The organism is Halegenticoccus tardaugens, assembly GCF_004116405.1.
GTDB lineage: Archaea > Halobacteriota > Halobacteria > Halobacteriales > Haloferacaceae > Halegenticoccus > Halegenticoccus tardaugens.
This window is the reverse complement of sequence record NZ_SDIC01000009.1, coordinates 1-111,604: the sequence shown is the minus strand read 5'-3', so window position 1 is coordinate 111,604 and position 111,604 is coordinate 1. Positions and strand designations below refer to the sequence as shown.

Below are 111,604 nucleotides of genomic sequence, written 5' to 3'. Positions count from 1 at the left end.
GCCGCCCTCCTCTTCGCCGAACAGCGCGTGGTTCTCCTCCTCGAAGTCCGACCCCAGCTCTTCCCGGATCGTATCGCGGATCGCTTCCTCCGCGTCCCTGTCGACTTCCGTGACGAGTTGCTGGGGCGCTTTCGTCTCCGCCTCCTTGATCCCCCCGAAGCTCTCGTCGTGAATCGCCGCGGCTTCCCGAGCCGCCGCGAGCGCGATTTTCATGTAGCGGTTCTCCAGAAGCGAGACGTCCCCGTCGTCGGTGGCCGCCGGCTGACGGGGACGCGGCGATCCTCCCGTCGCGCCCCAGCCAGTGCCGGCGAACCTCGCGACCGCGCCGGTCGCGCCGAGCGCCTTCAGCAGGCGGCGTCGTCCGGCGTGTACCCCGTCGTCGCTTCGGTCGTGTCTCCCCTCGGGAGCGGCATCTCGTGGCATGGTCCGACGCTTAACTCATTCGTTAAATGTGATAATTTTTTCTTAAGATATCGGATAGTTCGACGTCGTGCAGTCCCGCGGTTCGGGCCGGACAGAACCCACTTACGCGTCCGGTTCCATACGAAACCAATGAGTGGAGGGGAACGTCTTGCTGACGCGGACGTCGACGTCGACCCCGAGTCGTCGACGATCGAGGATCGGGGGGTTCTCGACCTCCTCGAACCGTCGGTCCGGGAGTGGTGGGCGTCGCAGTTCGGCGAGTACGTATCGGCCAACGGGGGCTTCTTCACGCCGCCGCAGCGGGGGGCGATCCCGCTCATCCACGAGCGGACGAACGCGCTCATATGCGCGCCGACGGGATCGGGGAAGACGCTCGCCAGCTTCTGTGCGATCATCAACGAACTGTTCCGCCGGGATCGAGAGCGCCCCGAGGGGCTGGAAAACTCCGTGTACTGCCTGTACGTCTCGCCGCTCAAGTCGCTCGCAAACGACATCCACCGCAACCTGGAGGTGCCGCTCGACGGGATCGCGGAGCGGCTCGCCGCGCGGGGTGAGACGGTCGAACTCAGACACGCGATCCGCCACGGCGACACCGAGGGGGCGACGCGCCGGCGGATGCTCGCGGAGACGCCGCACATCCTCAACACGACGCCCGAGACGCTCGCCATCCTGCTCAACTCCCCGAAGTTCAAGGAGAAACTCCGCACCGTCGAGTACGTCGTCGTCGACGAGATCCACAGCCTCGCGGAGAGCAAGCGCGGCACCCACCTCGCGGTCAGCCTCGAACGCCTGGAGAACCTGACCGAGGGGTCGCCCACGCGCATCGGCTGCTCGGCGACGGTCGAACCCCTCTCGACGATGGCGTCGTTCCTCGTCGGCGTCGGGGACGACGGCGAGCCGCGCGAGTGCGAGATCGTCGACACCCGGTTCGTCCGCGACTTCGACCTCACGCTGGAGTGTCCGACCGACGATCTCATCCACACCCCGGTGGAGGTCGTTCAGGCGCGCTTTTACGACCGGCTGCACGAGTTGATCGACGCCCACACGAACACGCTCGTGTTCACGAACACGCGCTCGGGGGCGGAGCGCGTCCTCCACGCCCTCCGGGAGCGGTTCCCCGACGCGTACGACGGGGACAACTCGGGCTGTCACCACGGCAGCCTCTCGAAGGAGCGCCGACAGGGGGTCGAGTCCCGGCTGAAGGCGGGCGAACTCGACGTGGTCACCTCCTCGACCAGCCTCGAACTCGGCATCGACATGCCCCACCTCGATCTCGTCGTGCAGGTCGGCTCGCCGAAGTCCGTCGCCGCGCTCCTCCAGCGCGTCGGGCGCGCGGGCCACAGGCTCGGCGAGACCGTGGAGGGTCGGGTGCTCGCGCTCGACCGCGACGAACTCGTCGAGTGCGCCGTGATGTTACGAAAGGCCGAGGAGGGGTTCGTCGACCGGGTGTTCGTCCCGGAGAACGCCGCCGACGTGGCCGCCCAGCACGTCTACGGCATGGCGATAAACGGCGTTCGCCGGGAGTCGGACGTGCGCGCGACGCTCCGGCGGGCGTACCCCTACCGCGACTTCTCCGACGGGGCGTTCGAGCGGCTGTTCCGCTACCTGACGGCCGACTACGAGGGGTTGGAGGAGAAGAACGTCTACGCGAAGGTGTGGCGCGACGAGAACGATCCGCCGGACGGCGAGCACCACTACGAGGAGTTCGACGTGGGCGAACCGCTCGTCGGCAAGCGCGGCCGGCTGGCGCGCGTGATCTACATGACGAACGTCGGCACCATCCCCGATTCGTTCACCTGCGACGTGTACACGCGCGGGGGGAACGAGTGGGTCGGCAACCTCGACGAGAACTACCTCGACACGCTGCGAAAGGGCGACGTGTTCGTCCTCGGGGGCGACCGCTTCGAGTTCCGGTACCGCCGCGGCGCGAAGGTGTACGTCGACCGGACGGGCGCGCGTCCGACGGTGCCCTCGTGGTTCTCGGAGCGCCTGCCGCTGTCGTACGACCTCGGCCGCGAAATCCTGCGGTTTCAGGGGGACCTGCTCGACAGGCTCGACCGGGGCGGCGAGCCGGCCGTCCGCGACTGGCTGCGCGGCTTCCCGCTGGACGAGAACAGCGTCCGCGCCGTCGCCCGCACGTTTCACGAGCAGGTCCGCTACGCGGGGGCGGGAAGCGTCAGCACCGAGCGCCGCATCGCCGTCGAGGAGGAGCTGGACCGGACGGCGTACCGGCGGCGCTACTACGTCCACTCGAACTACGGCCGGAAGTTCAACGACGGCCTCTCGCGGCTCGTCGCCTACCGCATCGCCCGTCGGGTGAACGCGAACGTGCAGGTCGCCGTGGCCGACAACGGCTTCACCGTCTCGATGCCGCTGAACCGGAAGGCCGACGTCGCGAGGATCCTCCGGAACGTCGCGCCCGAGGACGCGGCCGACGACCTCCGGGCGGCGCTCGACGGGACGGACCTGCTCAAGCGGTACTTCCGCATCAACGCCACGCGCTCGCTCATGATCCTGAAGCGGTACAAGGGGTACGAGAAGACCGCCGCGGAGCAGCAGGTTTCGAGCGAGATGCTGCTCTCGTTCGCCCGGGGGCTGGACTCGTTCGCGGTGATGGAGGAGACCTACCGCGAGATCCTGGAGGACAAACTGAACCTCGCCGGCATCCGCGAGGTCCTCGCCGGTATCCGAGCCGGCGAGATCGAGGTCGTAGAGCGCGAGGTGTCCACGCCGTCGCCGCGCGCGTTCGGCCTCGCGACGCTCGCGGCGAGCGACGTGGTGCTCGCGGAGGACGAAAGCGCCGTGCTCAAGGAGTTCCACGAGCGCGTGCTCGCCGAGATCGGCGACGACGCCGACGGACCGAGGATCGACGCGACGGACTGAGGGCGGCGCGAGGCTCGCTCCGCTACCCGCCTCCCCCGCGCTTGTCGCCGCGCTCGTCCCCGCTCTCGCCATCGTCGCGTCCACTTCCCCCGATTCCGTCGCTCGTATCGCCCCGATCTCCGTCGCATCCGCGCGCTCTCTCGACGTCCGCATCCCCGTCGAGCGCGGCGTCGACCGTCATCCGGCCGAAGATCCGTCGCGGATCGATCACCACGTCCGCGCCGGCGCGCTCGAGCTTCTCCGCGGATCCGGCGATCGAGACGGCGACGATCCGGACGTCGGGGCTGACCTGTCGGGCCGTGAGCACCGCGAGCGCGTCGTCGGCCTCGTTCCACGTCGCCGCGACGACCGCGGCCGCCTCGTCGACCTGCACCCGTTCGAGCGTCTCCTCGTCGGTCGGGTCGGCGGTGAGCACGTCGACGTCCCGCTCCGAGAGCCGCGACGCCTGCGCGTCGTCCGGGGTGATCACGACGAACGTGATTCGATCGGCCAGCTCTTCGAGAACGGGCTCCGTCGGCTCATCGTAGCCGAGCACGACGACGTGATCTTCGAGCCGGGCGAGCCGCGCGTTCGACATCCGCCCGAACGTCTGCGAGAGCCGCCCCTCGATGGCGGGCGCGAACAGGGTGCCGACCGCCACGCCGAGGCTGGCGGGCCCGAGGACGACGAGCGAGAGCGCGAAGAGCCGCGCGGAGTCGGTGAGCGGAGTGATGTCGCCGTAGCCGACCGTGCTCGCCGTCACGAGCGTGAAGTAAAACGCGTCGAAGGCGGTCGACAGGCCGTCGAACTCCCGTCGGATCGTGTACGACCCGACCGTCCCGTACGCGATGACGCCGAGGACGGCCGTCAGCACCGCCGCCTGGCTCTGCGAGAGCGCCAGTCGCCGGGTGAACCGGTTTCGGTTCGACAGGAGGACGACGAACGCGGCGAGCGAGAGGACGACGAGCGGCACCGAGTACGGACTCGACTGCGCGACGCCGTGGGCGGCCGCGAGCAGCACGAGCGCGCCGGCCGCGACCACCCCGGCGCGCAACCCGCGCCGCAACCCGTAGGCGGCGAGGAGCAGGAGGAATCCGAGCACCGCGCCGCTGAAGGCGGCGGCGTCGCTGACGACGTCGGGGACGACCGCCCCGACCGGCCCCCTCGTCACGTCGGTGGCGAGCGCGGCGAGACCGGTGAGGATCGAGCCGATCCCGACCGCGATCGTCAGCCACACGGTAACTCGCTTTCCCGTTCGACGACGACGCCTGCGCGTGGACATATCGTTCTCACGGCGGCCGAAGGAATAAGTCCGGGCTCGGATCGCGGCCCTCGCGGCCGATCAGTCGACGAGAAGCGTGTGCAGCGCGTCCGGCACCACGAGCACCTTACTCCCCGGTTCGATCGCGTCCTCGATCGACCGCCGGGCGCGCAGCAGACACTCCTCGACGACCGCCGAACAGTCGCTGTTCGTCACGAAAACGTCGTGTTCGCGGAGCGCCCGCGCGACGACGAACGCCCGCTGCGCGCCCGGTTCGTACCCCCCGCGCATCTCCTCGTAGAGCGCGTCGGGGCTCTCGGCGCGCCGCAGTCGGTCGTAAAATCGCCGCTCGCCGGTTCCCTCGCCCGCCCCCTCGGGCAGCGCCGCGGGGACGACGACGCGTCCGCCCGGCCGGAGCGGATTGCGATCGCCGAGGATCACGTACGTCGCCGCGCGCGTCGCCTGGTAGAGGTTCGCGTCCTTCGGCGCGCCGACGCCGGCGACGACGGCGTCGAACGCCCCTCGATTCCCCTCGCGCCCGTCGCGGCCGGCGGCCGCCGCCCCCACGCCCACCGAGAGCGCCTCGCGCGCCGTCTCGGCCAACTCCTCGACGACGTCCCGCGGGCGGCCGGCGCTCGCGCCGAGGACGCCGAAGCGACGCTCGGCGTCGTCTTCCGTCCGGGATCCGGAGCGCTTCCCCGGCCCGTAGGTGACGTTCAGACAGAAGTCCGGGCCGGCGAGGTCGCCGGCGCGGTCGAGCGTCTCGCGGAACGGGTTCCCCTTGACGCGGCCGAGGCGGACGCCCGATCGCGACAGCATCGACGCCCCGTGCGTGTAGCGGATCATCGACTCGCTCCCGGCCCCGATGACGACGGTCTTCGCGCCGCCCGAGAAGCCGGCGTACTGGTGCGGTTCGACCATCCCCGTCGCCAGCACGCGGTCGGCCGCCGCGACCGTCCGATTCACCTCCACGGGGCGGCCGTCGACCTCCCCGACCCTGACCACGTCCGTCGGGTCGTGGTTCTCCGCGAGGTCGGCGTGATCGCCGAGCGCCGCGCCGATCTCCTCGTCCGTCATCGGACGGTGGAGACCCAGCCCGATCACCACCGAGATCCGCTCGCGCGGGACTGAAAGGCGTTCGAGCAGCACGTCCAACAGCGCGCCGTCGGGCGTCTCGCGGGTCACGTCGGTGACGACGATCGCGACGGTGTCTTCCGGGGCGACGACGGATTCTAGCGGCGGGCCGTGGGGGTCGTCGAGGGCGTCCGCCGCCTCCGTTCGGGGGTCGACTACGTCCCCGCCGGGCGGTTCGACGACTGTGACGTCGCAGTCGGTGAGGGAGGCCGACACCGTTCCGTTGCCGAGCGGAAGCTCCATGCGAACGGATGACGGGGGTGCGGCGTGAAGCTATCGGCGGCGACCGGGATCGGGACGGCGACGGCGGTCGGACGCGACGACGAGACGGGATCAGATGTCGTAGACGATGACGTCGGCGTACCGGCCGTAGATCGCCCCGAGAACGTAGCCGTACACCCAGTGGGCGACGAGCGTCAGCGCGGCGAAGATGACGAACTCCGCGCTGATCTGCCCCGCGTAGAGGTCGGTGAGGTCGCCCCGGTAGAAGCCGAAGACGAAGCCGACCCAGACGATGGTCGCGTAGGAGACGCCGCGCTGTGCGAGCGTGTCGCCGGGGAGAAAGGCGGCGAGCGAGATGAAAAGCAGCGGGAGCGCCGTCATGCCGCCGACGACGAAGATCGCGATCCCGACGACGAGGTTGCCGCCGAGACCGACGATCTCGGAGAGGCCGGCGAAGGCGTCGGGGTTCAGCGCGCCGAGGGCCCAGGCGGCGAGGAGGAGCGGCGACATGGCGATCGTCCCCGCCAGTCCGGCCGCGGACGCCGCGGCGACCTCCCGCACCCCGATTCCCGTCTCCTCGGACTCTGTTTGCACCGCATCGACGGAGTCACTGCCCATATTCTTCCGTCGGTCTCTACGCGGAAAAACGTTCGCGCGGGTCGTCGTGGTAGTGTTCAGGTACGGAGATTCGCCGGCGCGTGAGGCGACGGTTCGTCCGCCCCACGACTTCGCGCCCTACCGACGCGCCCAGTCGAGCAAGCGCGCGTAGAACGGTTCGGAGCCGAGCGCCGCCGCGTCGCCGACGAGGACGAGCGCCCGCTTCGCCCGCGTCAGCGCGACGTTCACCCGCCTCGTGTCCTCGAAGATCGGGCCGTCGAGGGTCCCCGTCGCGACGAACGACACGACGATCACCTCCTCGCTCGACCCCTGGAACCGGTCCACCGTGTCGACCGTCGCGTCCGTCCGGCGGCCGATCTCGGCCACCTGCGCCCGGAACGGCGCGATGACGCCGACGTCGTCGGGGTCGACGCCCGCCGCGACGAACGACTCGACGATCTCGGCGACCCGCTCGGCCTCGACCGGGTTCGTGTTCCCCTCGCGGCGGCCGCCGGGATCGACGAAGCTGACGGGGTCGCGGAGGTCGGGCGGCAACGCGTCGACGGAGACCCCCGGAAGGTCCGAGAGGTGCCGGGTCGCGACCGACGCGTTCGCGGGGCGCAACGCGCCGTCGTAGAACTCCGCCGACGAGAACGCCTGGATGCGCTGTGTCATCCGGTACTGGCGATCGAGCAGCACCGAGGCGTCGGGGTGCGTCTCGACGAGTCGCTCGAACAGCGACCGCCGGAGGTCGTTCTCGGCCCTGACGACCGGCGGGAGCTGTTGGTGGTCGCCGACGAGGACGAACCGCTCCGCGAGGTTGATCGCCGCGAGCGTCCCCGGTTCGGTGAGCTGTGACGCCTCGTCGACGAGCGCCGCGTCGAACGACTGCTCGCGCATGACGCGCGACCCGCAGGCGGCGGTCGTCGCGGCGACGACCGAGGCGTTCGACAGCTCGGCCGCGCGCTCGTTCGGATCGCCCCGTCGGGAGAGGCGGAGGTCGCGCATGTCCTCGCGGACGCCCGACTCGGTGCCGACGCGGACGACCCCGTCGACCCCCTGCTCGCGCAGCGCTTCGAGGGCGTTGTCGACCGCGCGGTTCGTGAAGGCGGACAGGAGGACGCGCTCGCCGCGGTCGACGAGCGCGCGGACGATCGCGGCGATGGTGTACGTCTTGCCCGCGCCGGGCGGCCCGTGGATCAGCGCGCAGTCCTCCGCGGTCGCGGCGAGGTTGACCGCCTCGTTCTGCGCCTCGTTGTTGTCGACGTACGTCCGCCGGTCGCCGGAAAAGCGCGGCTCGCGGCGACCGAACAGCACGTCCTTGCGGTCGGAATCGCCCTTCAGGAGGGCGTCGTGAAGCGCCGTCAGCATCCGGTCGACCGAGATCTCGGAGGGGTACACGTCGAGTCGGCGGAGGTCGACGGGCTCGTCGGCGGTGACGACGACCTCGCGGTCGAGCCGTTCGATCCGGACGAGCTCCGCGTGTCCCCTGACCGGGTCGCCGTCGCTGGCGAGCGCCACGTCACCCTCCCGAAGTTTCGAGACCGCGTCGCCGGGCTTTCGCGCCCGGAGCTCCCAGCGCCCGTCGTCGATCGCCCGACGGCCGAGCGGTTCGAGGTCGATCAACGCGCGGTCGTCGTCGGCGCGCTCCTCGGCGCTTTGCTCCCAGAGCTTCCGGTACTCGCGGTGGGTCTCCCGGCGCTCCTCCTCGATCGCGCGGTACGTCCGGTCGAAGTACGCCCGCTCGTCCTCGGGGATGGGGCGGCCGATCGCCCCCGCCTTCGACTCCTGATCGAGGCGGCCCGAGACGACCATGCAGGTGTCCTTCTCGAAGCAGTACTCGCAGCGGGCGTCCGCCTCGAACCCCGTCGGGACCGAGGCGTCGTACTCCATCGCGGCGATCTCGTTGCGCGTCCGGACGACGAACTCCAGCAGGCCCCTCCCGACGGAGAAGTCCTTCGCGGGCGAGAGGTCGCCCGTCTCCTCGCCCCGGTCGAGGGCGGTGTTCTTGGTGTACAGGAGGGTGCCGGTGTCGGCCGGGACGCCACGCTCGTCGAGCACGAGCGCGTAGCACGCCGCCTGGATCTTGTCCTGAAACCGCGGCTCGCGGTTCGTGTTCTTGCCGGTTTTGAGTTCGACCGGCGCACCCCGGCGGAGCGCGTCCGCGCGTCCCTTGATGCCGAACGTCGGGCTGATGAGGGTGTACTCGGAGCGCCACTCGTCCGTCTCCGTGAGCGTCCCCTGCGACAGCCACCCCTCGATGGCGGCGGCGTTCCGCCGGACCTCGTCTTCGACCTCGTCCGCGTCGCGCCCGAGGAGGCCGAGTTCCAGCCCCGCCTCCGCGACGCGGTCTTCGATCGCCGCGTCGAGGTCGCGGCCGCGCAGGAGGTCGCCGAACACCTCGTGGACGATGGTCCCCTTCACCACCGGGTAGTTCAGCGGGATTCCGGAGAGCTTGTTCAGGTAGTACATCCGCGGGCACTGCACCCACGAGCGCACGTCGGTGACGTCGACGAGAAAACCCGGTTCGAGGACGACGTAGGAGTCCTTCGAGGTCGCGTACCCCTCTTCCCCGCGGAACTCGGTTCGCTCGGCGTCGGTGACGAGCAACTCCATCCCGGACTCGGCGTGCTCCGCGGTGTGGGTCCACTTTCCCCAGAGCGTGACGGTCGTCGGGTCGCCCGCGCCGCCGTCGGGCCGGACGACGAGTTCCGCGAGCCTCCGCTCGCCGTACCTGGTGTCGACGCGCCGCGGTTCCCCGACCTCGGCGATCACCCCTCGAACGTTCACTGTACGCAGTCACTGCCGCCGACTGAAAAACCCTGTCGGTGGTCGGTTAGTGGTGCGTCCGCAGGTGCTCCCGCGTCGACGAGAGGGCGCACGAGGTCAGCCGCAGGCTGAGGTGCTCCGTGCTTCGGACGGCGTCGAGGCCGTCGCCCGGGCACGTCTCCGGCGCGTCCTGAAACAGCGAGCCGTAGTACAGGAGCATCGGCGAGTTCGCTCTCGACCCCAGGTAGGGGTACTGCGCCCCGTCGGCGTGGCGACACCCGAGCGCGTGCCCCACCTCGTGCATCACCGTCGCCTGCCACGCCGTGCGCCCGCCGCGCAGTTTGTTCGCGACGTTACAGATCGCCGCCGCCCGGCCGTCGGGGACGTAGCCGCCGGCGTCGGCGCTCGACGCGACGGTGCCGGTCCAAAGCGGCGAGTAGTCCGACACCATGAGCAGGTGGACGAACCCGTCCCTCGCCGCCGCGGACGACGACGCCAGCCACGACGTGAACCGCTCTCGGTTCTCCGCGCTCGACAGTCGGGGGTCGTACCCGCGGTACGTCTCGCCGCTCTCCTCGAACGTCAGGCGGAGGCCGCCGTAGCGGTCGTCGAACTGCGAGACGTACGCCCGGAGCGCCGCCTCCTCCTCGCCCGTTCCGAAGGTGGTGTCGGGGGTTCGGAACGTCAGCACGCGGAGGCGGTAGCCGGGCGACGCCGACGCGCCTCCGACGGCCCCCGCGCCGAAGACGGCCGCGAAACCGCCGCCGACGAGTCTCAACGCGCCCCGTCGCGTCACCTCGACCGTCCGTCCGGATCCGTCGTCGTCCATGCGCTCCTCCGGTGCGGCCGCCGGGCCCGACCCGCGCTCGCGTCGCTCGCGATTCGCACCGCGCCCGTGGCGGCTCTCGACGACGGATTCGACGCTGTGAAACTTATACCATCCTCAGATTCTCAGCTTTTGTTAGTAGAAAGTTTAGATTGTAAAGACACGTGGAGTTTCACCGGCGAGAGACAGTCGGTCTCGCGCGACGGAATCGGCGGACGGGCGTCGCGGCGGACGCGTTCGAGCCGCCGGGTCCGGCGGAGGCTTCGCCGGGAAGCGCCCGCTCCGAAATCCCCTCCGAATCCGAACGGTTGTAACCCTCGCGGTAGTAGCGTCGTCCGATGACGGACCGTGGTTTCACGCGCGCGGCGGACGATCGAGTCCCGGCTCGCCCGCTCGGATTCGGCCGGAACGCCTCCGGGGCGACGGTATGAGCGACGAACGGGAAAAACGCGGGTTCGGACGGGCGACGAGGATCGCGCTGACCGCCCTCCTCGCGTTCGTGCTCGTCGGGTCGGCGGTCCAGCTTCGAGCCGAAGGGATCGCGGCGCTCCCGGAGTTCGTCGTGAGCGTCTACGTGACGGCCGTCGTCGCCTACGGCGTCTACGCCGACGCGATGGGTACGTCCCGATTTCGCGTCGCGCTGTACGCCGGCGTCGTCGCGTGGGGGGCGGTCGCGCTCGCGAGCGGGACGGAGAACGCGCTGACGTACGTCCTCCTCGCCGTCGGCGCGCTGCTCCTGACGCGCGAGTTGACGTTCGGGAGGTGAGGGTCACGAGGACGACGGACCGACACGCTCATTCCGCCCGTCGCCCAACCGAATCGCATGCGCGTCAGAGACTGGCGGGATATCCTCGACCAGGTCGCCGAGGAGGCGTCCGAACCCGACGGCTGGCGGGCGGTGTCCGGTCGGCGGCGCGAGGGCGTCGGCGAGGACCTCTTCCTCGGTCACCCCGACCTCGGGGTCTACCAGCTCAAGACGTACGCGAAGAACCCGTACGACGTGCGAGGGGTCGGCGCGCGGGTCGCCCGGAAGGTCGACGGCGACGTCGACTCCCTGCTGCCGAACCGCGAGGACGACGCCGGGCGGTTCGCGGTCCGGACCGCCCCCGAGGACGAGGACGCCGCGGAGCGGATGACGAGGCGGCTCGAAGAGACGGTCCGGGTGCACGCCGACGCCCCGACGACGCCGGAGGACTTCTTCACGGATCTCATGGAGGCGGTCGAGAGCCCCGCGTTCGGCCCGATGGAGTACGACGGCTACGACCGTCCCGACAGGCTCGACGACCTCGCCGGCACGTTCGAGGAGGCCGAGGCCGTCCTGAACGCGGAGTTCGACGACCTGGTCGCGGACGACGGGGTCGATCGCGGGTTCCAGTGAGGGCGCGCCGCCGATCGCACCCGTCGGCGGTGACGGCCCATCTCTCGCTCCGCGGCGCGTTCTCCCCTCGACCCGCGCAACGTTGCCGGTCGCCGAGCGTTCAAATCGGCGCGGGCCGTGAGTGGGAGCATGAACGCGCGGACGACCGTTCGGGAGTACTACGAATCGCTCAGGCGCGGCGAACCGCTGTACCCGTACTTTCTCGACCACCCGGACGCGGTGAAGTTCGGCGTCGGCGAGCTTCTCTCGGGGTACGACGAGATCGAGGCGGGGCTGCGAGAGCAGACCCGCACCACGACCGACTGGACCGTCGAGAGCCGCGACCTCCGGGTGCGGGAGGCGGACGGTCACGCCTGGTTCGGCGACGACGTTCGGATGGCGTGGAGGGACGCCGAAGCCGACCGGTCGTACGACTTCGACACCCGCTGGAGCGGCGGGCTGGAGTCGGGCGACGACGGGTGGCGGTTCGTCGGCATGCACGTGAGCGTGGCGCAGGGGACGGACGACGACGGCGAAGACGACGACTGATGGTCGGCCCCAGCATCTCCGACGAGGGCCGACGGACGGCGAACGCCAGACTCAAGATCGGATTCGTCGCGCTCGTCGGACTCTCCGGCGGCCTCGTCGCGCTCCAGGTGAATCCGACGCTCCCGCAGCTCGCGGCCGCCGTCGTCGGCGGACTGGTCGTCGGGTGGCTGCTGCTGTGGTTTCTCGTCCGGAGTTTCAGGCGCGTAGAACCCTGAGAACGCTCCGTATTATCTTCGTTCGAAATACTATTTTAAATTCGGATTATAATTGGCCCAAACTCTTATGCATTGATATTTCATGGTCGTACGTGACAATGCAGAGACGGAACTTCCTCAGCGGAGTCACGGCGGCAGGGGCCCTGTCGCTCGGCGGCGTCCCGATCGTAGCCGGCGCCGACTCGCCCGACGGATCGGGCGCGGACGCGACCTGGACGACCGGCGAGAAGTACGGCGTCGGCACCGTCGCCGACCACGGGTCGGACGATCCCTCGCGCGTCTGGTTCACGCTGACCGAGGGCGCGCTCACCGGCGTCCGGTTCCCGCGCATCGACCTCCTGAACGTCCGGACGGTCGACTTCCTCGTCGTCGACGGCGAGTACACCGCCCGGTCGTTCAACCGCTCCCGCCTCGACGACGCCGAGGAGACGGTCGAACGCGAGGTCGAGCCGGTCGAGGACGACGCGCTCGCGTTCCGCCACACCATCTCGGACGCCGCCGAGGGCCGCGACTGGACGCTCACCGTCGAGTACGCGACGCACCCCGACCGCGACGCCGTCCTCGCGGACGTCGCGTTCGCGGCGGCCGACGGCGGGTCGTACGACGTGTACGCCGTCGCGGACGTCTCGCTCTCGAACAGCGGGATGGACGACATCGCCCGCGTCCGGGGGGGCGGCGACTCCCGCGGCCGCGGAAGCGGGCGGGGACCCGCGAACGGCTACTACCTCACCGGTTCCGACACCGAGGCGAACGACGACGAGGCGGTCTTCCTCGACGAGGACGGGGAGCCGTACGACGTCGCGGCCGCGTTCGCCTCCCGGTGCGGCTTCGACTGGGCCACCGTCGACGTGGCCGGCGGCGACGCCGTGGCTCCGCTCTTCGACGCCGGCGAGACCGAGACGACGTACGAGCGCGCCGAGGGCAACGTGGTGTTCGTCGGCCGACTCGGCGAGGGCGCGCGGGCGGTCCGCGACACGGTCGCGCTCGGCTTCGCCGAGTCGGCCGACGAGGAGGCTGCCGCGGGCGAGGCGACGGGCGCGCTCGATCGCGGATTCGAGGCCGTTCGGGCCGCGTACGTCCGATCGTGGCGCGAGTACCTCCGGGGTCTCGACGTGCCGGACGCGGTCGCCGACGCCGACCTCCGCCGGCAGTACGACGCCTCCGCGATGGTGCTGAAGGCGTGCGACTCGAAGGAGTACCCCGGAGCGGGGCTGGCGAGCCCGTCCGTCCCGTGGGGGGAGTTCGTCCTCGCCAACGACCCCGACGACTACGGTTACAACTACGTCTGGTCGCGCGACCTCTACCAGGCGTTCACCGCCATGCTGGCGATGGACGACCCGGAGAGCGCGGTCGACGCCGTCGAGTACGTCTACGAGTACCAGCAGGACGAGGAGGGGTTCATCCCGCAGAACACCTTCGTCGACGGCCGGACGCGCTGGGGCGGCGAGCAGATGGACAACATCTCCTACCCGCAGGTGATGGCCTACCAGTTGAAGGAACGCCTCGGGCTCGGCTTCGACGACGTCGCCTACGACTACGAGCACGTCCGGCGCGGCTCGGACTACGTCGCGCGCAACGGCCCGTACACGGGCCAGGAGCGCTGGGAGGAGGAGGCCGGCTACTCGCCGAGCACGATCGCGGCCGAGATCGCCGGCCTCGCCTGCGCGGCCAGCCTCGCCGACGACGAGGGCGAGCGCGCCGACGCGCTCGTCTGGCTCGCGCTCGCGGACGACTGGGCGGCGAACGTCGAGGCGTGGACCGCGACGACCGAGCGACCGGACGATCTCGACGGCATCGACGACTCGTACAACCCCGAAGCCGTCACGGAGGCGGAGACGCCGTATTACTTCCGGATCAACGACGACCGGGACCCGAACGACGGCGGCGACCGCGAAATCAACAACGGCGGGCCGACGCTCGACGAGCGGACGATCGTCGACGCGGGCTTCCTCGAACTCGTGCGCCTCGGGATCAAGCCGTGGGACGACGAGGTGGTCGGGAACTCCCTCGACCTCGTCGACGAGACGATCCGCGTCGACACGCCGCACGGCCCCGCGTGGTACCGCTACACCGAGGACGGCTACGGCGAGCAGGACGACGACCCCGACGACGAACTCCGCGAGGGCGCGGGGTGGGGCGCGCAGGTCACCGCCGACGGCGACCCGCTCCCCGACGAGGACGGCGACGGCGTCCCCGACCCGGACATGTCGGGTCGCGGGCGGCTGTGGCCCATCTTCACGGGCGAACGCGGCGAGTACGAACTGCTCGCCGGGACGACCGACGGCGACCTCGCCCCCGACCGCCTCCTGCGGACGATGCGCGGGTTCGCCAACGACGGGCTGATGATCCCGGAGCAGGTCTGGGACACGGAAAAGTCGACCGCGTTCGGCTGGGAGTTCGGCGAGGGGACCGGGGCGGCGACGCCGCTCGCGTGGAGCATGGCGCAGTACATCCGCCTCGCGCACGGCATCGACGCGGACGAGCCGGTCGAAACCCCCCGGTTCGTCGCCGAGCGCTACCTGCCCGACGGCGCGCCGGAGGGACCCGAACTGTCCGTCGAGTTCTCCGACGCCGACGGCGACGCCGAGGACGACGGCGCGGTGACGGTCTCCGGGACGACCGACGGCGCGGCGGTCGTCGTCCGAACGTCGGCGGGGACCGTCACCGAGGCACCCTCGGACGGCGCGTTCGAGGTCGACGTGGCGGTCGAAGACGGCGACGCGGTCGTCGTCGCCGCCGCGACCGACGGCGACTCGCTCGACGGGGTCGGGACGGCGGTGTACCGGGAGACGATCGGCGACGACGGCGACGACTGATCCGGGAACGCGTCGCGGCCGAGGTGGGCCGCCGGAGCCGGCCGCTCCGTCAGGCCACCCGGTCGAGCCACCGCTCGGGGTGGTCGAGTTCGTCGTTCGTCGGGAGGTTCTCCGGGCGCTCCCACACCCTGCTCGCGGCGGCGACGCCGCGGGCGTCCGCGACGGCCTCGAAGAAGGCCGCGCCGCGCTCGTACTGCCGGCGCTTGAGTCCGAGGCCGAGGATCCGGCGGACGAGCTGCGCGAGCGGCCCCCCGCCGCGGCGGCGGGCGTCGAGCTTCCGCCGGAGGTCGGAGTAGTCGTCGTCGAACGCCCGGTCCATGAGCAGTTCGGCGTACCCTTCGACGGCGGTCATCGCCGTGTCGAGTTCGCGGAACGCGTCGCGGTCGAGGCTCCCCTCCGCGAGCGCGTCGACGCCCTCCTCCATCCGGGCTTCGAGGTAGCTGGATAGCCACGGCGCGGCCCCGAACTCCGCCGCGTGCGACACCTCGTGGAAGGCGATCCAGCGGCGAAAGCGCGGGTAGTCCACGTCGAGCGAGTCGGCGACCTTCCGGATGTTCGGTCGAACGAAGTACAGACCGTGGTCCTCGTCGCCCTCCGCGAGGAGCAGGGGGTCGTACTGCCCGAGCACGTTGTTCCCGAGAAACGAGAGCATGAAGGCCATCGTGCCGGTGTTGACGACGCGCGCGACGTCGGGGAAGACGCCGGCTCCGCGGCGTTCGATCGGCCGCATCACCCGTTCGAACGTGCGGATGTTCGCGTCGATCCAGTGGTGGCGGTTCTGCACCTCGATGGTTCTCGGCAGGTCGAACTCGACCGCCGCCACCGACCGCAGGCGACTCCGCGCGTCGCGGACGTCGGCGGCGTACCCCGCCCGCTCCTCGGGGGCGAGGTCGATGCTCCCGGGGTCCGTCGCCGCCTTCGCCGCCTCCGCGACGGCGTCCCAGTCGACCACGCCGGTCCCGGACGCCTCCGTCACCGCGCGGACGCTGCGGTAAATGTTCATACCCCTACCTGCGGGTCGGTCGGACAAAACCCTTGTGCGGTCTCCCCGGTCGAGGGCGACGCTCGAACTCCCGTGGGTCGCCGTCACACGCCGTGACGGCTTTGAAAGCGCTTTTATGGGGGCCGCAACTACTGGATCGTACACCCTGCCCGGGGTTGATGATGCTCTTCGCCGTCAGGGACCGACCATCGGCGAGGGAGTCGAGCCCGCGAGCAGGAGAGGTGACAGAGTATGCCAGTTTACGTCAACTTCGAAGTCCCAGCCGACCTCCAAGAGCGAGCCATCGAGGCGCTCGAGGTCGCCCGAGACACCGGTAGCGTCAAGAAAGGAACCAACGAGGCGACGAAGGCCGTGGAACGCGGCAACGCCGAACTCGTCTACATCGCGGAGGACGTCCAGCCCGAGGAGATCGTGATGCACCTCCCCGAGCTGGCCGACGAGAAGGGGATCCCCTTCGTCTACGTCGAGACGCAGGACGACATCGGCCACGCGGCCGGTCTCGAAGTCGGCAGCGCCGCCGCGGCCATCGTCGACGCCGGCGAGGCGTCCGACGACGTCGAGGACATCGGCCAGAAGCTCGAGGACCTGCAGTAAGCGACCATGAGCATGTCGAGACATTCCAGCTCACTGCCGTTCGCGGGCCGTGACTCGCCCACTCACGCCCGCCACCGGAGGTGGCGCGCGTGAGCGCAGAGGAGAGCACCAGCGACTCGACGCCCGCCGAGGTCATCGAGATCGTTGGTAAGACGGGGATGCACGGCGAGGCCATGCAGGTCAAGTGCCGCATCCGCGAAGGCTCGAACAAGGGCCGAATCATCACGCGGAACGTGCTGGGCCCCGTGCGCGAGGGGGACGTCCTCCAGCTGCGCGAGACCCAGCGCGACGCCGACTCCATCGGAGGTCAATGATGCCCCAGACGCGAGAATGTGACTACTGCGGCGACGACATCGAGCCCGGAACGGGCACGATGTTCGTCCGCACGGACGGAACGGTCATCCACTACTGCTCGTCGAAGTGCGAGAAGAACGCGGCCCTCGGCCGCGAGGCGCGCGACCTGGAGTGGACCGAAGAGGGCGGCGCAAGCGCGGGTGACAACGCGTGAGCGAACGGACCTTCGTGATGGTCAAGCCGGACGGCGTCCAGCGCGGCCTCATCGGCGAGATCGTCTCCCGCTTCGAGGATCGCGGTCTGAAGCTCGTCGGCGGGAAGTTCATGCAGATCGACGAGGGGCTGGCGCACGAACACTACGGCGAGCACGAGGGCAAGCCGTTCTTCGAGGGACTCGTCGACTTCATCACCTCCGGACCGGTCTTCGCGATGGTCTGGGAGGGGCAGGATGCGACCCGACAGGTCCGGACGATGATGGGCGAGACGGACCCCGCCGAGTCCGCGCCCGGCACCATCCGCGGCGACTTCGGTCTCGACCTCGGCCGAAACGTCATCCACGGATCCGACCACGAGGACGAGGGCGCGAACGAGCGCGAGATCGCCCTGTTCTTCGACGAGGACGAACTGCTCGACTACGAGCGCGCCGACGAAGGCTGGCTCTACGAGGAGTCGGAGCACTAGGCGCGGCTTTTCGTCGCCGATCGGCCGCTTTCTGCGATTCCGCTCCGGTAGCCGTCCGCCCGATCCCGTCGGTCGGCGCGAGGCGGATCGGTCCGCCGACCGACCGGTCCGCCTCGACGACAGTCAACGCCGGCGCGGAAAACAGCTATGCCCGTCAGGGCGGAGGCTACCGATACGAGTGGCACACAGGAAGACCGAAGCCGGAGCGGGTTCGTTCGAACGCGGGCGAGACGGGGGCGCGATCGGGGGGCGAGTACGGACGTGAGCGAACTCGTCCTGATCGCGGCGCTGTTCGTCGGCCTGGTCTTCCTCGCGCTGTTCGCGTCCGTCGCCGCCGTAGCGACCGTCACGGTCACACTCGTTCGGGCGACCGGCGTCGTGGGGTTCTTACCGGGCGACCCGCCCGCCGGCCACCGGAGCCTCGACGAGGTGGAAGCGCGGCTGCGGACGCTCGAACTGGAGCGGTACATCGACGCGGGCGTCGTCTGCGACGTCGTCCCGGAACGGCGCAGATCCGCCGGCGAGCTGTTCGCCCGTCGCGGCCCCGCCGTCGACGGGGTCAGGGTCGACGTGGCGGTGCCGACCGCCGAACGGACCGTGACGGACGTCTGGTTTCCCATCCCCGAGCGGCTCACCGGCCAGTCGGCGCTGGAGCGCTTCCTGAACCGGCACCGCGTCCCGTACGACGACCTCACCGAACTCGTCGGCACCGAGTTGCCGGTGCGGAAAACGGCGACCGGCGAGTGGCGGGTCGTCCTGGATGACGGCCGACCGCGAGGCTCGGACGCCGGGGAGCTGTTCCGGAGAAACGTGCGGTGGCTCCTCGAGAACCGCCGCTGAGGCCCGTTCGATCGCCGCGATCGGCGAACTCCGATCGGCGAATCCGCGGTCGTCGGTCGGAGCGGCCGTCCGGCGCGGCGGTCGTCGTCCCGGCCGCCGGGGATTCCATTGACACGTAGAGGCAAACCGATCAGTCGTGTGCGGCAAACACTCATAATTTCCTATTTTATTAGGTGAAAAATATTTCCCTGTCACCTCGCAACGGCCGAACATCACATGGCCCACGAGGGATCGACTGACGCGGAACCGGGCGGCACGCGGCGCGACGTTCTCAGGGCGGCGGGGGCTGCGTCGCTCTGTGGGGCGGTCGCGACGCTCCTCGCCGACGGGGCGATGGCCGAGGAGGTCGCCCCCGAACCGACGAGCCGATCGAAACCGTTCGCGGCGGACGGGACCGACGACGACGGGACGACCTTCTCGCACTCGGTGGCGAGCGGCGACCCGACGCCGAGCGGAGTCGTCCTCTGGACGCGCGTCCACCCCGAGGCGTACGATCCGGACGTCCCGCTCGGCGTCGAGGTCGCGGCCGACGAGGAGTTCACCGAGGTCGCGTACCGCGGCGTGGTCGAGCCGAGCGCGATCGACCCGGCCGACGACTACGCCGTGAAGGCGGAACTCGACGGCGAGCTCCCGGACGACTCCCGGCTGTACTACCGGTTCGTCTACGACGGCGTCCGGAGCCGGGTCGGCCGCTGTCGGACCCTGCCGGAGCCGACCGACACCCCCGAGAAGCTCTCGCTCGCGGTCGTCACGTGCCAGGACTTCCGGAACGGGTACTACGGCGCGTTCGCCCGCGTCGCGGACGAGGAGGTCGACTTCCTCGTCCACCTCGGCGACCTCATCTACGAGTACGCCGGCGAATCCGAGTACGTCGGCCGCGACGTAGCGCTGCCGAGCGGGAAGTCGGTGGCCCACGGGCTGGAGGACTTCCGGTACCTCCACCGCCGGTACCGGAGCGACCGGCATCTCCGACGGGCGCTCGAACGGCACACGCTCGTGGCGATCTGGGACGACCACGAGATTGTCAACAACCGCTACTGGGACTACGAGGAGGACCGGCCGTACGCCGGTCCGGGCGACCACCCGCGCAACGACGAACCGGAGTTCATGCGCCGGCTGCACGCCGAGGGCATCAAGGCGTGGTGGGAGTACGTTCCCGCCCGCGTCGGCTACGACCCCGACGCCGACCACCTGCTCGACGTGTTCGAACTCCGGCGGACGCTCCGCTTCGGCGACCTCGCGGACCTGGTTCTCACCGACGAGCGGCTCTTCCGATCGGACCCCGGCGGCGACGTGCTCGGAGAGACCGGCCGCGCCGATCCCGGCGAGCGCGACGACGCGGACCGGACGATGCTCGGGAGCGAGCAGCGCCAGTGGTTCGTGAACGAGATCGCCGGCTCGGAGGCGACCTGGACCGTGTGGGCCAACGAGGTGCTCAACGCGGCGCTGAAGGCCGGTACCTCGGAGGCGACGTTCTACCTGAATCACGACGCCTGGGACGGCTTCGAACACGAGCGTCGGCACATCATGGGCGAGCTCGACCGCAACGGCGTCGAGAACTTCGTCGCCCTCACGGGCGACATGCACAGCTACGTCGCCGGCTACCTCCAGCACGACTACGAGACGCTCGCGCCCCTCCAGGAGCGCCTGGGCGTCGAGTTCATGACGCCCGCCGTCACGAGCGCCAACCTCAAGGAGGTGCTCGGCCTACCCGGCGGCCGCGCCGAGGAGGAGGCGATCGAGGCGACCGTCAGATCGCAGAACCCCCACGTCGAGTTCTTCAACAGCCACCGCTGGGGCTACTCGGTGGTCGAGTTCACCCCCGACGACTGCACCTACCGCGCGTACAGCGTGGACAAGTCGGTCGACGCGGCGGACGCGCCGAGGGAGCTCCTGAGAGTCCTTCGCGTCCCTTCGGGGGAGTACGAGATCCACGACGAGACGGACGATCCGCTATGAACGCCGCGCGAGACGACGCTTCGAACAAACCATGATCGACGAGCCAACCGAGACGGAGACCGAACCGGCCGACGAGAAGACGGAAGCGGACGTCGAAACGATCGAAACGGAAGCCGAAACGGGCGACGAGACAGCCGAGACGGGAATCGAACCGACCGAGACGGAAACCGAATCGACCGGCGGGGCGACGCACCGGTCGAGCAGGCGGACGTTCCTGAAGGGTGCGGGCGTCGCAGGCGTCGGACCCGGACTCGTCTGCCGGGTGACGGCCGACGAGAACGACCCGGAGCCGGCGTACAGCCCGAAGATCACGACGCTGAAGTACCCGCTGACGGGCGTGCCGATCGTCGTTCCCGGCGGCGAGACGGTCCGGATCGAACTCGACCTCGACGCGCCGCCCGCCGGACTGCGCGCCTGGCTCGAACCGACGTTCGGCGAGGCGAGGCCGGCGACCGCGCTCGAACTCGTCGGAACCGGAGTCGACGACAGCGCGATCTGGGACGGTGAAACGCACGTGGTCGCGGAGTTCCGGATCCCCGGCGTCGGCGGCGATCTGGTCCCCGACGTGCATGACCTCCACGTCGCCTGGGACGGCGGGAGCGACGCCCAGCCTCGCGCGGTCAGCGTGGTCGAGTCGTACCCGGAAACCCCGAAAATCGCCGTACTCGCCGACCCGCAGGTCGGCGACCCCCGACCGCTGAAGGACGGGTTGGAGGAGTCCCTGGAGGACGGCTCCGCCGAGCCGTTCCGCTACCGGGCGACCGAGACGTTCGGCGTCGGCGCGGAGAAGAAGCGCTGGGCGGCGTTCCGGCGGGCCGCGTCGGAGATCAACGCCGTCGACCCCGACGTCGTCCTCTTCGCCGGCGACTTCGTCTACGGGCAGGATCTGCCCGGCAAGTACCTCGCGGAGTACGAGGCGGCGTACGAGATCCTGAACCTCGTCCGCGCGCCGACGTACGCGACCCTCGGCAACCACGACGGCTACGTCCAGAGCGGGATCGACGGCAAGGAGCTCTACGAGGACTACTTCGCCCCGCGGTACTACGCCGTGGACGTCACCCCCGATCTGCACCTCGCGAGCCTCGACACCTTCGACTGGCCGGCCGCCGACCGCCTGTACGCCTCCGTCGCCGGGAACACGTGGGGCGGACAGGTCCGCGACGACCAGCTGCGCTGGCTCGAAGCGGACCTTCGGGGGGCGGCCGAACGGAACCCCGACGCGACGCTCGTCACCCTCGGTCACCACGATCCCTCGTGGATCTTCACCCCGCAGGTGACGGACGCCCTCGCGGACGGGGAGGAGCCGCAAAACCAGGCCTGGGCCGGGGAGAACCGCCTCGAACTCCGGGATCTCCTGGCGGACGCGGGCGTCGCGGTTCACTTCGCCGGCCACTTCCACGGCGATCGGGTCGCCCGCTACCACGAGGGCAACGTCGCCGAAACGCCCGGACGCGGCGACTTCCCGCCGGCCGAACTCCACTACGTCCGGCGGGACGACACCCTGGACGAGTCGCGGTCGCAGGACGAACTCGCCGAGATCATCCGCGAACCGAGCCACGGGACGCTGTTCGTCGAGACGACGACCTGCGGGTCGACCACCCGCGGCGGCTACTGGGGGTGGCGGCTGATGGAGTTCGAGACCGAACGCGGCGGCGTCGACCCGGCGATCATGGGGTACCCGGCGACCGAGGAGTTCCTGAGGGAGCACGCGCTCGACCCGGACAGTCTCAACCCCGACCACGCCGACCTCGGGCTGTTCTCCTACCCCTCGTACTTCGTCCGCGCCGAGCGGGTCGAGGAGACGGAGACGCGGACGAAGCTGTACGTCGAAAACGGCCTCGACGTTCCGATCGACGGCAGCGCGATCCAGTCGCTCGCGGCCTCTTCGGACCTGTACGTCGAAAACGCCACCCTCGACTGGCGCCGAATCGACGGCGGCGAGCAGGACGCCCAGCTCGGGTTCGGGGTCGACGCCCACTACTACACGACGCTCGTAGCGACGACCTTGAACGCCGACGCGCTCCGCGCGGCGGGGAGCAGGACGGACGACGGCTCGGCCTTCACCGGCGGGCAGACCGACCGCATCGACCTGCGAGTCTCGGCGAGCGAGCCGGTCGCGCTCCGGGACACCGTTCCGATCGAGTGGGGGGTCTCCGAGGCGCGCGGCGACGTCGCGCGCGTCGAGGCGGACGAGGCGCGCGGCGTGCGGTACGTCTACTTCGACGGGGACGCCGCGACCGACCGCGCGGTGACGTACTTCGCCGACGCGCCGGACGAGCCGACGGAAACCGGCGTCTACGAGTTCGGCCCGATCGAGGTTCGGGCGGCGGACGAGGACTACTGGGTCCGCGTCCCGGACACGACGGAGACGAACGCGGTGGTCGGACGGGAGACCTGATCGATCCGACGACTGTGCTCTCGCCGCGAGTGTCGCCGACACTTCCGGAAATTCCGGCCGCTATGTGAGGTGTTGTCGAACTTTGCCGACCAAGGGAACCCATGAGCGATGCCGAGACGCCCGACGCCGACGCGCACGATCACCACGACCACGATCACCACCACGAGGGGCCCGGCTACGCGACCCCGCAGGCCGCCATCGAGGAGTCGGAGCCGGAGGAGGTCGCCTACGTCATGGGGCTGTACGTCGGCACCGACGTCGACGCGCCCGACTTCCTCGCCGTGGTGGACGTGAACCCCGAGTCGGACACCTACGCGGAGATCGTCGACCGCGTGGAGATGCCGAACAGGGGGGACGAACTGCACCACTTCGGCTGGAACGCCTGTTCGTCCTCCTGCCACGTGGAGGGGCTGGAGCGCAGACACCTCGTGATCCCCGGCCAGCGCTCGTCGCGCATCCACGTCGTCGACACGAAGGAGCGCCGAAGCCCGGAACTCGTGAAGGTCATCGAACCGGAGGAGGTGTTCGAGCACGACCTCTCCGCGCCGCACACCGTCCACTGCATCCCGGACGGGAAGATCCTCCTCAGCATGCTCGGGGACGCCGACGGCGACCTCCCCGGCGGCTTCCTCGAACTGAACGACGACTTCGAGATCGAGGGGCGGTGGGACCCGCCGGGGGAGATCGACTTCAACTACGACTACTGGTACCAGCCGCGACACAACGTGATGATCTCCTCGGAGTGGGCCGCGCCGAAGACGTACTACCCCGGGTTCGACCTCGAAGACGTCGAGGCGGGCAAGTACGGCCGGAAGCTCCACGTCTGGGACTGGGAGGAGGGGACCGTCGAGCAGACGATCGACCTCGGCGAGGAGGGGATGATCCCGCTGGAGGTGCGCTTCCTGCACAGCCCCGAATCGACGCACGGCTACGTCGGCGCGGCGCTGTCGTCGAACGTCTTCCACTTCTACGAACGGGCCGGCGAGTGGCGGGCCGACAAGGTCATCGACGTGGAGGCGCGCGAGCACGACGGCTGGGAGATGCCCGTGCCCGGCCTCGTCACCGATCTCCTCGTCTCGATGGACGACCGCTATCTCTTCTTTTCGAACTGGCTCCACGGCGACGTGCGGATGTACGACGTCAGCGATCCGGCGAACCCGCGCCTCGCGGATCAGGTGTGGGCCGGCGGCCACTTCGGACCGCGCCGGCCGCTCGGCGACGACTCCCGCGAGGTGATCGGCGGCCCGCAGATGCTGCAACTGTCGCTCGACGGCGAGCGGCTCTACTGGACCTCCTCGCTCTTCTCCTCGTGGGACGACCAGTTCTACCCCGAGGAGGGAGAACGCGGGTCGGTGATGCTGAAGGCGGACGTGGATCCGCGGAAGGGGACGATGGAACTCGACACCGACTTCCTCGTCGACTTCGGGGACCTCCCCGCCGGTCCCGCCCGGGCCCACGAGATCCGCTGGCCCGACGGCGACTGCACGAGCGACGTCTGGCTGTGAGCGGCACCCACCGGGTCGAACTCGTCTGGCGCGACGGGCGGGCGGAGGCGGTCGCGGTTTCGCCCGACGAGACGGTTCTCGACGCGGCCGAGGCCGCCGAACTCGGCCTGCCGTTCGGATGCCTGACGGGCGCGTGTGCGACCTGCATCGGTCGCCTCCTCGACGGCGCGCTCGAACACCGTCGCCCGCCGCGGGCGCTGAAGGAGCGATACCTCGCCGACGAGTACGTCCTGCTTTGTATCGCCCAACCCCGAACCGACTGCCGTATCGAGGTCGGCAGCGCGGTCCACTCCGACATCGTCTCGAATCCGTGGAAATAATAGATTATCTACATTCACTGCGAACGTCCAGGACCTCGAAACCGCGCTCAACTTAACAAATTGTTTACAGTATACGCCTTCTTCACACGGAAATGTTTACTTATCTCGGTCTCGAATCGAAAGTATGGGTACGATCGTCAGGGGTGAACTCCCGGCGGAGGAGTTCGACTTCGACACCGCCCTGCACGCGTACAAGACGAGGGGCTGTAACACGCTCGTCGTCGGTGATCTCCACCCGGAGATCCGAACGCACCTCTGCCGTCACCACCTCGGCGCAGCCGACGAACGCCGATACCGGCTGCTCGCGCTCACGGCCGACGTGGCCGAGAGTGCGGCGAATCGGCTTCCGGCGAGGATGTCGGAGGCCGACGGAGAGCGCACGCGAGTTCTCGTTCACGAGGGCACCGCACGGTCGGCGAGCGCGCGCTCCACGGGGGCGTCGGTCGAAGACGGTTCGCGCATCTTCAGCCCCGACGGGAGCATCCTCGCGTTCCAGCGAGACGTGCTCGCCGGCATCGATTCGCTGACGCGGTCCGCGGACGGGCTCCAGGCCGCCGAACTCAGGGTGTGTCTCGACTCCCTCGCGCCGCTGCTCGACACCTATGGCGACGCGCCGACGATGTCGTTCGTCGACGCGGTCACCGCGCGCGTCCGCGAGGAACGGGGGATGGGACACGTGTACCTTCCGCTCCCTCGAACGCACGACGCGGTCCGCAACCTGGAGTCGGACTTCGAGATCGTTCTCTCGGTCGAGGCGACGGACCGCGGATACACGCAGACGTGGGACCTCCGGGAACCCGACATTCAAAAGTCGCTCGCGCTCGACGTTCGATGAGAGGGCCGACGCCGTGATCGACGAACGCGCGTCGTCCCGACGATAGGCGGTGAAGTAGTGATGTCGCTTCAGCCGCGGATTCGAGCGCGGACGGACGGCGCGTCCGGCGTTCGGATATTCGATCCGATCGACAGACAGGAGTACGCAGTGGAGACGCCGTCGCCCGTCTCGCCGTCCCCCGCCGACACCGCCCCGTTCGCCGTGCCGATAGACACCGCGGCGCGGATCGAAACGACCGCGATCCGGCTTCCCGACGTCGCGGCGGTGTACGTCGTAAACGGCTCCGGGGAGATGATCTCCGAGGTACAACACTTCTCGAGCGTCGATTTTCCCCGACCGGAAGAGCGCGACGACGCCTACGTCGTCGAAATGGCGACGCCCGTGAAACTGTGTCTCCGCGTTTCTGGCGCGTTCACCGTGACGAACGTCGCCTACACCGAGATCGAGTTCGAGCGCGAGGAGGCGGTGACGATCGGGGTCCGCTCGTACCACCAGCACCCGGCCGGGACGATCAGGACGCCGACCGATCCCGAATCGCTCATGGAGGCGGTGTCGTACTTCGGGTCGGCGCTCAAGACGACGAGCTGCGAGCGATCGTATCCGACGCTGCGCGGCCACCCGCCGCTCGTCGAACCCGCCGCCTCCGTCGACGTCCCCGACGGGATCGATCGACCAGCGACCGGCGTCGAACTCCTCGTTCCCGAGACGCCCGGGGCGGTGTGCGCGGTCGCACCGCTCGCGTACTATCTCGGCGCGACAGTCCGATCGAGCGACGGGGGGCCGGCGCGCCTGCGGACGGGGACCGGAAACGCCGTGCAGCTCTCCGACCCCGACGTGTACACCGCCGCCGGCCGCGTGCTCAGACGGGCGCTCACGCTCGACTGTTGTACCCGGACGGAAGGGCTTTACTCCCTCTCGCTGGCGGAACGGCGGCGAATCGAGGCGCTCACCGATCTCGACTTCGAGGCGTTGTACGATCTGCCGCTCGGCGAACAGCTGGACGCCTATCTCTCGATCCCCTGGGACGTCGTTTCGGAAGTCGTCCCGACCTGGGAGCTTCGCGCGATCGTCGCCGGGAGCGCCGAGGCCGAAGGCGTCCGAACGTTACCCTTTCTCGCCGACGCCCTCGCTCTCGTGTCGCCGCCCGACCGCGCCGCGTCGGCCTCGACGCCGGTGTCCGTGGACCCGGAGACGATCGATTCGTTCCTGCGCTCGGGGCGATCGAACGACGGATCGTGCCCGACGGCGAGGGACGAGGACTCATCCCCCGGGGACGATCCGCTCGCCGCCACGAGGGTCGTCGACGGTGAAGCGATGGGGGAGACCTGGGTCGGCCCCACGGAGAGCGTTCCGGTCGGCCGGTCCTGGACGATGCCGACCGCGCACCACCACCGCCTCGCTCGCGCCGAGACCGAGGGCGAACTCGAGATCGCCGTCGTCGTGAACGATCCCGAGATGGCCCGCGAGGGCGAGTTCGTCGACCGGACGTACAGACGGGATTCCCCGTTCGACGTATCGACCTACTGGGAAGCGGACAGGGGGACGCTCGCAGACGTGCTCCGGTCGGACTACGACCTGCTCCACTACGTCGGTCACATCCGCTCGGGCGGGATGGAGTGCCCGGACGGGTTGCTCGACGCGCGCGCGCTCCCCGACGGGAGCGTCGGTGTGGACGCTTTTTTCCTCAACGCCTGCGCGTCTCGCGACCAGGGCGTCGCGCTCATAGAGCGCGGCGGCGTCGCGGGCGTCGTCACGTCGGCCGCGGTCGGAAACGCGGGGGCGACCGAACTGGGCGCGACGTTCGCTCGCCTGCTCGACGCCGGATTCACCGTCTACTCGGCGTTGAACATCGCCCGGACCGAGAGCGCACAGGGCCACCAGTACAGCGTGCTCGGCGACGGGCGACTGGCTGTGTCGCAGGCGGAAAGCACCGTTCCGAACCTCGTGCACGTTGACGAGACCGGTCCCGACCGGTACGAGTTGCGTCTCGAACTCCACCCTGGGACCGGCGGCGGGGTGGGGAGCATCTTCGTCCCCCACATCGCCGACAACGAGGACTACTACCTCTGCTACGGCAGCACGAATCGGTTCGAGCTAGACGGCGATACGCTATCGGAATTCCTGTCGTTTCAGGACTGTCCGGTGTTGCTGGACGAAAAACTCCGCTGGTCGGCTGACCTCGTCGGCTGAACGGGATCGGTGCCTCGATCGTCTACGGGCCGTGGAACCCGGAGCCGTTGGCCGCGAGGGCGCTCCCGGCCTGCGACGCCAGGAGAACGAGCGTGAACAGCGCGCCGATCATCTTCGGGTGTGCGGCCAGGTACTCTTTCATGTCGTTTTTGTCGGACATCGTCCATAGGCACGAGCGCGTGAAAGATAAAATCTTCTAAAGGTTTAATGCATTAAAAAACTAAAACAAGATCATCGATATTCAGTAGTGAGTTACTATTTCCTGAAAGTCGGTGACTGCGGTCAGTCAGAGCGGTGGCATGGTAGTCGATGACAATGTTTCCCGGCGCGTCGACATACTCGTCCGTCGGATGGCTTTCGATCGGGTCGCTCGGAGCTACGGAGACGGCGCGGTTCGGCGCAAAAAAAGAGCGGGAGGCGGAGACGAAGAAATCGCCGTCAGTCGGCCGTCGCGATCCGCTGTTCCGGGTCGATCTCGCCCGCATCGAGCGCGGCCTCGACCTCGCGCGCGGCTTTCACCATGTTCTCCATCTTGCCGTACGCGATCTCGCGGGGGAGGAGCTTCAGGCCGCAGTCGGGCGAGATCGTGAGTTTCTCCGGCGGGACGATCGCGAAGCCCTGGAGGATGTTCTCCTTGATCTCCTCGACCGGTTCGACCTCCGCGGTGTGGGCGTCGACGACGCCGAGCGCGAGGTCGGGTTCGAACTCGGGCTCCGTGAACACGTCGACCTGCTCGTAGCCGCCGTTGCACAGTTCGACGTCGAACTCGTCGATCGGGAAGTCGTTGAGCTCGGGATAGATGCGCGAGTAGTCGCCGTAACAGACGTGCAGACCGATCCGGATCTCCTCGGGCACGTCGGCGACGATCCGCTCCAGACACTCGCCGACGATGGCGTGGTCGTCGGGGGTCGTCGCGAGCGCGGGTTCGTCGATCTGGATGTAGCGCGCGCCGGCCTCGACGAGCTTTTCGATCTCCGTGTTCACGAGATCCGCGAGATCGTAGGCGAGCGCTTCTTCCGTGTCGTACGCCTCGTTGAACGACCAGTTCGCGAGCGTGTACGGCCCCGTGATGGGGACCTTCACCGGGCGGGACGCCGCGTCCGTGGTGAACTCGAACTCGTCGACGAGCCACGGCTCGTCGTACGCGACCGTCTCGGCGACGCTCGGCTTGTCGAAGTAGTTGTGCCCCCACACCTTCACCGGTCCGTTGAACTCGTACCCGCGGATGCGGTGGGCGAAGAACTCGACCATCTCGTTGCGCCGCATCTCGCCGTCGACGACGGTGTCGAGGCCGGCCCGCTCGTGCTCGTCGGTGATGAGCCGACAGGCGTCGTCGTGCGCCTCGTCGAGGTGCGACTCCGTGAACTTCGAGTCGGGGTCCTCGGCGAGATCCGTCGCGCGGTTGAGCCACTTCGGCTTCGGATAGCTCCCGACGACGGTCGTGAGCAGGAAGTGCTCGTTGGGGTGATCTTTCGGTCGGAACTGCTCGCGGTTGGCGCTCGGATCTCTGCTCATGCTTCCACCTCCGTCGCGCTCGCGGCCTCCGCGAGGGCGGCGAGTTTCTCCCGCTGTTTGTTCACCGGCAGGTAGAACAGCTCGGTGTTGCTCGTCACGTACGCGCGGTCGAAGTCGCCGGCTGGGACCTGATCGAGCACCCACTCGACGCGTTCGCGGACCGTCTCGGCGCTCTCGACGAGCGTGTTCTGTCCGTCGACGAGGCCGAGGCCGATCTCGTCCTTGGCCCCGTACTCGTTCACGTTGTACAGCGTCTGCGCCCGATCCCCGGCGACGAGGTCGAACCCGATCGCTTCCACGTCGGCGTCCATCAGGTGGGCGTACACCTTCTCCTCCAGCGCGCCCCAGTAGGTGTGAACGACCACGTCCGCGTCGGTCGCGGCGGCGACGGCGTCGATCGCTTCGCTCGCGCGGGCGTCGAGGTCGTCGCCCGGCGGATTCTCGACGAGCGACGGTTCGAGGAGGAACAGCGTCTCGTGGTCGGGGAACGCCTCGACCTCGCCCGCAAGGAACCCGCCGACGGCGTCGAGGAAGTCGGCCTCGTCGCCGTAGTGTTCGTCCGTCGCGAGGTCGGCGAGCGAGTACGGGCCGGGGAGGACGGCCTGGAGGGAGTCGGTCGAGTCGGCGTCGAGCAGCGCGGCGGCGGCTTCCAGCTCGGCCGCCACGTCGCCGGAGAAGCCGAGGTCGCCGGTCACGCGGGGGTCGCGGTAGAAGTTGTTGTTGTCGTAGTACCGGACGATGCCGCCCGTCTCGACGTTCTCGTGGACCGCGAGCGGGTGGGCGAGGTTGTCGTCCCAGCGGAGCTGGCCCTCGACGATCCGGTCGAGACCGGCGCTTCGCTGGTCCTCGATCACCTCTGCGCGGGCGTCGTCGTACGCCTCGACGATCTCGGGACCCTCGTCGCCGCCGATCAGGTCGCCCTTCTGGTGGCCTTTCAGGTCCGACAGGTCCTGTTTGGCCCAGTCGGGCAGCGGGAACAGCCCCGGTGTGGTCGCGACTAGTTCGGTCATCGTCCCTGCGTACGTAATGCCGCTGTTTAATATTTGCTACTACCGGAAATGCTTGGTAGTTATCTCGCCGGCGAAGTGTTTCGTCCGTTTCCTCGACGCTTCGAGCTTCGTTCCAACTGGGGACGCATCCCGAATCGGTTCGAGACCGTCGACGCTGTTGCCGCCGCCCGGTCGCTGTTCCGTCAGGTGTCCGAAGTGAGGTTTTCACGAACCGTACGAATCGGCGTCTGGCGAGAACGAGACGGCAAAGATCGGCCGCTTCTTCTGCGGACCCCGACCGGATCGTTGGACGCTCTCGATGGGGGATTCAACCCCATAAGGGTTCGTCTGTAACAAGAGTTCGTGATCCCCTCGGTCGTCTTCGCTGCTTCAACCCCACAAGGGTTCGTCCGTAACATGGCCGATTCGCGGCCTCCAGGGTCCCTCGGTGCTGATTACACAAAGTCATTTCCGTCGACCGCCAATCACCCGCTTCCCCCCGGGGGGTCGACGGAACCGACGCCGCCGACGCGGCGGACGTGGACTCGCGGTCACCGCTACATTATTGAGTCGGACGGCCCTCTCTGAGATACTGTGAGTCGGGACGAACGCCGGAGCGGCTTGGATTCCGCACCACATTCGCACGCCCCAGGTGTCTCCGATTCGGACGCACGTGCGTCGGAGCACGACCTCGACGGTTCGCTTCACGACCACATCGCGCTCCTCTACGCGAACCGAGCCGAGCAGTTCGCGGCCGTCGTCCCCCTGATCCGGGACGGCCTCGATCGCGGAGAGCACTGTTACTATCTCTACGACGACAACACGAGAGCGGAGGTCGCCGCCGCGATGCGCGAGGGAGGGATCGACGTCGACGCCGCCGTCGACGCCGGGGACCTCTCGTTTCACGCGGAGGACGAGTTGTTCCTGCGGGGCGGGGCGTTCGATCCGGCCGACACCGTCGCCGCAACCGAGGAGACGATCCGAGAGCTGACCGGCGACGGGCACGACGCGGTCCGGATGGTTGGGGAGATGACGTGGGTGCTCGACGGCGACCACAGCCTCGACCGGATGGTCGAGTACGAGCGAATACTCAATTCCGTGTACAGAAACCGGCCCGTGGTCGGGATTTGCCAGTACAACGTCGCACGCTTCGAGCCGGAGATCGTAAACCAGATCGTTCGCGCCCACCCGAGCCTCGTCTACGGCGGAACGGCCGCGCGGCACTTCTACTATCTCCCGTACGATGACGCCGAGACCGAGGCTGATTCGGTCGCGGACACCGACGCCGACCACTCCGGTCAGTCGCTGTTCGAACGCGTCCGGGCCTACGAGACTCTCGAACGGCGCGAGCGAGGCTTGCGCGCGCTCAACCGGGCGACGCAGGAGTTGATGTACCTCGACGGCGACGTCATCGCCGACCGCGCCGCCGGCATCGTTCGAAACGTCCTCGACGTCACATTCGCATCGGTTTGGTCCTACGACGAGGACACCGGCGAGCTGATGTGTCGCAGCAGCAGCGCTGCCGACTCGGACCTCCCCGTCACCGGCTTCACCGAGCGCTACACGGACCTCGCCTGGAACACGTTCGTCACCGAAGAGACGGAGGTCTTGAACGACCGCCCGACCTCGACCGACCTCGACGGGACCGAGACGACGCTTCGAAGCGGTGTGATCGTCCCGCTCGGGAGACACGGCGTGTTCTGCGCCGGCTCGACGCGTCCGCGCGCCTTCGACGATCCGACGGTCGACGTGGCGACCGCCGTCGGTGCGAACATCGAAGCGGCACTAGACCGCGCCGACCGCGAACGCACGCTCCGGAAACAGAACGATCGGCTGGAACGACTCAATCGAATCAATCGCGTCATTCGAGGGATCGACGAAGCGCTGGTCGACGCCGACACGCGGGCGGAGATCGAACGAATCGTCTGCGAACGGCTCGCCGCCTTCGATCCCTACGAGTTCGTCTGGGTCGGCGACCGGGACTCGACGACGGACGCGATCGTCCCCCGCGCGCGAGCCGGGAACGGGAGCGGCTACGTCGACGCCGCCGCGATCGACACCGACGACGCGTCGACCGGACGGGGACCGGTAGCCTCGGCACTCCAGACGAGGGAGATACAGGTGATTCAGGACGTGCTGACGGATCCGAGGTGCAAGCCGTCGCGCGAAGCGATGCTGTCGCACGGCTTTCGAGCCACTATCAGCATCCCGCTCGTCTACGAGGAATCGATCTACGGAGTGTTGACACTGTACGCGAGTTCGCCGAACGCGTTCTCGGAACTGGAGCGGACGGTGTTGGGAGAACTGGGCGAGACGATCGCCCACGCGATCGGTGCCGCGGAGACGAGGCGGACGCTCCGGACGAACGGCGTTACCGAGGTGACGTTGAAAATCTCGGAGGTGAACGACGTCCTCGCCCGACTCGCGCGCGAAGCGGAATGCGAGATCGGCTTCGACGGCCTCGTTCCCCAATCCGGGGGTCCGGACCGCCTCTTTTTCACCGCGCCGAACGAGTCCCGGGAGGACGTTCTCGCCGGCGCGGGACGGATGGCCGGCATCGAAGACGTGCGGGTCATCGAAGACGAGCAGGAAGAGTGTCTCTTCGAAGGGGTGGTGACGGAATCGACGCTCGCGTCGCGCATTCTCGATAGCAACGCCGTTATCCGGTCGCTCACCGTTGCGGACCACGTCGCTCGCATCGTCGTCGACCTCCCCTCCGCCGCAGACGTGCGCGAGCTGATCGAGACCGTACGAGTCCACTATCCGAAAGCCGAACTCGTCGCTCGTCGCACCCGTGATCGCACGGTCAAGACGCGCCGAGACCTGCGGAACGTCCTCGCGGAGCGACTCACCGACCGCCAGCGCGAGGTCCTCGAAACGGCTTATCGGAGCGGCTTCTTCGAATCGCCGCGCGTTCGAACCGGAAAGGACGTTTCTGAGGCGCTCGGTGTCACGCAGTCGACGTTCTCCTATCACCTCCGGGAGGCCGAACGCGGACTCTGCGAACTGGTGTTCGAAAACACCTGACGATCGGCCCGCTTCGAATCGGCGACCAGTGATTCTAAATAATTCGAATCGACGCGTCTGGGGGTCCCACATATTCGAAGTTACGTTTTCAGTGACGCCGAACCCACGGAACGTTGTTTCCGTGATCGCACCGATGGACGCGGAGTCCGGACGGGGGAGGTCATCCGTGACGAAAAAGGACTACACGACGGGATCGACACTGGACGTGGTTTTGGACGTTCTGACCGACAAATATTGCCGTTTTTTGCTCTTCGCGCGGTTGGAGCCGTCTCTCCGAGGCGCGGCCGACCTCCGAGTCCCCCCTGACATCGATACCGAGGACGAAGCGGTGGCGCTGCTCGAGGCGGACTTGACTCACGTGCACCTGCCGAGGCTCGAAGCCGAGGACGTCATCGAATGGGATCCGGACGACGGCGAAGTCAGGAGAGGAGCCCGATTTGAGGAGGCGCTCGGTCAGACCGACGACGCGCGGTGAGTCGGCGCGGGTTCGCCGAGCCGGTTTCCGTTTTCGGCGCGGGAGCCGGCCCGCCGACCGTCCGGTCGGCGGGACGCGATCACGAAAGCAGGAGCACCGACAGCGTCTCGAACGGGTACGACTCCTGCACGGCCGTCTCGGCGTCGAACCCCCGACGCTCGGCGCGGTCGACCACGTCGTCGAACCCGGCGAGGCTGCTCACGAGCAGGAGGACGATCCCGCTGGGCGCGAGGACGCGCCCGACGTCGTCGAGAAAGGGGTCGATCAGCTCCCGTCCGGACTCGCCGCCGGACAGCGCCGCCTCCATCCAGTCGTCCCACTCGTTGTCGGGATCGGTCGGAAGGTACGGCGGGTTGAACAGCACCGCGTCGAAAACCCCGTCCCGGAAGGGCGCGAGGAGGTCGGCGCGCGCGGTTTCGAGCCCGCGCGCGCTCGCCCCGCGGCACGCGTGGGGGTTGACGTCGCTCGCGACGACGCGCGCGCCGGTTTCGCGGGCGACCGTCTCGGCCACCCACCCGGAGCCGGTCCCGACTTCGAGCACCAGCCCCGAGGCGTGCTCGACGGCCGCCTCCGCGAGGAGGCCCGAGTCCTCCGCCGGCTGGTACACGCGCGTCTCCAGCCCGCGGCGCTCGGCGAGCGTTCGTCGCCCATCACTCGGATCGCGGTCGGTCACCGATCCCTCCCGTCTCCGTCCCGGTCGCCGCCGTCGGCCGTCGCCTCCACGTCGCGGTCGCGGCCCCCGGCGAGCCAGAACCCGCCCTCCTCGGTTCGTCCCGAGAGTTCGTGCTGCGGGTAGGGGATCTTGATTCCCTCCTCGTCGTACGCGCGCTTTATCTCGGCGATGACCGCCGACCGGGCGCGCCAGAGGCGACGTGCGCTCGGGTTGTCGATCCAGACGCGCACGCCGAGGAGGACGGCCGAGTCGCCGAACTCCTTCAGGACGACCTGCGGCGTCGGCACGTTGAGCGTTTCTTCGACGTCGTCGACCGCCGCGGCGGCGACCTCGGCCGCGCGCTCGGGATCGGCGTCGTAGTCGACGCCGACGTCGACCTCGATCCGGAGGCGGCCCCTGCGGGTGCGGTTGGTGATGGCGCTCGTGCCGATCTCGTCGTTCGGGAGCATCACGTACTCGCCGTCGAACGTCTGGATTCGCGTGTTGAAGATGGTGATGTCGGTGACGATCCCCTCCCGTTCGTTCTCGTTCTCGCCGACGACGATCCAGTCGCCGAGCTCGAACGGCCGGGAGAACATCAGCACGAACCCCGCGACGATCGCGCCGAGCGTCTGCTGAGCCGCCAGCCCGACGACGACGCCGAGGAAACCCGCGCCGACGAGGAAGCTGCCGATGTCCTGGGTGAACAGGCTGAGAACGACGAGGAGGACGAGGGCGTACAGCCCCACCTGCGCGAGTCGGAAGACGATCTCCCGCTCGTGCTCGCTGAGCGCCTGGTTCGGCCCCGTCAACTCCTCGATGGCGCGGCCGAGAAACCCCGTGAGCGCGTAGGTCGCCGCCAGCAGCACGCCGGAGATGAGGACTTTCCCGGGCAGGTTGCCGCCGCCGAGGTTCGTCACCGCCGCCTGAAGCGGCGTGACGAGTTCCCAGATGTCGATGAGCGACAGCACGCCGAGCGTCGTGATGATCGCCACGCCGCCCGACACGACCAATTTCCGGGGGGTCTTCTCGCCGGGATCGAGGGTGTCCTGCCACTGGCCGGCGGCGTACCGGATGCCGAAGACGGCGACGACGATGAGCACGGTCAAAAGCAGCTGGGTCTCGAACGCCAGATCGTTTATCACCCCCCGCATCGGCTCCGACGTGGTCGTCTGCAACATCACGCGCTCAACCACCGTCACCACCCCGCCCGCGGTCGGCCGCGAGGGCCGCGAGTTCGGCGAACTGCGACGGCGCGAGCTTCCCCGCCCGCTTTCGGAGGAGCGATTCGTCCGCGGCGTCGACGACGGCCTCCGGATCGTCGATGCCGGTGATGTGCGTCGTGTTGCGGATGCCGTTTCGAATCGTCTTCCGCCGCTGGGTGAAGAGCGCCTTCACGAAGTCGAGGAAGAACGCCTCGTCGTCGACCTCGTACGCCGGCGCGCGCGGCACGGCGCGAACCACGGCGCTGTCGACGGCGGGCGGGGGGGAGAACGCCTCGGGCGGGACGGGCTCGACGAGCTCCACGTCGGCGTAGTGCTGGGCGCTCACCGAGAGCCGCCCGTACGCCGCGGATCCCGGTTCCGCGACCATTCGCTCCGCGAACTCCTTTTGGAACATCAGGACGAGCGGCTTCTTCCGGGGGAGCAACCGGAAGGCGATCTCGCTGGATGCGCCGTACGGGAGGTTCGAGACGCACGCCGTGAACGCCGGCAGCGGAACGTCGAGCGCGTCCCCCTCGACCACGTCCAGCCGTCCCGACGCGATCTCGTCTGCGAACTCCCGTCGCAGGAACCCGACGAGCGTCGGATCCCGCTCGACGACGGTGACGCGGTCGCCGACGGCGAGGAGGCGGTCGGTGAGCGCGCCGGTCCCGCCGCCGATTTCGAGGAGGTGGCTCGCGTCCGCGTCGGCCGGAAGGTAGCCCGGGATCCGATCGAGGACGCGATCGTCGACGAGAAAGTGCTGATCGCGGTCCGGGTCCCCGCGGACGCCCGCGCGACGGAGGAGCGCGTCCGGGTCCCGGAACGGTCGCTCGTCGTTCGACCCTTCGGACGCACCCGGTTCGGTCATTGACCCCCCTTTTCGGCGGACGCGTGTAAACTTCCCGCTTGGATCCGATCGGCGCGCCCCCTACCGATCGCGGCGGACGAACGTCCGGTACTTGAGATCTTCGTCTCGGAGCTCCTCGATGATGCGTTCGGCGAGCACTTCACGGGGTCGATGCAGTCCCGAGACGCGCTCTTCGAGGTCGTCGAAGCTTTCGAACGGCCTGCGCTTTCGTTCGTCGAGGATGTTGTTCCTGAGCTTCTTGCCGATCCCCGGGAGCAAATTGAGCTGGTGGAGGCGGAGCGTGATCGGCTGGGCGTCGTTGTAGAAGTCGACGAAGCGCTCCTCGTCGGACTCGATGATCTCCGCGACGACGTACTCGAGTTCGGAGACGGCGTTGTTCGAGAGGTCGCCGTACTCGACGTCCCGGATCCGCTCGATTCCCTCCCGCTGGGACGCGGGCTCGATGACGACCCGGTCGTCGATGCCGACGTCGGCGTCCTCGGCGAACGTCAGCTCGACCAGCCTGAAGTCGGTCTCCCCGATCGCGTACGCGAGCGGCCGTTTCTTATACTGCGGCCGGTTGTCGTCGGGCCGACCCTGCGGATAGTAGTCGAGGACGACTGCGTACCGCGGCTCGTCGTCCGCCGCCTCGTCGCTCTCGGCTGTAGTCATACGCGGAGGATATGCTCACTGGATATTTAAACGGTGGGACGCTCAGGCGTATTTCGCGACGACGTTCAGAATCTCGTCGAGTTCGTCGCCGTCGAGCGCGTACCGCTGTTTCGCGAACACCGCGCGGAGTTCGTCACGGTCCCGTGGCAGCAGGTCGGTGATCTTGTACGCCGTCGCCTCGTCGACCTTCTCGAGTTCCCGAAGCTCTTCGACGAGTTCGCGCGACTCCGCCGGATCGAGCACGGCGAAGCGGTTGGCGTGCTCGATGGCGCGGGCGAGTTCGTACCGGAGCTCGCGCTCTTCGTCTGCCGCGCGCTCGGCCTCGACCTCGGCGAGGAGATCCTTGACCTCGGAGGTGGTGAGGTACTCCTCGTCGAGCTTCTCTTTGAAGATCGTCATCTACGTCTGGGCGCGCAGGTGGGCGGGCCGGGTGATGAGCGTCTTCTCCTTGCCGCCGTCGACGATGCGGACTTTGAACGCTCGGCCCTGCTTGCCGACGACCTCGCCGGTGTGGCCGTTGAACCGGGGGTGGAACCGCCCGTCGGGGATGCTCGGGTCGAGTTTGAGGTGGACCTTCTGGCCGACCTCGTACTCCTGGATGGCCCGCTGCGGCGGCGACGTGCCCCGCTCGCGCGGGTGATTCTTCAGCTTGTTCCTCGTGCCCTTCATGGGACCGTTCGAACTCGGCATAGTCGTGCGGACCACTACCCGCGGTTTCCCTATAAATGGTGCGTTCCCGACCGCGGGTGCGAACGAGTCCCACGTCCGTCGGCCGACCGCGCTCGGCGCGCGCGTCGGAGACGACGGGAGGATCAGGTTCGACGGTCGAGGCGTAGAAAAACCTATTCGACGCCGCGGACCACGTTGCCCATGCAAGCGGTCATCCCCGCCGCCGGCAGGGGCACGCGACTCGGCTCGCTCACCGACGACAAACCGAAGCCCCTGGTCGAAGTCGCCGGAAAACCGCTCCTGACGCGCTGTCTCGAACGCCTCGTCACGGCCGGCGCGACGGAGCTGATCGTCGTCGTCGGCTACCGGGGGGATCAAATCGTCCGACGGTACGGCGACTCGTTCGACGGCGTACCCGTCAGCTACGCGCGACAGGGGTCCCCGGAGGGGATGGCGCACGCGCTCTCGGCCGCCCGGGATCGCGTCGACGGGCCGTTCATGGTCATGGACGGCGACAGCGTCGTTCGCGCGGAGATCGAACGGTGCGTCGAACGCCAGCGGGAAGCGGAGGTGGTCGGGACGACGCTGTTGGAGCGGGTTTCGCAGACGAAGGCCCGCGAAAAGGCCCTCTGCCGGACGAACGACCGAAACGAGATCGTCTCGATCGAGAACAAGCCCGACGACCCCCCGAGTGAGTGCCGCGTCGCGTCCTCCTTCCACACGTTCACGCCGGCGGTGTTCCGCGCCTGCGACCTCCTCGGGCGATCCCCGCGGGGCGAGTACGAACTCAGCGACGCGATGGGCGTCCTCGTCAGGGCGCGACGGACGCTCGTCGGCGTCGACTGCAACGGCTGGGTGCTGAACGTAAATACGCCGGCGGAACGCGACGAAGCCGAGCGGCGGCTTCGCGGGAGCGAGTGAACCGCACGCCGCCATCGAGTGCCCGCGATCCCGAAGGGCAAGAATCACGCCGCCCGGGAACGAGGGTCGGGTATGACCGACGACGAGGACTTCCGCATCGAGACGCGCGCGATCCACGCCGGGCAGGAGCCGGACCCCGAGACGGGGGCGCTCATGACGCCCGTCTACGCCAACTCGACGTACGCGCAGGACGGTCCCGGAACCCACCGCGGCTACGAGTACTCGCGGACGGGGAACCCGACCCGGACGGACCTCGAAGCCAACCTCGCGAGCCTCGAAGGCGGCGAGTACGGCCGCTGTTTCTCCTCGGGGATGGGGGCGATCAACACCGTGCTCAACCTGCTCGAATCGGGCGACCACGTCGTCGCCGGCGACGACGTGTACGGCGGCACCCACCGGATCTTCACGCAGGTGTACGAAAAGTACGACGTCGCGTTCGACTTCGTGGACACGACCGACCACGACGCCGTCCGCGAGGCGGTGCGCGACGAGACGGCGCTCGTGTGGGTCGAGACGCCGACGAACCCCCTCATGAACGTGAACGACATCGGCGCGCTCGCCGAGATCGCCCACGACGGCGGGGCGATCTGCGCCGTCGACAACACGTTCGCCACGCCCTACCTCCAGCGGCCGCTCGACTTCGGGGCCGACGTGGTCTGTCACTCGCTGACGAAGTACCTCGGCGGCCACTCGGACGTGATCGGCGGCGCGCTGATCACGAACGACCCCCACCTCGACGAGCGGTTCGGCTTCTACCAGAACAGCGTCGGGGCGACGCCCGGCCCCTTCGACTGCTTCCTCGTGCTCCGCGGGACGAAGACGCTGCCCGTCCGGATGGATCGCCACTGCGAGAACGCCCGCGAACTCGCCCGCTGGCTCGACGAGCACCCCGCCGTCGACGGGGTGTACTACCCCGGGCTGGCGTCGCACCCGCAACACGACCTCGCGGCGGAGCAGATGGACGACTTCGGCGGGATGCTCAGCTTCGAACTCGACGGTTCGCTCGAACAGGCGAGCGAAGTCGTCTCGACCACGGAGGTGTTCACGCTCGCGGAGAGCCTCGGCGGCGTCGAGAGCCTCATCGAACAGCCCGCGGCGATGACGCACGCGGCCATCCCCCGTGAGGAGAGACTCGCCGCCGGACTGACGGACGGGCTGATCCGCGTCAGCGTCGGCGTCGAACACGTCGACGACCAGACGGCCGATTTAGCGCGCGCGTTCGACGAGGTCCTGGGTTGATCGGCGGGCGCGGGGCTGACCGGCGCGGAGCCCCGAGACGGACACGAAACGTCCTCGAAACGCCGGCGTGATAGAAATCGATCGGCGCGCTCGGACGGAGATCGCTTATTTGTTTATATAATTGCACTGGCCGACACATTTAGCCGCTCAGCGCGTGATATAACGTTGAGAGATGGAGGTCAAAACCGCTGAGGAACTGAACGTCTCCGTGAGGACGATCGCGAGATACGTCGTCGTCGCAAGCCTCCTCACCGCCGGATTGCTCGTCCCACTCTTCGTGTTCGACGCCTACGCGCAGGTGATCAACACGCTGCTTTTGATGTTGCTCTTGGGCCTGGTGGGTCGAACGCTCGTCTCGTCGATGCTGGCCTTTCGGCACGTGAACCCGGTTTCGGACGTGGCGGACGAGGACCTTCCGACGGTGAGCGTTTTGATTCCCGCGTACAACGAGGAGCCGGTTCTGCAGGGGACCATAGACGCGTGCAAGCGGCTCGACTACCCCCGCGAGAAGCTCGAAGTCGTCATCTGTTACGAGCGCGCGTCGACGGACGGGACGGCGGAGATCGCAGAACGCGCCGCGGCCGAGAGCGACCTGTTCAAAGCCGTCGAGCGCGACGAACCCGGCGGCGGCAAGGCGAAGGCGACGAACTACGCGCTCCGGTACGTGACGGGCGACGTCATCGCGAGCATCGACGCGGATCACCAGTTCAGACCCGACGCCGTCCGGCGCGCCGTCTCGTGGTTCGTCTCGGACGAGGACATCTGGTGCGTCAAGGGTCGCTGCTACGGCCGAAACCCCACCGACTCACTTTTGGCCCTGCACGCGACCGTCGAGCGGCACATCGCCGAGAAGGCGGATCTGTTCGCGCGTGAGGTGATGAACGGCTTCACCGTCTTCGGCGGCGGACAGGCGTTCTTCCGCGCCGAGGTGTTCACCGAACTCGGCGACTTCGACGAGGAGGTGCTCGTCGAGGACATCGACATGTCGTCGAAGATCCACTCCGCGGGCAAGGAGCTGCAGGTCGACCCGCAGGTGATCACCTACGAGGAGAACCCGGCGACGCTCTCGGCGTGGTGGAGCCAGCGGAGCAGGTGGGCGCGCGGCTGGATGCAAGTGGCCGTCAGGTACCTCCCGACGCTCCCGTGGCAACCGACCGTCTCGCTTCGAAAGCGACTCGACGCGGTGTACACGTTCTCCTACGCGATCGTCCCCGCCTTCTTCATCCTCGCCCTGCCGATGAACGTCCTGAGTCACCTCACGCAGATCAAGACGGCGACGTTCGTCCCCGACGCGTGGGTCCTCTGGACGCTCATCTCGATCGCCCCCGTCATCGTCTCGTACCTGATCTTCTTCCAGGACTGGCGGGACGGCGAGCGACACCACCCGCTCGAATACCTCGCGGCGTTCACGCTCTGGTTCTACCTCGTCTTCCAGACGATCGTCTTCGCCGCCGCGTTCATCGACGAGTTCGTCCTCGACTCGCCGAGCGTGTACGTCACGACCTCCCGAACCGGATGACGACGACCGCGATCCGCCCGACGCATGACCGATCGCGCTGACGGCCGATCGGGTTTGGCGCGGAGAGGCGTGAGAGGGGTCGGAGAAGGGCGCGTCTGGCTCTTCGTCGCCCTCTGCGCCGGCGCGGCCGTCGCGGTCGCCTACGTCGCGACCCACGCGCACCCGGCTCACGAGGGGGGGCTGTTCCTGATAATCGTCGAGGAGATCCGGACGGGCGGGTACGCCCTCCCCGAGCGAATCCCGCACTACACCGCCGACGGCGTCCCGTTCGCGTATCCGCCCCTCCTGTTCTACCTCGTCGCGCTTTTCGTCGACCTGACGGGAGTCGATCCCGTCGCGCTCGCGCTCGTCCTGCCGAGCCTCGTGACCGTCGCGTGTCTCGTGCCGTACTACGCCCTGTCTCGGGAACTCCTGTCGTCTCCGCGCGCGGCCGGCGTCGCCACGCTGCTCTTCGCCGTGACCCCCGCGGCGCTTCGCTGGCACATCTCCGCCGGCGGTCTGATCCGCGCGCCGGCCTTCCTGTTCACGCTCTGCGGACTGTACGCCGGCGTTCGGCTCCTCCGGGACGGCGAGCGGCGGTGGCTCCCGCCCGCGGCCGTGCTGTTCGGCTTGACGGTGCTCACTCACCCCGTGTACGCGACGTTCTTCGGAACGAGCTACCTCGTCCTGTTCGCCGCGTTCGACCGGACGCCGCGGGGGCTGCTGCGGGGCGCTGCGGTCGCGGTCGGCGGCCTCGCGCTGGCTTCGCCCTGGCTGGTTCGCGTCGTCTCGACGCACGGCCCGGGCGTGTTCTTCGCCGCCGCGGGGACGCACACCGGACTCGGCGGCGGCCTCCGCCGTCTCGGCACGCGGTTCGGCTACCCGCTGGTCGCGCTGGACGTGCTCACCCCCCTCTACGCGGTGGCGTTCGCGGGCGGGCTCTACGCCCTGTACCGACGGCGGTACGTCCTCCCGATCTGGCTGTTCGTCGCGGGCTACGTCGTCGGACGGCAGCGATTCGTCTTCGTGCCCGGCGCGATGCTCAGCGCGGTTTTCCTCCTCGACTGGTTCGCGCCGACGGTGCGAACGCGCGTCCGCTCGGCTCGCGTCGGATCGTCCCGCTTTCGGCGCATCGCTCCGACCGTCGCCGTCGCCACGCTCCTTTTGGGAGCGTGCGTGATCGGCGTCGCGTTCGCCGGAAGCGCCCTGCACACGGCGCACGACCGAGGACCGACGCAGCCGCAGACCGTCGACGCGGCCGACCGGGAGGCGATGGCGTGGGCGCGCGAGGAGACGCCGCATTCGGCCGGATTCGTCGTCCTCGGCGACGGCGCGGAGTGGTTTCCGCTGTACGCCGAGCGAACGATCTTCGCGAGCCCGTGGGGGGCCGAGTGGACGACCGCCGCGGAGTACCACCGCCAAGAATCGAGATTCGTCTCGGCGTCGACCTGCCGGAACGCCGCCTGTCTCGACCGCTCGCTCGACGCCGTCGACGGGGACCCAGTCTACGTCTACGTGCCGACCGACGCGTACACCGTGCAGGGCGAGGCGCACGAACCGCCGCGGGCGTTACTCGCGTCGCTGCGCGCGACGGAGCGGTACGAGCTACGGTTCGAGAACGAAGGGGCGGCGATCTTCGAGATCCGCGACGGCCGCGAGTCCGGAAAAAGCGCGGGCGCTTAGATCCGGCCGACGTTCTCGACGGCGACGCTCTCGACGCCCTCGACGGTCTGGAACGACTCCTCGACGGCCTCGGTGCCGCCGGCGTCGTCGGGGACGAGGACCGTCGGCAGCAGCGCGACGAGACCGAACGCGACGTTGTCGCGCTCGAATCCGTTGATCTTCGCCCCCTCCGGCAGCGCCTCTTCGAGCCGCTCTTGCAGCTCGTCGAGGTCGATGTCGGGGCTCTCCGGCATCACCTTCATCTTGGCGGCTACCTTCCCCATGGTTACGGCCCCGTGAACCCGCAGTCCGGGCACTCGTAGAGGTTGCTCTGCTTTCGGCACTTCGCGCAGCGGTAGATCTGCTGTCCACACTCCGGACACTTGAACGAGGCGGCGCTCATGCCCGCGATGTTGATGCCACAGGAGACGCACTGACGCGCCTGCTGCTGCTCCGATCGACTCATACAGGGATAAACCGGGCGGCGACTTTTAATGGTTGTCTTTCCGCTTCCCCCTCGATCACAGTCCGAGCGCGAGCGGGCCGATGAGAACGCCCATCAGGTGGACGCGCCGCGTTCCGAGCCGCGGGGGAACCAGCCCGAGAGCCGTCGCGACGAGAAAGACGGCGACGCCCGTCGCCCCCGCGAAGAGGTACGAGACGAAAACGAGCGCCGCCAACACGAAGAGGGAGAGCGCGGCGTAGTCCGCCCGCCCCACGGTTCTGAGGTACGCGTCGCCGACGGCGATCACGAGCACGAAGCCGGCGACGGCCGCGAGGGCCGTGACCGCGAGGAGGAGCGGAAGCGGGCGCGGCGCGTTCAGGCGATCGAGCGCGACCATCACGCCCGTTCGGGGGGTCCCGAGCGAAACCAGCGCGAAGAGCGCGAAGACGGTGTTCGCGGTGTTCGCGCCGCTCGTCGCGACGAGAAAACCGCGCGCGCCGCTCCTGCCGGGAACCAGCGGGAGCGCGAGCACCGACGCGATCGCCGCGGAGACGCCGGGCAGGTAGCCCACGATCGCCCCCGAGACGGAGCCGGCGAGGGCGGTCAACCCGAGGTCGCGCGGCGGCATCGTCAGGTTCGGGTCCCCCTGCGGGGGGACGCCAGCGCCGTCGAGCGCGTCGAGCAGCACCGGTGCGCCGAACAGCCCCGTAAAAAGCGGGGCGAGCATGCCGCCCGCGTCGAGCGGCGCGGCGGGCGAGAGATCCAGCGTCGCCGCGCCGAGGGCGGCGCTCAGTCCGAACGCGACGGTGCCGCCGGCCGCCGCGCGGACGGTCGGCTCGGACAGCAGCAGGAACCCCACCACGGCCGCGAGGACGACGCCGAGATGCTCCCGGACGGTCGGGTAGGCCGCCGTCATCACGGCCGTGATCGGAATCGCGAGCGGGATCGAGACGAGCACCGCGCCGGCGCTCCCGACGGCGGAGAGGCGCAGTGCCTCCCGCCCGCGACCGGCGACGACGAGCCGGTGACCGGGGAGCGCGCTCGGGGCCATCTCGGCGTCGGGCACGCCGAGCGCCAGCGCGGGGACGACGTCGAGGAACGTGTGGACGACGCCCGCCGCGAGCACCGCGGCGGCGACGAACGTCGGCGACCCCGGCACCGACGCCGCGGCGGACGCGAGGAGGAGGGCGAAGTTGTTCGCGTGCAGGCCCGGCGTGAGGCCGCTCACCGTCCCGAGCGCGATCCCGGCGAACGCGAACGCGACGACGCCGAGGGCGAACTCGGGGTCGAAGACCAGCCTGGCGTCGAGTGGGTCCATCGCGACGAGGTGGTCCCCCCTTCCGATTTAAACGTTCGCCGACCGTGCGAGCGGAGGCGGTCGGGCCGACGTCCGCCTCGTCGTTCAGGTGTGTGAGATACTGTGTGAAATGAAATCACCGTTGGAAATTGTATGTATACGTTGTTGAAATATAATGAGTCGTATACGTTCGGACCCCTCGAACGAGTGATGCCCAAGAAGGCAGACGACGAACCGACGAAGAAAACGCCCGCGTCGTCCTCGACGCACCGGCGCACGTTTCTGACCGGCGTCGGTACGCTGGCCGGCGTCGCGGGACTGAGCGGGCACGGAGCCGCGGTGAACGAACGAGCTGACGTATCCATGAGCCAAGACGACGACACGACGACGAGCTGCACCGAACCCCGACCGTTCAACCTCGTCACCGATCTCCCGATCGGAGACGACGCGCCGGAGACGGTCCACGCGGTCACCGAAGCGCAGATGGGCACGCGGAAGAAGTACGAGTACCGCCCTGAGATCCCCGGGATGATCCTCGATCGGATGCTCGCCAGCGAGGTTCGCTACCCCGGCGACTACGGCTTCATCCCGCAAACGGGCTCCGGCGACGGCGACCCCCTCGACGTGCTCATTCTCGCCGAGGAGACGCTGTTCCCCGGCTGCATTCTGGACGTGCGCCCGGTCGGCGTCTTCCGGATGCTCGACGACGGCGAGACGGACGACAAGATCGTCGGCGTCCCCGCCGACGACCCCCGGTTCGACCACGTCGAGAAGATCGACGACGTCACGGCGCAAAAGCGCGACGAGATCGCCGAATTCTTCCGCACCTACAAGAACCTCGAAGCGGACGCCGACATCGAGATCGGCGGCTACGAGCCGAAGGGGAAGGCGCTGCGGATGATCGAGGAAGCCGCGCGGGAGTTCGAACGGACGAACGAGTAGCCGACCCCACGTCGCCTGCCACCCGAAACCAACCTACACCAAAACATACCGTTCTGGACCGAGGGACACCGTCAGAAGTTGCCGACGCTCGCGCTCGACGGCGTCGCTCGATGTCGCTTCGATGCTCGGTGTCGCTTCGACGCGCGGCGGTCGCTCTCGCCTCGAATCGCGAAAAAATCGGAGCGTTCGAAGAGGCCGTTCGACCGACGGCGAGATGCCGTCTCAGCCGAACAGCTCGCCGAGGCCCTCGCCGCTGGCGTCGTCTTCCTCGTCCTCTTCTTCTTCCTCCGCGGCTTCTGCCTCTTCTTCCTCCTCAGCCTCGGCCTCTTCGGCCTCCGCGCCGCCGGCGGCGGGTGCCGCAGCGGCGGGGGCGGCGGCGGCCGTCTCGATGGCCTCTTCGATGTCGACGTCCTCCAGCGCGGCGACGAGCGCCTTCACGCGGGATTCCTCGACGTCGACGCCCGCGGCTTCGAGCACCGCGGTCAGGTTGTCTTCGTTGATCTCTTCGCCCGTTTCGTTCAGGATGAGTGCTGCGTAGACGTATTCCATTGATTTTCTCCCTCGTTATCCGAACATCGCGCCGAGACCCTCCGCCGCGTCCTCGTCGTCGTCATCGTCGTCTTCGTCGTCGGCTTCGGTCTCGGCCGTTTCTTCGTCAGTCGATTCCTCCTCGGGCTCCGGGGCGGGAGCGGCGGGCGCTTCGACGCCGCGTAGCTCCTCCGGGAGCGCCTCCTCGTCGTCGATCCGCGCGGCGAGCGCGCGGAGCTGCGCGTCCGCCTTCGCGACGAGGTCGGACATCAGGTCGGGCTCCTCGATGGCCGCGGCCAGTCCGAGGGCCTTGGCTTCGCCCGTGGCCTTCGCGATGAGCGTCGGCGCGGTCCGCGTCGTCGGGTAGACGGCGTTGACCGACAGGTTCGTCGCGGCCGAGACCGCGGACTGGATGTCCGCGCGGTACTCGTCCACGTCGATCGCGAGTTCGTCGGGCTCGAACAGGACGCCCTCGGAGTAGACGCCCTTCAGGTCGAGACCGACCTCCTTCGGCTCGATGCCGAGGTCGCTCAGGACGGACGCCAGCTGCGCGCTGACCTCCTCGCCCGCGTCGAGGACGTGGCTGTCCTCCGTGACCTTGATCGAGCCGTCCATGATGCGCGCGGACGCGCCGACCTGCTGGAGTTCGCCGACGAACGGGCCCGGGTCGACGCCCGTGTCGCCCTCGGGGATGACGATGTCGTTCGGGGCGACCTCGCCCGCGTTGATCGGCGCGGGCGTCTTCGACGCCTCGAGCTGCTTGTACAGCCCGAACGGGTTGTCGTTCGTCCCGATGAGGGCGACCTGCCCCGCGACGTACTCGACGAGCTGTTCGACGCCCTCGTCGACCGCCTCCAGCGCGCGCACGACGAGCGTGTTCCGGCTCATGCGAACCGCGGCGCTGCCGTGGAGCTCGCGGCGCATGTTCTGGAGCTGCCGGCTCGGGATCCCGGTGACGCCGACGACGCCGACGGACGCGTAGTTCTCGATGAACTCGACGAGCTCGTCGACCTCGTCCTTCTTCCACTGCGGGATGACCTCGGTCCGACGGACGGACTCGCTCTCGCTCATGCGACCACCTCGACCGACGGGCCCATCGTCGTCTTCACGTAGATGGAATCGATGTTGAGCGGACCCTTCTCGAGGTTCGCCTCCAGCCGACGGACGATGACGTCGATGTTGTCGGCGATTTCGTCGGCCGACATGCTGTCCGCGCCGACGCGCGTGTGGAACGTGCGCCGGTCGCGGCTGCGAAGCTGGACGGTGTTCTTCATTCGGTTCACCGTCTCGACGACGTCGTCGTCGGGCTGCAGCGGCGTCGGCATCTTGCCGCGCGGGCCGAGGACTCGACCGAGGTATCGGCCGATGTCCTGCATCATGCTCGCTTCGGCGACGAAGAAGTCCGTGTCGTCCGCCAGGTCCTTGGCGGCGTCGGTGTCGTCGCCGAGTTCTTCGAGGTCGTCGGGGCCGAGCACCTGGTCGGCCACGTCTTCGGCGCGGAGCGCCGTCTCGCCGGTGGCGAACACGACGATCGTCGTGTCCTGGCCGGTCCCAGCGGGAAGGACGACTCCCTCGTCGATGCGGTTCGACGGGTCGTTGAGATCTAGGTCGCGCAGGTTGATCGCGAGGTCGACCGTTTCGCGGAAATTCCGCGTCGGGGCCTCGTCGAGTGCGCGAGAGACCGCTTGCACTAGTGTGTCGTCTGCCATTATTCACCTCCGTAGTACGCAGGATCTGCTCCTACGGGTCAGTGAAACAGGCGAAGCCTGTCTCGGTTCTCACGAGGGTGATGCGCTACTTAAGCCCGTCGAAGCGGAGACACGCCGTGACGGCGTTTCACGCACGACGCGCCGCGAAGTCAAAAGAGCGGGAAATCCTACGCCGCCGCTTCTTCGGCGAAGTACTCGTCGTACTCGCCGCCGTCGATGCGCTCTTTGAACTCCCGGGCGTCGTTGCCCTCGATGGTGACGCCGAGGGAAGCGCACGTCCCCACGACCTCCTTCGCGGCGTTCTTCAGGTCGTACGCCAGGAGGTCCGACCGCTTTTGCTCTGCGATCTTCTTCACCTGTTCGACGGAGATGTCGGCGACGAACTCCTTCTGGGGCTCGCCGCTGCCGGTGTCGAAGCCGGCCTCGTCCTTGATGAGCGCCGCCGTCGGCGGGACGCCCACTTCGATGGAGAACGAGCCGTCGTCGTCGTACTCGACGGTGACCGGCACTTCCATGCCGTCGAACGCGGCGGTCTGGTCGTTGATCTCGTTCACGACGTCCTGCACGTTCACAGGGGTCGGCCCGAGCTCCGGACCGAGCGGCGGGCCGGGGTTGGCCTGCCCGCCGGGAACGAGCACTTCGATGGTTCCAGCCATGTCTCAGAGAAACTCGCGGTGACCTTTAAGCGTTGCCAAGTCGATCCCGCCCCTCCCGCGAGCGTGCGAAGCGCGGAACTGACGGCGCGCGGGCGATCAGACTCGAACCGAGAACGAGTCGACGTCGCCGGCGCGGTCGACGATCGCGCCGAGCAGGGCCGAAACGCCGTCGAGGTCCGTCTCGTCGACGACCTCCACCGGGGTGTGCATGTACCGGAGCGGCAGCCCGAGCGTGAGCGACGGAACGCCGCCGCGGCTGGTGTAGAACGCGTCCGCGTCGGTGCCGGTCCGAACCCCGGCCGCCTGGAGTTGCACGTCGACCCCCGCGTCGGCGGCCGCGTCGCGCGCCAACTCGACGAGCACGGGGTGGTTCACGCTCCCGCGCGTGACGACGGGACCGCCGCCCAGCCGCACCGGATCGCGGCGCTTCGCGTCGACGTTCGGGTGGTCGGTCGCGTGCGTCACGTCGACCGCGACGACGGCGTCGCAGAAGCGCCGTTCGCGTAGCCCTTCCTCTCGACCGACCCGCGCGTCCGGGGCGAGTTCGAAGCCGACCATCTTCGCGCCCTGCAACCCCACCTCCTCCTGAACGGTGCTGACGGCGTAGACCGTCGCCTCGGCGTCGGCCTCAACCGCCCGGCGGAGCCCCTCCGCCGCGGCCCACGTCCCGACCCGGTTGTCCAATCCGCTCGCGGCGAATCGAGCGCCCCGTAGCGCCCTGACGGTCGAGCGGACGGTGACCGGATCGCCCACTTCGACGAGTTCGGCCGCCTCCTCGCGGCTCGATGCGCCGACGTCGACGAACTGGGCTTCGATGTCCTCGTACTCCTCCTCGCTCCGCTCGCGGAGGTGGATCGCCGTCTGCCCGATCACGCCGGGCACGGGCGTCCCCTCCGCTGCGTGGACGGTCACGTGCTGGCCCTTCGAGACCGTGCGATCGGCCCCGCCGATGGGACCGATGCGGAGGAAGCCGTCGTCGTCGATGCGACGGACGATGTAGCCGATCTCGTCCGCGTGGCCGGCGAACGCGATCGCCGGACCGTCGTCGGTCCCCTCGTGGACCGCGACCGCGTTGCCGTAGGCGTCGGTGCTGACCTCGTCCGCGAACGCCGAGACGTATTCGACCCACGCCCGCTGTCCCGCCGCCTCGAAGCCGGACGGACTCGGCGTCGAAAGCAGCGTATCGAGAAAGTCGCGTCGTTCCCCCTCCATGGTTGTCGTTTGCGAACGAAGTGCATGAATCCCGCGATCGGGCATAACGGCTAAGGGTTCCGTCGGCGTACTGACGGGTATGTCGAAGAAATCGTTCACGATGCTGGAACTGCACTTCCACGACGGCACCGTTCAGCTGGGGTCGAAAACGTTCGGCGGTTCCTCCGACGAGGACGCCGAGGAGACGGACCTCGAATTCGGCGAGGACGAAGAGGAAGCGACGGAGGAGTCCGGCGGCGGAAAGGGGATGAAGGTCCTGTTCGCGCTCGCGGTCTTGATCGCCATCGCGGCGGCCGCGAAGAAGGCCACCGGCGGGGACGACGAGTTCGACGAACTGGAGGAGCTGGACGACCTCGCGGCCGAACAGGCGTAGCGCGGCGGTCGGTCCGAGCCTTTTTTCCGGGAATCGAGCGGCGACGTGCTGACGACGACGCTCCGTTGGTGACGCGACGGCGACGGTTGCGACGGCCGCGCGCCCCCCTCCGTCCGCGTCGCGGACGGAAACCATTACCCCGACCGATCGGTATCGAGAGGTATGGACGTCTCCACGCTCGCGTCGGCCCTGCGCGACGAGGCCGCGCGGATGAACGAGCGTCGGCTCCTCGTCCTCGCCGGGGACCGGAACGCGGGCGTCGACGCCGCGTTCGGGGCGATCGACGCGGCCGGGATCCCGGACGAGGGCGTGACGGTCGTCACGGCCCGCGAGGGGTTCCGGTTCGATCGCGTTTCGCCCTCGCGCGCGGGGGAGTTGCTGGGGCGGACGCGCGAGGTCGTCGTGCTCGACGCCCACGAGGGCTTCTCGCCGAACGTCCTCGGCCGGGTGGTCGGCGCGGTCGACGGCGGCGGCCTCCTCGTCCTCCTGACCCCGCCGCTCGACGACTGGCCGGACCGCCGCGACGCGTTCGACGAGCACCTCGCGGTCCCGCCGTTCGACGCATCCGACGTGGGGTGCCGGTTTCGGACGCGGCTCGTGGACACGATCCGCGAGCACCCCGGCGTCGCCGTCGTCTCCCTGTCCGGGGGGCGCGAGCGCGTCGAACGCGACGGACTCACCGGGGCCGACGCGCCCCCGTCCCGGTCCGCGCCCGCCGTCCCCGACGAACGGGCCTTCCCGACCGCCGCGTACGAGGCCTGCGTGACCGTGGATCAGGCGCGGGCCGTGCGGGCGCTCGAATCGCTCCGCGACCCGGACGCCGCGGTCGTCGCGGAGGCGGATCGCGGCCGCGGAAAGTCGAGCGCGGCGGGGCTGGCCGCCGGGAGCCTCGCGGCGGACGGGCGGGACGTCCTCGTCACCGCGCCGGGGTTCCGAAACGCCGCGGAGGTGTTCGCCCGGGCCGGCGAACTGCTCTCGACGCTCGGTGCGCTCGTGGATTCGAGCGGAGACGACGAAAAGAGAACCCTCGAAACGGCGGCAGGCGGGCGCGTCCGGTTCGCCGCGCCGCCCCACGCGGCGGACCGTCTCGTCGAGTCCGGCGGGCCGGACGTCGTGCTCGTCGACGAGGCCGCGGCGCTCCCGGTCCGGCTGCTCTCTCGGTTTCTCGTCGCCCCCGCGGTCGGCTTCTTCACCACCGTCCACGGCTACGAGGGCGCGGGCCGTGGGTTCTCGGTCCGCTTCCGCGACCGCGTACGGGAGAGCCGGTTCGCCGTCCGCGACGTCCGCCTCGACGAGCCGATCCGCTACGCCGCCGGCGACCCCGTCGAGACGTGGGCGTTCCGCGCGCTCCTGCTCGACGCGCGACCGCCGGTCGAGCCGCTCGTCGCCGACGCGACGCCCGAGCGAGTCGAGTACCGGGCGCTGACGCCGGACGACCTGCTCCGCGACGAGCACCTGCTGCGCGAGGCGTTCGGCCTCCTCGTGCTCGCGCACTACCGGACGGAGCCGGACGACCTCGCCCGCCTGCTCGACGCGCCGAACCTCTCCCTGCGCGCGCTGTTTCGCGACGGCCACGTCGTATCCGTCGCGCTGCTCGCGCGCGAGGGCGGGCTGGACGCCGAGACGCGGCGGTCGATGTACGACGGCGCGCGCGTCCGCGGGAACATGCTCCCCGACGTGCTCACGAGCCAGCTCCGCGACGAGGACGCCGGCGTCCCGGTCGGCCGCCGGGTCATGCGCATCGCCACGCACCACGCCGTCCGCTCGCGCGGGCTCGGGTCGCACCTCCTGCGCGAGGTGCGCGAGGAGCTTTCGGAGCGAGTCGACTGGCTCGGCGTGGGCTACGGCGCGACGCCGGAACTCCTCTCGTTCTGGGACCGGAACGGCTACCGGACGGTCCACCTCTCCACGACGCGCAACGAGACGAGCGGCGAGTACTCTGCGCTCATGCTCCTGCCGCTTTCTGCGGCGGGCCGCGACCTCCGCGACCGCCACGTCGAGTGGTTCGCGGGGCGGGCGGCGGGCGTCCTCTCCGATCCGCTTCGGGATCTCGACCCGGACGTCGCGCGGGCGGCGCTGCGGGCGGCCGGCGCGGAGTCGACGCCGGACCTCGGGGATCGGGACTGGCGCGTCGTCGTCGGCGCGTCGTACGGCCCCGGCCTCTACACGACCGCGCCGGAGGCGTTCCGTCGGCTGGCGCTCGCGCACCTGACCGCGCCGGATCGCGTCGACCTGACCCCGCGAGAGGAGCGACTGCTGGTGCTGAAGGTACTGCAAGCCCGTCCGTGGCCCGCCGTCGCCGACGAACTGGGGTACCTCTCGACCGGCCAGTGCATGCGCGCGCTCGGGAGGGCCTACGAACCGCTCGTGGACCGCTACGGGACCGACGCGGCGCTCGACGAGCGGGAGCGATACACCGATTAGCGACCGCGCGGTAGCCATCGGCATGGATTCCTGCGCGGAGGAGGGGTGCGACGAACCGGCGGCCGTCCGCCTCCACGTTCCGTGGGCCGAGGACAGAAACGTCTGCACGGGGCACGGGCGCGCGCTGGTCCAGCGGGACGGGGTCGTCGCCGAACCGTTAGAAGGTGCCGAAGACCACTGGCGGTGAACGCCTTCCGGCCGCGGCCGACGCGCGCTCAGCGGAGGCCGACGGCCATCATCACCTCGTCCACGTACTCGTCGTCGATCCTGTAGTGGTCGCGCCTGACGGCTTCCGTCTCCCACCCGTGCGCTTCGAGGAACTCGATGGCCGTCTCGTTCGTCGCGGGGACGCTGTTGTAGAGCTTCTCGAAGCCGCGGTCGCGGGCCCACTCGACGCCCCGGTCGAGCAGCCGTCCGCCGACGCCGTGGCCGCGGTGCTCCGGGTGAACGCCGACGGTGAGGACGGCGGTGTGGCCCAGCTTCTCCGCCTCCGGCAGGTCGAGGTGGACCCACCCGACCACCTCGTCGTCGATGGTGGCGACGAAGAACATCCGCGAGTGGAGCTCGTTGTGCCGCAGGATCACCTCCTCGTGGTCGATCATGTCGGCGACCGTCTCGGCCTCGATGTACGACCCCTCCTCCGCGACCATCCGCATCACCTCGATGAGTTCGGACAGGTCCACCTGGTCGGCGCTCCTGATCGTGAACGCGACGTCCCCGGACTCGTGTTTCTCCGCGAAGTCCTCCTGGTACGCCACCTGAAGCTTGTTTCCGACCTTCCGGACGTACCCGTCTCGCCGGAGGATCGTGAGGTGGACGCCGAGCGCGCTCGGGTCGAGGTTCAGCGCGCGTCGGAGTTCGTCCTCGCGCACCGCGCCGTGGCGCTCGATGTAGTTGTACACGTCCCGACGGTCGTCGTCGTTGAAGGTCAGGGTCTCGGTCAGATCCATGCGTACTGTTACCGCACGCCAGTACATAATTGTTTTTCATGTTATACCTCGGCCGCCAGGGGAGAGGGGCGTCAGCGGTCGGGTACGCGGGTCAGAAGCTGCGCCGTGTCGCGGAGGTCGTGCGTGCGGACGACGAGTTCCGCGACCTCCCTGACCGTGAAGTCGGGATCGAAGTCGACCCCGTAACACCGGGCGTACAGCGAGAGCCAGTCGTTCGTCGCCCGCCCGAGCAGCGCGAGCTCCTCCGGGGCGAACGCCGCGTACCGGTCGCCGGTCCGCGCCTCGAGGTACAGCGACACGGTCGGTCCGAGGCCCGCCCGGAGGTACGACAGCGCGCGCTCCTCGGACGGCGGATCGGTCGGCGGGACGAACGCCTCGCGCTCGCGCCGGGCGGCGGCGGCGAGCGCGCGAATCCGCCCGGCGAAGGGCTCGTCGGCCGTCCGCGGCGTCCGCCCCTCCGCGTCCCGCGTTTCCCCGGCGTCCGCCGTCCGATCGCTCATTCGATCGTCACCCCTCCCTGAACTCCACGCCCTTGCCGCCGCGCGGGTGCTCCCACTCCGTGGCCGCGACGATGGCGCACGTGCCGCACTCGACGCAGGGCTGGGTGTCGAGGCTCACGACCGTCTCCTCGTCCCCGTTCGTCCGAACCGTCTCCTCTCGGTAGCAGCCGCCGCCGAAGTCCCTGGCGCTCACCGGACAGGCCGTCACGGCCGCGCCGCTGGCCTCGTAGGAGTTGTCCGTGAGGACGATGTGCGGGTTGCCGATGTCGGTGTCGTACGTCAGGTTCCCGATGCGCTCTTCGAGGCTCGGCGGGTCGACCCGGCTCTCGCCGGTCACCGGCTCGCCCAGCTCCTCGGCGATGACGCTCGGGAGCGTGACGTACGGCGTCCGCGTGTCCGGCACCATCATGGCGAGCCGCGGTGAGCTGTACAGTCGCCCGAGCAGGCGACCCGCGGCTCGAACCCCAGTTCGACCCACGGACGACGTCAGGACGGCGTCGATCGCGTCCGTCGCCGCGTCGCGCTCGCCGAGCGTCCGAACCGCCTCGTACCCGCGCGGCCTGAGCTTCCGCATCACGCCTTCGCTGCGCAGTTTCCCCGCGTACCGCTTGCCCGCGGAGTCGGGGTCGCCGCGGGCGCTCGCCTCCGCGTAGGCCTCGGCCGCGAGCGCGCCGGCCGTGACGGCGTGGTTCATCCCCTTGATGATCGGCCCCTGCGCCTGCATCTGGCCGGCGGCGTCGCCGACGAGGAGCAGGCGGTCCGCGTGCGGCTCGGGGTGTGCGACCTTCTTCGAGTCCGGCACGAGCTTCGCCGAGTACTCGCGCTCGCGGTACTCGTCGCCGAGCCACTCCGCGAGAAGCGGGTGGGTGAGCAGCGCGTCGAGCAGTTCGTGCGGTTCCGCCCGCTCCGCGACGAGGCTGTCGAGGTGGAACACCGTCCCGATCGAGAGCGAGTCGGTGTTCGTGTAGAGGAACCCCCCGCCGCGGACGTCCGAGAACAGGTCGCCGGAAAAGAGGTGCGCGACGCCCTCGTCCTCGTCCACGTCGAACCGCTCTGCGATCTCGTCGCCGGGTACGTCGACGACGGCCTTGACGCCCTGGAACCACTCGGAGGGGTCCTCCCAGTCCATGAGCCCGGCGTCGCGGGCGAGTTCGCTGTTGACGCCGTCCGCGGCGACGATCACGTCGGCCGTGATCGGGTCGAGTTCGTCGCAGGTGACGCCGACGATCTCGCCGCCCTCCCGGAGCAGGCCGTTCACCCGAACGTCGGTCAGGAGGCCGCCGCCGGTCTCGCGCGCCATCTCGTGAACCCGATCGGCGATCCACGAGTCCATCTTCCGGCGGAGCACCGCGTCGGACCACTCGGTGTCGTGTTCGTGCAGTCGGGTGATGTCGAACGTCTTGACCGTCTCGCCCGCGACGTTGTGGAGGTAGTACTCCGTGACGGGTCGCTCCGCGGCCTCCTCGCGGAAGCCGTCGAAGAGCGCGTCGATCGTGTACGGCGCGGACTCCTCGGCGTAGATGAGCCCGCCGGAGACGTTCTTCGAGCCGGCGTCGACACCGCGTTCGAGGACGAGCGTCTCGACGCCGTACCGCGCGAGCGTCGCCGCCGCGGCGGCCCCGCCCGGCCCCGCGCCGACGACGACCGCCTCGAAGTGCTCGTAGTCGTCGCCGTCGCTCATCGGGCCTCACCTCCGTCCGTCCCCGCGTCTTCGTCCGTCTCGACGGCGTCTCTCCCGCCGTCCGTGACGCCGCTTCCGCTCCCGTCCGCGACGGCCTGCAGGTCCAGTTCGCCGGTCTTCACCGCCTCCGTCAGCCGCGGGAGCACCTCGAAGAGGTCGCCCTCGACGAAATAATCGGAGAAGTCGCGGATCCGGGCGTTCGGGTCCGTGTTGATCGCGACGATGGTGTCCGACTCGTCCATGCCGACCTTGTGCTGGACCGCGCCGCTGATGCCCGCCGCGACGTACAGCGTCGGCGCGACGACCTGTCCCGTCTCGCCGATCTGGCGCTCCTCGCGGGTGTACGCCTCGACGTGTCCGTCGAAATTGTACGAACCGGTGACGATGCCGCGGGAGACGCCGACCTCGGCGTCCTCGAACGCGTCGGCGAGGGCGAGCGCCAGCTCCATCCCGAGCGTCGGGTTCTCGCCGATGCCGCGCCCGACGGCGACGATGACGTCGTGACCGGTGAGGTCGATCCCCTCGTCCAGCCTGTCGAACTCCGTCACGTCGACGCGGAACCAGCCGTCGTCGAGGGCGAGATCGTGGTCGACCACCTCGCCCTCTCGCTCGAAGTCCGGTTCGGGGATCTCGAAGCTCCCCGGGATCACCGACGCGCCCTGCGGGTGGAACTCCCGGTTCGGGTTGTCCAGACAGAGGATGGTGGAGTACTCGAAGCCGCTGAAGTCCGGCCGCTTCATGTGCAGGACGCGCTCGAACGTCCGCTTCTCGCCCGGCGCGCCGGTCTTCACGGGGTTCGAGATGACCGCGTCCTCGATGTAGAGCCCCGAGCAGTCGCTGGCGAGGCCGCTGTCGAGTTCCGCCTGCACCTGCGCGGAGAGGTCGCGGCCGTTGTTCGTCGCCGGAAAGAGCACGTACCGCGGCTCGTCGTAGTCGCGCCAGTCGGCCTCGTCGGGGCCCCTCTCCTCCCGCGGATCGCCGCCCCAGCGGGCCATGTCGCAGAAGATCTCCGCGTACGGCTTGTGCCGGAAGCGTTCGAGGCGGTCGTCCTCGTGGACGACGACGACGTCCGCGCCGCAGGCGATCACCTCCTCGGCGTGCCTCTCGACGTCGCTTCCGATGAGGACGCCGACGACGCGCTCGTCCGCGTCGTACTCGTCGTTGTACCCGTCCATCAGCTCTCGGGCCTTCCCGAGCATCTCCCGGGAGACGTCGACGAGGTCGCCGGCCTGCGTCTCGCAGTACACCCACGTGTCGCGGTAGACGCCGTCGGCGAGCGCCCGGACGTGCCGCTTGTCGGCGGTCGGGTGGTCGAGGTCGGGGTGGCGCTCCTCGGGCGTCTCGGGTTCCGCTTCCTCCGCCTCCGCTTCGTCCTCGTCGCCGCCGTCGACGGAGTCGATGCGGCTCCGGATCAGGCGCTTGACGCTGCCGCGGTCCTTCCCCGCTTCCTCCGCGTCGAGGAGCCGTTCGAGCTTCTCGGTCTCCTCGATCCCCTGGATCGCGTTGCCGACGTCCGCGGCGCTCATCTCGGCGGGGTCGAGGTCGTCGAGGTCCTCCTCGACCTCCGCTTCCGGCCCCTCGTACTTCTCGATCCGGCTCTCGATGAGCGCGATCGCCTGCGGGCGGTTCTGTCCCGATTCCTCGCGGTCGAGGATGGCGTTCAGCGCCTCGGCGTCCTCCACGTCCTTGATCGCCGGGCCGAGTTCGGCGATCTCGTACTCGTTCGGGTCGAAGTCGTCGGAGCCGTCCGCCATCGTCAGTCACCCCCTCCGCCGGCCGCGAGCGGGCGCATGACGTCGAGCACCTCGCGCATTCCCTCCTCGTCGTTCGGCTCGACCATCGTCGCCTCGCGCTCGGCCGGGGCCTTCGGGATCGGGTCGACGGAGGAGACGATCGTCGGCGACCCGTCGAGGCCGATGTAGTCCGGGTCGAGGTTCAGGTTGACGTGATCCCAGACGGTGAGGTGGTCTTCGAACGCCTCGGCGCGCCGCTTCGTCCGCGCCCGGAGGTCCTTCAGTTCGAGCCTGTGCGACGCCGTCCGATAGGTCGGGTCGAACTCGGGATCGGCGACGACGAACGCCGGCAGCGACGTCTCGACCGTCTCGATCTCCTCGATGTCGCCCTCGACGAGGCGCTTCGCCCGGAGGGTGCGCTCCTCGGGGTCGATGTCGAGGGCGATCACGTGGGTGACGATCGGCATGTCGAGACACCAGCACGTCTGCGGGCCGGTGTGGCCGGTCTCCCCGTCGGCCGTCTTGAACCCCGCGAAGACGACGTCGGGCTCGCCGAGTCGCTCGATGGCCGTCGCGAGCGTGATCGAGGTCGCCCACGTGTCCGACGCCGCGAGTTCGCGATCGGAAACGAGATACAGGTCGTCGGCGTACGACGATTCCATCGCCTCCCTGAGCACGTCCTTGTACCCCGGGGGTCCCATACTCATCACGCTCACTCGGCCGCCGTGTCGAACCCGGGTCTGGAGGGCGGCGTCGAGCGCGTGCGAGTCGTTCGGGTTCATCACCGTCGGCGTCTTCCCCCGCTCCAGGTGGCCCTCCTCGTCGAAGGAGACCTGCCCCTCGCGGAAGTCGGGGACGCCTTTCGTCAGAACGACAGTGTGTAGTGATACCATCGAACTAAGAGAGGGTCGCGCGCGTCCTTAATTGTTTTTCATAAACCGACTCGAAGCGGGTCAAAAGCGGGCGGCTGACGGGCGAACGCGGGCCGCGAGGGATGCCCGGTGAGCGCGGAGACGAACGACGCGCGGACGCGAGGGGGATGGCGGTGCGCGGGCGCGGAGCGGAGATCGGTCCCTTCGATCGAGTCAGATCCGGCCGGCTCGACCCGGATCGACGTCGATGGCGTCGACGGGGCAGACGTCGACGCAGAGCATGCAGTCGATGCACTGCGCCTCGTGGGTCGGTTCCGCCTTCAGTTCGCTCTCGGGGTGGTCGGGAGAGTCCACCCACGTGAACACGTCGACCGGGCAGTCCTCGAGGCACGCCCCGTCCGCGATGCAGATGTCGAAGTCCACCGCGACGTGCGTGCCGTGGATCCCCAGCTGTTCCGGCGGGTCGACCGGCCCCCACACGTCGACGCCGTTCTCCTCGCCCGCTTTCTCGCGGTTCTGTTCGAAATTCGGATCGATGGGCATCGTTATCTATACACAATGATCGTGGCTATTTAAATCTAGTACGCCGCGGCGGTCGACGGCGTTCGATCTCGACGCGCGCCGACCGGTATATGCCCCCCTGGCGCGAACCACCGGCATGAACGAGGCGTTGGCGCTCCTCGCGTTCGTGCTCCTGTTCGTCGGCGTGATCGGGAGCGTGGTGCCGCTCGTGCCCGGCGCGCTGTCCTCCCTCGCCGGCGTCTACCTCTACTGGCACGCGACGAGCTACGCGGAGCCCGGACCCGTCGTCCTCGCGGCCCTGACGCTCGTCGGCCTCGTCGGCTTCGTCGTCGACTACTTCTCCGGACCCATCGCCGCCCGCGCCGGCGGCGCGTCGACGCTCACGACGGCCGTCGCGGCGGCCGTGGGCGTCCTCCTCGTCTTCGTCGTCGGCCCCGTCGGGCTGGTGCTCGGCGTCGCGGGCACGGTCTTCGCGCTGGAGTTCTCCCGGAACCGGGACGCGAACGCGAGCCTCCGAGCCGCGCTGTTCGCGTCGGTCGGCGTGCTGGCGTCGACGGTCGTGCAGGTGCTCCTGACCGCGTCGATGCTCCTCGCGATGGTGCTCGTCGTCGCGCTGTGAGCGCGCCGGTTCCGCGCCGACGGCGGCACGGTCGTGACGTGCGTGCCGGCGTGGCTGCCGACCGTCACCGCGTCTCCGTCTCCGGGACCACCCCGACGGCGCGGACGGGCGCGCCGTCCGCGTCGAGCGCGAGGGGGTACGCGCGGAGTTCGAACCGCTCGGGGAGGGGATCGAGCCCCGTCAGGTTCTCGACGACGAGTCGGTCGGCGCCTAACAGCGCGTGATGGGCCGGGAATCCGGACGGCTCGTCGTCCGCCGCGTTCGCGCTCGGCGTCGGATCGACGCTGAGCGCGTCGACGCCGACGTGGCAGCCGCGCTCGGCGCACCGCTCGGCGGTTCGGGCGGCGAGGTACGGGTGGTCGAGGTAGCGGTCGGTCCCCCAGTGGACGTCCCAGCCGGTTCGGAACACGAGCGCGTCGGCGTCGGTCGACCCCGGGAGACGATCGGGTTCGATCGGCGACCGCGGAGCCAGCCCCCGAACGTCGACGACGCGGGCCGAAAGGCAGAACACGTCGAGCGGGAAGTCCCCGAGCGTCCGGCCGTCGGCCTCGGTGTGGCTCGGCGCGTCGACGTGCGTGCCGGCGTGGCTGCCGAGTTCGAGCGCGGTCACCCGGTGGCCGTTCGCCGCGAACGTCGCGTGCGGCCGCGCCCGAACCGCCGGGTCGCCGGGGTACGTCTGCATCCCCGCCTCCAGTTCGTGCGAGAGGTCGTAGGCGGTCATCGGTTCGTGCTCATCCCCGAAGGTCGGCCTCGACCGCGGCCTGCGCGGCCGCGATCGGTTCGAACTCGGCGCGTTCGACAGGGCGGTCGAGCGTCTCCCAGTCCGCGAGGAGCGACCGCTCGTGGAGGAGGGCCAGCGCGATCTCCGCGACGCCGCCGTAGGTGAGCGAGGCGAACTCCCACCCCGGGCTCCCGTACGGGAACGGTCCCGACTCCCGCGGCCGGCGGATGTCGAGGACGCCCCCGAGCGCCGTCGTCGTCTCGACTGAGAGGTCGCGCGCCTCCGCGAAGCGCGTGATCGGGAACTCGCGGTTGTCGACGATCACCACCCCGGTTTCGCCGGCGAGGACCGCCTCGACGTCCGTCCGACCCGCCTCGATGAGGAGGCTGACGGTGTCCACCGTCGACCGCTCGCCGCTTATCGCGTCGATGTACCGGACGACCTCGTCCGTCGCGGGGCGGTACTCGACCAGTCCCGCCGTCTCCATCCGCGCGCCGACCCCGTGCGAGAGCAGGACGCCGTCGAGCGTGATGCTCGACGGGAACCGGAGGCGGACTCGCTCGTCCTCGTCGCCCCCGCCACCTCCCTCGCTCGTGCTCTTTCCCTCGACCGTCGTCGCCACGGAAACCGGTCCGAGCGGCGAGTCGGCGAGTTCTCGCAGGGCCTCGAACGCCGCGTCGATCGACGACGCCGGGACGACGCCGCTGCCGGCGACGACCTCCCCGGCGTCCTCGGCGGGATCGTACGTCACCTGGCTCGTGAGCGTCGCGATGCGCTCTCTGACCCGTTCGAGGCGGCCGGTCACGTCCCCGCGTTCGAGCTCGCCGCGGCCGGCGTCGGTGAGCGCCCGACCCCGCCCGGGCACTTTCGTCGTGAGCCCCCGTTCGTCGAGTTCCGACAGCATGAGGCGGATGGTCCGACCCTTGATGGAGTAGCCGCGCTGCTGCATCAGTTCGACGAGGCGGATGCTCCCGATGGGCCCGCTCGTCCGGATCAGCCGGAGGAGGTCGTACGTGCGTCGGTCCAGGTCGGGGGCCATTCGTCGGGCCTTCGAGGGGACGGTCGAAAACGTTGCCGTTCTCGGCCCCCGCACCCAACGCCGTCGACCGCGAACGACGGTCGCGTCGCCGACGACCGCGCGACGCCGAACCGCCCCCGTGCGGTTCAGAGTCACCCTCGCGCGACGCGGGTCACTCGTGCGCGAAGTAGACGACGGACCCGTCCTCGTCGTGGGCGTCCACCCGGGCGAACCCGACGCGCTCGAACTGGACGACGTCGTCGATCTCGGCGTCGGCGAAGTCGGGCTCGGCGCGGCCCGTCACGTCGCCGTCGGGGGTCCGCATCGTCACCGGGATCGCCCCCTCGGCGGGCACCCAGTGGATCACGTCGACGCCCCCCTCGCGCACGGCGTCGATGTCGTCGCCGGTGTACTCGAAGGCGTCCCGAGTGTGCCTGACGCAGCCGTACCCCTTCAGCCAGACGCGCTTCCCGTTCGGCGGCAGGTCCTCGGCCTCGACGCGAACCGCACCCGGTGCGGGGATGCGGCGGCGGCCGCGCTCCTCGTGGTCGGGGTGCAGCGGGGGTTCGCCCGCGTCGGGTCCGCCGACGACCGGCAGCTCCACCCCGTCGCGGACGAGAAAGTACCGGTTCGCGTCGTCGTCGACGCGGTCGCGGTTGTTCGCGTAGACGCTGCTCATCGCGAGATCGACGTCGCTGGTCGAGAGGCCGAGGTCGACCATCGACTCGGTGACCGCAGGCCCGCGGATGCCCCGACGGCGGACGCTCGCGAGCGTCGGCGCGCGCGGGTCGTCCCAGCCGTCGAGTTCGCCCTCCTCGATCAGTCGCGCGATGGTGGAGGTGCTCAGCTTCACGTCATACTCGTCGACCTGGATCTTCCCCCAGTGGAGCACCTCCGGGTACTCCCAGCCGAAGTAGTCGTAGACGAACCGCTGGCGCTTCGCGCTGTCCTGCAAGTCGATGCCGCGGATGATGTGGCTGATCCCCGTCAGGTGGTCGTCGATCCCCGACTGGAAGTCGAGCATCGGCCAGCACCGGTACTCTTCTGCCTCCTCGCGCGGGTGCGGCGTGTCGATGATCCGGAAGGCGACCCAGTCGCGCAGCGCGGGGTTCTTGTGTTCGATGTCCGTCTTCACGCGGAGCACCATCTCGCCCGCCGCGTACTCGCCGTCGACCATCGCCTCGAACTCCCGGAGCGTCGTCTCCGCGTCCTTCTCGCGGTGCGGACAGGGTTCGCCCGCGTTCTTCAGTTCGGAGAACGCCTCGGCCGAACAGGAGCAGGTGTACGCGCCGCCCATCCCGATCAGCTCCCGGGCGTGGTCGTAGTAGGTTTCGAGGCGGTCGCTCGCGCGGATCACCTCGTCCGGCTCGAAGCCGAGGTACTCGATATCGTCGAGGATCGCGCCGTAGGCGTCAAGGTCCGGCCGCTTCGTCTCCGGATCGGTGTCGTCGAACCGACAGAGCATCCACCCGTCGTACAGCTCCTTGTACGTCCCGATGACCGCCGGCATCCGGCCGTGTCCGAGGTGCCACGGCCCGTTGGGGTTCGGCGCGGCGCGCATCCTGATCTCGTCGTACGCCTCGGCGTTCGGGAGGTCCGGAAGCGCCCGCTCGTCCCCTTCTTCCTCCTCCGCTTCGAGCTCCTCGAGGAGACCGGGGGCGAGGTCCGCGAGGCGGTCGCGGCGCTCCTCGTGGCTCAGGTCGTTCACCTCGCTCACGACGCCCCCGACGACGCCCGGGACCTCCCCGCCGTGCGGCCGGAAGTCGGGGTTCTCGCCCATCAACGGTCCCATCACCGCGCCCACGTCCGCGTCGCTCTCGTACTTGACCGCGTTGAACAGGGCGTGTTTCTCCGCCTCCGTCCGAACCCGGTCGCGCAACTCCTGATCCATTACCGATCAGTTCCGGGCGACGCGTAAAAACTGGCGTGGATTGCCCGGCGCGAGATGGGTCGGACGCGGGCGACGCGACGCCGGTGCGCGGCGGCGGTGGCGGATCAGTTGTCGCCGCCGTCGCCTCCGCCGCCCTCCGCGACGGTGCAGGGGTCGATCGGCTCGGTTTCGGCGTCGGTCGTCACCAGCAGGTCGAACGCGCGATCCTCCGGGGCGTCCTCGGGCGCGTTTTCGGGCGAGAGGTAGCCCACGGCGAAGGCGGTGTACTCGACGCCCGGTTCGAACGCGGCGTCGAACGTGGCGACGACGTCGCCGTCGTTGTTCTCGGTGTCTCCCCGTACCTCGAGCGTGTACCCGCCGGCCGGGACGACGACGTAGTCGGTCTCGTCGCCGAAGCTGACGCCGTCGAAGAGCGTCAGGTCCTCGCCCTGGACGGTCACGTCGACCGCCGGCGCGTCGGGCGACGCGTGGACGAGGCGGACGAGCGCCACGTCGTCGTCGACGAGCACGAGCGGTGCGATGCTGTCGTCGGAGAGCTGGCCGACGGCGGCGATCGTGTAGAACTTCGATTCGAGGGTGACCTCCTCTTCGAACGCGACGGTGTCCGGGTCCCCCGCCGCGGTGACCCTGACCGTGTAGGCCCCCGGCCTCGCCGGGATGTAGTCGCTCACGTCGCCGAAGGCGACGTCCGAGAGGACCTTCTCGTCGTCGACGAACACGTCGACGTTCGGCGCGTCGGGCGACGCGTGGACGGCCCGGAACGCGGCGCAGCCGTCGCCGCCGTTTCCGCCTCCGCCGTTCCCGTCTCCGTGTTTTTCGGCGCCCACGACTCCGGCTCCGCCGACGAGCGAGAGGGCGCTCGCGGTTCCGACGGCTTTGAGGACGGTGCGTCTCGACTGGTTCATGTTCGGGCTCACGATCGGTTCGTAGGATCGGCCAAAAAAGAAGCAGGCAGATCGTTACGGCGCGTATCGAGCGCCTTACAGTCGGACTACGAACCGTTTACCCGGAGTAGGGACGGCCGTGACCCCCGCCCGACGACGAAAACATGCATTTGAATTGATAGCTGTGGTGGAGATCACGAGGACGTGACGGTCGCCGGCGAACGACGGTCGGGAATCGCAGAGCGGCGATCGGTGATCGGAAACGACGCGTCGCCGCGACGGCGATCCGCGGTGGCGTCGATCCGACCGCGTCCTACTGGAAGGTGCGGCTGACGTCCGCCTTGTCGCTCCCCACTTCGCTCTTCCGGAAGCGGTCTTCGATCTCGTCGTACCGCTGCCGCGTCTCCTCGGTCACGCTCGGACCGACCTGATCGAGCGCCTGCTCGAAGTGGTCCATCGTGATGCGGACGTTGCCGACGCTCTCCGCGATCTCCTCGCGCGCTACGCTCCCGATGAACTCCCGGCTGGCCGCGAGCGCGGCCTCCCGGGCGAGCGCTTCGAGGTCCGCCCCGACGTAGCCCTCGGTGCGGCGGGCGAGCCGGTCGAGATCGACGTCGTCCGCGAGCGGCTTGTCCCGGGTGTGGACGTCGAGGATCTTCCGGCGGGCCTCCTCGTCGGGGACGGGGACGTGGACGTGGCGGTCCAGCCGTCCGGGGCGCAGGAGCGCGGCGTCGATGAGGTCGGGCCGGTTGGTGGTCGCGACGACGACGACGTCCTCCAGCGCCTCCAGCCCGTCGAGTTCCGTCAGGAGCTGCGAGACGACGCGCTCGCCCACGCCCGAGTCGCTGCTGGTTCGGCCGCGTTCGGTCGCGATGGCGTCGATCTCGTCGAAGAAGACGACGGTCGGCGCGTTCTCGCGCGCCTTGCTGAAGATCTCGCGGACGCCCTTCTCGGACTCGCCGACGTACTTGTTGAGCAGCTCGGGCCCCTTGATGGAGATGAAGTTGCTCGTCGACTCGTTCGCGACCGCCTTCGCCAACAGCGTCTTCCCGGTGCCCGGCGGGCCGTACAGCAGCACGCCCTTTGCCGAGTCCATGTCCATCGCCTGGAACACCTCGGGGTACTCCAGCGGCCACTGGATGGTCTCGCGGAGCCGTTCCTTCGTGTCTTCGAGACCGCCGACGTCCTCCCAGGTGACGTCCGGCACCTCGACGAACACCTCGCGGAGCGCGGATGGTTCGATCCCCTTCAGCGCCTCGCGGAAGTCGCCCTCGGTGACGACGAGCGAGTCGAGCACGTCGGCGTCGATCTCGTCGGCTTCGAGGTCGAGCTGGGGGCGGATGCGGCGCAGCGCGTTCATCGCGCCCTCCTTCGCCAGCGATTCGAGGTCGGCCCCGACGAACCCGTGGGTGTTCTCCGCGTACACGTCGAGGTCGACGCCGTCCGCGAGCGGCATGTTCCGCGTGTGGACCTGCAGGATCTCCTTGCGGCCGTCGCGGTCCGGCACGCCGATCTCGATCTCGCGGTCGAACCGCCCGCCGCGTCGCAGCGCCTGGTCGATGGCGTCGATGCGGTTCGTCGCGCCGATGACGACGACCTGCCCGCGCTCTTCGAGGCCGTCCATCAGCGAGAGCAGCTGCGCGACGACCCGCCGCTCGACGTCGCCGCCCGCCTCCGACCGCTTGGGGGCGATCGAGTCGAGCTCGTCCATGAAGATGATGGCGGGCGCGTTGTCGGTCGCCTCCTCGAAGATGTCGCGGAGCTGCTCTTCGCTCTCGCCGTAGTACTTCGACATGATCTCCGGCCCGGAGATCGTGTGGAACGAGGCGTCGATCTCGTTGGCGACGGCCTTCGCGATGAGCGTCTTGCCGGTCCCGGGCGGCCCGTGCAGGAGGACGCCCTTCGGCGGCTCGATGCCGAGCCGCTTGAACAGTTCCGGGTGGCGCATCGGCAGCTCGATCATCTCGCGGACCTGCTCCAGCTCCCGGTCGAGGCCGCCGATGTCCTCGTAGGTGACCTCCGGTCCCTCGACGTCTCCGGCCGCGCCGCCGCCGCGGATCTGCTCCGCGGGCTTTTCGCTGATCGTGATCTCCGTCGAGTCGTTGATCACGACGGTGCCGCTCGGGCGGGTGCTCGCGATCTTCAGCGGCACGGACTGGCTCTGGTTGGCCATGAAGCCGAACCCGAAGGGGATCTGGATCGACTGCCCCTTGGTGACGGGCTGTCCGGAGAGCTTATCGCGGATGTGCGGGCCGATGTTGCCGCTGATCCGCAGGTTCTGCGGGAGCGCGATGGAGACCTCCTCGGCCCGCTTCACGTCGGCCTTCGCCACTTCGGCCTTGTCGTCGATGCCGACGTTCGCCTGCTGTCGGAGGCGGCCGTCGATCCGGATGACCCCCGTGCCGTCGTCCTCCGGGTACCCCGGCCAGACGCGCGCGATGGCGGTGCCGTCTCGGCCCTCGATGCGGATGAAGTCGCCGCCGGTCAGCCCGATCTCGTCCGCGGCGGCGCGGTCGATCGCGGCGAGCCCGCGGCCCGCGTCTTTCTGTTTTAACGGTTTGACGGTGAGTTTCATTTCGCTCCCCTGAGAGTGAGTACGCCGTTTTTCATAAACGCTTCCGCGTCCGGTCCGGGGAGTTCGAACTCCGTCTCGGCGACGCGGTCGCCCGCCTCGACGACGACGATCGCCGTGTCGCCGACGACGTCCACGTCGACGGACTCCTCGGAGACGCCGAGGTCGGCCGCGACGATCCACGCGTCGCCGTAGTCGTACCGGCGGAGAAAACGCTCGTCTCGACCGGCGAATTGCTGTTGACTCATGATTATCCTAACCGCAAGTTAGTCGTACTAGTATTTAAACCTTTCTTAGGTTAATCGGGAGACGGTAGTGTGGTCCCCGAAGTGTGGTGGAAAAGCGGTCCCGCCCGATTATCCGCGGCGGCCCACGCATCCGGCACCCGGCGCGCGCGACGCGTGGCTTCATATTCCACACGGAACAACGCTACGTATGGACGAAGTTATCCACCACGGTCGGACCACGGCGTACCGCCGGCTGTCGCTGGGCGGGGAGTCGACCGACGCGGGGGCGGGCGACGGGGAAGCCGACCCGATCCTGTGCGTCCACGGCAGCGGTGGCTCCCACGCCGTCTGGAAGTCGCAGTACCGGCTCGCGGACGAGCGTCCCGTCGTGGCGCTCGACCTCAGCGGCCACGGCGAGAGCGAGGACGTCGACGCCGACGCCGGGTACGAGTGCCTCTCGGCGTACGTCGACGACGTGGTCGCGGTCGGCGAGGAGACCGACGCGCGGGTGCTCGTCGGAAACTCCCTCGGCGGCGCGGTCGCGATGACGATCGCGCTGGACCGCGAACTCCCGCTCGACGCCCTCGTCCTGACGGGCACGGGCGCGAAGCTCACCGTCCTCGACGACTTGCTCGCGTGGCTCTCCGAGGACTTCGATCGCGCCGTCTCCTTTCTCCACGGTCCGGACGGGCTGTTCCACGAGTCCGACGAGCGCACCCTCGAACTCTCGAAGGAGGCGATGTACGAGGCGGGCCGGGCCGTCACGGAGCGCGACTTCCTCACCTGCCACGAGTTCGACGTTCGCGACCGCCTCGCGGACGTCGACGTGCCGACCCTCGCGGTCGTCGGCGAGCACGACCGACTCACGCCGCCGTGGTACCATGAATTCCTCGCGGAGGAGATTCCCGACTGCGAGCTGGCGGTGATCGAGGACGCGGCGCACCTCGCCATGCTCGAACGGCCGGCGGCGTTCAACGAGGCGGCGTCGGCGTTCCTCGACGGAATTCAATAGAGTTCGTCGAGCTCCTCCTCGACGTGGCCGTGTTCCGCCGCCGGAAACTCGCCCCCGGCGACCGCGTCGCGGTAGGCCTCGACCGCGCGTCGCATCTCCGATCGCACGTCGCCGAACCGCGTCGCGAACGGCGGGACGCGGTCGCTCAGGCCGAGCACGTCCGTGATGACGAGCACCTGCCCGTCGCAGTCTGGACCGGCTCCGATGCCGATCGTCGGCACGTCGAGCGCCGCCGTCACCTGCGCGGCGAGGTTCGCCGGGACGTGTTCGAGGACGAGCGCGAACGCGCCCGCCTCCTCGTGGGCGCGCGCGAGGTCGAGGATCTCCCGCGCGTCGTCGCGGGTCGTCCCCTGCCGGGCGTAGCCGGTCCGCTTCACCCGCTGGGGCGTGAGTCCGAGGTGCGCCATGACGGGGATGCCGAGGTCGACGAGCCGCTCCGTGAGTTCGACCGTGTGGGAACCGCACTCGAGCTTGACCGCGTCGGCGTCGGCCTCCTTGAGCATCGTGCCGGCGTTGCGAACGCTCTCCGACTCGCTCACCCCGAAGGAGAGAAACGGCATGTCCGCGACGACGAGCGCCTCCTCGGTCGCCCGCGCGACCGCCGCCGTCCGGCTCCGTACTTCCTCCAGCGTGACCGGCAGCGTCGAGTCGTGGCCCAGCGCCGCGTTGCCCATGCTGTCGCCGACGAGGATCACGTCGACGCCGGCCTCGTCGATCACGGCCGCCGTCGGCGCGTCGTACGCGGTCAACATCGTGATCGGCTCCGTCCCCGCCATCGCCCGTAGGTCGCGCGTGGTCGGCATGCCCGGCCGTTGGGCGCGGGTCGAATAAATACGTGCGGTCAGAGACGAGTCTGCCGGTTTACACGCCGGGACGGCCGAACGACGGGCGCTCCACCCGTCGGAGCGCCGACCGCCGAGCGAACGTTTTCGTCACGCACATGTCCGTCTACTTTTAGGTAAGCCTAAAGATCGAACGTTTTAATAGCGATTAGGCAAGCCTAAAACTCCACATGCAGCGTCGAAGAACGAAATCGTCGAACGGGTCGTCGGAGGCCGACCGGACGGCCGGGAACGGGTACGAGGACGCCACGAACGGGCGACTGCTCGGACAGCAGGCGGCGCGCGAGTCGAACGCGCGCACCTACCCGCGGAGCCTGCCCTTCGCGATCGACCGCGCGCGCGGCGTCGAGATCGAGGACGCGGACGGGAACGTCTACTACGACTGTCTCGCTGGGGCCGGGACGCTCGCGCTCGGGCACAACCACCCGGCGGTCACGGCCGAGATGGAGCGGCTCCTCGCGGCTGACCGCCCGTTGCACACGCTCGACATCACGACGCCGGAGAAGGAGGCGTTCGTCGACGCGCTGTTCGACAGCCTGCCCGCCGAGTTCGCCGACTCGGCGAAGGTGCAGTTTTGCAGCCCCGCCGGGACGGACGCGGTCGAGGCGGCGCTGAAGCTCGCCAAGACGGCGACGGGCAACCGCAGCGTGCTCGCCTTCCAGGGCGGCTACCACGGGATGACGAACGGCGCGCTGAGCCTCATGGGGGACACCGAAGCGAAGGAGCCGATCCCCGGGCTCATGCCCGACGTCCACCACCTGCCGTACCCCTACGACTACCGACCGCCGTTCGGCATCGACGGCGAGGCGGGCCACCGCGCGGCCAGCCGGTACGTCGAGCGACTCCTCGACGACCCCGAAAGCGGCGTCGTCGACCCCGCTGCGATGGTGGTCGAACTCGTCCAGGGCGAGGGCGGCGCGATCCCCGCGCCGGACGAGTGGACGCGGGAGATCCGCCGCATCACCCGCGAGCGCGACGTGCCGCTCGTCGTCGACGAGATCCAGACCGGCCTCGGTCGGACGGGCGAACTGTACGCATTCGAGCACGCCGGGATCGTGCCGGACGCGGTGACGCTCTCGAAGGCGATCGGCGGCGGACTGCCGCTCTCTGTCGTCGTCTACCGCGAGGAACTCGACGAGTGGGAGCCGGGCGCGCACGCCGGCACCTTTCGCGGCAACCAGCTCGCGATGGCCGCCGGGCGGGCCACCATCGAGTACGTCGTCGAGAACGACCTCGACGAGCACGCCGCGGCGATGGGCGAGCGACTGCGCGGTCGCCTCGAACGGACCGCCGAATCGTTCGACGCCGTCGGCGACGTGCGCGGTCGCGGGCTGATGCTCGGCGTCGAGTTCGTCGATCCCGACGCCGAACCCGACGCGGTCGACGCGCAGCCCGCCGACGGCGACCTCGCGGACGCGGTGCAGTCGGCGTGTTTCGACCGCGGACTCGTGATCGAGACGGGTGGGAGACACGGCGCGACCGCCCGGTTCCTCCCGCCGCTCGTCGTCACCGCGGAGCAGGTCGACGAGATCGCGGACATCTTCGACGAGGCGGTCGAAGCGGCGGTTTCGGAGGTGGACGCGTGAACGGCCTCGAATCCGACGGTCGGCTCGGCGGCGAACCGCGCCGGCCGGCCCGCGACCGCTTCCTCTGGAGTGCGGCCGGGTCGCGGGCGTACGAGGAGGCGATGGACCGCGCCTGCGACGCGATCCGTCGGACGACCGTCCGATCCGACCGGCCGTACGCCGGCGGCTCCTACGACGACCTCTCCGGGGAGCTCTCGGAGGTCGACGCGATCCCGGACCGCGGCGTCGGACTCGACGCGACGATCGAGTGGGTCGCGGACAACGTCCTCTCGAACTCCGCGCTGGTCTCCGACCCCCGGTGCGTCGCGCACCTGCAGTGTCCGCCGCTCGTCTCGGGACTGGTCGCGGAGGCGATGCTCTCCGCCGCGAACCAGTCGCTCGACTCGTGGGATCAAAGTCCCGCGGCGACCGTCGTCGAGGAGTCGCTCGTCTCCGAGCTGTGCGACCTGTTCGGCTACGGCGTCGGCGCCGACGGCGTGTTCACGAGCGGCGGCACCCAGTCGAACCTCATGGGACTCCTCCTCGCCCGCGACCGCCACGTCCACGAGACGTGGGGACGGTGGGTGCAGGACGAGGGGCTTCCGCCGGAGGCCGACTCCCTCCGGGTGCTCTGTTCGTCGGTCGGCCACTTCACCGCGAAGCAGGCAGCGGCGCAGCTCGGCCTCGGGGAGGACGCCGTCGTGTCGGTTCCGACGGACGACGAGTTTCGGATGGACCCCGCGGCGCTCGACGAGACCGTCGCCCGCCTCCGGGACGACGGCTCGCGCCCGTTCGCGCTCGTCGGCACCGCGGGAACGACCGACTTCGGGAGCGTCGATCCGCTCTCCGAACTGGCCGACAGGGCGGACGCGCACGACCTGTGGTTCCACGTCGACGCGGCCTACGGCGGCGCGCTCGCGCTGAGCGACGAGCACCGCGGCGTGCTCGCCGGGATCGATCGGGCGGACTCGATCGCCGTCGACTTCCACAAGCTGTTCTACCAGCCGATCAGCTGCGGCGCGTTCCTGCTCCGCGACGGGTCGAACTACCGGTACGTGGCCCGCAACGCGGCGTATCTCAACCCCGAATCCGACGAGGAGGCCGGCGTGTCGAACCTCGTCTCGAAGTCGCTGCAGACGACCCGCCGGTTCGACGCGCTCAAGCCGTTCGTGACGTTCCGAGCGCTCGGGCGGAAGGGGGTCGCCGAACTGGTCGAGTACACGCTCGATCTCGCCGACGACGCGGCCGACCTGATCGACCGCGACCCGGCGTTCGAGCTGGTGAACGAGCCGACGCTGAACGCGGTCGTCTTCCGGTACGAACCGTTTCGGAGCCACCCCGACCTCGCGGACGACGAGTGGGCGGATCGGCTCAACCGCGAGATCCGCGACCGCCTCCTCGAACGGGGGGTGGCGATCGTCGCCCGGACGGAGGTGGCGAGGACGAGTCGGCAGATCGCCGACGAGATCGTCACGGACGTCTGCCTCAAGTTCACCCTCTTGAACCCGCAGACGACGATCGACGACGTGGCGGACGTTCTCACGAGCGTGAAGCGGTACGGAGCCGCCGTCGAATCGGAGGTGGCGGGATGAACGGCGACGGCACGGTCGGCGCGGGCTGCGAGACGCCCGCCGAGCACGCCGCGTCGGCGACGATCCACGCGTTCCTCAACTGCTACCTCCGGGAGACGGGCGATTACGAGGTCGTCAGGACGTCGCGGACGCCGATCGACGCGGGGACCGACCGGACAGCCGTCTGCGAACTCGACGAGCAGCGGCTCGAACTGTTCGTCCCCCTCCGGTACGAGTCGCCGACCGGCCGACACCTGTTCGAGCTCCCGGTGCGCTACCGATCCGGAGACGGCGAACCGGTGCCGGCGGACGCCGCGACCCTCGCCGCGCTCCTCGGCAAGGAACTCTCGCTGGCCGCGGGCGGCGAGGGGGACCTCTCGGAGCTCCTGCGCCGCGTGCTCGTGAGCGAGCGGAACGTCGAGCGCTTCGTCGAGGGGCGGGCGGACGACGCGGAGCGGCTCTACGGCTTCGAGACGGACTTCCGCGACGCGGAGCAGTCGCTCGTCTACGGCCACCTCCTCCACCCGACGCCCAAGAGCCGCGAGGGCATCGCCGACCACGAGGCGGGGACGTACGCGCCCGAACTCCGGGGCTCGTTCCCCCTGTACTACTTCCGGGCGGATCCGAGCGTCCTCGACGGCGGATCGGCGCGCGAGGAATCGGCCGTCGAGTGGGTGAAGTCGGAGCTCCGGGCCGACGACGAGGTCCCGGCGTCGTTCGTCGACGCGAACGTCGAGGGCGACGACGCGCTCGTCCCGATCCACCCGTGGCAGGCGGACTACCTGCTGGATCAGCCGCACGTGCGGGCGGCGATCGACGACGGCGTCCTCGAACCGCTCGGGCGGGTCGGCCGCGAGTACTTCCCCACGACGTCCGTCCGGACGGCGTACAGCCCCGAGTCGTCGTTCATGCACAAGGGGTCGCTGGCGGTGCAGATCACCAACTCGGAGCGGACGAACAAGCTCCCCGAGCTGGACCGCGGGGTCGCCGTCGCAGAACTGCTGGAAACGGAGCTCGGCGAGGAACTCCGCGACCGGTTCCCCGGCTTCGACGTCGTCCGCGACCCGGCGTACCTGACCCTCGACCTCGGCGCGTACCAGTCGGCCGACGAGGGTCCGGAGTCGGGCTTCGAGGTCGTCCTCCGCGAGAACCCGTTCCGCGGCCTCGACGCCGCGAACGCGACCCCCGTCGTCGGGCTGTGTCAGGACGGGATCGACGGCCCGTCGCGGCTCGCGCGGATCGTCGAGACGCTCGCGGAGCGCGAGGGGCGGTCGACGGCGGCGGTGAGCCGCGACTGGTTCCGGCGGTATCTCGACCGCTCCCTGCGGCCGATCCTCTGGCTCTACCTGACGTGGGGCGTCGGCGTCGAGGCCCACCAGCAAAACAGCGTCCTCCGGCTCGACGGGGGGTACCCGGCCGAGTTCTTCTACCGCGACAATCAGGGGTACTACTTCTGCGAGTCGACCTACGACGAGGTCGACGCGCTGCTTCCGGGCGTCGGCGAGCGGGCCGACACGATCTGCCCGGACGCCGTCGCCGACGAGCGCATCCGCTACTACGTCGTGTTGAACAACGTCTTCGGCGTCGTCAACGCGTTCGGCGTCGCCGACCTCGTCGACGAGCGCGACCTGCTCGCCGTCCTGCGGGAGGAGCTCCGATCGCTGCGGGAGTTCGACCGCGACGGGTCGGAACTGGTCGAGAGTCTGCTGTCGGAGCGGCGGCTCCCGTGCAAGGCGAACCTGCGGACGCGCGTTCGCGACATGGACGAACTCGTCGGTTCGCTCGAAGAGCAGTCCGTCTACACGGAGATCCCGAACCCCATCGTGACCGAACTGGAGGTGACCCAATCGTGACCGAACCCGCGCTCGACCCGGCCGCGATCGTGACCGCGCCGTACGACTACCAGCGACACGACCCGGAGATCGACCGGACGATCTCCTTCAGGCCGGCGACGATGGGGGCGGACCTCGGGCGGCTCCACCGCTGGCTGAACGAGGAGCACGTCCTGCCGTACTGGCGGCTGGATCATCCGCTTCCGGTCTTCCGGAAGCGGTTAGCCGAGAAACTCGCGGACGACCACCTGACGCCCTACGTCGGCTGTCTGGATCACGTCCCGATGAGCTACTGGGAGCGGTACTGGGCGGCCGACGACCCGCTCGCCGACCACTACGACGCCCGCCCGGCCGATCAGGGGGTCCACCTGCTCGTCGGTGCGCCGGAGTACCTGGGGCGAGGGTACGCGACGCCGCTGCTCCGGTCGATGACGGAGTTCGCGCTCCGACACCCGGAGACGGACCGCGTCGTCGCGGAGCCCGACGCGCGAAACGAGAGGGCGATCCGCGTGTTCGAGGCGTGCGGGTACGAGCCCGTCCGGGAGTTCGAGTTCCCGGCGGAGGAGAAGACGGCGCTGCTCGTGGTCTGCGAGCGCGAGCGGTTCGAGTCGGAGGTGCTCGGGCGGTGAGCGCGCCGAACGACGGCGCGGCTGCCGGAGACGCCGGCGGCGTCGCCGCCGTCGACGACCGCGTGTACGACGTGCTCGGCGTCGGCCTCGGCCCGTTCAACCTCGGCCTCGCTGCCCTCGCCGACCCGGTCGACGACCTCGACGCCGCGTTCCTCGAACGGAAGCCCGAGTTCGCCTGGCACGAGGGGATGCTCGTCGAGGGCGCGACGCTCGAAGTGCCCTTCCTCGCGGACCTCGTGACGCTCGCGGACCCCTCGAACCCGCACAGCTACCTCAACTACCTCCGGGAGACGGGCCGCATCTACGAGTTCTACTTCTACGAGCGGTTCCAGATTCCGCGACGCGAGTACAACGAGTACTGCAAGTGGGTCGCCGACCGGCTCCCAACCTGCCGGTTCGGTCGACGCGTGACCGACGTGCGCGGCGGCGCGGACGGTCCGTTCGAGGTCAGGGCGGAGGATCCGGAGACGGGCGAGACGCACGCGTACCTCGCCCGCGATCTCGTCGTCGGCGTCGGGAGTCGACCGTACGTCCCCGAGGCGTTCGCCGACCTCCCGGACGCGGACGTGTTCCACACCGCATCGTACACGCGCCGGCGCGACCGCGCGCTCGACGCCGACGGGATCGCCGTCGTCGGCTCCGGGCAGAGCGCCGCGGAGGTGTTCCAGGACCTCCTCGAACGGCAGCCCGACCGCGGCTACCGCCTCGACTGGATCACCCGGTCTGACGGCTTCTTCCCGATGGAGTACTCGAAGCTCGGACTGCAGCACTTCACGCCCGAGTACTCGCGGTACTTCTACGACCTGCCGCAGCCGGTGTGCGACGACCTGCTGCCGGAGCAGGACCTCCTCTACAAGGGGATCGACCCCGACACGAGCGACGAGATCTACGAGGCGCTGTACGAGCGCTCGATCGGCGACGCCGACCCGGACGTCGGGATGATCGCGATGACGGAGGTCGAGGGGATCGAGCCGACGGCCGACGGACGGTACCGCCTGCGCTGCGAGCAGTGGCAGGAGGGGACGCGGTTCGCCCACGAGAGCGACGTGGTGATCCTCGGCACGGGCTACCACCGCCCGACGCCGGCGTTCCTCTCGTCGCTCGAGCCGAACATCCGCCGCGACGAGCGCGGTCGGTTCCGCGTGAAGGAGGGGTACGGTCTCGAAACCGACGGACTCGACGGCCGACTCTTCGTCCAGAACGCGGAGGTGCACACCCACGGGGTCGGCGCGCCCGACCTCGGGCTCGGCGCCTACCGCAACGCGGTCATCCTCGATCAGTTGGTCGACGACTCGCCGTATCCAGTCGACCGCGACACCGTCTTTCAGGACTTCAGCGCGGAGCGGTTCGTCGAGAAGTCGCCCGCGAGCAAACTCGCGCGGACCGAACCGCCGGAGACGCCGTCGACATCCGACGACTAGCACAAAATGACAGAAACACGAACCACGACCATGATGGACGAGACGCTTCGGAGCGCACTGGACGACGAGAACTGGACCGCGGCCGAGCGCGAGCTGCTGGAGAAGATGCTCGCGGAGTTCATGTACGAGGACCTGCTCGACGCCGAACCCGTCGGGGAGGCCGACGGCGGCACCCGGTACGAACTCGACCTCGGCGACGTCGAGTACCGCTTCGTCGCCGAGGAGCGGCTGATGGACAGCTACCTGATCGACGAGGGCTCCGTCGAGACGCGGGCCCCGGACCGGCACGGAACCGGTGGCGACGGGATCGGGGTCAGAGACGGCGAGTGCGGGTGGACCGCCGCGACCGACCCGGTCCGATTCCTGCTCGACGCGCGCGAGCACGTCGGCACCGACGAACTGACCGCCGGCCACCTGATCCGCGAGTACCGGAATACGCTGCTCGCGGACGCGCACGTCCGGTCGCGGCAGAGCGAGGAGGACCGCGACCTCGCCTCGATGGGTTACGCGGAGCTGGAAGGCGAGATGACCGGCCACCCGTGGATCACGTACAACAAGGGTCGCATCGGATTCGGCTACGAAGACTACGCCTCCTACGCCCCCGAGATGAAAGAACCCGTCCGCCTCCGCTGGCTCGCGGTTCGGACGGATCGATCGACGTTCGTCACCGTCGAGGGGCTCTCCTCCGAGGATCTGCTCCGCGGCGAACTCGGTGGGCGCTACGACGCGTTCCGGGACGACCTCGCCGATCGCGGGCTCGACCCCGACGACTACCACCTGCTCCCCGTCCACGAGTGGCAGTGGGAAAACACCGTGATACAGCTCTACAGCAAGGAGATCGCGTCGGACGCGATCGTCCCGCTCGGCGCAGGCGAGGACCGGTACCTCCCGGCGCAGTCGGTCCGGACGTTCCTGAACGTCGACGAGCTGACGAGGCACAACGTCAAGCTCCCGCTCCGGATCCTGAACACCCTCGTCTGGCGGGGACTTCCCGGCGAGCGCACCGAGGCCGCGCCGCTCGTGACGGAGTACGTGACGGACGTTCGGGACGACGATCCGTTCCTCCGCGACGAGTGCGAGCTCGTCCTTCCGGGGGAGATCGCCGGCCTGAACTACGACCACCCCGAGTTCGACCGGCTGGAGGGAAACCCGTACCAGTACGACGAACTCCTCGGGTGCGTCTGGCGCGAGAGCGTCGAGGGCCTGATTCGCGAGGACGAGCGGGCGATCACGCTGTCGGCGCTGATGCACGCCGGTGCGGATGGAGATCCAGTGATCGCTCGGCTCGTCGAGCGCTCGCCGCTCGATCTCGAAGCGTGGTTGGACGAGCTGTTCGCGACGATGCTCCCGCCGCTGCTCCACTACCTCTACCGCTACGGGACGGTGTTCTCACCGCACGGCGAGAACACGATCGTGATCCTCGACGAGGAGGACGTCCCGACGCGGATCGGCGTGAAGGACTTCGTCGACGACGTGAACGTGAGCGACCAGCCGCTTCCCGAACTCGAACGGCTTCCCGACGACCTCCGCGCGGTGCTCCGAAGCGAGCCGCCGGAGGGGCTCTGTCAGTTCATCTTCACCGGCCTCTTCGTCTGCGTCTACCGGTACGTCTCGAACGTCCTCACGGAATACCGCGACTACCCCGAGGAGAAGTTCTGGTCACAGGTTCGCGAGGCGGTGCTCGACTACCAGGAGCGATTTCCGGAGCTGGAGGAGCGCTTCGAGCTGTTCGACCTGCTCCGGCCGGAGTTCACGAAGCTCTGTCTGAACCGCAACCGGATGGTCGACTACGGTTACGGCGACGCCGAGGGACGCCCGCACGCGTCCGAACACGGCACCGTCCGCAACGCGCTGGACGAGGTGGCGGCCGACGACGCGTCGCGAACGACGAATCCGGCGACGTCTGACGACTGACGAACGACCGACCGCCCCTCGGAAACCGGCACGCATTAGCCGATGGCCCCGAAGGGTCGCGTGTGCAGCCCGTCGAGCGCTCGAACCCCGAAGGCGTCGATTACGGGTGGGTGATGCAGGTAACCTTCGTCACCACGATCCTCGTCGGCGCGCCCGTCGTCGCCGCCCTCTCGACCGGGGTGGCGCTCCCCACGTGGGAGTCGCGCGTCTCCTTCGCGGTCCGCGTCGGCGCGGTGATCTGGATCGTCACCGCCGTTTGCGTCTACCTCTACGCCCGCCGGACGAACGCCGGGGACGGCGGGTCGGACCCGGACGAGATCGAGGGCGAAAACGAGGACGCGGAGCGCGTCGGCGAGGCGGGAAGCGACTGAGCGGTCGTCACCGGGAGGGTGGAACGACCGAGCGGTCATCACCGGGAGGATAGATTCGACCGAACCGCGGAAAATCCGTCGTCCTCGCGCGCTCAGTGCCCTGACGGTCCGCCGTCGACGTAGCGGAAGTCGACGCCGGCGCGTTCGGCGGTGAGTTCGTCCCGCCGGGAGTCGCCGACGAAAAGCGCGCGTTCGGGTTCGACGCCGAGTTCGCGGAGCGTCGCGAGCAGCGGCTCGGGGTCGGGTTTGCGGGTCGCCACGGTGTCGCGTCCGACGACGGCGTCGACGTGCTCCGAGAGCGAGTGCGCGTCGAGCGCCGCGCGGACCGCCGCCTCGCTGTTGAGCGAACAGACGCCGACCGGGACCGAGTGGTCGGCGACGTCCTCCGCGAGCGCGAGGAGTTCGGAGACCGTCGCGCCGTCGCGCTCGTGTCCGGCGACGACCGCCTCCAGTTCCTCGCGGAGGCCGCGTTCGTCCGCCAGATCGAGCATCTCCCAGAGGTCGTGCCCGCTCGCGTCGACGCCCGCGTCGGCGAAAAACTCGACGGCGTCGGCCGCGACCTCGTCCCAGCTCACGACGAGGTCGACGAGCGTCCCGTCGAGATCGTACACGATCGCCTCGTAATCGGCCGTGTCGTCGGTCACGCTCCCATCTGGGGTCCGACGGAGCAAGACGGCTTCGATCGGTTCGCGGCGTCCGATCCGACTCATCGTATAAGTACCTCGGCGTGGCCACACACAGCAACGGTCCTCCGCCCATGCCGTCCGATCCCCGCCCCCGGAGCGACGAGTCGCACTGTCGCATCGAGAGCGGCTGGTGGGGTTTTCTCGCGTGTCTCACGGCGGCGCTGATCGCCCTGTCGGCCGTCGTCGCCGTCGTCGCCGGTCCGTGGCTGCTCACCGAGGACTCGGCCCTGTTCCAGCACGGGGGGTGGTACGTCACGCAAGGCGCGGTGCCGTACGTCGACTTCTGGGACTTGAAGCCGCCGCTGATCTACGCGGTGACGGCGGCGCTGGCGCTCGCCGCGGGGGGTGACGTGCTCCTCTTGCACTCCCTGAGCGTCGTCGCCGCGGGCGTGGCGATCGTCGTGAGCGTCCCGCTGGTCGGCCAACTCGCTCACGACGCGACCGGCGACGGGACGGCGGCCTTCGCGGCCGGACTGGTCGTCCTCGCCGTGCCGGCGACGTACGGCCTTCCGCCCTTCGGGATCAGACCCAAGTACTTCCTCCTGTGTTTCGGGGTCGTCGCGCTCCTCCTCGCGACGCGCGGCCGGTCGGGCGCGAGCGGCGTCGCCGCCGCGATCGCGTCCGGCTTCCACCAGCAAGGGTTGGGGATCGCCCTGCTCGTCGTCGCCATCGCGGCCGATCGCGACGGCCTCCGCGCGGCGGGCCGAACGGTCGTCGGGGGGCTTTCCGTCGCGGCAGCCGTCGTCCTGCCGTTCGCGCTCGCGGGCGCGCTCGTCCCGATGCTCGTCGAGACGGTGATCGTCCCGCTGACGGTGACCCGGCGGTACACGCTCTCCGAGCGGCTCGTCGATATCGCTCTCGCGCTCGGCTACGCGTCGGCGCTGATCCCGGTCGCCGCTTACGGCTGGCTCCGATCGAACGTCGGTCGCGCTCGGATCGCGGTGTCCGCGGACGGCGGGCGGACGCCGCCGTCGTGGTGGGTCCCGGTCGGCGGCGTCCTCTACGGGGCGGCGGCGCTTTTCATCGACATGGAGGGTTCCCTCGACATGATCCTCTGGCTGCCGTTCCTCGCCGTCGGCGTCGGACAGGTCGTCGCCGCCGTCCGCCGCGATCGGCGACGGGCCGCCGTGCTGTGCGTTCTCGCGCTGCTCGTCGCCGCCGGACCGGCGTGGTATCTCGCCCCGAACCCGCCGCTCAGTGGGACGCTGGAGGAGGAACACGATCGGCACGCCGTGGCGGATTTCGAACACCTCCCGAAGGAGCCCGCGAACCCGGACGTTCGGACGGTGTACTGGGACAAGCGACAGCCGGACCGCTGTCACTACCGGCTCAGCCAGAAAGAACGCGTCTGGATACACCTGACGGACGCGACGTTCGAGGACCGAACGTGCGGCGACTGGCCGTCGGGCGAGCCGCCGATCTGATCCGCCGACGGGTGCCCGGTTTCCCCGGCCGCCCTAGTCGAGGAGACCGCGCGCGATGATCTTCTTTTGAATCTCTGTCGTCCCCTCGTAGATGGTCGTGATCTTCGCGTCGCGGTAGAACCGTTCCACGTCGAACTCGCTCACGTAGCCGTAGCCGCCGTGGATCTGCACCGCCTCGTTGCAGACGTCGACCGCGGCCTCGCTGGCGTGGTACTTCGCCATCGACGCGGCGATCCGCGGGTCCTCGCCCTCGTCCTCCAGACGGGCCGCCTCGCGGACGAGGAGCCTGGACGCGTGGAGCTTGGTCCCCATCTCCGCGAACTTGTGTCGAATCGCCTGGACCTCGCCGATGGGCCCGTCGAACTGCTCTCTTTCGCCCGCGTACTCGCGCGCCTCGTCGAACGCGGCCTGCGCGACCCCGACGGCCTGCGAGGCGATGCCGATGCGCCCTCCGGTGAGGATCTCGAACGCGGCGGAGAGGCCGCGACCCTCCTCAGTCAGGCGATTCTCGGCCGGGATTCGGACGTCGTCGAAGAGGAGCGCCGTGGTGTCCGACGCGCGCAGACCGAGTTTGTGCTCCCGCTTTCCGACCTCCAGCCCGTCGACGTCCTTCGGGACGAGAAACTGCGTGATCGAGCCGGGGTCGTCCGAGTCGGTCCTCGCGAAGAGGACGCAGACGCCGCCGCGCTCGCCGTTCGTGATCCACTGCTTCTCGCCGTTCACGACGTACTCGTCCCCCTCGCGGCGGGCGACGGTCTCCATCTCCGCGGGGTTCGACCCCGCCTGCGGCTCCGAAAGGGCGAACATCCCCACCGGTCGTCCCTCGACCATCCTCGGGAGCCACTCCGCTTTCAACTCATCCGAGCCGAACGTCGCGATGCAGGAGGTGGCGAGACAGTGGACCGAAAGGGCCGTCGCCACCGCGAGCTGCCCGTAGGCGACCTCCTCGTTGACGACGCTGTAGGTCGTCCGGTCCGCTTCGAAGCCGCCGTACTCCTCGGGAACGGTGAGGCCGGTCAGATCGAGGTCGGCGAGGCCGTCCCACGCGTCCTCGGGGAACTCCTCGCGCTCGTCCGCCTCGCGCGCCCCCGGACGGATCTCCTCGACCGCGAACTCGTGCACGACGTCCCGGATGGCCCGCTGCTCGCCCGTGAGCGCCGAGCCGGCGTCTGCCAGTGCCATGCCCTCGAATTCGGTTCCTCGTGGAAAAAGATGATCGATCGGTCGGGGGCGTGCCACTCGGTGACGAAATCACCCCCGCAGGAAGTCGACCACCTCCGCCGGCGTCGCCGACAGCCCGCCGCCCTGCGCGAACGTCGGACCGCCGCCGCCTCCGCCGCCGAACTCGTCCGTCACGTCCGCGACGATCTCGCCCGCCTCCACGTCGCCGGTCGACGCCGCCACGACGAACGTCGATCCGCCCTCGCCCGCGACGACGAGCACGTCCCCGCTCTCGCCGGCGCGCTCTTTCAGCCGCTCGCCGACGTCGTTCGGACCGAACCCGTCCACGCTGCCGACGCGCCAGATCGCGCCCCCCTTTTTCACCGCACCGAGATCCGCGAGGCGGGTGTCGAGCACCTCGCTTTTCAGCGACCGCAGCTCCGACTCCAGTTCGGCCTTCTCGTCGAGCAGGCGGGCGACGGAGTCCGGCGCGTCGTCGACGGCGGTCCCGAGCGTTCGCGCCGTCTCGAACGTCGCTCGCCGGACCTCGGCGCGGCGGTCGATGGCGACCGGACCGACCGCGAACTCGATGCGGGTGAGCCCCTCGCCGGGGTTCGAACGGTCGAGGGCCTCGATCGGGCCGATCTCGCCGGTGTTCGAGACGTGCGTTCCGCCGCAGGCGGCGACGTCCCACGGATCCGCGCCGTCGCCGATGGTGACGACCCGTACGAGGTCAGAATCGGCGAGGACGCCCTCCTCCGTCTTCGCGTTGAACGCGACCTCGCCCCGTTCGCGCGCCTCGTCGGCAGGGATCTCCTCCCACGACACCGGGTGCGACTCCCAGACCGAGCGGTTGGCGAGGCGTTCGAGTTCGACGAGCGCGTCGTCGGTCACGTCCGTCGTCGTCTCGAAGTCGACGCGCACCTTCTCGCGGCCGATGTCGAACCCGCCGTATCCCAGATCGTCGAGCAGCCGCCTCGCAGCGCCGTACAGCGCGTGGCTGGCGGTGTGCGCCCGCGCGCAGTAGGTCCGGAACGACTCGTCGACGACGCCGACGACCTCGTCGCCCTCGTCGAGCGCCGGCGGTTCGGAGAGCGCGTGCACGATCGTGCCCGCGTCGTCGAACCGGACGCCGACCACCGGAACGCCCGCGATCGTTCCCCGATCGGCGGGCTGTCCGCCGCTCTCGGCGTAAAAGTACGTCCGGTCGAGGACGACGTCGGTTCCGTCGACCGCCCGAACTTCGGCGTCGAACTCCCGCACCTCCGGTTCCGCCGCCGCGCGTTGTGCTGCCATGGGGACCCACAGACACCGGAGGAGCAAAAACCGTACGAAGCGCGCTACCTCACCCCTCGGCGAGCGTGACGTCGAGCCGCTCTTCCAGCCGGCGGACGACGGACCCGCCGACCCCCGCGCGCGTCGCCCGGCCCTGTTCGACCGCGAGCACCGCTTCCTCGTCGACGCCCAAGTCCTTGGCCAGTTCCCCGGGCGTCAACCCTTCCTCCCGGCGGGCCCGTTCGACGACGCTTCCGTAACCCGATACGAGATAGGGGAGGCGATCCTCCTCGTAATTCGTCCCCTTCTCCTCCCATCGCGTCGGGTCACCCTTCTGGGCGTCGTACAGACGCGCGGCCCGCCGAGCCGCCTTCTTCTTCCGGCTGGGTTCTCCGTCGTCGCGCCCGCGACGCGCCTCGCCCTGCTTTCGATCTTTGTTTCGGTTTTCGCCGTGCGGGGCGCAGTCGGGGCAGACGAGCAGGCTCGCGCCGGCGACGTTCGCTCGGCGGAGTCGGGTGCTCTGCTTCCCGCAGAGTTCGCAGCTCCCGCCGTCGTCGCCCCCGCCGCCGCGCCCGGTCGAGTATTTGGCCATACCCCGGGTATCGCTTCTACCCTTTTAAATCCGCGGCCGAGTCGCTCACTCGTCGACGACGGCGCTTTCGACCGCGTGGCCGGCTTCGCTGACGTGGTCGAGCGAGAGCCGAAGACACTCCCGTTCGGTGCGCCCGTCGGTGCTGACGGCCCATTCACAGTCCTCACAGCGGTATTCGATGGTGTGCGACTTCCCGAGCAACGACTGCGTTATCTCTCCGTTCTTCATGATTACTCCGAGCAGGCTCGCCTCCGACCGTCGGACGCTGATTCGGAGACGCCGAGCGCTGCGCCTCGCGCTGTCTTCGCCTGTCCGTCTAATGGAATCGGTCACGTCCGCCTCTAGCTGGCGGCTCTATGCAGAAGCCGTTTTAAACGGAAACCGTCACGCCGACAGGGGTTCGCTCAGGAGGGTGCTCTCGATGAGCCGACCGTACGCGCGCTGGAGTCGCTGGGAGATCGCGCGCTGGGAGACGCCGAACTGGTCGGCCAACTCGACCTGCGTCACGCCCCGCGGCTCGTCGTAGTAGCCCCGCTCGTAGGCCGCGAGGAGCGTCTCGTACTGCTGTTCGGTCAGCTGGTACCGGTTCGCCACCTGCGACTCCGTCCGGGCGTAGATGCTGTTCAGATTGATCCGAACCCCCTTCTCCACGCAGTAATTCTGGAACGCGCGCACGTGCTCGACGTTCGTGAACCGGACGTCGAACCGCCACCCGTCTTTCATCCCGCTCGCGTCGATGATCGCCGCCTCCGTCTCCCTGATTCCGGTTATGAACCCCGTCTCCGGGTCGTCCCACGCGGCGCGGTACAGCTGCCCGCCGTCGACCTCGTCGAGGAACGTGAGCTCCGCGAGCGAGTTCGCGGCCCGGACTTCGGTTTCGAACGCGTCGCGGGTCGGCGCGTTCCACACCCAGAAGAAGGGCACGAATCCCGTCTCCGAGGGCACGATCCGTTCGAGTTCGATCCGGAGACCGGGTATCTCCTTCAGCGTCTCCCCGAGCGGAAACGACTCTAGGGGGAGAGAAAATTCCGCGGTGATCGTCATGCGTGTAGAGTACACCAGCCGTCCCGCGGGAATACCTGCGGGTTCTATGTACAAGGTGTTTTTATAGGTCGACCGCTCGACCCGGTCGAATACCGCCCGACGGGGATCGGAAGCATCGACGCTCCGGCGTCGGGTTCGAAGGATGTTGTGCGTGGGTGATGTCCGTGCAGAGTGAACATCACCGCATCTACGCCCTCACGTTCGCTCGGGCATGCGATGCGTGGGACCGGATTTGAACCGGCGGACCTCTACAGGACAGCGCCCTCAACGCTGCGCCGTTGGCCTGGCTTGGCTACCCACGCTCGCTCGTGTCTGTTTCGGTGCGCTACCGCGCATTCATGCGTTTCGCACGGTACGTTAAAAGCCCTTCTCTTTGCCGGAACCGTGTCGGGCGTTCTCAGAGGACGATCCGTCCGTCGACTCGCCCGGTTTCCTCGCAGCGAGCGCCGGGTCGCGCCCACCCCTCGTGGCGGGCGTCGGTTTCACCCGAATCCCTCGTAGTGGGTGCGATCCGCCGGCACGCCGAGCCGTTCGACGGCGTCGACGAGGCCGTTCACCATCGCGTTGATGCCGCAGGCGTACACCTCCACGTTCGCCGGGTCGAGGCGCGCGTCGATCCGGTTTCGCGGTTCGGCTCCGACGTACGGCTCGAACTCCCCGCCGACCTCGACGGTCGCCACCGCCTTTTCCGCGAGGTATTTGACGAGCGCGTGCTGGACGTACGCCGTCTCGCCGTCCCAGTCGGTCAGGTACTCCTCCCGGCTGAGCGTCGGGACGAAGTGGAAGTTCTCCCGCTCGTCGTCGAGCCGCCGAAACGCCTCGCGGTACGGGAGATCGTCCTCCCAGCCGACGCCCAGAAACAACCAGACGTCCCGCGTCTCCCCTTCGTACTCGTCGCGCCCTTCTTCGAACAGGTAGTCGATCATGCTCTTGAACGGCGCGACTCCGGTTCCGGTCGCGAGGAAGACGAGGTCGCGCGACGACGGCTCCTTCATGAGAAAGTCGCCGTAGGGGCCACGGAGCGTCACCTCGTCGCCCGGAGAGAGGTCGACGGAGAGCGTGCTCGTCAGCCGACCGCCCGGCACCCGACGGATACAAAATTCGACCCCGCCGCGGTTCGGCGAACTCGCCACGGAGTACGGTCGCGAAGCCTCCCCGAATCGAACCGAAACGTACTGGCCGGGGAGGAACGCCACGCGCTCGTCCGTGCGCACGTCGACGCGCAGGAGCGACGGGTAGGGTCGCGAGAAGCGGTCCCAGAGCGCGAGAAGGCGCTTTTCGACGCGGTCCTCTCGCGCCGCCGCGGACAACAACTCGGCCAGATCGTCTTCCCCCGCGACCGCTTCCAGCGCGTCCCGCGCGCGCTCGTCGCCCGCGAGGTCGCCGTCCGCCTCTTCGAGCCGCCGCCAGCGTTCTCCGCCGTGCTCGTCGAGGATCTCGGCCACGGCGTCGAGCACCTCGCCCGTCCGGTTGTGATCCATCGGCTCGACTTCGACGACGGTCGCCGATTCGGTGATGAGCGGGAGCTCCTCGGCGGCTTCGCGCTGGGACGGGTGTTCGTCGGGCCGCATCGGGCGTAGTTCCGTCCGACCGATATTGGAAGTGACGGGCGAGCGCCCCGAAAGTTCATGTACGAAAGCGGAACCATCGACGGTATGCGTTGACCATTCGCCGCGAGACGGTCCGCGGGTGCACGGCACGCCGCCTCGCGATTTCCCGTTCGCCGTCTGTTCGCCCCTTCGGACAGATTTTACTCCCCTCGAACCGCAGTGGCGGTATGGAACTCCGCGCACGGAACCACGTTCCGGCGTTGACGGCCCTCCTGACGCTCGCGTCGCTCGCCCTCGTCTTCGGGGCGGCGCTCGGAGCCATCCCGCAGGGGGCCTTCCCCCGCGCCTCCGACGCCGTCCTCGACGCGATCCCACACGTCAACGCCGCCCTCAGCACGGCCGCGATCGTCACCATCGCGGCCGGCTGGCTGTCGATCCGCCGCGGCGAGGTCCGTAGGCATCGCCGACTGATGCTCGCCTCCCTCGGGCTGTTCGTCGCCTTTCTCGTCCTCTACCTCTACAAGGTCATCCTCGAAGGGCCGGCCGGCTTCCCGGGCCCGGAGGCGGTCTACGCGTACCTCTACCTTCCCACGCTGGCGATCCACATCCTCCTCGCCGTCGTCTGCATCCCTCTTCTCTACTACGTCGTCCTCCTGGCGCTCACCCGCCCCGTCGCAGAGCTCTACGACACCCGTCACCGGGCGGTCGGCCGTATCGCCGCGTCGCTGTGGCTGATCTCGTTCGTCCTCGGAAACGCCGTGTACGTGCTGTTGTACGCGGTGTACTGAGTCGTCTCCCCGACCGTTTCCGCGATCCCGACCCGTTTTATCGCCGCCGGCCGTGACACCTCGCATGGATCTCGTCGAGGCGCTCGCGGCCGACGGGTTGGTCTGCGTCGTCGGCGCGGGCGGGAAGAAGTCGACGCTGTACGCGCTTGCGCCCCGGATAGATCGAGCGGTGGTCACTGCGACCGTCCGCATTCCGATCTTCGATCCGCACGTCGCCAGGGTGGTCGTGACGGGCGATCCGATCGCGGCGGCCGAGCGAGCTGACCGGTGGCCGCTGGGGGTCGTCCCCGCCCGCGAGCGCGAGGATCGATACCTCGGGTACGATCCGGACACCGTCGCCGGCCTCGCCGCAGCGAACGTCGCGGACGCGGTGCTCGTCAAAGCCGACGGCGCGCGGACGCGCGAGTTCAAAGCGCCGAGCGATCGGGAGCCGCAGGTGCCGGCGTCGGCCGACACGGTGTTACCGGTCGCCAGCGTGCGCGCCGTCGGAAAGCCGCTCGCCGACGACCGCGTCCACCGCGTCGACCGCGTCTCCGAGATCACCGGATTACGCCCGGGAGAGATCATCCGACCGACGGACGTGGCGGCGGTGCTCACGAGCGAGCGCGGCGGGCTGAAGGACGCGCCGGCGGGCGCGACGGTCGTCCCCGTGTTGAACAAAGTCGACACCGACGACCTCGCCGACGTCGCCCGGGAGATCGCGGAGCCGGTCGCGAATCACCCTCGGATCGACCGCGTCGCGCTGACGCGGTTCGCGAGCGACGATCCGCTCGTCGAAGTCGTCGCGAGCGCGGACTGACGCTCACGACGAGAGCCGATTCTCGGCTTCGCGGAGTTCCTCGCGGGTGTTGACGTTCTCGAACGCTTCGAGCGACGCGAACTCGCGCACCTCCCGCTCCTCGACGACGACGTAGTCGAGGTCGAAAAGCGGCGCGACGATCTTCGACTCGCCGCGTTCGAGCGCATCGTCGCACGCGTCGGCCATCGGCGACGCCCGGTAGACGGCGTGCGTCGTCTGGAACCACCCGTCCCCGATTCGCGGCACGGCCGCGTCGTGGCCCTCGGCGCGGTCGAACAGGTGAGCGACGAGGCCCGGATCGACGAACGGCATGTCGCAGGCGACGACGAACGCGTATTCGGACTCCGCTTCGACCGCGCGCAGGCCGGTTCGGATGCCGGCCATCGGTCCGCGGTCGGGAGCCGGATCGAACGCGAACGCCACCGGGCTCGGGTAGCCGTCGAGGGCGTTCGCGAGACTCGATCGCTGGTCGCGGCGGCAGTTGACGACCAGTCGGTCCGTCACCGCCGCGAGCCGGTCGGCGACGCGACGGATCATCGGCACGCCCGAAAGCGACGCGACCGCCTTGTCTTCGTCGCCGAAGCGCGTGGAGTAGCCCCCCGCGAGGACGACCGCGGAGCGAGACGACGCGGTCACCGCGCGAACGGCGGTTCGAGCCGCGAGGTCCGACGCGACCGTCGAACGAGCGCGAACAGCACCGCGAGCGCGACGACGGCGAGGATCGCGACGCCCGCGGCGACCCATCGACGACGACCCGGCGCTCGGGTGGTGGTCGTTTCCCGAGGCGCTTCGGACGTCGATTCGTACTCGACCTGGACTGGCGCCATGGTCGGACGTTCGCGGTCGGTCGTGTAAACAATTGCGTTAGATATCTCGGTTCGCCGACTCGTCGGTCGACACCACGCATCGGCGGACGTTCTCCGAGATGCGAACGGGAAGCTAAACGGCGCGGCGACGTAGCGGTGTGATACACGATGACATCCCAATCGGACGATTCGACCGTCCCGGTCACCGTCGTCAGCGGCGTTCTCGGCGCGGGAAAGACCACGCTCGTCAACCACGTGCTCCGAAACCCCGGCGAGCGGGACGTCGCGGTCGTCGTCAACGACGTGGGCGAGGTGAACGTCGACGCCGAGCTGCTCGCGACGCAGACCGACGAGGACGGCATCGTCGACCTCTCGAACGGTTGCATCTGTTGTCGCCTTCAGGGGGACCTGCTCGACGCCGTCGAGCGACTGGCCGAGACGCGCGAGTTCGACGTCCTCCTCATCGAAACCTCCGGCGTCAGCGAGCCGATCCCGGTCGCCCGTCTGTTCATCGACGGCGCGGAGGGGAGCGACGTCGACCCGACCGAGCACTACCGTCTCGACACGACCGTCACGGTGCTCGACGCCTACGGGTTCTGGAAGGAGTTCGACGCAGGCGCATCGCTGCCGACCGGCGCGGCGCGGGACGGCGGTCGGCCGCTCTCGGACGCGCTCGTCGACGGCGTCGAGTTCTGCGACGTGCTCCTTTTGAACAAGTGCGACATGGTTCCCGACGACGCGCTCGACGGGGTCGAAACCGTCGTCCGGGAGCTACAACCCCGCGCCGAGATCGTCCGCACGGTCGACGCGGCGGTCGACCCCGAGAGGATCCTCGACACCGGCGCGTTCGACTTCGAGGCGGCCGCCCGCGCCCCCGGGTGGAAGCGCCACCTCGCCGGACACGGCGGAACCGGCGGCGACGACCACGATCACGGAATCGAACCGCCCGGCGTCTCGACGTTCGTCTACGAACGACGTCGGCCGTTCCACCCCGAGCGGTTCGGCGCGTGGCTGACGGAGTGGGACGGGGACGTGATCCGGGCGAAGGGTTTCTCGTGGGTCGCGGGACGCGACGGGGAGGTGATCGGCGTCAACCGGGCGGGGGCGTCGGTTCGGGCGGGTCCGATCGGCGAGTGGGACCCGCGAGACGAGCGCGCGACGCGACTCGTCTTCATCGGCCGCGAGTCGATGGACGAGGAACGGATAACGGCGGAACTGGACGAGTGTCTGACGACCGACGAAGAGCGTGACGGTACGCGAGGAGAGGGGACGACCGATCCCTTCCCCCTCTCGGAGCCGTGAGAGGGCTTACTACGGTCGCTCCGTGTCGATCGGTCGCGGTTCGACGCCCGACCGCGCGTCCCCGTTTCCGCCCCCTGCGCTCCACCCCGTCTGCTCGCGCAGTTCGTCCCACGACTCGTGGAAGCCGTGGCTCGAGGCGCTCGACTCGGCGACGACCGCCCGCTGGTACACGTCGTCGTAATCGAGCAGCCTCTCCCAGCCGCCGCCCGCGTTACAGTACAGACACATCGGCGTCGGACGTACGACCCCGCGGCCGATAGTCGTTGCGTCGCGGAGACGTTTTCCGGCGATGGTCTCAACGCCTCGACAGCAGTTGGCGCTACTCGTGAGATTCAAATAGACCGGTCTGAAAGGGCCACCAGAGCCGCGACGGGCTCGGAACGCGCCGTCCGGCACGGTTACATGAACGGAACGAAACACCTTCTCGCGACCGACGACGCGGGCGACGACGGATCGATCTCCGGACGCTGCGATCGCTGCGGGTGGCGCGACACGGCCCACTCCCACGCGGCGATGGTGAAGGCGTATCAGGACCACCTCCGGATCGAGCATCCGAAGGCGTGGCTCCGGGAGTGACGTGGGCGAAAAAATTCGTTCGGGTCGACCGCCTACGGCTCCAGAAGCACTTTCGTCACGCCCTCCTCGCGGTTGTCGAACCGCTCGTACATCTCGGGGGCCTCGTCGAGACCGACGCGGTGGGAGACGACGAAGTTGGGTTCCGCCCGTCCTTCGATGATGAGGTCGCGAAGCTGGCGGTTGTACCGCTTGACGTTGCACTGGCCGGTGCCGAGCGCGATGCCCTTCTCGAACAGCTTCCCGAAGTCGATCCCGAGCCGGCCCATCTCGGCCATCTCGTCCGGCGCGCCGGGGTCGGAGGGAACGTACAGGCCGGGGATCCCGAGCTTTCCGGTCGCCCGGACGGTTCGGATCAGCTGGTTCAAGACCACGGCCGGGTTCTCGCGGGCCGGGTCGTAGGCGTCGTCGCCGACGTCCGTCTCCGGGTCGATCGCCTGGTAGCCGACGGCGTCGACGCCCTTGTCGACCCCGTCGCCGTGCATGTCCTTGATCTGCTCGACCGGATCGGCGTCCTCGAAGTTGATCGCCGTCGCGTCGCAGTGTTCCTCCGCGAGTTCGAGACGGCTCGGCACCCGATCGACGACGTAGATCTCGGACGCGCCCTGCAGCTTCGCGCTGTAGGCCGCCATCAGCCCGACCGGACCGGCACCGTAGACGGCGATCGACTCGCCGGGCTGCAGATCGGCGAGCCGCGTCCCGTGCCACCCCGTCGGGAAGATGTCCGCGAGGAGCGCGAAGTCGTCCTCGTGGTCGTCTCCCTCGGGGAGTTTCAGCGCGTTGAAGTCCGCGTACGGGACGCGGAGTTTCTCCGCCTGTCCGCCCTTGTACGGCCCCATGGCGACGTATCCGTACGCGCCCCCGGCGAATCCCGGGTTGACGTTGGTGCAGAAGCCGGTGTACCCGTTCTCGCAGTTGCGACAGAACCCGCAGGCGACGTTGAACGGGAGGACGATCCGGTCTCCCTCCTCCAGCGTGTCGACGCCCTCGCCGACCTCCGAGACGACGCCCATGTTCTCGTGCCCGAAGACGATCCCCGGCTCCGCCGAGGTCCGGCCCTCGTACATGTGCAGGTCCGAGCCGCAGATCGCCGTCGTCGTGATGTCGATCACCACGTCGTTCGGGTGTTCGATCTCCGGTTCGTCTACCGATTCGACGTCCACCTGGTGCGGTCCCTTGTACACGACCGCGCTCATTGACATGTGATTACACCCCACAGTAGGGACAACGCTCGCGACAATGATAGTTTTCACACGGCGAGTGATACGTCGCGCGAAGCGACTGACGGAGGCCGCGACACCGGCGGCGATCGGGGGGCGAAACGCGGACGCGGCGGTCAGTCGTCCGCGGGCGTCGCTTCGTCGGCGGCGATCGCCGGGCGGGAAACGTCGCGGTCGGTCGCCTCGCCCTCCACGTCGTACGGGTAGTCGCCCGTGACGCAGCCGAGACAGAGGTCGGCGCGCGACTCGCCGAGCGCCGCCGCGACGGCGTCGATCGAGAGGTACGCGAGGCTGTCGGCTTCGATCGCCTCCCGGACCTCCTCGACGGAACGGTCGGCGGCGATGAGCTCCTCGCGGGTGGCCATGTCGATACCCATGTAGCAGGGCGCGACGATGGGCGGCGCGCCGATGCGCATGTGGACCTCCTCGGCACCGGCGTCCCGCAGGAGCCCGACGAGCTGCGTCGAGGTCGTCCCGCGGACGATGCTGTCGTCGATGAGCGTGACGGTCTTCCCCTCGACGGTGCTCCTGATGGGATTGAGCTTCAGTCGGACGGCGCGCTCGCGTTCGCCCTGCGTGGGCATGATGAACGTCCGCCCGACGTACCGGTTCTTCATCAGCCCCTCCGCGAACTCGACGGCGTCGGACTCGGCTTCGGCGGCTTCGTTCGCCGCCTCGGCGTAGCCGGAGGCGAAGGCGCGGCCGGAGTCGGGGACGGGCATCACCACGTCGGTGTCGATGCCGCTCTCCCCCCAGAGCTTCCGGCCGAGGCGACGGCGCACCTCGTAGACGAGGTTGCCGTCGATCACGGAGTCCGGGCGGGCGAAGTAGACGTGTTCGAAGAAGCAGTGGGCGGTGCGCTCGCGCTCGAAGAGCCGGTAGGCGTCGTACCCCGTCCCGCCCTTTTCGAGGACGACGAGTTCGCCGGGCCGCACGTCCCGGACGAGTTCGCCGTCGAGGGTGTCGATGGCCGCGCTCTCGCTGGCGAGGACGTATCCGTCGTCGAGTTCGCCGATGCAGAGCGGGCGGTTCCCCTCCGGGTCGCGGACGCCCAAGACCACGTCGTCGTGCATGATCGCGAGCGAGTACGACCCGTGAATGCGCTCCATCGTCCGCTTGACCGCGCGGACGAGATCCTCCTCCAGCAGGTTGCGGGCGAGGTCGTGCGCGATGACCTCGGTGTCGCCCTCGGAGGTGAACGCGTGACCGAACCCCTCCAGTTCGGCGCGGATCTCGTCGGCGTTGACGAGGTTGCCGTTGTGCGCGAGCCCGAGCGAGCCCGACTTGAACGAGACCGCGAAGGGCTGGGCGCAGCAGGTGTCGAGCCCGCCCGCGGTCGGATAGCGGACGTGACCGATCCCCGCGGCGCCCTTCAGCCCGTCGAGATCGTCCTCGCCGAACACGTCGCCGACGAGCCCCGCCTCGACGTGGCTGTGCTGTTGGAACCCGTCGTGGGTGACGATGCCCGCGGATTCCTGTCCGCGGTGCTGCAGCGCGTACAGCGAGTAGTAGAGGGGTCGCGCGGCGCTCCGATCCGTGAGGGACACGCCGACGACGCCACACTTTTCCGTCATCCCGCTCGGAGAGTGACGGCTCGCATCCCGCCCGTGGTGCATACGTGTGGGTAGAGAAGCCCAGGAGTAAAAACCCCCGCCATTGTGCGGTATTCACTGATCTTTCGAGTGAAGATATGCACTTACGTGCCCATATCGGCCCGGGGCGACGACGGGCTCCGATGGATCGGGTTCACGGCCGGCGCCGACGGAGCGGGGTGACGGCCTGCCCCAACCGAGCGGGTTCGCGGACGGGTTCGTTCGATCGGGGTCGCGGACGGGAGGCGGAAGAATCGCGTCGCTGACGGGCGGGGGTCGCAAGAGAAACGGAGATCGGAAGCCGAGTCGCCTATTCGCCGGCTTTCGACTGCCACGCGTACTCTCGACGCTTCGCCGACTTGCCGAAGCCGCAGGACGAGCAGACCTTCTTTTTCACGTGGTAGGACTTCTCGCCGCAGCGACGACACTTCACGTGCGTCGTCTTGTTCTTCTTCCCTTGACTCGGGGTTCCTGCTCCCGTCATGCTTTGATCGTGACGACGTTATCGCCGCGTATAATGGTTGTGTCTTCGACCGCCTCGACGTCGAGTTCGCCGAGCGCGTCGCCTTCGCCGTCGACGTCGAGCCGCCCCTCCAACACCACGTTCATGTGCTGGTCGTAGCCGGCGAGCGTCCCGTGGTAAGCCATTCCGTCCTTCAGGTGAACCGTGACCGGTTCGTTCAGGGACTCTTCGAGCACGTCCAGAGGTCGTCCGCTCATGACAGAGACGCATCCCGTTTCGGTATTAAACGTACCGGACAGACGGCCAGACTGTGCGTCTCGGAGAGGGAGGAACGCGAACCGGTCGCGGCAAACGGTTATGAACCCCGCCGTGGAGACCCACTAACGGTCCCTCGTGCCGCGCGACGGGCCCCGCGGCCGCGTCGTGCCGCCGACCGGCCGAACGATCATGTCATCCGACGACACCACGGACGACTGGAACGGTCCCCGTAGCGCGCGCGAGACGGTCGGAAAACTCGCCGAGCGGCTCGCCGACGCCGACGGGTCGTGGATCGGCGTCGCCGACGAACTCGGCGAGGCGTACCGAGACGGCGTTCCCGCGGCGGATCGAAAGGCGCTCGGGAAGTACTACACGCCGCAGCCGCTCGTCCGGTACGTGGTTCGACGGATCGAACCGCGCCTCGACGCGGAAAGCGTCGTGATCGACCCCGCCTGCGGTGCCGGCGCGTTCCTGGCCGAACTGTACGCGGCGCTCGAACGACGGCGCGCGGCCGGCGAGCCCGCCGAATCGGCACCGACGCCCACGCTCCCGCGGGTCCACGGCGTCGACGTCGACGAGTCCGCCGCCGCGCTGGCCGCCGCGAACCTGCTGGTCCGCGCGCGAGGGCGCGAACCCGCGGAACGGCGGACCGATCGCCCGCCCTCCGCCCCGAACGTGGTCGTCGGCAACGCGATCGGTCCGTCGTCCGATTCGGACGACGGATCCGAGCCGGGGCGCTCGCCCGGGGCGCTGTTCCGGCGCGTCGCCCGGGAGCGCGGCGGGTACGACGCCGTTGTCGGCAACCCGCCGTACTTCGTCGCGGCCCGCGGGTCGTTCATGCCACGCTCGGAGGCGACGTACGGCGAGGCGATCCGCCGGAACTACGAGGTGGTCGTCCGCGGGCGGGCCAACGTCGCGAGCCTGTTCCTCAAGCGGGGACTCGACCTGCTCCGCCCGAACGGCGTACTCGCGTTCGTCCTGCCGAAGCCGACGCTGTACGCGGACGGGTTCCGAGCCCTCCGCGCGCACGCCCTCGGCCGCTGTCGCGTGCTGGAAGTGGTCGACGTCGGCAGGGCGTGGGACGACGTCGGCTACGAGCAGATCGTCCTCGTTCTCGAACTCGAACCGGACCGGCGGCGGCGGGCCGAAAACCTCGTCCGCGTCGTCTCGGGGTTCGACGACGCGGCCGCGCTCGAACGCGGCGAGTACAGCGCGCACTCGGTTCCCCAGACGTCGTTCGATCGCCGCGCCGCGTTTCCGATCTACCGGTCGTCCGCGTCCTACCCGACCGCGGGACGAATCTGGGACGCCGTCTGGGAGCGTTCGATCCCGTTCGGGGATGTCGACGCGGACGTGTTCAGGGGGCTGAGCGTTCGCCGGGGCTCTCCCTCCCTCGCCGCCGAAAAGCGCGGCCCCGAGTGGACGCCGATGGTGCGCGGTCGGCACGTCGGCGGTCGTCGGCGCGACACGGGCGAGAGCTGGTACCTCGACCTCGACGGCGTCGAGTACGTCGACGCGGGCGACGACCGGTTCGCGCGGAAGGCGGTCCGCCTCGACCGCGACAGGATCGTCTGCAAGCGCCTCGTGTCGAGCGACGTCAAGATCGACGCGGCGTACGACGACAGCGCGTCGAACCCAGACGTCCCCGGCGCGAATTACAGCAACGAAACCGTGACGAACGTCGCGGTCGAGGACGACCGGTTCGACGACCTGTTCCTCCTCGGCGTCCTCACCTGCGATCTCGTCGCCGCCTACCTCCGGGACGTCGTGTTCGCGCGGGCGACGCTGACGATGGACCTCGACCGACCGTACCTCGCGCGGGTTCCGGTTCCGACCGTCCCCCGGACGGCGGACGAGCGCGGCGGACGGGAGGCCGACGGATGCGGCGTCACCCAGCGCGACGTGCGCCGGGTCGTCGAGACGCTCGCCGAGTCGAAGGCCGCGCTGGAGGCGCACACCGCCGAGCGGCGGGGGACGAGCGCCGGGGGGATCGGGGAAAACGAAGGCGCCGATCGACGCGGCGGAACCGCGACCGCGGACCCGGTGCTGGACCCCGCCTTCGACGAGTTCCGTCGAGCGCGCCGCGAACTCAACGAACTGCTGCGTCGGGCCTACGGCGTCGACGACGCGGACGCGGAACGGCTGTACGCCGGTTGACGGCCGCGCGCACCGCGCCTGCAGTGACACACGATAGCACGTATCGACTGCCGGACAACCCGGTCAGTTTTTAATACCCCGGCGTGTAAGCCCGAACAACAAACCCCGCGGGCAAGTGCGGCGCGGTTCGGACGACGGTTCGAATCCGACCCGTCGCACGCGGGGGTCAACGACCGACGCGCTGTAAGACGCCGGGGCCGGTGTCCTCCGTATCGCGGATTTCAGTGAGCACGGCTGCCACTCGCGTGGCGTTTCAGTGCGCAAACCATGGAAATCGAAATCGCAACAATCGGCGGCTACGAGGAAGTCGGTCGGCAGATGACGGCCGTTCGCGCGGGCGACGACGTCGTCATCTTCGACATGGGTCTGAACCTCTCGCAGGTTCTCATCCACGACAACGTCGAGACCGAGCGGATGCACAGCCTGGACCTCATCGACATGGGGGCCATCCCGGACGACCGCGTCATGAGCGACCTCGAAGGCGACGTGCAGGCCATCGTGCCGACGCACGGCCACCTCGACCACATCGGCGCGATCTCCAAGCTCGCCCACCGCTACGACGCGCCCGTCGTGGCGACGCCCTTCACCATCGAACTGGTGAAACAGCAGGTCCAGGGCGAGAACAAGTTCCACGTCGAGAACGACCTGATCAAGATGGAGGCGGGCGAGACGATGTCGATCGGCGAGCGGTGCGAACTGGAGTTCGTCAACGTCACTCACTCCATCATCGACGCGATCAACCCGGTGTTGCACACGCCCGAGGGCGCGATCGTCTACGGCCTCGACAAGCGGATGGACCACACGCCGGTCATCGGCGACCCGATCGACATGGATCGGTTCCGCGAGATCGGCCGCCAGGGCGAGGGCGTCCTCTGCTACATCGAAGACTGCACGAACGCCGGCCGCAAGGGTCGGACGCCCAGCGAGGCCGTCGCCCGCAGCCACCTGAGGGACGTGATGGGGAGCATCGAAGACTACGACGGCGGGATCGTGGCGACGACGTTCTCCAGCCACATCGCCCGCGTGAAGAGCCTCGTCGAGTTCGCCGACGACATCGGCCGCCAGCCGGTGCTCCTCGGCCGCTCGATGGAGAAGTACTCGGGCACGGCCGAGCGGCTGAACTTCGTGGACTTCCCCGAGGATCTCGGGATGTACGGCCACCGCAAGTCGGTCGACCGCACGTTCAAGCGCATCATGAAGGAGGGCAAGGAGAACTTCCTGCCCATCGTGACGGGCCACCAGGGCGAGCCCCGCGCGATGCTGACGCGCATGGGTCGCGGCGAAACGCCCTTCGAACTGGACGACGGCGACAAGGTCCTCTTCTCCGCGCGGGTCATCCCGGAGCCGACGAACGAAGGCCAGCGCTACCAGTCGGAGAAGCTCCTCAAGATGCAGGGCGCGCGCATCTACGACGACATCCACGTCTCCGGGCACCTCCGCGAGGAGGGCCACTACGAGATGCTCCAGTCGCTCCAGCCCCAGCACGTCATCCCCGCCCACCAGGACCTCAAGGGCTTCGCGCCGTACGTCGACCTGTGCGAGAGCCAGGGGTACACGCTGGGGCGCGACGTGCACGTGACGCGAAACGGCAACATGATCCAGATCGTAGAGTGATGACGTCCGAAGCGACGGAGGAGCGGGTGCTGCGCGCGGTCGACGAGCGACGGACGCTCGTCAACGACGCCATCGAGGAGGAGCTGCCGATGGCCCCGCCGGAGCGGCTGTACGAGGCGTCCCGTTACCTCCTCCAGGCCGGCGGCAAGCGCCTGCGGCCGACGGTGACGCTGCTCGCGGCGGAGGCGATCGCCGACGTCGACCCGCTTTCGACCGACTACCGGGAGTTTCCGTCGCTGTACGACGAGCCGATCGACGTGATGGCCGCCGCCGTGAGCCTCGAAGTCATCCAGTCGTTCACGCTCATCCACGACGACATCATGGACGACGACGACCTCCGTCGCGGCGTGCCGGCGGTCCACGAGGCGTACGACACCGAGACGGCCATCCTCGCAGGCGACACGCTCTATTCGAAGGCGTTCGAGATCATGGCAGACACCGGTTCGAAGGCCGAACACGGGCTCGAAGCGGTGCGGCTGCTCGCGAGCACCTGCACGCGGATCTGCGAGGGGCAGGCGCTCGACGTGCAGTTCGAGACGCAAGCGGAGGTCCTGCCCGAGGAGTACCTCGAGATGATCGAGTTCAAGACGGCCGTGCTGTACGGCGCGGCGGCGGCGACGCCCGCCGTGTTGCTCGGCGCGGACGAGCGAGTCGTCGACTCGCTCTACCAGTACGGCATCGACGCCGGGCGCGCCTTCCAGATCCAGGACGACGTGCTCGACCTCACGGTTCCGAGCGAGCAGTTGGGCAAACAGCGCGGGTCCGACCTCGTCGAGAACAAAGAGACGATCATCACGCTCCACGCCCGTCAGCAGGGCGTCGACGTGGACGGCCTCGTCGACGCCGACGAGGTCGAAGGCGTCACCGAGGCCGAGGTCGAAGACGCGGTCTCCGCGCTCGAAGCGGCCGGGAGCATCGAGTACGCGCGCGAGAAGGCGCGGGAGCTGACCGAGGAGAGCAAAGATCGGCTCTCCGTGCTCCCCGACAACGAGGCCCGCCGGCTGCTCGCGGACATCGCCGACTACCTCATCACGCGCGGGTACTGAATCGCGCCCTCCGCGGAGTCGCGTCGTCGTCGGAGGCGGCGGGCGGTCGATCCGCCGAGGCGCGGTCGTCCCCGCCGTACTCCGGAATTCCCAACCAGTTGTGCGTTTATTTCATCGGAAACGTAGTGTGCGGAAGGCTCGACGAGCGTCGCTCGCGCGTCCGCGGGACGCGCCGCTGCACGGCGGGCGACGAGCCCCGTGGTCGGTCGTGCTAGCCGACGTCCGCGAGGATCTCCTCCGCGTGGCCCTCGGGCGAGACGCCCTCGTAGACGTGCGCGAGCGTTCCGTCCGGGCCCACGACGTACGTGTTCCGGAAGACGCCGTCGAACGTCTTTCCGAACATGTTCTTCTCGCCGTAGGAGTCGTACGCCGCGGCGACGTCGCCCGACTCGTCCGAGAGGAGCCGGAACGGCAGGTCGTACTTCTCGGCGAACGCCGCGAGGTCGTCGACCGGGTCGTCGCTGACGCCGAGCACCCTGACGCCGCGCGCGTCGAACTCGTCGTACGCGTCGCGGAAGCCGCAGGCCTCGGTCGTACAGCCCGGCGTGTCCGCGCGGGGGTAAAAGTAGAGGACCACGTGCTCGCCGCGGAACTCCGAGAGCGACACGGTCTCGCCTCGCTGGTCGGGCAGTTCGAAGTCGGGGGCATCGTCGCCGACGCTGAGCATGAGTGATGCACTTCGCCGGGACACAAACCGTTTCCGAGTCGCCCCGCCCGTCGCGCGGGGGTCGCCCTAGTCCAGTCGTTCGGCGGCGTCGCGTTCCAAGAGCGGCTCCGCGTTCGCTGTCGGCAGCGTCACGACGTCCTCGGCTTCGAGGGAGTACTCGCGCTCGTCGACGCCGAAGATCTCGCCGACGTTTTTCGTGATCCTGACGGTCGTCCGGTCGGCGGCAGCGGTCGTCTCTCCGCCGACCGCCGATTCGTCCGTCGTCCCTTTACCGCCCGCCGGGTCGACGTCGTCCGGATGGGCGGCGAGGCCCCCCGACGAATCGGTTCCGTCGGGGGCGGGCTCGGGGGCCGCCGATCCGGGGTCGTCGTCCCCGGCGTCCGCGCCGGCCGATCCCTCCGGTCCGGTGCCCATCGCGTCCGCGAGCACGCCGCCCTCCGCGCCCGTCTCCTCGCCGGACGCGTCGGGTTCCGCGTCGCTCGGCTCGACCGGCTCGGCACCGGCGGCGTTCGCGCCGTCGGGCTCCGCGTCCGCCCCGTCCGCGTTCGTCGGAGCGCGCTCGCCGGCGAGGGTGTCCAGCACCGTCGTCTTGTTCCGCTCGATTCGCGAGACGAGATCGTCGAACAGCGAGCGCTCTTCGGCCGTCATGCCGTCGTCGTCGACGGGCATGTCAGCCGCGGCGAAGCTCGCGAGCTTTACGACCTTCCCCACGCGGCGCTCGTACACCGCCTCGACGACCTCCTCGGCCGTCTCGATCTCGTCGGTGAGGCGGCTCACCTCGGGCGAGGAGAACGGGTCGTCGGCCTTCGAGGCGGCGCGCTCTCGTTCTCCCTTGCGTCCCTCGATGTACGCCGCCACGTCCTCGTAGAACGAGTCTCGCAGGTGCTGGAGGCTATCCTTGCGGCGTTCCTTCGACTGGACCGTCCGGAGTTCGTCGAGGTTCATTCCCTTGCCTTCTCCGCGTCGCCGCGCGCCATCAGGAACACGCCGACGCACTCTCGAACCGTGTTCTCTCCCGCCTCGATCTTAGTCCTTTCCCCGCACAGGTCGACCGTCGTCTCCTCGGCCGCCCGGATCGCGATCTCCCCGCCGGTAAAGCGCTCGGGGACGGCGTCGACGAGCGGATCGAAGTCGTCGAGCGCCTCGCGGTCGATGCGCGTCACCCGCAGGCCGGTCCCGCCGTGGAGGCTGCCGGGGAGCCGGATGAGTCGCTTCGTGTCGGTCGTCACCGGCTCGTCGATCGGCGCCGTCTCGCGTTCGACCGTCTCGCGCGCGACCGACTCGACGAGCATCCGCAGGCCGGGCCCCCCCGCCTCGACGTTGCCCGCCCGGATCGCCTCGGGGTCGCGCCGGAACGCCCCGAGGATCGTCGTCGCCCGCCCCTCGCCGATGCCGTCGAGTTCCCGAAGGCGGTCGAGGGCGTCCGCTTCGTCCATCGCGCGAAGCTCCTCGACGAGGTCGACGAGCGCCCGGTGGGTCCGTCTTCCCCACCCGCCCTCCGCGCGGAGCACGCGTCGGGTCGTCGTTCCCGTCTGCTCCGTGGCGACGAGGCCGTCGAAGTCGAGGTCGATGGCCCGGACGTAGTCGACGATCTCCCGGCGGGCCTCGCTGTCGAGGCCGCGCACGCCTTCGTCGCGGACGTGGACGTGGTAGCCGCGGCCGCCGGAGAAGACCACTTCGAGCTCTTCGAACGCGAAGTCGTCTTCGAGCACGTCGAGAAGCCGTCGGAGCGCCCCCTTGCAGGCCACGAGCATCCCCCCGTAACTCGTCCGCTCGGGGTCGATCGACGGGAGGTGGTCGGCGTCGAGGTCGAACACGAGGTCGGCCTCGCGCCACCCCTTGTCGTCCATCGTGCTCGCGCTCGGCTCGGCGTAGCGTGCGGCCGAGAAGTAGACGTGGCGCGGCGACTCGCGGGCGAGAAAGTCCCCGAGGTCGCCGAGATCGAGGAGCGACTGGTGGCGGACCATCGTCGTCCCCGCGCCGGCCGTCCAGGGAATGTGACCCCACTCGCGGTCGGACGCCGCCGGCGGCGGGGTCGCGTCGGCGCTCCGGTAGAAGTCGCCGAAGCGCCCCTTGAGGTACTCGCGCGTCCGCTCGTCCATGCTTTCCGTGGTTGTGAGAGCGCGGGTATAGGCGTTTTCGTTGCCGGCGCGGGGGCGGGCGGTGGCGCGGGACAGAGTTCGCCGGCGTCAGCGGCGTACGAAGTCCGAGAGCCGCTTGCGAAGGCTCTCGTGTTCGCCGAGCCGGAGGTAGTACGCGTCGCCGCCGTCCTCGTAGTAGTTGTCGATGCGGCGCTTGACCTCGAAGCCGAGGTGCTCGTAGAAGCGCAGCGCCCGCTCGTTCGTCGTCCGGGCGTGGCAGGAGACGGTCCGGTGGCCCTCCGCGACCTCCGCGACGAGCCGCCGGCCGTACCCCTGCCCCCTGACCTCGGGCGCGACGGCGAGAAAGAGGATGTACCCGTCGCGTCTGACCGACGCGAAGCCGATGAGCTCGTCGTCGACGAGGAATAGGTGCGTGGTCGACCGGTGATACGCGTTCATGAAGAATCCGCGTCGCTGTTTGAGCACGCCCTCGTCGAGCCGGATCCGCTCTTTCAGCTCCCACGCCCGCTCGGCGTGCGCGTCGTCGCCCGGTTTGTCCACCCGTTTTTCGACGTTGACGCTCACTACCACCCGTTAGCATGGTCTGGAATATAACTCCACCGTCGATTCGGGGACGAGGCCCGCCGGTGCCGTCCGCGAGGTCCCCGCGACCGAGCGGAAACGACTTGGCGGCGAGCGACCAAGCGCTCGCAGTGAGTTACGCACTGCGCGACCACACGGCCGACGTCGCCGTCGAAGCGACCGCGTCGGATCTCTCCGAACTGTTCGGCGCGGTCGCCGACGGACTCGCGGCGGCGATGTACGAGTCGGCCCCGGCGGACGGCGATCGCTTCTCCGTGACCGTCCGGGCCGAGAGCCGCGAGGCGCTGCTCTTCGATTACCTCGACGAACTCATCTACGAGCGGGACGTCCGCGGCGTCCTCCCGGTAGACAACCGCGCGACGGTCGGACGGGACGGCGACGAGTGGACCGTCGAGGCGACCGCCCGCGGCGTCCCCCTCTCTTCCATCGCGGCGCGCGAAGTCAAGGCCGTGACCTACTCCGAGATGCGCCTCGACGAGACGCCCGACGGGTGGGAGGCGTACGTCGTGTTCGACGTGTGACGCCGGCGCGGGACGCGGGCGCTCGTCGAGCGCGGCGGACGGTTTAGGGCGCTCGGGAACCGACTCTCTCGTATGAACCCTTCGAGAGCGATGGCGAGTCGCGTCGTCCGCGCGGGGCTCCTCGCGCTCTTCGCGTTCGCCGGGAGCGCCCGGGCGCACGTCGAGTACGTGACGCCGGGCGGCGATCCGATCGACGTCCTCGCGTTCCTCGCGGACGCGCTGTCCGACCCGTTCAACCTGCTCGTCCTCGGGACGGGCGCGCTCTGCGTGGGCGCTGCGATCGCGCTGTACCTCCGGTTTCGCCCCGCGAGGCGCGACGTCGAGGCGCTCCGGGCGTCGCTCGCGTCGTACCGCGACCTCCTGCCGTGGCTGCTTCGGCTGAGCGTCGGCTTGCCGCTCGTCGGCGCGGGCTTCACCGGGTACTACTTCACGCCGCTGTACCGCCCGCCCGCCCCGACGTTCGTCCGACTCTTCGGGATCACCGTCGGGTTCCTCCTGCTCTTCGGGCTGGCGACGCGGTTCGTCGCCGCCGTCGGACTCGCGGGGTACCTCGTCGGCGTCGCCGCCGAGCCGGCGGTGTTGCTGGCGTTCGAGTACGCGCCCGCCTTCCTCGCGCTCGTCCTCCTCGGCGGCGGTCGTCCCAGCGCGGACGAGATCATCGCGCGGATGGCGGACGACGAGCGGACGCTGTACTCGCGGATCGATCCGCTCTACCGGGCGCTCTCGCTGCCGTTTCGACGGCGCGTCGAGCCGTACCGCGCGTTCGTTCCGACGGTCCTCCGCGTCGGGGTCGGGCTGACGCTCGTCTATCTCGGCGTGGCCGAGAAGCTCGCGAATCCCGGCGACTCGCTCGCGGTGGTCGCGAAGTACGATCTCACGGCCGTCGTGCCGGTCGCGCCCGAGCTGTGGGTCGTGGGCGCGGGGTTGACGGAGGTGCTCGTCGGGGCGATGCTGATTCTCGGGCTGTTCACCCGGGCCTTCGCGGGACTCGCCTTCCTCCTCTTCACGACGACGCTCTTCGGGTTGCCCGACGATCCCGTTCTCGCGCACATCAGCCTCTTCGGACTGGTATCGGCGCTGCTCGTCACGGGCTCCGGGCCGCTTTCGGTCGATTCGCGGCTCCGGGGCGCGCGGACGGACGACCGGGCGGTCGCGGCCGACTGACGCGGGCGGCGGTCGTGGCGGATCGACGCGAGATCCGCCGTGCGGAATCCTATTCAACCGCGCGGTCGTTTCTCCGCGTATGAAGACGAAGGAGTTCGACGGCGTTCGTCTCGAACGGGTTCGAGAGCACGTCTGGGAGATCCCGCGCGAGGGCGACATGCGCGTCCCGGCGCGCGTGCTCGCAAGCGAGGCGCTGCTCGACCAGATCGGCGGCGACAAGACCCTCCAGCAGCTGCGGAACGCGACGCACCTGCCGGGCATCACGAAGCACGCCCTCTGTATGCCCGACGGCCATCAAGGGTACGGCTTCCCCGTCGGCGGCGTCGGCGCGACCGACGCGGAGGACGGGTGCATCTCCCCCGGAAGCGTCGGGTACGACATCAACTGCGGCGTGCGGATGATGCGAACGAACCTCACCTACGACGACCTCCGAGGGAAGGAGGAAGAGCTAGTCGACTCGCTGTTCGCCAACGTCCCGTCTGGCCTCGGCGGCGGCGGCATCGTCGAGGGCGACGTAGGGACGGTGGACGAGGTACTCGCCCGCGGCGTGGACTGGGCGCTGGAGGCGGGCCACGCCGTCGAGTCGGACCTCCTCCACTGCGAGGACGAGGGGCGGCGACCGGACGCCGATCCCGACGCCGTCTCGCAGAAGGCGAAGGATCGGGGGAAGAACCAGCTCGGCAGCCTCGGCAGCGGCAACCACTTCCTCGAAGTCCAGCGCGTGACCGACGTCTACCGCCCCGACGTGGCCGAGGCGTTCGGCATGGAGGAGGATCAGATCGTCGTGCTCATCCACTGCGGGAGCCGCGGTCTCGGCCACCAGGTGTGCAACGACTACCTCCGTCGGATCGAGAAGGAACACGGCGACCTCCTCGCGGAACTGCCGGACAGGGAACTCGCCGCCGCGCCCGCGGGGTCGCAACTCGCCGAGGACTACTACGGCGCGATGTGCGCCGCGATCAACTTCGCGTGGACGAACCGACAGCTCATCATGCACCGCACCCGCCGGGTGTTCGAGCGCGTGTTCGGCCGTGACTGGGAGGACATGGAGATGCACCTGATCTACGACGTGGCCCACAACATCGCCAAAAAGGAGGTCCACGACGTCGATGGCGAGGAACGAGAGCTGTACGTCCACCGAAAGGGTGCGACGCGGGCGTTCCCGGCTGGTCGACCGGAGGTCCCGCGCGCTTACCGCGACGTCGGCCAGCCCATCATCATCCCCGGGAGCATGGGTGCGGGAAGCTACGTCCTCCGCGGCGGCGAGGCGTCGATGGATCTCACCTTCGGTTCGACGGCCCACGGCGCGGGACGGATCATGAGCCGCACGCAGGCGAAGAAGGAGTACTGGGGCGAGACGGTGCGCGACGATCTGCGCGATCGGCGGAAGATCTACGTCAAGGCGCAAAGTGGCGCGACGGTCGCCGAAGAAGCCCCGGGCGTCTACAAGGACGTGGACGAGGTGGTCCGCGTGAGCGACGAACTCGGCATCGGCGACAAGGTCGCCCGGACGTTTCCCGTCTGTAACATCAAGGGGTGAGCGGCGTCGACCGCCCGCCGCGACGAGGGTTTATATCGAAAGACGGGACCAGCGTCCCTATGCGGTGAACGACGGTCGCGAAGCGAGTCGAGGCGGGTGCGCGGCGCGCCGCTTCGCGTTACCTCCCCCGCGCCGCCTGTTCACACCCACGGAGCGACCGCTCGGCGCGATCACGACCAGAACCCGCCGGGACCGTCCGGACCGCGGGGACCGCTCGGACCGGTGACCCGGTCGCCGGGGTCGATCTCGACGAACTCCGCGGGCTTTCGCGGATCCACCTCCTCTCCTCCCTCGAACTTCACGAAGCTCAGGTAGAACGCCCGGCCGCACCCTCCATCCGCTCCCTCTTCGGTCGGGGAGTCGTTTTCGTCGACCTCGACGACGCTCGTCGTCTCGTCCTCTCCGACCTCGGCGGTGGTCACCGCCTCGTCCTTCCCGATCTCGGCGGCGTTCGCCGCCTCGCCCTTCCCGCACACGAACTTCACCCCGTCGGCCTCCTCGTAGTTCTCCTGCGGCGTCGCGTACTCCCATTCCTCGAACGGGAACGGCGTGACCGCCTTGTCCGCGAGATATTCGTCGCGTTCGAGCCCGACGAGCGTCCCGCAGTGAGGGCAGTGGTAGGTGACGGTGAACGTCATCGACTGCGCTAGGGTCTCGGCGGGCTTAACGCCCCCGTCGAGGTCGATCTCGGAGCGCGAGATCCGGTTGCACAACCCTTATTCGGCGCACCCGCCCACTTCGAGGCATGAACGAAGCGGACGTGCGCGACCGCCTCCGATCGGTCGAGGACCCGGATCTCGGCGAGGATATCGTCTCGCTCGGGCTGGTCAACGCCGTCGACGTCGACGCGGAGACCGGGACCGTCCGGGTCTCGCTCGCCCTCGGAGCGCCGTACGCGCCACACGAGACGCAGATCGCGAGCCGCGTTCGGGAAGCGCTCGCGGATCTCGACGCGGACGTCGAACTCTCGGCCACGGTTCCGTCCGACCTCTCGTCGGGTGAGCAGGTGCTCCCCGGCGTGAAGAACGTGATCGCCGTCGCCTCGGGGAAAGGCGGCGTCGGAAAGTCGACCGTCGCGGTCAACCTCGCCGCCGGACTCTCGAAGCTCGGCGCGCGCGTCGGGCTGTTCGACGCGGACGTGTACGGGCCGAACGTGCCGCGGATGGTCGACGCCGACGAGCGCCCGCAGGCGACCGCCGAGGGGACAATCGTCCCGCCGGAGAAGTACGGCGTGAAGCTCATCAGCATGGCCTTCCTCGTCGGCGAGGACGACCCGGTTATCTGGCGCGGGCCGATGGTTCACAAGGTGCTGACGCAGCTGGTCGAGGACGTCGAGTGGGGCGACCTCGACTACATGGTCGTCGACCTCCCGCCGGGGACGGGCGACACGCAACTGACCGTCCTCCAGACCCTCCCGCTCACGGGCTCGGTGATCGTCACGACGCCGCAGGACGTGGCCGTCGACGACGCGCGCAAGGGGCTTCGAATGTTCGGGAAGCACGAGACGAACGTCCTCGGCATCGTCGAGAACATGGCCGGATTCCGCTGCCCCGACTGCGGGAGCGTCCACGACGTGTTCGGGACCGGCGGCGGACGGGCGCTCGCCGACGAGTACGACCTCCCCCACCTCGGAGGGATTCCGCTCGACCCCGACGTCCGATCCGGCGGGGACGGCGGCGAGCCGATCGTGCTGACGGACGAAAACGAGACGGCGGACGCGTTCCGAGTTCTGACCGAGAACGTCGCGAACAACGTCGGGATCGTCAACCGGCGGCGCGCGAGCCAGCGCTGACATGACGGACGCAGAGCCGACACGGTCGAACGACGCGGAGGACGAAGCGCGGGCCGACCGTGGGGCACCTACCAACGCCGACTTCGAACCTGATGCCGAACGGGTCCGGTTCCTGCGCGAGATCGCCGACGACGTGCACGGCGACAGCTCCGAGAGCAGTCAGATCGCGGCCGTCCTCTACCGCGTGAGCGACCTCTACGACGAGGACGGCGACACCTCGCCCGAGGAGATCTACCGCAACGTCCGGAACATCATGCGGGTCAAATCTCGGGGCGGGCTCCGGCGATAGGACATCGAACGTCGGCGCGTCGCGGACCCAACGCGTTTTGGTGCTGGACCGCCGACCGTCCGGTGTGGACGCGAACCAGGACTCGCTGGAGAATCCCTTCAGCATGGACGAAGCCTGCACGAACTGTCCGACGCTCTGCGAGACGCGGGCGAACATCGCCCACGGCTACGGTGACGTCGGCGGGGAGTTCCTCTTCGTCGGAGAATCCCCCGGTCCCGGAGCGGACGAGGCGGGAATCCCCTTCGTCGGTGACTCGGCTGGCGAGCGACTCCAGTACGTCCTGGGCGAACTCGGCTTCTCGCGCTCGCCGCCGGACGCGACGGAGCCGGACCTGCAGAACGTCTTTCTCACCTACCTGACCCGCTGTCGACACCCAGAGCGGCCGCCCACCGACGACGAGATCGGCACGTGCGAGCCGTACCTCAACGCCGAAATCAGGATGATCAACCCCGAGATCATCGTCCCCGTCGGCCAGCGACCGCTGGAGGCGCTGGCCGTCGAGTACACCACCCGCCGCCCGGACAGCTTCGACGTCGACGAGGAGCACGCGACGACGATCCGCGGCCGGGGCTTCGAGCTGATTCCGATGGTTGAACTCGATCGGCAGACGGACGATCGGACCGAGGCGTTCGTCGAGCACGTGAAAACGAGCGTGTTCGGTCGCGACTACCGGCAGACGAAGGGTCGCCGCGGTCGGTGAGGTCGGCTACCAGTACGGGGTCGAACTTCGCCCGCCGCCTCGAGCGCCGAGGAGCGTCGCGCCGATCACGACGACGACGAGGAGCAAGAACACGACGACAGCGGCGGGATTCGACTGCAGTCCGAATCCGACGAGCGCGAGCGATCCGAGCAGCGTGATCGCGAGGAGCGCCGCGACGAGTCGGACGACGGCACCGAGCGAGTCCATACGTTCGCGTCGTCGGGAGCGTATTAAACAGCTGCGGCGAGTCGACGGATACCGGGAGAAACGGGTCAGGCGAGGTCGGTGTCGTCGAGCGCGACGTGCGTCCCCTCGTCTAATTCGACCTGCTCGCAGCCGAATCCGCGGAAAAATCGGTCGTCGTAGCCCCGATAGACGCACTCGCGGATCGTCACGCCCCGCGAGTCGTGGAGATTCACCGCCCGCAGCACGCGATCTCGATCGTGCCAGCACCGCCGCGGCGTCGCGCCGTGAAAGTAACAGCCGGACACGGAGAGCCCGTGCGCCCCGTGTCCGTACACCTCGACCGGGTGTTCCTCGCGCCGGCCGTTGCCCTCGACGTACGCGTCGCGGATCGACGCCACCGGGGAGCGGATCTCGACCCCGTGGGAGTGACACAGCTGTGCCGTCCCGCCGTGGATCGACGCCTTGTAGCCCCGAAGCCGGAAGCCGACGCCTCGGCAGGCGGTCGCCCGACAGCCGAAAAAGTGCGTCGAGTGCGGTCTGGCATCCGCATCGAGGCGGAAGCCGTCGCCGCCGCAGTTCCACGCTTGCGCGTTCGTGAAGGTCGTCCCGTACGAACCGTGGTCGCCCTCGCGGACGTGCACGCCGTGGCCGGCCGTCCGGAAGACGACCGCGTTCACCATCCCTTGCGGCGAGGAGGCGACGGCGAGGCCCGCGCCGCCGTCGCCGCCGCGGATCCGGAGCGACTCGATCGTGTAGGGGTACGAGTAGCCCGCCGGCCCCTCGCCGCGGATCGAGAGAACGTCGCCCTCGACGTCGTCGTGACCGATCTGCGTGACGCTCGGCCCCAGCCCGCGGAGCGCGACGGGAACGAATCCGTCGGCGTCGGCGTGGAGTTCGATCGGATACGTCTCCGCGCGCGGGTCGTACGCCCCCGTGAGTTCGATCGCGACGCCGCGCTCGCCGTCGCGCGGCGCGTCGTCGTACGCCGCCTGGACCGTGCCGTACGTCCCGTGCGAGGCGACGACGGGTGCGGGCGAGTCGTCGCGCGCGGTGGTTCGCGTCACGTCCTTCGACGCGACGCGTCGGGGGCGCATGAACGTGGCGCTCGTTCGAACGGCGGCGAACGGCGGCGACCGACACCGGTCGACACCTTCCGACGCCGGGCGACATCAGCGGGTTCAAGGGCGCGCCGGGACCACCCTTCGGTATGACCGTCATCGCCGTCCTCGCGGATCCGCCGCGGGAGGGACTGGTGCTGCCCGAACTCGCCGAGACGAGTCCGCTCACGGAGATCGAGGCGGCCGAGCTGTACGCCGCAATGTCGAAGGACGCGTTCCTGGCGGCGGAGCGCTCCGGCGGCGACCTGCTGGTGAACTACCGCCCGGACGAGCTGATTCCGGACGCGTTCGCCGGCGAGGAGAGCGCCGAAGCCGAAGTGCGCGCGCTCGTCGCAGACGCGCTCGGCGGGACGGAGGACGTCCGGTTCGAGGTGCAGGTCGGGTCGACGTTCGACGCCCGCGCCGGCAACACCGCGACGCACCTGCTGCGCGAGGAGGACGTCACGTCGGTCGCGATCGTCCGCGGCAGCGCGGCGTTTCTCACGCGGACGGCGATCGACTCGGCGGCGATGAAGCTCCGCACGAACGAGGTCGTCCTCGGTCCCTCGACGGACGGCCGCGTCTACTACGCGGGCTTCACCGACGCGATCGACTTCGACGGCGCGTTCGCGCCGCCCGAGCTCGAGACGCTGGCCGCGCGCGCGACGGACGCGGGCCACGACGCGGAGTTCCTCCCGATGCAGCCGGTCGTCGAACGCGGCGAGGATCTGCTCCACCTGTTGCCCGTCCTCGAAGCGCGCGTCAGCACGAGGCGGATCGTTCCGAAGCACACGACGACGCTCCTCCGGGAGCTCGGACTGCGCGTCGACGTCGACGGCGGCGAACCGAGCGTCGTCAGGAACTGACGCGGACCGATAGGTCTTAGGGCCGCCCGCGGATACGTTCGGCCGCTGGTGGGATGGCAGAGCGGACTATTGCGCCTGCCTTGAAAGCAGGTGGCCTTCGGCCTCCTGGGTTCGAATCCCAGTCCCACCGTTCGATTCCTGCGCTGCGTTCGGTTCCGGTCGCAAGCGGAAATGACGCTCGTGAGGACGTTCTCCCGCGCCTGAAGAGCACTCATTATTCGGACGGGCGAACGGTACGGTATGTCGCACAGCCCCGAGCGCCCCGTCGAGTACGTCTGCGAGAACTGCCACGTGATCTACGCGGGGACCGTCATCCGCACGGACGAAGGACACCGGTACGAGCCCCCCGACGAATGTGCGGTCTGCGGCGCGCGCGAGTTCGTCGAGCTGACGCAGTACCCGCACGTGGATTCGCACGCGACGTGAGCCGACGGTTCGGACCGACGCCCGTCCGAGGTACGAGAGCGTAACGGCTTTGGACCACCCGCGCGAGCCACGAGTATGGACTGGCCATACGACCCCGACGGCGAGGAGGGCAGCGAGGGGATGCGCAAATACGGCCACGCCGTCATCGCGAAGAAGGTGAACGAGGACGAGGACTTCCCCCTCTCCCGCGACGAGTTCGTCGCGGCCCACGGCGACGATCCGATCCGTCTCGACTACGAGCGTGTCGTGAGCCTCCGGGAGATCTTCGAGGGCGTCGACCAAGAGACGTTCGAGGACTTCGTCGACTTCCACAGGGCCGTCGGCCGAGCCATGCGCGAAAACGGGTACTGGTTCTACGAGGGTGCCGACGCGTTCGTGACGTCGGAGAGCGCCTGACTGAATCGCGGCCGAACGCGGTACTCAGCGATCGAGGCCGTCGAGCGGAACGCCGCCGGCGGGTTCTCCCTCCGGTTCGTCGCGCTCCCAGCCGCGGATCGCGTCGCCTTCGACCTCGGCCTGCACTTTCTCCTCCAGCAGGTTTACGGCGACGCTGTTGGCCCCCTCGGGAATGATGAGGTCGGCGTGCTTTTTCGTCGGCTCGATGAACTGCTCGTGCATCGGCTTGACGGTCGAGAGGTACTGGTCGATGACGCCGTCGAGGTCGCGCCCGCGCTCTATCACGTCGCGGCGGATCCGGCGGAGGATGCGGACGTCCGCGTCGGTCTCGACGTACAGCCGGAGGTCGAGCATCTCGTTTATTCGCTCGTCGTACAGCGCCAGGATCCCTTCGAGGACGATGACGTCCGTCGGTTCGACCCGGACTCGCTCGTTCATCCGGTTGTGCGCCTCGAAGTCGTACTGGGGCATCTCCACGGCCCGACCTTCGAGGAGCGCCGCCACGTGCTCGCGCAGGAGGTCCCACTCGAACGCGGCGGGATGGTCGTAGTTCACGTCCCGCCGTTCGTCCATCCCGAGGTGGCTCAGGTCCTCGTAGTAGTTGTCCAGCGGGATTCGGGTCACCGAGTCGCCGACGCTCTCGGTGACGAGCCGCGAGACGGTCGTCTTGCCCGCCCCGGTCCCGCCCGCGATGCCGACGACGAACGACGGGATGGTCATCACCGAGAGAGGGTCGGGCAACGGTTTGAAACCTCCTGTTTGCCATCACCGACTGGCGTGGTATCACCCGACACACGGCGCCGGATTCAGCAGCCCTTATCAGTAACTGGACGTAGCTCACAACTGTGACGAACGCGCAGCTCACCCAGATCCAGATCGACAACTACGGCCCCTGGACGGTCACGCCCGAGCCCAGACGCGAGATGGACCTCCAGACCATGCAGTCGCGGCTCTTCGCCGACCTCGCGCAGT

At 69.1% G+C, this 111,604-nt stretch carries 113 protein-coding genes and 2 tRNA genes (1 of these 115 cut by a window edge); 55 read left to right on the top strand and 60 right to left on the bottom strand.

Features of this window, described 5'->3' with window-relative positions:
• Positions 1–423, bottom strand: partial view of an inositol monophosphatase family protein gene (locus C3L37_RS20820; RefSeq protein ID WP_129116471.1) — the beginning only. 615 nt of this gene lie to the left of the window's left edge; 423 of the gene's 1,038 nt are visible here — the first part of the coding sequence; the start codon lies at positions 421–423; its stop codon lies off the left edge, out of view.
• A gap of 129 nt (positions 424–552) precedes the next feature.
• On the opposite strand from C3L37_RS20820, the gene C3L37_RS20815 reads away from it, so the two are divergent.
• Positions 553–3,306, top strand: coding sequence for an ATP-dependent helicase (locus tag C3L37_RS20815; protein ID WP_129116470.1), 2,754 nt, complete (start codon positions 553–555; stop codon positions 3,304–3,306).
• A 22-nt stretch (positions 3,307–3,328) separates the two neighbouring features.
• Here C3L37_RS20815 and C3L37_RS20810 read toward each other — a convergent pair whose 3' ends face one another.
• The 5 genes from C3L37_RS20810 to C3L37_RS20790 all read right to left on the bottom strand — a co-directional run bounded on the left by C3L37_RS20810 (position 3,329) and on the right by C3L37_RS20790 (position 10,097).
• Positions 3,329–4,522, bottom strand: coding sequence for an NAD-binding protein (locus C3L37_RS20810; RefSeq protein WP_228546407.1), 1,194 nt, complete (start codon positions 4,520–4,522; stop codon positions 3,329–3,331).
• A 105-nt stretch (positions 4,523–4,627) separates the two neighbouring features.
• On the bottom strand, positions 4,628–5,923 hold the full coding sequence (locus tag C3L37_RS20805; RefSeq protein ID WP_129116468.1) for a lactate racemase domain-containing protein: 1,296 nt from the start codon (positions 5,921–5,923) through the stop codon (positions 4,628–4,630).
• Between the two features lie 90 nt (positions 5,924–6,013).
• A complete protein-coding gene (locus C3L37_RS20800; RefSeq protein WP_129116467.1) occupies positions 6,014–6,520 on the bottom strand; it encodes a DUF6789 family protein in 507 nt (168 codons plus the stop codon).
• Positions 6,521–6,637: 117 nt separating this feature from the next.
• Positions 6,638–9,289, bottom strand: a complete 2,652-nt coding sequence (locus C3L37_RS20795; protein WP_129116466.1) for an AAA domain-containing protein — start codon at positions 9,287–9,289, stop codon at positions 6,638–6,640.
• A 46-nt stretch (positions 9,290–9,335) separates the two neighbouring features.
• Entirely contained in the window at positions 9,336–10,097 is a 762-nt protein-coding gene (locus C3L37_RS20790; RefSeq protein ID WP_129116465.1) for a hypothetical protein, read from the bottom strand.
• A 424-nt stretch (positions 10,098–10,521) separates the two neighbouring features.
• Here C3L37_RS20790 and C3L37_RS20785 point away from each other — a divergent pair, with 424 nt between their 5' ends.
• The 5 genes from C3L37_RS20785 to C3L37_RS20765 all read left to right on the top strand — a co-directional run bounded on the left by C3L37_RS20785 (position 10,522) and on the right by C3L37_RS20765 (position 15,031).
• On the top strand, positions 10,522–10,860 hold the full coding sequence (locus tag C3L37_RS20785; RefSeq protein WP_129116464.1) for a hypothetical protein: 339 nt from the start codon (positions 10,522–10,524) through the stop codon (positions 10,858–10,860).
• Positions 10,861–10,917: 57 nt separating this feature from the next.
• Positions 10,918–11,472 (top strand): hypothetical protein, encoded by a 555-nt coding sequence (locus tag C3L37_RS20780; RefSeq protein ID WP_129116463.1) that lies wholly within the window; start codon positions 10,918–10,920, stop codon positions 11,470–11,472.
• Between the two features lie 129 nt (positions 11,473–11,601).
• Positions 11,602–12,000, top strand: a complete 399-nt coding sequence (locus C3L37_RS20775) for a nuclear transport factor 2 family protein (RefSeq protein ID WP_129116462.1) — start codon at positions 11,602–11,604, stop codon at positions 11,998–12,000.
• Positions 12,000–12,215, top strand: coding sequence for a hypothetical protein (locus tag C3L37_RS20770; protein ID WP_129116461.1), 216 nt, complete (start codon positions 12,000–12,002; stop codon positions 12,213–12,215). Before C3L37_RS20775 ends, C3L37_RS20770 begins: the two co-directional genes overlap by 1 nt.
• Before the next feature lie 98 nt (positions 12,216–12,313).
• The gene (locus C3L37_RS20765) at positions 12,314–15,031 is read left to right on the top strand and encodes a glycoside hydrolase family 15 protein (RefSeq protein WP_129116460.1); all 2,718 of its coding nucleotides are present in this window, start codon (positions 12,314–12,316) and stop codon (positions 15,029–15,031) included.
• Between the two features lie 49 nt (positions 15,032–15,080).
• Here C3L37_RS20765 and C3L37_RS20760 read toward each other — a convergent pair whose 3' ends face one another.
• Positions 15,081–16,034 (bottom strand): zinc-dependent metalloprotease, encoded by a 954-nt coding sequence (locus C3L37_RS20760; RefSeq protein ID WP_129116459.1) that lies wholly within the window; start codon positions 16,032–16,034, stop codon positions 15,081–15,083.
• Between the two features lie 231 nt (positions 16,035–16,265).
• Between C3L37_RS20760 and rpl7ae the strand changes: the two genes are divergently transcribed.
• From rpl7ae to C3L37_RS20705, 11 genes are all read left to right on the top strand, one after another.
• Entirely contained in the window at positions 16,266–16,628 is a 363-nt protein-coding gene (rpl7ae, locus tag C3L37_RS20755; protein WP_129116458.1) for a 50S ribosomal protein L7Ae, read from the top strand.
• An 89-nt stretch (positions 16,629–16,717) separates the two neighbouring features.
• The gene (locus tag C3L37_RS20750; protein WP_129116457.1) at positions 16,718–16,942 is read left to right on the top strand and encodes a 30S ribosomal protein S28e; all 225 of its coding nucleotides are present in this window, start codon (positions 16,718–16,720) and stop codon (positions 16,940–16,942) included.
• Positions 16,942–17,136, top strand: a complete 195-nt coding sequence (locus C3L37_RS20745; protein ID WP_129116456.1) for a 50S ribosomal protein L24e — start codon at positions 16,942–16,944, stop codon at positions 17,134–17,136. Before C3L37_RS20750 ends, C3L37_RS20745 begins: the two co-directional genes overlap by 1 nt.
• Positions 17,133–17,603: a nucleoside-diphosphate kinase gene (gene ndk, locus C3L37_RS20740; protein ID WP_129116455.1), complete on the top strand. Its 471-nt coding sequence runs from the start codon at positions 17,133–17,135 to the stop codon at positions 17,601–17,603. The genes C3L37_RS20745 and ndk overlap by 4 nt, the downstream gene beginning before the upstream one ends.
• Positions 17,604–17,864: 261 nt before the next feature.
• Positions 17,865–18,443 (top strand): hypothetical protein, encoded by a 579-nt coding sequence (locus C3L37_RS20735; RefSeq protein WP_129116454.1) that lies wholly within the window; start codon positions 17,865–17,867, stop codon positions 18,441–18,443.
• Positions 18,444–18,659: 216 nt separating this feature from the next.
• Positions 18,660–20,402 (top strand): alkaline phosphatase D family protein, encoded by a 1,743-nt coding sequence (locus C3L37_RS20730; RefSeq protein ID WP_129116453.1) that lies wholly within the window; start codon positions 18,660–18,662, stop codon positions 20,400–20,402.
• 31 nt (positions 20,403–20,433) lie between these two features.
• Complete coding sequence (locus C3L37_RS20725) at positions 20,434–22,800, top strand: metallophosphoesterase family protein (protein WP_129116452.1); 2,367 nt, start codon at positions 20,434–20,436, stop codon at positions 22,798–22,800.
• Between the two features lie 101 nt (positions 22,801–22,901).
• On the top strand, positions 22,902–24,305 hold the full coding sequence (locus C3L37_RS20720) for a selenium-binding family protein (RefSeq protein WP_129116451.1): 1,404 nt from the start codon (positions 22,902–22,904) through the stop codon (positions 24,303–24,305).
• Positions 24,302–24,625: a 2Fe-2S iron-sulfur cluster-binding protein gene (locus C3L37_RS20715; protein ID WP_129116450.1), complete on the top strand. Its 324-nt coding sequence runs from the start codon at positions 24,302–24,304 to the stop codon at positions 24,623–24,625. The genes C3L37_RS20720 and C3L37_RS20715 overlap by 4 nt, the downstream gene beginning before the upstream one ends.
• A gap of 124 nt (positions 24,626–24,749) precedes the next feature.
• On the top strand, positions 24,750–25,460 hold the full coding sequence (locus C3L37_RS20710; RefSeq protein WP_129116449.1) for a DUF7504 family protein: 711 nt from the start codon (positions 24,750–24,752) through the stop codon (positions 25,458–25,460).
• Positions 25,461–25,520: 60 nt separating this feature from the next.
• A complete protein-coding gene (locus C3L37_RS20705; protein WP_129116448.1) occupies positions 25,521–27,650 on the top strand; it encodes a hypothetical protein in 2,130 nt (709 codons plus the stop codon).
• 22 nt (positions 27,651–27,672) lie between these two features.
• Here C3L37_RS20705 and C3L37_RS24560 read toward each other — a convergent pair whose 3' ends face one another.
• The 3 genes from C3L37_RS24560 to C3L37_RS20695 form a co-directional block, all read right to left on the bottom strand.
• Positions 27,673–27,810, bottom strand: coding sequence for a DUF7503 family protein (locus tag C3L37_RS24560; protein ID WP_164974831.1), 138 nt, complete (start codon positions 27,808–27,810; stop codon positions 27,673–27,675).
• Between the two features lie 278 nt (positions 27,811–28,088).
• Entirely contained in the window at positions 28,089–29,165 is a 1,077-nt protein-coding gene (locus C3L37_RS20700) for a methionine synthase (protein ID WP_129116447.1), read from the bottom strand.
• Positions 29,162–30,175, bottom strand: a complete 1,014-nt coding sequence (locus C3L37_RS20695) for a 5-methyltetrahydropteroyltriglutamate--homocysteine methyltransferase (RefSeq protein ID WP_129116446.1) — start codon at positions 30,173–30,175, stop codon at positions 29,162–29,164. The genes C3L37_RS20700 and C3L37_RS20695 overlap by 4 nt, the downstream gene beginning before the upstream one ends.
• Positions 30,176–30,748: 573 nt before the next feature.
• Here C3L37_RS20695 and C3L37_RS20690 point away from each other — a divergent pair.
• Together C3L37_RS20690 and C3L37_RS20685 are read left to right on the top strand one after the other, a co-directional pair.
• Entirely contained in the window at positions 30,749–33,181 is a 2,433-nt protein-coding gene (locus C3L37_RS20690) for an MEDS domain-containing protein (RefSeq protein ID WP_129116445.1), read from the top strand.
• 166 nt (positions 33,182–33,347) lie between these two features.
• On the top strand, positions 33,348–33,656 hold the full coding sequence (locus C3L37_RS20685; RefSeq protein ID WP_129116444.1) for an ArsR family transcriptional regulator: 309 nt from the start codon (positions 33,348–33,350) through the stop codon (positions 33,654–33,656).
• Positions 33,657–33,735: 79 nt separating this feature from the next.
• On the opposite strand, the gene C3L37_RS20680 is transcribed toward C3L37_RS20685, so the two are convergent.
• Genes C3L37_RS20680 through C3L37_RS20655 form a run of 6 tightly spaced genes read right to left on the bottom strand, consistent with a single transcriptional unit; the run spans position 33,736 to position 37,722 of the window.
• A complete protein-coding gene (locus C3L37_RS20680; RefSeq protein ID WP_129116443.1) occupies positions 33,736–34,329 on the bottom strand; it encodes a HemK2/MTQ2 family protein methyltransferase in 594 nt (197 codons plus the stop codon).
• On the bottom strand, positions 34,326–35,489 hold the full coding sequence (locus C3L37_RS20675) for a mechanosensitive ion channel family protein (protein WP_129116442.1): 1,164 nt from the start codon (positions 35,487–35,489) through the stop codon (positions 34,326–34,328). The genes C3L37_RS20680 and C3L37_RS20675 overlap by 4 nt, the downstream gene beginning before the upstream one ends.
• A gap of 7 nt (positions 35,490–35,496) precedes the next feature.
• Positions 35,497–36,381: a 16S ribosomal RNA methyltransferase A gene (locus C3L37_RS20670; RefSeq protein WP_129116441.1), complete on the bottom strand. Its 885-nt coding sequence runs from the start codon at positions 36,379–36,381 to the stop codon at positions 35,497–35,499.
• A gap of 60 nt (positions 36,382–36,441) precedes the next feature.
• Positions 36,442–37,032: a DUF655 domain-containing protein gene (locus C3L37_RS20665; protein ID WP_129116440.1), complete on the bottom strand. Its 591-nt coding sequence runs from the start codon at positions 37,030–37,032 to the stop codon at positions 36,442–36,444.
• Between the two features lie 42 nt (positions 37,033–37,074).
• Positions 37,075–37,431 carry an RNA polymerase Rpb4 family protein gene (locus C3L37_RS20660; RefSeq protein ID WP_129116439.1) on the bottom strand — a complete coding sequence of 119 codons (357 nt, stop codon included), beginning with the start codon at positions 37,429–37,431 and terminating at the stop codon, positions 37,075–37,077.
• Positions 37,432–37,722, bottom strand: coding sequence for a 50S ribosomal protein L21e (locus tag C3L37_RS20655; RefSeq protein ID WP_129116438.1), 291 nt, complete (start codon positions 37,720–37,722; stop codon positions 37,432–37,434).
• Between the two features lie 180 nt (positions 37,723–37,902).
• On the opposite strand from C3L37_RS20655, the gene C3L37_RS20650 reads away from it, so the two are divergent.
• The 4 genes from C3L37_RS20650 (at position 37,903) to C3L37_RS20635 (ending at position 43,042) form a co-directional block, all read left to right on the top strand.
• Complete coding sequence (locus C3L37_RS20650; protein WP_129116437.1) at positions 37,903–38,622, top strand: nucleotidyltransferase family protein; 720 nt, start codon at positions 37,903–37,905, stop codon at positions 38,620–38,622.
• Between the two features lie 72 nt (positions 38,623–38,694).
• On the top strand, positions 38,695–39,861 hold the full coding sequence (locus tag C3L37_RS20645; RefSeq protein WP_129116436.1) for a cystathionine gamma-synthase: 1,167 nt from the start codon (positions 38,695–38,697) through the stop codon (positions 39,859–39,861).
• 172 nt (positions 39,862–40,033) lie between these two features.
• Positions 40,034–41,380, top strand: a complete 1,347-nt coding sequence (locus tag C3L37_RS20640) for a glycosyltransferase (RefSeq protein WP_129116435.1) — start codon at positions 40,034–40,036, stop codon at positions 41,378–41,380.
• Positions 41,381–41,449: 69 nt separating this feature from the next.
• Positions 41,450–43,042: a glycosyltransferase family 39 protein gene (locus C3L37_RS20635; protein ID WP_164974830.1), complete on the top strand. Its 1,593-nt coding sequence runs from the start codon at positions 41,450–41,452 to the stop codon at positions 43,040–43,042.
• On the opposite strand, the gene C3L37_RS20630 is transcribed toward C3L37_RS20635, so the two are convergent.
• Genes C3L37_RS20630 through C3L37_RS20620 form a run of 3 tightly spaced genes read right to left on the bottom strand, consistent with a single transcriptional unit; the run spans position 43,039 to position 44,784 of the window.
• Positions 43,039–43,305 carry an elongation factor 1-beta gene (locus C3L37_RS20630; protein WP_129116433.1) on the bottom strand — a complete coding sequence of 89 codons (267 nt, stop codon included), beginning with the start codon at positions 43,303–43,305 and terminating at the stop codon, positions 43,039–43,041. The genes C3L37_RS20635 and C3L37_RS20630 overlap by 4 nt on opposite strands.
• 2 nt (positions 43,306–43,307) lie before the next feature.
• Positions 43,308–43,487: an HVO_2753 family zinc finger protein gene (locus C3L37_RS20625; protein ID WP_129116432.1), complete on the bottom strand. Its 180-nt coding sequence runs from the start codon at positions 43,485–43,487 to the stop codon at positions 43,308–43,310.
• Between the two features lie 55 nt (positions 43,488–43,542).
• Complete coding sequence (locus C3L37_RS20620) at positions 43,543–44,784, bottom strand: tripartite tricarboxylate transporter permease (protein ID WP_129116431.1); 1,242 nt, start codon at positions 44,782–44,784, stop codon at positions 43,543–43,545.
• A 342-nt stretch (positions 44,785–45,126) separates the two neighbouring features.
• Between C3L37_RS20620 and C3L37_RS20615 the strand changes: the two genes are divergently transcribed.
• Positions 45,127–45,705 (top strand): inorganic diphosphatase, encoded by a 579-nt coding sequence (locus C3L37_RS20615; protein ID WP_129116578.1) that lies wholly within the window; start codon positions 45,127–45,129, stop codon positions 45,703–45,705.
• 222 nt (positions 45,706–45,927) lie between these two features.
• On the opposite strand, the gene rpl12p is transcribed toward C3L37_RS20615, so the two are convergent.
• The 5 genes from rpl12p to C3L37_RS20590 all read right to left on the bottom strand — a co-directional run bounded on the left by rpl12p (position 45,928) and on the right by C3L37_RS20590 (position 49,810).
• Entirely contained in the window at positions 45,928–46,254 is a 327-nt protein-coding gene (rpl12p, locus tag C3L37_RS20610; protein ID WP_129116430.1) for a 50S ribosomal protein P1, read from the bottom strand.
• A 15-nt stretch (positions 46,255–46,269) separates the two neighbouring features.
• Positions 46,270–47,304, bottom strand: coding sequence for a 50S ribosomal protein L10 (locus tag C3L37_RS20605; RefSeq protein WP_129116429.1), 1,035 nt, complete (start codon positions 47,302–47,304; stop codon positions 46,270–46,272).
• Positions 47,301–47,942, bottom strand: coding sequence for a 50S ribosomal protein L1 (locus C3L37_RS20600; protein WP_129116428.1), 642 nt, complete (start codon positions 47,940–47,942; stop codon positions 47,301–47,303). Before C3L37_RS20600 ends, C3L37_RS20605 begins: the two co-directional genes overlap by 4 nt.
• A gap of 167 nt (positions 47,943–48,109) precedes the next feature.
• Positions 48,110–48,598, bottom strand: a complete 489-nt coding sequence (locus C3L37_RS20595; RefSeq protein ID WP_129116427.1) for a 50S ribosomal protein L11 — start codon at positions 48,596–48,598, stop codon at positions 48,110–48,112.
• A 96-nt stretch (positions 48,599–48,694) separates the two neighbouring features.
• On the bottom strand, positions 48,695–49,810 hold the full coding sequence (locus C3L37_RS20590; protein ID WP_129116426.1) for a M42 family peptidase: 1,116 nt from the start codon (positions 49,808–49,810) through the stop codon (positions 48,695–48,697).
• Positions 49,811–49,889: 79 nt separating this feature from the next.
• On the opposite strand from C3L37_RS20590, the gene C3L37_RS20585 reads away from it, so the two are divergent.
• The 3 genes from C3L37_RS20585 to C3L37_RS24555 all read left to right on the top strand — a co-directional run bounded on the left by C3L37_RS20585 (position 49,890) and on the right by C3L37_RS24555 (position 52,794).
• The gene (locus C3L37_RS20585; RefSeq protein WP_129116425.1) at positions 49,890–50,183 is read left to right on the top strand and encodes a hypothetical protein; all 294 of its coding nucleotides are present in this window, start codon (positions 49,890–49,892) and stop codon (positions 50,181–50,183) included.
• Positions 50,184–50,345: 162 nt separating this feature from the next.
• Positions 50,346–52,607: a tRNA(Met) cytidine acetyltransferase TmcA gene (gene tmcA / locus C3L37_RS20580; protein ID WP_129116424.1), complete on the top strand. Its 2,262-nt coding sequence runs from the start codon at positions 50,346–50,348 to the stop codon at positions 52,605–52,607.
• A 22-nt stretch (positions 52,608–52,629) separates the two neighbouring features.
• Positions 52,630–52,794 (top strand): hypothetical protein, encoded by a 165-nt coding sequence (locus C3L37_RS24555; protein WP_164974829.1) that lies wholly within the window; start codon positions 52,630–52,632, stop codon positions 52,792–52,794.
• A 28-nt stretch (positions 52,795–52,822) separates the two neighbouring features.
• Here C3L37_RS24555 and C3L37_RS20575 read toward each other — a convergent pair whose 3' ends face one another.
• From C3L37_RS20575 to C3L37_RS20550, 6 genes are all read right to left on the bottom strand, one after another.
• A complete protein-coding gene (locus C3L37_RS20575; protein WP_129116423.1) occupies positions 52,823–53,557 on the bottom strand; it encodes a GNAT family N-acetyltransferase in 735 nt (244 codons plus the stop codon).
• 71 nt (positions 53,558–53,628) lie between these two features.
• Entirely contained in the window at positions 53,629–54,057 is a 429-nt protein-coding gene (locus C3L37_RS20570) for a hypothetical protein (protein WP_228546406.1), read from the bottom strand.
• Between the two features lie 7 nt (positions 54,058–54,064).
• Positions 54,065–55,738: an FAD-dependent monooxygenase gene (locus tag C3L37_RS20565; RefSeq protein WP_129116422.1), complete on the bottom strand. Its 1,674-nt coding sequence runs from the start codon at positions 55,736–55,738 to the stop codon at positions 54,065–54,067.
• Complete coding sequence (locus C3L37_RS20560) at positions 55,735–57,492, bottom strand: electron transfer flavoprotein subunit alpha/FixB family protein (protein WP_129116421.1); 1,758 nt, start codon at positions 57,490–57,492, stop codon at positions 55,735–55,737. Before C3L37_RS20560 ends, C3L37_RS20565 begins: the two co-directional genes overlap by 4 nt.
• 2 nt (positions 57,493–57,494) lie before the next feature.
• Positions 57,495–58,364 carry an electron transfer flavoprotein subunit beta/FixA family protein gene (locus C3L37_RS20555; RefSeq protein ID WP_129116420.1) on the bottom strand — a complete coding sequence of 290 codons (870 nt, stop codon included), beginning with the start codon at positions 58,362–58,364 and terminating at the stop codon, positions 57,495–57,497.
• A gap of 192 nt (positions 58,365–58,556) precedes the next feature.
• Positions 58,557–58,886, bottom strand: coding sequence for a 4Fe-4S dicluster domain-containing protein (locus C3L37_RS20550; RefSeq protein ID WP_129116419.1), 330 nt, complete (start codon positions 58,884–58,886; stop codon positions 58,557–58,559).
• Positions 58,887–59,001: 115 nt separating this feature from the next.
• Between C3L37_RS20550 and C3L37_RS20545 the strand changes: the two genes are divergently transcribed.
• Positions 59,002–59,484 (top strand): DUF456 domain-containing protein, encoded by a 483-nt coding sequence (locus tag C3L37_RS20545; RefSeq protein ID WP_129116418.1) that lies wholly within the window; start codon positions 59,002–59,004, stop codon positions 59,482–59,484.
• A 64-nt stretch (positions 59,485–59,548) separates the two neighbouring features.
• Here the strand turns inward: C3L37_RS20545 and C3L37_RS20540 are convergent, their stop codons facing one another.
• From C3L37_RS20540 to C3L37_RS20515, 6 genes are all read right to left on the bottom strand, one after another.
• Complete coding sequence (locus C3L37_RS20540; protein WP_129116417.1) at positions 59,549–60,205, bottom strand: cyclase family protein; 657 nt, start codon at positions 60,203–60,205, stop codon at positions 59,549–59,551.
• Between the two features lie 10 nt (positions 60,206–60,215).
• A complete protein-coding gene (locus C3L37_RS20535) occupies positions 60,216–61,244 on the bottom strand; it encodes an NrpR regulatory domain-containing protein (RefSeq protein WP_129116416.1) in 1,029 nt (342 codons plus the stop codon).
• Between the two features lie 151 nt (positions 61,245–61,395).
• Positions 61,396–63,114: a glutamate--tRNA ligase gene (locus C3L37_RS20530; protein ID WP_129116415.1), complete on the bottom strand. Its 1,719-nt coding sequence runs from the start codon at positions 63,112–63,114 to the stop codon at positions 61,396–61,398.
• Between the two features lie 104 nt (positions 63,115–63,218).
• Positions 63,219–64,031: a DUF4397 domain-containing protein gene (locus tag C3L37_RS20525; protein ID WP_228546405.1), complete on the bottom strand. Its 813-nt coding sequence runs from the start codon at positions 64,029–64,031 to the stop codon at positions 63,219–63,221.
• Between the two features lie 280 nt (positions 64,032–64,311).
• Positions 64,312–66,573 (bottom strand): CDC48 family AAA ATPase, encoded by a 2,262-nt coding sequence (locus C3L37_RS20520; protein WP_129116414.1) that lies wholly within the window; start codon positions 66,571–66,573, stop codon positions 64,312–64,314.
• Positions 66,570–66,818, bottom strand: coding sequence for an Hsp20/alpha crystallin family protein (locus C3L37_RS20515; RefSeq protein ID WP_129116413.1), 249 nt, complete (start codon positions 66,816–66,818; stop codon positions 66,570–66,572). Before C3L37_RS20515 ends, C3L37_RS20520 begins: the two co-directional genes overlap by 4 nt.
• Positions 66,819–67,005: 187 nt before the next feature.
• Between C3L37_RS20515 and C3L37_RS20510 the strand changes: the two genes are divergently transcribed.
• Positions 67,006–67,809, top strand: coding sequence for an alpha/beta fold hydrolase (locus tag C3L37_RS20510; RefSeq protein WP_129116412.1), 804 nt, complete (start codon positions 67,006–67,008; stop codon positions 67,807–67,809).
• On the opposite strand, the gene panB is transcribed toward C3L37_RS20510, so the two are convergent.
• Positions 67,803–68,612 carry a 3-methyl-2-oxobutanoate hydroxymethyltransferase gene (panB, locus tag C3L37_RS20505; protein ID WP_129116411.1) on the bottom strand — a complete coding sequence of 270 codons (810 nt, stop codon included), beginning with the start codon at positions 68,610–68,612 and terminating at the stop codon, positions 67,803–67,805. The genes C3L37_RS20510 and panB overlap by 7 nt on opposite strands.
• Before the next feature lie 209 nt (positions 68,613–68,821).
• On the opposite strand from panB, the gene C3L37_RS20500 reads away from it, so the two are divergent.
• The 7 genes from C3L37_RS20500 (at position 68,822) to C3L37_RS20470 (ending at position 77,954) form a co-directional block, all read left to right on the top strand.
• On the top strand, positions 68,822–70,237 hold the full coding sequence (locus C3L37_RS20500; RefSeq protein ID WP_129116410.1) for a diaminobutyrate--2-oxoglutarate transaminase: 1,416 nt from the start codon (positions 68,822–68,824) through the stop codon (positions 70,235–70,237).
• Positions 70,234–71,808, top strand: coding sequence for a pyridoxal phosphate-dependent decarboxylase family protein (locus C3L37_RS20495; RefSeq protein WP_394345821.1), 1,575 nt, complete (start codon positions 70,234–70,236; stop codon positions 71,806–71,808). The genes C3L37_RS20500 and C3L37_RS20495 overlap by 4 nt, the downstream gene beginning before the upstream one ends.
• Entirely contained in the window at positions 71,805–73,640 is a 1,836-nt protein-coding gene (locus C3L37_RS20490; protein WP_129116409.1) for an IucA/IucC family protein, read from the top strand. The genes C3L37_RS20495 and C3L37_RS20490 overlap by 4 nt, the downstream gene beginning before the upstream one ends.
• Positions 73,637–74,248 carry a GNAT family N-acetyltransferase gene (locus C3L37_RS20485; protein WP_394345820.1) on the top strand — a complete coding sequence of 204 codons (612 nt, stop codon included), beginning with the start codon at positions 73,637–73,639 and terminating at the stop codon, positions 74,246–74,248. Before C3L37_RS20490 ends, C3L37_RS20485 begins: the two co-directional genes overlap by 4 nt.
• Complete coding sequence (locus tag C3L37_RS20480) at positions 74,245–75,669, top strand: lysine N(6)-hydroxylase/L-ornithine N(5)-oxygenase family protein (protein WP_394345819.1); 1,425 nt, start codon at positions 74,245–74,247, stop codon at positions 75,667–75,669. The genes C3L37_RS20485 and C3L37_RS20480 overlap by 4 nt, the downstream gene beginning before the upstream one ends.
• 6 nt (positions 75,670–75,675) lie before the next feature.
• Positions 75,676–77,583 (top strand): IucA/IucC family protein, encoded by a 1,908-nt coding sequence (locus C3L37_RS20475; RefSeq protein WP_129116408.1) that lies wholly within the window; start codon positions 75,676–75,678, stop codon positions 77,581–77,583.
• Between the two features lie 62 nt (positions 77,584–77,645).
• On the top strand, positions 77,646–77,954 hold the full coding sequence (locus C3L37_RS20470) for a DUF5822 domain-containing protein (protein WP_129116407.1): 309 nt from the start codon (positions 77,646–77,648) through the stop codon (positions 77,952–77,954).
• A gap of 92 nt (positions 77,955–78,046) precedes the next feature.
• On the opposite strand, the gene C3L37_RS20465 is transcribed toward C3L37_RS20470, so the two are convergent.
• Positions 78,047–78,664 carry an HAD family hydrolase gene (locus C3L37_RS20465; RefSeq protein WP_129116406.1) on the bottom strand — a complete coding sequence of 206 codons (618 nt, stop codon included), beginning with the start codon at positions 78,662–78,664 and terminating at the stop codon, positions 78,047–78,049.
• A gap of 47 nt (positions 78,665–78,711) precedes the next feature.
• Here C3L37_RS20465 and C3L37_RS20460 point away from each other — a divergent pair, with 47 nt between their 5' ends.
• Entirely contained in the window at positions 78,712–80,064 is a 1,353-nt protein-coding gene (locus C3L37_RS20460) for a DolP-mannose mannosyltransferase (protein ID WP_129116405.1), read from the top strand.
• A 33-nt stretch (positions 80,065–80,097) separates the two neighbouring features.
• Here the strand turns inward: C3L37_RS20460 and C3L37_RS20455 are convergent, their stop codons facing one another.
• From C3L37_RS20455 to C3L37_RS20425, 7 genes are all read right to left on the bottom strand, one after another.
• Positions 80,098–81,246 (bottom strand): acyl-CoA dehydrogenase family protein, encoded by a 1,149-nt coding sequence (locus tag C3L37_RS20455; protein WP_129116404.1) that lies wholly within the window; start codon positions 81,244–81,246, stop codon positions 80,098–80,100.
• A gap of 69 nt (positions 81,247–81,315) precedes the next feature.
• Positions 81,316–82,521 (bottom strand): alanyl-tRNA editing protein, encoded by a 1,206-nt coding sequence (locus tag C3L37_RS20450; RefSeq protein ID WP_129116403.1) that lies wholly within the window; start codon positions 82,519–82,521, stop codon positions 81,316–81,318.
• Positions 82,522–82,570: 49 nt separating this feature from the next.
• Positions 82,571–83,092 carry a helix-turn-helix domain-containing protein gene (locus tag C3L37_RS20445; RefSeq protein ID WP_129116402.1) on the bottom strand — a complete coding sequence of 174 codons (522 nt, stop codon included), beginning with the start codon at positions 83,090–83,092 and terminating at the stop codon, positions 82,571–82,573.
• A gap of 45 nt (positions 83,093–83,137) precedes the next feature.
• Positions 83,138–83,320, bottom strand: a complete 183-nt coding sequence (locus tag C3L37_RS20440) for a hypothetical protein (protein WP_129116401.1) — start codon at positions 83,318–83,320, stop codon at positions 83,138–83,140.
• Between the two features lie 156 nt (positions 83,321–83,476).
• The gene (locus tag C3L37_RS20435) at positions 83,477–84,136 is read right to left on the bottom strand and encodes a helix-turn-helix domain-containing protein (RefSeq protein ID WP_129116400.1); all 660 of its coding nucleotides are present in this window, start codon (positions 84,134–84,136) and stop codon (positions 83,477–83,479) included.
• 217 nt (positions 84,137–84,353) lie between these two features.
• Positions 84,354–84,438: transfer RNA gene (locus tag C3L37_RS20430), tRNA-Leu, on the bottom strand.
• Positions 84,439–84,618: 180 nt separating this feature from the next.
• A complete protein-coding gene (locus tag C3L37_RS20425; RefSeq protein WP_164974828.1) occupies positions 84,619–85,707 on the bottom strand; it encodes an FAD-binding oxidoreductase in 1,089 nt (362 codons plus the stop codon).
• A gap of 206 nt (positions 85,708–85,913) precedes the next feature.
• Here C3L37_RS20425 and C3L37_RS20420 point away from each other — a divergent pair, with 206 nt between their 5' ends.
• Both C3L37_RS20420 and yqeC read left to right on the top strand, forming a co-directional pair.
• Positions 85,914–86,474, top strand: coding sequence for a DUF420 domain-containing protein (locus tag C3L37_RS20420; RefSeq protein ID WP_129116399.1), 561 nt, complete (start codon positions 85,914–85,916; stop codon positions 86,472–86,474).
• 64 nt (positions 86,475–86,538) lie between these two features.
• The gene (gene yqeC, locus C3L37_RS20415; protein ID WP_129116398.1) at positions 86,539–87,273 is read left to right on the top strand and encodes a selenium cofactor biosynthesis protein YqeC; all 735 of its coding nucleotides are present in this window, start codon (positions 86,539–86,541) and stop codon (positions 87,271–87,273) included.
• Between the two features lie 3 nt (positions 87,274–87,276).
• Here the strand turns inward: yqeC and mobA are convergent, their stop codons facing one another.
• On the bottom strand, positions 87,277–87,909 hold the full coding sequence (mobA, locus tag C3L37_RS20410) for a molybdenum cofactor guanylyltransferase (RefSeq protein WP_228546404.1): 633 nt from the start codon (positions 87,907–87,909) through the stop codon (positions 87,277–87,279).
• Positions 87,906–88,100, bottom strand: a complete 195-nt coding sequence (locus tag C3L37_RS25155) for a hypothetical protein (RefSeq protein WP_228546403.1) — start codon at positions 88,098–88,100, stop codon at positions 87,906–87,908. Before C3L37_RS25155 ends, mobA begins: the two co-directional genes overlap by 4 nt.
• Before the next feature lie 147 nt (positions 88,101–88,247).
• On the opposite strand from C3L37_RS25155, the gene C3L37_RS20405 reads away from it, so the two are divergent.
• Complete coding sequence (locus C3L37_RS20405; RefSeq protein WP_129116396.1) at positions 88,248–89,381, top strand: CobW family GTP-binding protein; 1,134 nt, start codon at positions 88,248–88,250, stop codon at positions 89,379–89,381.
• A gap of 9 nt (positions 89,382–89,390) precedes the next feature.
• Here C3L37_RS20405 and C3L37_RS20400 read toward each other — a convergent pair whose 3' ends face one another.
• The gene (locus C3L37_RS20400; RefSeq protein WP_129116395.1) at positions 89,391–89,609 is read right to left on the bottom strand and encodes a hypothetical protein; all 219 of its coding nucleotides are present in this window, start codon (positions 89,607–89,609) and stop codon (positions 89,391–89,393) included.
• A gap of 174 nt (positions 89,610–89,783) precedes the next feature.
• Here C3L37_RS20400 and C3L37_RS24550 point away from each other — a divergent pair, with 174 nt between their 5' ends.
• Positions 89,784–89,957, top strand: coding sequence for a hypothetical protein (locus C3L37_RS24550; protein ID WP_164974827.1), 174 nt, complete (start codon positions 89,784–89,786; stop codon positions 89,955–89,957).
• 32 nt (positions 89,958–89,989) lie between these two features.
• On the opposite strand, the gene C3L37_RS20395 is transcribed toward C3L37_RS24550, so the two are convergent.
• The 4 genes from C3L37_RS20395 to C3L37_RS20380 all read right to left on the bottom strand — a co-directional run bounded on the left by C3L37_RS20395 (position 89,990) and on the right by C3L37_RS20380 (position 93,486).
• Positions 89,990–91,150 carry a glutathione-independent formaldehyde dehydrogenase gene (locus C3L37_RS20395; protein WP_129116571.1) on the bottom strand — a complete coding sequence of 387 codons (1,161 nt, stop codon included), beginning with the start codon at positions 91,148–91,150 and terminating at the stop codon, positions 89,990–89,992.
• A 140-nt stretch (positions 91,151–91,290) separates the two neighbouring features.
• Positions 91,291–92,790 carry an amidophosphoribosyltransferase gene (purF, locus tag C3L37_RS20390; RefSeq protein WP_228546402.1) on the bottom strand — a complete coding sequence of 500 codons (1,500 nt, stop codon included), beginning with the start codon at positions 92,788–92,790 and terminating at the stop codon, positions 91,291–91,293.
• A gap of 286 nt (positions 92,791–93,076) precedes the next feature.
• Positions 93,077–93,250: a 50S ribosomal protein L37e gene (locus tag C3L37_RS20385; protein ID WP_117595117.1), complete on the bottom strand. Its 174-nt coding sequence runs from the start codon at positions 93,248–93,250 to the stop codon at positions 93,077–93,079.
• Positions 93,247–93,486, bottom strand: coding sequence for an LSM domain-containing protein (locus C3L37_RS20380; protein ID WP_129116394.1), 240 nt, complete (start codon positions 93,484–93,486; stop codon positions 93,247–93,249). Before C3L37_RS20380 ends, C3L37_RS20385 begins: the two co-directional genes overlap by 4 nt.
• A gap of 190 nt (positions 93,487–93,676) precedes the next feature.
• Here C3L37_RS20380 and C3L37_RS20375 point away from each other — a divergent pair, with 190 nt between their 5' ends.
• The 3 genes from C3L37_RS20375 (at position 93,677) to idsA3 (ending at position 98,304) form a co-directional block, all read left to right on the top strand.
• Positions 93,677–95,644: an Eco57I restriction-modification methylase domain-containing protein gene (locus tag C3L37_RS20375; protein ID WP_129116393.1), complete on the top strand. Its 1,968-nt coding sequence runs from the start codon at positions 93,677–93,679 to the stop codon at positions 95,642–95,644.
• Positions 95,645–95,911: 267 nt separating this feature from the next.
• On the top strand, positions 95,912–97,258 hold the full coding sequence (locus C3L37_RS20370; protein ID WP_129116392.1) for an RNase J family beta-CASP ribonuclease: 1,347 nt from the start codon (positions 95,912–95,914) through the stop codon (positions 97,256–97,258).
• Entirely contained in the window at positions 97,258–98,304 is a 1,047-nt protein-coding gene (idsA3, locus tag C3L37_RS20365; protein WP_129116391.1) for a geranylfarnesyl diphosphate synthase, read from the top strand. The genes C3L37_RS20370 and idsA3 overlap by 1 nt, the downstream gene beginning before the upstream one ends.
• Positions 98,305–98,515: 211 nt before the next feature.
• On the opposite strand, the gene bcp is transcribed toward idsA3, so the two are convergent.
• From bcp to C3L37_RS20345, 4 genes are all read right to left on the bottom strand, one after another.
• Entirely contained in the window at positions 98,516–98,971 is a 456-nt protein-coding gene (gene bcp, locus C3L37_RS20360) for a thioredoxin-dependent thiol peroxidase (RefSeq protein WP_129116390.1), read from the bottom strand.
• Between the two features lie 66 nt (positions 98,972–99,037).
• Complete coding sequence (locus C3L37_RS20355; protein ID WP_129116389.1) at positions 99,038–99,916, bottom strand: DNA replication complex subunit Gins51; 879 nt, start codon at positions 99,914–99,916, stop codon at positions 99,038–99,040.
• Positions 99,913–101,073: a DNA primase small subunit PriS gene (gene priS, locus C3L37_RS20350; RefSeq protein ID WP_129116388.1), complete on the bottom strand. Its 1,161-nt coding sequence runs from the start codon at positions 101,071–101,073 to the stop codon at positions 99,913–99,915. Before priS ends, C3L37_RS20355 begins: the two co-directional genes overlap by 4 nt.
• An 87-nt stretch (positions 101,074–101,160) precedes the next feature.
• Positions 101,161–101,637, bottom strand: coding sequence for a GNAT family N-acetyltransferase (locus C3L37_RS20345; RefSeq protein ID WP_129116387.1), 477 nt, complete (start codon positions 101,635–101,637; stop codon positions 101,161–101,163).
• 128 nt (positions 101,638–101,765) lie between these two features.
• Here C3L37_RS20345 and C3L37_RS20340 point away from each other — a divergent pair, with 128 nt between their 5' ends.
• The 3 genes from C3L37_RS20340 to C3L37_RS20330 all read left to right on the top strand — a co-directional run bounded on the left by C3L37_RS20340 (position 101,766) and on the right by C3L37_RS20330 (position 104,880).
• On the top strand, positions 101,766–102,176 hold the full coding sequence (locus tag C3L37_RS20340) for an archease (RefSeq protein WP_129116386.1): 411 nt from the start codon (positions 101,766–101,768) through the stop codon (positions 102,174–102,176).
• A gap of 72 nt (positions 102,177–102,248) precedes the next feature.
• On the top strand, positions 102,249–103,340 hold the full coding sequence (locus tag C3L37_RS20335) for a DoxX family protein (protein WP_129116385.1): 1,092 nt from the start codon (positions 102,249–102,251) through the stop codon (positions 103,338–103,340).
• A gap of 79 nt (positions 103,341–103,419) precedes the next feature.
• Positions 103,420–104,880 carry an RtcB family protein gene (locus tag C3L37_RS20330; protein WP_129116384.1) on the top strand — a complete coding sequence of 487 codons (1,461 nt, stop codon included), beginning with the start codon at positions 103,420–103,422 and terminating at the stop codon, positions 104,878–104,880.
• A gap of 170 nt (positions 104,881–105,050) precedes the next feature.
• Here the strand turns inward: C3L37_RS20330 and C3L37_RS20325 are convergent, their stop codons facing one another.
• Positions 105,051–105,518 (bottom strand): hypothetical protein, encoded by a 468-nt coding sequence (locus tag C3L37_RS20325; RefSeq protein WP_129116383.1) that lies wholly within the window; start codon positions 105,516–105,518, stop codon positions 105,051–105,053.
• Positions 105,519–105,625: 107 nt separating this feature from the next.
• Between C3L37_RS20325 and C3L37_RS20320 the strand changes: the two genes are divergently transcribed.
• The 3 genes from C3L37_RS20320 to C3L37_RS20310 all read left to right on the top strand — a co-directional run bounded on the left by C3L37_RS20320 (position 105,626) and on the right by C3L37_RS20310 (position 107,661).
• The gene (locus C3L37_RS20320; RefSeq protein ID WP_129116382.1) at positions 105,626–106,672 is read left to right on the top strand and encodes an Mrp/NBP35 family ATP-binding protein; all 1,047 of its coding nucleotides are present in this window, start codon (positions 105,626–105,628) and stop codon (positions 106,670–106,672) included.
• A 1-nt stretch (position 106,673) separates the two neighbouring features.
• On the top strand, positions 106,674–106,961 hold the full coding sequence (locus C3L37_RS20315) for a hypothetical protein (protein WP_228546401.1): 288 nt from the start codon (positions 106,674–106,676) through the stop codon (positions 106,959–106,961).
• Positions 106,962–107,025: 64 nt separating this feature from the next.
• Complete coding sequence (locus C3L37_RS20310; protein WP_129116381.1) at positions 107,026–107,661, top strand: uracil-DNA glycosylase; 636 nt, start codon at positions 107,026–107,028, stop codon at positions 107,659–107,661.
• A gap of 6 nt (positions 107,662–107,667) precedes the next feature.
• Here the strand turns inward: C3L37_RS20310 and C3L37_RS20305 are convergent, their stop codons facing one another.
• Together C3L37_RS20305 and C3L37_RS20300 are read right to left on the bottom strand one after the other, a co-directional pair.
• Positions 107,668–107,868: a hypothetical protein gene (locus C3L37_RS20305; RefSeq protein ID WP_129116380.1), complete on the bottom strand. Its 201-nt coding sequence runs from the start codon at positions 107,866–107,868 to the stop codon at positions 107,668–107,670.
• A gap of 65 nt (positions 107,869–107,933) precedes the next feature.
• Positions 107,934–108,911 carry a hypothetical protein gene (locus tag C3L37_RS20300; protein ID WP_129116379.1) on the bottom strand — a complete coding sequence of 326 codons (978 nt, stop codon included), beginning with the start codon at positions 108,909–108,911 and terminating at the stop codon, positions 107,934–107,936.
• A gap of 143 nt (positions 108,912–109,054) precedes the next feature.
• Between C3L37_RS20300 and C3L37_RS20295 the strand changes: the two genes are divergently transcribed.
• The 4 genes from C3L37_RS20295 (at position 109,055) to C3L37_RS20280 (ending at position 110,632) form a co-directional block, all read left to right on the top strand.
• On the top strand, positions 109,055–109,810 hold the full coding sequence (locus tag C3L37_RS20295; protein WP_129116378.1) for a DUF2064 domain-containing protein: 756 nt from the start codon (positions 109,055–109,057) through the stop codon (positions 109,808–109,810).
• Between the two features lie 47 nt (positions 109,811–109,857).
• A tRNA-Ser gene (locus C3L37_RS20290) sits at positions 109,858–109,940 on the top strand.
• A gap of 110 nt (positions 109,941–110,050) precedes the next feature.
• The gene (locus C3L37_RS20285) at positions 110,051–110,236 is read left to right on the top strand and encodes a hypothetical protein (protein ID WP_129116377.1); all 186 of its coding nucleotides are present in this window, start codon (positions 110,051–110,053) and stop codon (positions 110,234–110,236) included.
• A 75-nt stretch (positions 110,237–110,311) separates the two neighbouring features.
• Positions 110,312–110,632 carry a DUF5785 family protein gene (locus C3L37_RS20280; protein WP_129116376.1) on the top strand — a complete coding sequence of 107 codons (321 nt, stop codon included), beginning with the start codon at positions 110,312–110,314 and terminating at the stop codon, positions 110,630–110,632.
• Positions 110,633–110,656: 24 nt separating this feature from the next.
• Here the strand turns inward: C3L37_RS20280 and udk are convergent, their stop codons facing one another.
• On the bottom strand, positions 110,657–111,352 hold the full coding sequence (udk, locus tag C3L37_RS20275; protein WP_129116375.1) for a uridine kinase: 696 nt from the start codon (positions 111,350–111,352) through the stop codon (positions 110,657–110,659).
• Between the two features lie 125 nt (positions 111,353–111,477).
• Between udk and C3L37_RS20270 the strand changes: the two genes are divergently transcribed.
• Positions 111,478–111,604 (top strand): GTP cyclohydrolase IIa (locus tag C3L37_RS20270; RefSeq protein WP_129116374.1); only part of this gene is annotated, 127 nt, incomplete at its 3' end.

Bases quoted from the DNA above. Each gene is read 5' to 3' on its own strand.
- C3L37_RS20805 (WP_129116468.1), bottom strand. From the start codon at position 5,923: ATGGAGCTTCCGCTCGGCAACGGAACGGTGTCGGCCTCCCTCACCGAC.
- C3L37_RS20590 (WP_129116426.1), bottom strand. From the start codon at position 49,810: ATGGAGGGGGAACGACGCGACTTTCTCGATACGCTGCTTTCGACGCCG.
- C3L37_RS24560 (WP_164974831.1), bottom strand. From the start codon at position 27,810: ATGTCCGACAAAAACGACATGAAAGAGTACCTGGCCGCACACCCGAAG.
- C3L37_RS20695 (WP_129116446.1), bottom strand. From the start codon at position 30,175: ATGACCGAACTAGTCGCGACCACACCGGGGCTGTTCCCGCTGCCCGAC.
- C3L37_RS20575 (WP_129116423.1), bottom strand. From the start codon at position 53,557: ATGGATCTGACCGAGACCCTGACCTTCAACGACGACGACCGTCGGGAC.
- C3L37_RS20320 (WP_129116382.1), top strand. From the start codon at position 105,626: ATGAACGAAGCGGACGTGCGCGACCGCCTCCGATCGGTCGAGGACCCG.
- C3L37_RS20370 (WP_129116392.1), top strand. From the start codon at position 95,912: ATGGAAATCGAAATCGCAACAATCGGCGGCTACGAGGAAGTCGGTCGG.
- tmcA (WP_129116424.1), top strand. From the start codon at position 50,346: ATGGACGTCTCCACGCTCGCGTCGGCCCTGCGCGACGAGGCCGCGCGG.
- C3L37_RS20630 (WP_129116433.1), bottom strand. From the start codon at position 43,305: ATGGGGAAGGTAGCCGCCAAGATGAAGGTGATGCCGGAGAGCCCCGAC.
- C3L37_RS20560 (WP_129116421.1), bottom strand. From the start codon at position 57,492: ATGGCGGACGGCTCCGACGACTTCGACCCGAACGAGTACGAGATCGCC.
- C3L37_RS20515 (WP_129116413.1), bottom strand. From the start codon at position 66,818: ATGAGTCAACAGCAATTCGCCGGTCGAGACGAGCGTTTTCTCCGCCGG.
- C3L37_RS20600 (WP_129116428.1), bottom strand. From the start codon at position 47,942: ATGGCAGACGACACACTAGTGCAAGCGGTCTCTCGCGCACTCGACGAG.
- C3L37_RS20490 (WP_129116409.1), top strand. From the start codon at position 71,805: ATGAACGGCGACGGCACGGTCGGCGCGGGCTGCGAGACGCCCGCCGAG.
- idsA3 (WP_129116391.1), top strand. From the start codon at position 97,258: ATGACGTCCGAAGCGACGGAGGAGCGGGTGCTGCGCGCGGTCGACGAG.
- C3L37_RS20595 (WP_129116427.1), bottom strand. From the start codon at position 48,598: ATGGCTGGAACCATCGAAGTGCTCGTTCCCGGCGGGCAGGCCAACCCC.
- C3L37_RS20710 (WP_129116449.1), top strand. From the start codon at position 24,750: ATGGGTACGATCGTCAGGGGTGAACTCCCGGCGGAGGAGTTCGACTTC.
- C3L37_RS20535 (WP_129116416.1), bottom strand. From the start codon at position 61,244: ATGGCCCCCGACCTGGACCGACGCACGTACGACCTCCTCCGGCTGATC.
- C3L37_RS20800 (WP_129116467.1), bottom strand. From the start codon at position 6,520: ATGGGCAGTGACTCCGTCGATGCGGTGCAAACAGAGTCCGAGGAGACG.
- C3L37_RS20645 (WP_129116436.1), top strand. From the start codon at position 38,695: ATGACCGACGACGAGGACTTCCGCATCGAGACGCGCGCGATCCACGCC.
- C3L37_RS20585 (WP_129116425.1), top strand. From the start codon at position 49,890: ATGTCGAAGAAATCGTTCACGATGCTGGAACTGCACTTCCACGACGGC.
- C3L37_RS20305 (WP_129116380.1), bottom strand. From the start codon at position 107,868: ATGGACTCGCTCGGTGCCGTCGTCCGACTCGTCGCGGCGCTCCTCGCG.
- C3L37_RS20705 (WP_129116448.1), top strand. From the start codon at position 25,521: ATGTCGCTTCAGCCGCGGATTCGAGCGCGGACGGACGGCGCGTCCGGC.
- C3L37_RS20335 (WP_129116385.1), top strand. From the start codon at position 102,249: ATGAACCCTTCGAGAGCGATGGCGAGTCGCGTCGTCCGCGCGGGGCTC.
- C3L37_RS20605 (WP_129116429.1), bottom strand. From the start codon at position 47,304: ATGAGCGAGAGCGAGTCCGTCCGTCGGACCGAGGTCATCCCGCAGTGG.
- C3L37_RS20330 (WP_129116384.1), top strand. From the start codon at position 103,420: ATGAAGACGAAGGAGTTCGACGGCGTTCGTCTCGAACGGGTTCGAGAG.
- C3L37_RS20530 (WP_129116415.1), bottom strand. From the start codon at position 63,114: ATGGATCAGGAGTTGCGCGACCGGGTTCGGACGGAGGCGGAGAAACAC.
- yqeC (WP_129116398.1), top strand. From the start codon at position 86,539: ATGGATCTCGTCGAGGCGCTCGCGGCCGACGGGTTGGTCTGCGTCGTC.
- bcp (WP_129116390.1), bottom strand. From the start codon at position 98,971: ATGCTCAGCGTCGGCGACGATGCCCCCGACTTCGAACTGCCCGACCAG.
- C3L37_RS20465 (WP_129116406.1), bottom strand. From the start codon at position 78,664: ATGAGTCGGATCGGACGCCGCGAACCGATCGAAGCCGTCTTGCTCCGT.
- C3L37_RS20815 (WP_129116470.1), top strand. From the start codon at position 553: ATGAGTGGAGGGGAACGTCTTGCTGACGCGGACGTCGACGTCGACCCC.
- C3L37_RS20640 (WP_129116435.1), top strand. From the start codon at position 40,034: ATGGAGGTCAAAACCGCTGAGGAACTGAACGTCTCCGTGAGGACGATC.
- C3L37_RS20380 (WP_129116394.1), bottom strand. From the start codon at position 93,486: ATGAGCGGACGACCTCTGGACGTGCTCGAAGAGTCCCTGAACGAACCG.
- C3L37_RS20405 (WP_129116396.1), top strand. From the start codon at position 88,248: ATGACATCCCAATCGGACGATTCGACCGTCCCGGTCACCGTCGTCAGC.
- C3L37_RS20555 (WP_129116420.1), bottom strand. From the start codon at position 58,364: ATGGTATCACTACACACTGTCGTTCTGACGAAAGGCGTCCCCGACTTC.
- C3L37_RS20620 (WP_129116431.1), bottom strand. From the start codon at position 44,784: ATGGACCCACTCGACGCCAGGCTGGTCTTCGACCCCGAGTTCGCCCTC.
- C3L37_RS20500 (WP_129116410.1), top strand. From the start codon at position 68,822: ATGCAGCGTCGAAGAACGAAATCGTCGAACGGGTCGTCGGAGGCCGAC.
- C3L37_RS20445 (WP_129116402.1), bottom strand. From the start codon at position 83,092: ATGGCCAAATACTCGACCGGGCGCGGCGGCGGGGGCGACGACGGCGGG.
- C3L37_RS20675 (WP_129116442.1), bottom strand. From the start codon at position 35,489: ATGTTGCAGACGACCACGTCGGAGCCGATGCGGGGGGTGATAAACGAT.
- C3L37_RS20545 (WP_129116418.1), top strand. From the start codon at position 59,002: ATGAACGAGGCGTTGGCGCTCCTCGCGTTCGTGCTCCTGTTCGTCGGC.
- C3L37_RS25155 (WP_228546403.1), bottom strand. From the start codon at position 88,100: ATGGCGCCAGTCCAGGTCGAGTACGAATCGACGTCCGAAGCGCCTCGG.
- C3L37_RS20440 (WP_129116401.1), bottom strand. From the start codon at position 83,320: ATGAAGAACGGAGAGATAACGCAGTCGTTGCTCGGGAAGTCGCACACC.
- C3L37_RS20765 (WP_129116460.1), top strand. From the start codon at position 12,314: ATGCAGAGACGGAACTTCCTCAGCGGAGTCACGGCGGCAGGGGCCCTG.
- purF (WP_228546402.1), bottom strand. From the start codon at position 92,790: ATGCACCACGGGCGGGATGCGAGCCGTCACTCTCCGAGCGGGATGACG.
- C3L37_RS20385 (WP_117595117.1), bottom strand. From the start codon at position 93,250: ATGACGGGAGCAGGAACCCCGAGTCAAGGGAAGAAGAACAAGACGACG.
- C3L37_RS20770 (WP_129116461.1), top strand. From the start codon at position 12,000: ATGGTCGGCCCCAGCATCTCCGACGAGGGCCGACGGACGGCGAACGCC.
- C3L37_RS20565 (WP_129116422.1), bottom strand. From the start codon at position 55,738: ATGAGCGACGGCGACGACTACGAGCACTTCGAGGCGGTCGTCGTCGGC.
- C3L37_RS20665 (WP_129116440.1), bottom strand. From the start codon at position 37,032: ATGACTACAGCCGAGAGCGACGAGGCGGCGGACGACGAGCCGCGGTAC.
- C3L37_RS20460 (WP_129116405.1), top strand. From the start codon at position 78,712: ATGCCGTCCGATCCCCGCCCCCGGAGCGACGAGTCGCACTGTCGCATC.
- C3L37_RS20325 (WP_129116383.1), bottom strand. From the start codon at position 105,518: ATGACGTTCACCGTCACCTACCACTGCCCTCACTGCGGGACGCTCGTC.
- C3L37_RS20425 (WP_164974828.1), bottom strand. From the start codon at position 85,707: ATGCGGCCCGACGAACACCCGTCCCAGCGCGAAGCCGCCGAGGAGCTC.
- C3L37_RS20745 (WP_129116456.1), top strand. From the start codon at position 16,942: ATGCCCCAGACGCGAGAATGTGACTACTGCGGCGACGACATCGAGCCC.
- rpl7ae (WP_129116458.1), top strand. From the start codon at position 16,266: ATGCCAGTTTACGTCAACTTCGAAGTCCCAGCCGACCTCCAAGAGCGA.
- C3L37_RS20550 (WP_129116419.1), bottom strand. From the start codon at position 58,886: ATGCCCATCGATCCGAATTTCGAACAGAACCGCGAGAAAGCGGGCGAG.
- C3L37_RS20650 (WP_129116437.1), top strand. From the start codon at position 37,903: ATGCAAGCGGTCATCCCCGCCGCCGGCAGGGGCACGCGACTCGGCTCG.
- C3L37_RS20615 (WP_129116578.1), top strand. From the start codon at position 45,127: ATGAGCCAAGACGACGACACGACGACGAGCTGCACCGAACCCCGACCG.
- C3L37_RS20450 (WP_129116403.1), bottom strand. From the start codon at position 82,521: ATGGCAGCACAACGCGCGGCGGCGGAACCGGAGGTGCGGGAGTTCGAC.
- C3L37_RS20655 (WP_129116438.1), bottom strand. From the start codon at position 37,722: ATGCCGAGTTCGAACGGTCCCATGAAGGGCACGAGGAACAAGCTGAAG.
- udk (WP_129116375.1), bottom strand. From the start codon at position 111,352: ATGACCATCCCGTCGTTCGTCGTCGGCATCGCGGGCGGGACCGGGGCG.
- C3L37_RS20660 (WP_129116439.1), bottom strand. From the start codon at position 37,431: ATGACGATCTTCAAAGAGAAGCTCGACGAGGAGTACCTCACCACCTCC.
- C3L37_RS20790 (WP_129116465.1), bottom strand. From the start codon at position 10,097: ATGGACGACGACGGATCCGGACGGACGGTCGAGGTGACGCGACGGGGC.
- C3L37_RS20785 (WP_129116464.1), top strand. From the start codon at position 10,522: ATGAGCGACGAACGGGAAAAACGCGGGTTCGGACGGGCGACGAGGATC.
- C3L37_RS20315 (WP_228546401.1), top strand. From the start codon at position 106,674: ATGACGGACGCAGAGCCGACACGGTCGAACGACGCGGAGGACGAAGCG.
- rpl12p (WP_129116430.1), bottom strand. From the start codon at position 46,254: ATGGAATACGTCTACGCAGCACTCATCCTGAACGAAACGGGCGAAGAG.
- C3L37_RS20570 (WP_228546406.1), bottom strand. From the start codon at position 54,057: ATGAGCGATCGGACGGCGGACGCCGGGGAAACGCGGGACGCGGAGGGG.
- C3L37_RS20520 (WP_129116414.1), bottom strand. From the start codon at position 66,573: ATGAAACTCACCGTCAAACCGTTAAAACAGAAAGACGCGGGCCGCGGG.
- C3L37_RS20420 (WP_129116399.1), top strand. From the start codon at position 85,914: ATGGAACTCCGCGCACGGAACCACGTTCCGGCGTTGACGGCCCTCCTG.
- C3L37_RS20355 (WP_129116389.1), bottom strand. From the start codon at position 99,916: ATGAACCTCGACGAACTCCGGACGGTCCAGTCGAAGGAACGCCGCAAG.
- C3L37_RS20730 (WP_129116453.1), top strand. From the start codon at position 18,660: ATGGCCCACGAGGGATCGACTGACGCGGAACCGGGCGGCACGCGGCGC.
- C3L37_RS20510 (WP_129116412.1), top strand. From the start codon at position 67,006: ATGGACGAAGTTATCCACCACGGTCGGACCACGGCGTACCGCCGGCTG.
- priS (WP_129116388.1), bottom strand. From the start codon at position 101,073: ATGGACGAGCGGACGCGCGAGTACCTCAAGGGGCGCTTCGGCGACTTC.
- C3L37_RS20540 (WP_129116417.1), bottom strand. From the start codon at position 60,205: ATGACCGCCTACGACCTCTCGCACGAACTGGAGGCGGGGATGCAGACG.
- C3L37_RS20285 (WP_129116377.1), top strand. From the start codon at position 110,051: ATGTCGCACAGCCCCGAGCGCCCCGTCGAGTACGTCTGCGAGAACTGC.
- C3L37_RS20280 (WP_129116376.1), top strand. From the start codon at position 110,312: ATGGACTGGCCATACGACCCCGACGGCGAGGAGGGCAGCGAGGGGATG.
- C3L37_RS20670 (WP_129116441.1), bottom strand. From the start codon at position 36,381: ATGACCGAACCGGGTGCGTCCGAAGGGTCGAACGACGAGCGACCGTTC.
- C3L37_RS20475 (WP_129116408.1), top strand. From the start codon at position 75,676: ATGACAGAAACACGAACCACGACCATGATGGACGAGACGCTTCGGAGC.
- C3L37_RS24550 (WP_164974827.1), top strand. From the start codon at position 89,784: ATGAACGGAACGAAACACCTTCTCGCGACCGACGACGCGGGCGACGAC.
- C3L37_RS20400 (WP_129116395.1), bottom strand. From the start codon at position 89,609: ATGTGTCTGTACTGTAACGCGGGCGGCGGCTGGGAGAGGCTGCTCGAT.
- C3L37_RS20295 (WP_129116378.1), top strand. From the start codon at position 109,055: ATGACCGTCATCGCCGTCCTCGCGGATCCGCCGCGGGAGGGACTGGTG.
- C3L37_RS20435 (WP_129116400.1), bottom strand. From the start codon at position 84,136: ATGACGATCACCGCGGAATTTTCTCTCCCCCTAGAGTCGTTTCCGCTC.
- C3L37_RS20455 (WP_129116404.1), bottom strand. From the start codon at position 81,246: ATGGCACTGGCAGACGCCGGCTCGGCGCTCACGGGCGAGCAGCGGGCC.
- C3L37_RS20375 (WP_129116393.1), top strand. From the start codon at position 93,677: ATGTCATCCGACGACACCACGGACGACTGGAACGGTCCCCGTAGCGCG.
- C3L37_RS24555 (WP_164974829.1), top strand. From the start codon at position 52,630: ATGGATTCCTGCGCGGAGGAGGGGTGCGACGAACCGGCGGCCGTCCGC.
- C3L37_RS20395 (WP_129116571.1), bottom strand. From the start codon at position 91,150: ATGAGCGCGGTCGTGTACAAGGGACCGCACCAGGTGGACGTCGAATCG.
- C3L37_RS20760 (WP_129116459.1), bottom strand. From the start codon at position 16,034: ATGAACATTTACCGCAGCGTCCGCGCGGTGACGGAGGCGTCCGGGACC.
- C3L37_RS20720 (WP_129116451.1), top strand. From the start codon at position 22,902: ATGAGCGATGCCGAGACGCCCGACGCCGACGCGCACGATCACCACGAC.
- C3L37_RS20625 (WP_129116432.1), bottom strand. From the start codon at position 43,487: ATGAGTCGATCGGAGCAGCAGCAGGCGCGTCAGTGCGTCTCCTGTGGC.
- C3L37_RS20780 (WP_129116463.1), top strand. From the start codon at position 10,918: ATGCGCGTCAGAGACTGGCGGGATATCCTCGACCAGGTCGCCGAGGAG.
- C3L37_RS20725 (WP_129116452.1), top strand. From the start codon at position 20,434: ATGATCGACGAGCCAACCGAGACGGAGACCGAACCGGCCGACGAGAAG.
- panB (WP_129116411.1), bottom strand. From the start codon at position 68,612: ATGCCGACCACGCGCGACCTACGGGCGATGGCGGGGACGGAGCCGATC.
- C3L37_RS20700 (WP_129116447.1), bottom strand. From the start codon at position 29,165: ATGAGCAGAGATCCGAGCGCCAACCGCGAGCAGTTCCGACCGAAAGAT.
- C3L37_RS20775 (WP_129116462.1), top strand. From the start codon at position 11,602: ATGAACGCGCGGACGACCGTTCGGGAGTACTACGAATCGCTCAGGCGC.